Genomic DNA, 115,343 nt, shown 5'->3' with positions numbered 1-115,343 from the left:
TAAAATATTATGAGAAAATGGCATTAAGTCAGCTGTTATTAATGGTGATAAGCGACAAAGTGAAAGAAATAAAGCAATGAATGCTTTTAGAACTAATAAAGTTCAAGTGCTAATTGCTACTGATGTAGCAGCACGGGGAATTGATGTTGATGGGATTGATTATATTTTTAATTATGATTTACCTCGTGAACAAGAAAGTTATGTGCATCGTATTGGAAGAACAGGACGCGCTGGTGAAACCGGAATTGCAATTACATTAGTAAATAATAAAAAAGAATTAATTGATATTAAAAGATTAGAACAAACTTTAAACATTAAGATTAATCCTTACAATACTTAATACTGAATTTAAGGATATTACAGAAGAACATCATTTTAACTAATGATGTTTTTTACTATTCAATAAACTAAAATTAAATGGGCGCATAAAGTTTTGTTAGGTGGGTAAAGATTTGAATAATTTTGAAAGAAAAGCAACTAAAAATTTATTACCTTTTTACTTGAAAAATAATTAATAAAACAAAATATTTAATATTAACAAACATATTCTTAATAAAAGGTTATAAAAACTAAGTAAAATGCTTATAAAAACAACATTAAAATAATTTTTTACAACAAAAATCATACATAAGAAATATATACTTAATTTGCATATTGAAATAATTTATAGTAAATGACTATTTTTTCTTTTTTAAAAAATACCTAAGAAAACTAAACGCGACCTAACTTCTTGACATTAATTTTGTATTTATCTAAATACTGATATGGTTTTTCAAAGTAACATTAGAATAAATCACACTATAATCGCTGTTAATAATCAAAAAGCAATGTTTGCTATTAAAAGTCAAAGTGGCGCTTCGGTTAAATTAATTTCTTTACTACCAGTAATATGAGCGGGAATAGTTGTAATTTGAATAAATAAATCTCAGAAAGTTTGTTTAATTTGTTCTCAATTAAATTCTTTTAAGTTTATTGTCATTTTCTATCTCCCAAAAATCATTTTTATTGGTAAATACATAATTGAAATTAATGCGAAAAGAAAAGTAATGATAATAATTAATCCGGCAATAAACGCAACTTGTGCAGGCATTTTTTCTATCGGAACAAACAGTTTTAAGAACTCCATAATAATTTCTCAAAACATTATTTTTTATCCTTGTTATTTTCTTTTGAATTAGGGGCTTTAACTCATTCTTCAAAGCGAGCAATAAATACTTTCTCGTCTTTTGTGAAATTACCAGTATTATTTTTAATGGCATTTTTATATTTAATTCTAATTTTTATTTTGGCATAAATTTTATAAGCAAAATATGCCATCAACATTATGCAAATGATAATAAATATTAGTCCAATTGCAATATTCATTTTTAAGCTCCTTTAAAATAGTTATAATTTATATCTTTTTTGTTATTTTCTTTTTCGGCAATGAAGAAGCCTAATAATTCTTGGCCTTTAATTAACTTCGTTTCTTGCTCTTGTTGATTAATTGAAATTACTTGATATTTACTATCTTTTATTATTCCAATGCAAATTGAATTTTCGTATTTTCCTTTATAAACAAATCGCTTTGGAAACCAAATGCCGATTTGTTTATTAAATCACGGAATTTTTGGCGCTTTAATAAATATTGCGTTTTGCGTTTCTTTTAAAAGATACTTCTTAGTATTTAAGAAAATGTTTTCAATGTTTTTCATAGTAAATTACCTTTCTTATGAATAAACTAAGTTGTATTAACTAAGTTGTTAGTTAACTTAGTTTTTTAAACACTTATATATCGCAGATTTAAGTGTTTAACAAGCTTTGTTATTAAATTTTGTTTTTTAATTAGATAAAGATTTTAATAATTTTAAACTTAGTATATCCCCTATATAGAAATTTCTACACTTTAATATCCGCATCCTACCCTTGGAACTAATTTAATAACGTGTATATTTTTAGGAAATCCACCCATTCATTTTTTTATTGCAAAACGAAACAAATTGCTATAGCTAATAGGGTGTTATCTATTAACTGGTAAACTTCTTTTGGTTATGGCGACCACCCACAATTTATCGTGCTTTAATACATACCAACATTATTAATTCACTTGTATTTAATTTTCAAAGAACAAATTTTTAACACCTTATAAAATAAAAAGACAATCATTGCTGACTGTCTTAATACTTATTCAAATCTTTTCCTACCTAACAAAACTTTATGCGTCCATAATGATGATAAATATGTGGATGCTGAATTTATGATATTTTTAGAAGAATGATTTAATTTTAATGCTACAAAGAATATTAATGAGGGGCTTCTAGAAATTGCTGATTTTAATAATAATAAAATTAATTTTAATCTTAATAAGGTATTTGATGAATGACTTTTTATGCAGTTTAAAAATCAAAATGATAAATATTTAAAGTTTCAAAAAGAAGAATTAATTACGATTTTAAAAATTCTTCTTACTGGTAATAGTATTTTAAGAGCAAATGATACTTTAAAAGTTTCGTTTAGTGATTTATTTTCGCAATGATTTTTAATGCCTTATTATCAAAATGAACTGCCAATTAAATGAAATATTTTAAATGATTTTTTTGATTATTTAACAAATGAGTATTGAAAATCTGTTGATAATTTTTTAGGAGTTGTTGAGTTTAGGAATTTTCATTAATTAAATCTTTATAGTATAATATTATTGTAAAGTTAAAAATATAAAGGTTTTTAAAGTCGGGATTTACTTTTGAATTTAAGTAATCTCTTAAAAACGCTAGGTAAAAAGAATTGTAAGTGTTAAGTATTGGTAGAGGAATTTTTAGTTTAAAAAAATAAATATCAAGTTCAGGAATATCACGGTATTTAATGCGACGCCCTTTTTTACTATTTTTAGCATCAATTAAGGTGTTTCTTCAGCGTTCATATTCTTCAATGCTAGTAAAGGTGCCATAGATGACTTTTAAGTAGGGGCGAAAAATATTAACGGGTTTTTTACGAATTCCCACAATCACATTATTGGCAATATCACGAACTTTAACTCAAATATGTTTATCTCTTTGACCGCTAGCAAGCACAATATGACCAAAATGGCGCGCCAGAGCGAAATATTCTTGGATACCGGTTTCTTCGTTTTTGGTATTATTTTTTTCTCAATCGGTTCCTTCTAAAAATAAATTGGTTTCATCTCACAAAAGTAAGGTTTTGTCTAGGCAATACCGGATAATCAAAGTCTAACAAACCCATATGCCCTAAACTTAATTTTTGGGTTTCTAGTAATGGAAATGTTGATGCGATGTGATATTTCTTCTTTTTTAGTAATTTTGATGCATATACTAGAAAAGCAGTTTTTCCAGTTCCTAATGAGCCAATCACAATATTTAATGGTGAATTTTTTAAGAAATTAATAACTTTGTTAATTTGTGTTAAATTACCGATTTTAAAAAGAAAAATTAAAATACAACCTGCTAAAAATAAATAGCTTACAATGTTTTTAAAATAACCGTTGTAAATATATCAAATTGCTCCGCAATGTCATAAAATTAAAAATGAGGTGCGATTCAATTCAATAAAATGGTTATTTTTTTCTATTATTCATTTGCAAAATTTCATCTTGCACCTCACTTTATTTTTTTGTTAGCGTACTGCTCCAAGTAATTTTTCAAACATTTTAAAGCAAATAAAGAATATTGCCAAAATAAATGGAAAAATGAATATTCAGTAGTCAGCAAAGAAGTTACCGACTTGTGGCATATTAACAGCAATAATTTCTCACATTTTAGTAAAAGCCGTTATAATTGCATTTCATAATTTAGTCATCGCGTCACTAGCTGTTATTTTTTCTACTGTTGCAGGTGTATCGGCCAAGAAAGTCCCAATCATATAATCACCCCCTTTCTTTTTAAAACATTCATCATTTATATTCAAAGTTTTTCTTAAATTTGTTAAAACCACGATTAACCTTGACGCGATTATATTTTTTCCTAATTAATTTTGAATTTCTTCGGGAATGCATCACAATGTAAATTCTTGACATTAATTTTTTCCCTATCTATCTAAATACTGATATGGTTTTTCAAAGTAGCATTAGAATAAATCACACCATAATCGCTGTTAAGAATCAAAAAGCAATGTTTGCTATTAAAAGTCAAAGTGTTTCTTGAGTTAAATCAATTTCTTTACCACCACTAATATGAGCCGGAATAGTTGTAATTTGAATAAATAAATCTCAGAAAGTTTGTTTAATTTGTTCTCAATCAAATTCTTTTAAGTTTATTGTCATTTTTTATCTCCCAAAAATCATTTTTATTGGTAAATATATAATTGAAATTAATGCGAAAAGAAAAGTAATGATAATAATTAATCCGGCAATAAACGCAACTTGTACAGGCATTTTTTCTATCGGAATAAATAGTTTTAAGAATTCCATAATAATTTCTCAAAACATTATTTTTTATTCTCATTATTTTCTTTTGAATTAGGGGTTTTAACTCATTCTTCAAAGCGAGCAATAAACACTTTTTCGTCTTTTGTAAAATTACCAGTATTATTTTTAATGGCATTTTTATATTTAATTCGCATTTTTATTTTGGCATAAATTTTATAAGCAAAATACGCCAATAGCATTATGCAAATGATAATAAATATTATTCCAATCGCAATATTCATTTTTAAACTCCTTTAAAATAGTTATAATTTATATCTTTTTTGTTGTTTTCTTTTTCGGCAATGAAGAAGCCTAATAATTCTTGCCCCTTAATTAATTTGGTTTCATTTTCTTTTTGATTAATTGAAATTACTTGATATTTACTATCTTTAATTATTCCAATACAAATAGAATTTTCATATTTTCCCTTATAAACAAATCGTTTTGGAAACCAAATACCGATTTGTTCATTAAATCACGGTATTTTTGGTGCTTTAATAAACATTGCGTTTTGTGTTTCTTTTAAAAGATATTTTTTAGTATTCAAGAAAATGTTTTCAATGTTTTTCATAATAAATTACCTTTCTTATAGATAAACTAAGTTATATTAACTAAGTTTTGGTTAACTTAGTTTTTTAAACACTTATATATCGCAGATTTAAGTGTTTAACAAGTTTTGTTATTAAATTTTGTTTTTTAATTAGATAAAGATTTTAATAATTTTAAACTTAGCATACCCCTATATAGAAATTTCTACACTTTAACATCCGCATCCTACCCTTGGAACTAATTTAATAGCGTGTATATTTTTAGTAAATCCACCCATTCATTTTTTTATTGCAAAACGAAACAAATTGCTATAGTTAATAGGATGTTATCTATTAACTGGTAAACTTCTTTTGGTTATGGCGACCACCCACAATTTATCGTGCCTTAATACATACCAACATTATTAATTCACTTGTATTTAATTTTCAAAGAACAAACTTTTAACACCTTATAAAATAAAAAGACAATCATTGCTGATTGTCTTAATACTTATTCAAATCTTTACCTACCTAACAAAACTTTATGCGTCCTGGAATAAATATTAAATAAATTAAATAATCCGCATTCTGATAAACAGCATTTCCCACACTAATCGGCAATTTTCTTAAACTAAAAAAAGTCGTTATCATTAACAAAATAAAAGTAGTATAAGTAAGAAAACGATTCAAAAGATATCATTGATAATAATCACTAACAGTTAAAAATGGTCGGTTCCACAGCGGATAAAACTTAATCATAATAAATAATGCTTCACTCAAATAAAGAACAGCAACAATGCTAATACCAATAGCTCAAATTAATGTTGAAAACTCCAATGGGGCAGCTTTATAATTATATGTAAAATAATAAAGTGTTCAAATGACTAAAAAGTGACTAAAAAATAATAATATATTAGTCAAAAATCAAATTAACATTGAACGATTATATGCAAAAAACATTTTATTTTCCTCTTTATTTTTTGGATATTTTTTTTACTTTCTTAACTCTTTTTTTCTTTTCTAAAATAAAATTAGGAATTGTCATTTTTATTTTTAAATTATCTTGTTGATAAATTTTCCATAACAAAATTGAAATAATAATTGAAAAGACAGCAAGAACAATAATTTCAACACTAAACACAATTCACTCGCCAGTATTAGAAATAGCACCCCCAAATAAGGATGATTTATAATATGATATATGAAAATCAGGATATTTTTCTTTAAGTTTATAAAGCATATCATTAGCAACAGCAATTAAATTATTAGTATTAGTTTGTGAATATGTAAAAAGAAATAAACCAGCAAAAAGAATTGGCAGAAAAAAAGTATAAAATAAAATTATTGAACCACGAGATAAATAAGATATCCTTTTAATAAGAACAAAAGATACACTTCAAATAATTATTAAAAATGTTAAACCTAAAATTGGCACAAACTGCACAACAAAAACAGTTGGTAAATTAGGATAATAATAAATTGGTGCTAAAATTTCAATCAAAAAAGTTTCACGAATAATTTCTTGTGGTTGTCCAGGGATTTCAAGAATATTTCTAGGATTATTATGACCATAAGGAAATTTTGATAACAAATCATAAAGATTTACTAAATCTTTATTAAGAAAATTAGCAATAATTAAAATAACTTCAATTAAAATAAATATTGAAATTAAAAAAATTGAAATTCGCAAAACATTTCAAATTGTTGGTTGTTTAAAAGAAACCCAAGTTTTTCGAAACCAATTTTGACCAAATAATAAAATTTTTTCCCGTTTATTAAAAACAAAAGCCGGTTTCACTAAATGACTAGCATAACTAGTATAATCAAAAGCAACAATTAAAGAAACTAATGTTGCTTGAATAAGAAAAACTCATCAAATACCAACTTCACTAATTCAATCATTAGTATTTCCTTTTAAATTAATTAACTTTTGATAAAATTCTTTAAAAAGAAAATTTTTAAATCACTCAATAGCTTCAGAATGAATTTTTTTACCAGATAACGCCACTAAAAATTCATGAAATTCTTCACTCGCAAAATGATAAAGATTGGGAATAATGATAATATCTTTAGCTTCCTTAACTTTTACTAGCGAATTTAAAGTTGCTTCATTAGTTCATTGATATTTATATTGCCCCACAGCTAATAATCCAAAACCAACAATTGTTATAATTCAAAAAATTAATAAAACAACTACTAATGCCCTTGTTGTTTTTCACTTTTTATTTAAAAAAAATGCTCCCCCTAAAATAATAAAAATTCCTAAAAATACTAATGAAGTTCCCGTAATTGTATAGGCAAGTTGTGCATTCATACTAGAAATTATTTTAAAATCATAAAAATCAGATAAATATTGCAAAAGGATTTTAGTATTTTCCAAAGAAAAATTATAGGTCTTTTGAAAATATTGTAAGTAATATTCTTCTCTTGTAAAAACATTAAGATCATTAGTAAAAGTTGTAACTAATGAATCATTAACCAAAACAATAAGAAAAGCAATTCCCGGTGCTAACAAAAGAATTAAAAAAAGTGATATTAACAATGGTTTTGTTGCTTTACCCTTCATTTCATTTCACCCAATTCTTTATTTTCTAATGTCATTATTTTACTATAAAATTATTTATTATTCATTGTAAATAAAAAGCATTCTTCATCGACCACTAATATCTTTAATAAATTCATATTCACTAGTTGCAAAATATTCCTTTACTAATACTTCTAAAGCCGCTTTTTGTGAATAACCAAATTCAAAGGCTAATAAATATTTATTGTTCATTATTGTTTTTACTTGTTTAAAAATTAATTTATAGAAAAATAAACCATTATCAGTAGCAAATAATGCTAAATGCGGTTCATAGTCTTTAACCATATTTTCAATCTGTTCATCAATTCCAATATAAGGGGGATTACATACTAAAATATCAAACTTATCATCATTATTAACAAAGGACGCTAACAAATTACTATTAACAAATTTAATATTTTGACAATTAAGATTTAGCGCATTAGCTTTTGCAACTTTTAAAGCTTCACTACTAATATCACTAGCAACAACAAAAACTTTTGCTTCTTCTAACGCTAAACTAATAGCAATCGCACCACTACCCGTAGCAACATCAAGTACTTTAATTTGCTTTACATCTTGAAAATAGTCATCAACATAATACAAAAGATTTTCTACTAATTCTTGCGTTTCAGTACGCGGAATAAAAACATTGGGGTTAACAATAAAATCACGCCCCAAAAAAGTTTGATAACCTAAAATATATGCCAACGGTTTTCCCTGTAAATTAACATTAATTAAAGCATAAAAGTCTTCTTCACTAACTTTACTTTCAATATCTAAATTGGCATATAATTCTTGCAAGGAATAGTTTGCTAAATGAGCTAATAATCATTTACAATGGTGACTACGACAATCAACATATAATTTTTCACCCTTTTGTAATAACTGATGATAGGTCATAACTAATCTTCCATTCCCATTTTTCTTTTTTGTTCATCATCAATTAAAGCATTAATAATCTCATTAAGTTCACCCAGCATAATTCGATCAAGTTTATTTAATGTCAAATTAATCCGATGGTCACTAACACGATTTTGAGGATAATTATATGTTCGAATTTTTTCTGCTCGCACACCACTACCAACAGCACTTTTTCGTAATGTTCCCATTTCACTTTGCTGAGCTTCAAGTTTAGCTTCATAAATTTTAGCAAGTAACACTTTTAAAGCCTTATCCTTATTATCATGTTGACTGCGACCATCTTGTGAAGTTGCCACAATTCCAGTTGGTAAATGAGTAATGCGTACTGCTGAATCAGTAGTATTAACATGTTGCCCCCCAGCACCAGAAGCCCGATAAGTATCAATTTTTAATTCTGACGGTTTAACATCAACATCTAAAGCACTAGCTTCGGGTAAGACAACAACCGTAGCTGTAGAAGTATGAACTCTTCCTTGTGATTCAGTTTTAGGAATTCTTTGCACGCGATGACTACCAGCTTCAAATTTCATTTTTGCATAGACTTTTTCACCTTTAATCAAAAATGAAATTTGCGAAAAACCACCAGAATTTGATATTCGTGCATCCAAAAGTTCTGTTTTTCAATTTTGTGATTCACAATATCGTAAATACATCCGATATAAATCACCAGCAAAAATATTAGCTTCATCACCACCAGCAGCACCACGAATTTCAATAATAACATTTTTATCATCATTAGGGTTTGCTGGCAATAATGCAACTGTTAACTGCTGTTCAACAAATAATAATGATTCTTCATTACCTTTTAATTCTTCTTTTGCTAAATTTAACAAATCAGCATCTTTTTCATTTTGAAAAATATTTTTAATTTCTTGAAGATTGCTTTCAATACTAAGATATTTCATATATAGCAATACTGTATCATTAAGTTTAGCTCTTTCTTTAGATAACTTAGTTAATAATTCAATATTATTATTAATATCGGATTGACTTAGTAAACTATTAATTTCATTATAACGATGTTTCATTGTTTCCAATCGTTCTCGGGTTTTGACATTCATTTTTATTCTCCTTAATATTAGTTTGTGGATAATCATTAACAATATGACAATGACGACAACGCGCCTCATAAAATTCATTAGCACCAATTAAAACAATCGGGTCATGATAACTAGCAGGAAATCCATTAATTATTCTTTGCGTTCTTGTTGCCGGCGAATGACATTTTACACATATTGCTTCTAATTTAGTAACAAATTCAGCTCGCGTTAATAGTTCTGGCATACATTTAAAAGGTTCACCACGAAAATCTTTATCTAAACCAGCAACAATAATCCTCTTTCCCTGATCTGCTAATTGTTCTAAAACTATTAAAATATCACTTGTAAAAAACTGAATTTCATCAATCGCAATAACCTCGGTATCATCATCTAAAAATTCAATTAATTGTTGCGCATTACAAATTCTTATTGCTTTAATTTTTCTATTATTATGACTAACAATTTCTTCTTCTTCATAACGATTATCAATTAATGGTTTAAAAATTTGAATTTTTTTATTAGCAAATGATAACATATTTATTCGGCGGATTAATTCCTCAGTTTTACCAGCAAACATACAACCACTAATTACTTCAATTCATCCGTCTTTATAACGCACATACATTATTTCCCCTCACTTTGATTAATATTTTTTGCTAACAAATTTAAATCATTTAATAAGGCATCAACAGTATGTCAAGAATTAGTTTTTACACCAGCTGCACGATGATGACCACCGCCACCATATTTTGCTGCTAAATCATTAATTTTCAAACCAGTACTCCGAATACTAATTTTAATAAACTCATCATTTTCATCTTGACTACAAAATGCTCATATATGTATTCCCAAAATCCTCCCTAAGAGATTAACTAAATTATTAGCTTTTTCTTTAGTAATTAAAAATTCTTTCAAAATATCTGGTGTTAACTTTAAAAAAGCAACGCCATTGTCAGTAACCGTAAAATTACTCAAAGCAAACGCTTGAAATTTTATAATATTCATTGGCCGTTGATACAAATTATTATAAAGTTGTTCAATATTAAAACCCGTTGTCATTAAAAAATTTGCTAATAAAAAAGTTTCTGGTCGCAAATTACCATAAAGAAACCTTCCCGTATCAGTTACCATTCCATGAAATAGTGCTTTAGCAGCCTCCTTTGTAACTTGCAAGTTATTATCTAAAGCTAACTTTGCTACCATTTCACTTGCTGATGGTGCCACATCATCAATTCACTCTAAATCAGCATATTGTTCATAAAATGGATGATGATCAATTTTAATCTTATATTTTCCTTTTTCTCATCCACTGCCATCAATTCGCTCGGCATTAGCACAATCACCAATAATTACTAAAGCATCACGATAGTCTTCTTCCTTAACATCATCACAGATACCAATATAACTCAAGTCTAATAAACTAACACCCCCAGTTAAAACTCTAATATGAGGCAAATTAGTAACAATTAAATGTTTTAAACCAAATTGGACACCATACGCATCACCATCAGGACTAATATGGCGCAAAATTATTACCGTGGAATATTCTTTTATCTTATCTCAGATTTGTTTTGTCATTTTTTATTATTCTCCTCTATCATCTCTTAATTAATTGATCGGTTTTACTATCAAACAAATAAATACCCCCTGACAAAATATCAAATTTAATTTCTTCTTTTAAAAATTTTTTATTATTTGATGGTGGAGTTATTACTTTAATAATTTTATTATCATTTAAAATTACATCAAGTAATCAATCACCTTTACGCATTTTTTTTAACTTAATAACTCATCCATAAAGGGGTTGCTTATTAATAACTTTTATTTTATGTTTGTAAAAATCAGGAACAATTTTTTCTGGTAAAATACCAACATTAAAACTAAAATTTTTATTTTCCATATAAAGTGTCTTTAAACTGACAATATTAATATTATCAATTAATAATCACGATTCAGTATAATTAAAGTACGCAAACCAATTTAAATGTGGGGAACTAATCGCCTGTAAAACATCCTTATTAAAAGGTTGAGCAATAATATTTTCTTTTGTATCTTGCTGAACAATATCACCATTTTGTAAAATAATAACTTTTTGGGCAACATCAATAACACGATAACCATATTTACTAATAATAAGAATCGTTAAATTATAATGCTTTTGAAGTTTTTCAATTAAATAACCAAACTCATTTTTATACTGTTTAGATTGTTTAACTAAAGTATCATCAATAATAAGTAATCGTTTTTGTTGAATAAGAGCAATAGCAATTTGCAACTTAATGCGATCTCAACCCGTAAATTGTCAAATAAAACTAAACTTTAAGCCTTTTAGCTCAATATCATCAATAATATTCTTTACTTGTAATCAAGCTTGCTGACGAACCCTAATAACTGCTCTACTAGCAGTATGAACTTCATTTTTAAACTTTTTTACACTAATTTTATCAAAACCATTTAAAAGCAATTGATGATAAATATAGGTTTCATTCATAATTTTTCCTTGAAGCATTTTAATTTCTGAAACTAAAATTTCACTAATAATTTGCCCTTGTTGAAAATAAAATTCATTGCGGTATTCTCTTGTTGCCTGTTTTCACTGCTTAAATTTATTACTTTTTTTTAAACGAATAAAATCAGCATTTTTATGTTGATACTCAATGCTTTTAACTAACTTTCAAAAATTTTTCGCATATGCTTTCGTATCAATTTCCGCTTGTAAAATATTTTTTCTTAACTCAGTAATTTCCCCATCTAAAGTTTCTAAAAACTCATTAGCAACAAATGTTACTTCTTTCATCTTAAATGAACGCTTATTTTCCTTATGTCCTTGATGACAATGACAACTTTTTTCCATTCTTGTTAAAATAAAAATTTTATCTCATAAAGCTTGTAAAAAAGTTAACCGACTATTTAAAATTGTTAATTTTTCCGCTTCTACAACTCAACTTTGAAATCTTTGCATTAAAATTGAAGTATTATTAGCATTAACATCATTCATAATTTGTTTAATTGCTGTTTGATGAAATTTGTTAATAAACTCATAATATTTATTAATCCGTGTTTCTTCAAGAATCCGACTATTTTTAAGAAAATTCTCATTAAAATCTCGTAATTGGTCTTTATATTTTTTCTTATCAAGATTAATACCATTATCAATTAAATCATTTAAATGATGTTTAGTATCACGATAATCTTGTTTAGCTTGCAAATAAAAATTTTTATTTTTTAAATATAAACTAGTTAATTTTCAAGGAATTGAAAAAATTGAAAAAAGAAATTTTTGTGGAAAAATTAATGCTAATGGGCGTTTTTTTGGTAATTGTGTTGTAATATTTTCTTCATTAAAAATTATTTGCCCAGTTTCTAAATTCTTGCCATCTTTAAAAGCTTTAAATAAAGCATTTTTTTCTTCATAAGAATTAGTAAGTAAAACACAAACATCATTATTAGAAATATTAAAGGAAATATTTTTTAAAATAACAATATCTTTTTGTTTAACAACAATATCCTTAAGTTCTAATATCACAAAATCACCTATTTCTTAGTCTCATTACATTATACGACAAACTAAAAATAATACGAAAAAACTCACTATAATTTGTTTTAGTGAGTTTTAAACTATTTGTTTAAAGAATCTTTCAAGTCTTCTAATGATATCTCTTTTAACTTATCACTTTTTTTACTTGCATTTTTAACGATTGGTTTTTGATTTTTAGCATTTGCAATTTGTTGCTTTAAAATTTCTTGTTGTTTTGCTTGTTGCTTAGCAAACTTTTCTACTTGGCCATCAGCACGCATTGATTGTTGTTGACCAGTATAAAAAGGATGACATTTTGAACAAGCATCTACTCTAATTTCTTTTCCCTTAGTTGAACCAACAGTAAAGACATTAGAACATGTTATACAAGTAATTTCTGCTTCATAATAGTTAATAGCATTCTCTTGATCTTTTTTATTCATTATTCCACCTCTAAAATATTTTCACTATAAAATAATAACATATATTATGTTAATTACAAAATCAGCGTTTTTAATGGTCGCGTTTAGTTTTCTTAGGTATTTTTTAAAAAAGAAAAAATAGTCATTTACTATAAATTATTTCAATATGCAAATTAAGTATATATTTCTTATGTATGATTTTTGTTGTAAAAAATTATTTTAATGTTGTTTTTATAAGCATTTTACTTAGTTTTTATAACCTTTTATTAAGAATATGTTTGTTAATATTAAATATTTTGTTTTATTAATTATTTTTCAAGTAAAAAGGTAATAAATTTTTAGTTGCTTTTCTTTCAAAATTATTCAAATCTTTACCCACCTAACAAAACTTTATGCGCCCTTTTTAATCGGTCGCGTTTAGTTTTCTTAGGTATTTTTTAAAAAAGAAAAAATAGTCATTTACTATAAATTATTTCAATATGCAAATTAAGTATATATTTCTTATGTATGATTTTTGTTGTAAAAAATTATTTTAATGTTGTTTTTATAAGCATTTTACTTAGTTTTTATAACCTTTTATTAAGAATATGTTTGTTAATATTAAATATTTTGTTTTATTAATTATTTTTCAAGTAAAAAGGTAATAAATTTTTAGTTGCTTTTCTTTCAAAATTATTCAAATCTTTACCCACCTAACAAAACTTTATGCGCCCTTTTTAATCTATCTTGTTGCCAACAACATTATCGCTTACGCAAGCAATTTTGTTCCAATAATCTCATAATACTTATTAGGTAAGTATTCCAAGAAAAACTCATTGAGTATTGTTCAGCGAACCGATAATTGATCGCTTGGCATACTAATCGGTTGTAACAACCATTGACTAAATAACTCTGCAAACTGTTCTTTTAAACTAACAAACTTACCATAGTTACTATCAACAAATAATTTTGATACTAAAGCACTAATTTTTGCTTCTGAATTAGAAAAATATATTTTGCCATTTATATCAATAAATTTAATCTTACTTGGAAGATACCCCAATTTACTAGCAATAAAACGAACAAATTCTTGGGATGCAGAAATTTTTGTTTTTTTTAATTTTCACCCCTTTTTATATCACGCTTGATTTTTATTAGTAGATTTTTGTAATCCATTTTTAAATCATTTATCTAAACGAACTTCATCACTAGCATTAGTTTTATCTGGTAAAATATTACTATTTAACTGCTCAGGAAAAAAATTTAACAAGTTTTCTAACGCATGACCATACTCATGAATAATCCCAGTAGTAACATTACTAGTAGAAAATTGACCATTAAAATATTGGGATTTAATATGGTCTTTATCAACAATACTTGGTCGCAAAGCAATAAACTGATAACCATATTGTCAATCTAAAACCGTAACCCCTAAGGTATTTTCTGAATCAGTCTGTAAATCAAAACTATTAGTAACCAAAAGGGCAACTAATAACTTAGCAACATTTTTTTTACCATAATATTTACTTAAATAATTATACATCGCTAACAAATACTTTGAATCATTACCAATTTTTTGTTCCAATAGTTTCAAATCAAGCATTGGTTTTTGTCCATCTCTTAAGTCAGTATTTTCAAGATTTTTTACTAAATCATCATAACTTGAATAATAATCTCTTAACAATAATGAACTTTGTTCATACTTATTATATTGCTCTGTACTTTTATTAGAAACTTTTAAAATCTCATTATAACAAGATTGTAACGCTTTTCTTTCAGCAATATTGTTTTTCTTTCTATTAATAGTTGCTAAATATTTCATATATTTTGAATCACCATCAGATGATGGTGATTCAAAATCTAAATTCCAACGATGAAAAATATCTTCTAAGTTTAACCCTTCACTTTTAAGATTAACATTCTTACCCTCAAAAGCACAATTATAATTAATTAACGAATCATTATCATTAGATAATTGATAATCATAAAAATTAAAAGCGTTACACCCTACTAACAAAAACAATATGATAATAATATTAACAACTAATGGTGTTTTTTTAATCATTGTTATCCTCCCTAATTATCACTTATTTTAATTACTTTATTTTATCATTTTTTATCATAAAATCTATAAAATTTAATGTTTTATCCACTCAAGAAGTATTAAAATTAATATCATGACTAGTCAATAATACTGTCCCAGAATAATTGGTTATTGCTTCTAATAATGAATCCTTAGCTAAATCATCTAAATGATTAGTTGGTTCATCCAAAATTAACAAACTACAAGGAATTAAAGATAAAACTGCTAACAGAACTTTAGTTTGTTCTCCCCCTGATAATTTATTAAGGGTTTGCATCGCTAACTCGCGCTTAATTCCAAAACTAGCTAATATTTTCCTAATTTCACCATCATCTATTTCCGGATTTAATGATTTTAAATATTGTATTGGCGATAATTCAGGAAAATTATAAAACTGCTTAAAATAACCAATCGTAACATTATCACCAATCGTAATTATCCCTGATATTGGTTTAATATTACCAGTTAAAGTTTCTAGCAATGTTGTTTTTCCAATCCCATTATAACCTTGCACCAATCATTTTTCACCTTCTTTAATCGTAAATGATAATGAATTAATTAACGGTTTAGTATAACCAATCGTTAAATCTTTTACTTTAAGAGTAACCGATGTTAAACTTCGGCGATACTTAAAATTAAAGTTTGGTTTACTAATTTTTTGTGGTTTAGCAATAATTTCCATTTTTTCCAATTGTTTTTTTCGTGATTGGGCACTTTTTGCTGTTGACTTTCTAGCAATATTTTTATTAACATAAGTTTGTAACTTATCAATTTTCTTTTGTTGTCCTTGATATTCCATTAAATACTGTCGTTGATTTAATTGTTTAAGTTCTAAATAATGATCAAAATTACCAACATAACGAACTAAATTAAAATTTTCAATTGCATAAATAATATGAGCAACTTTATTAACAAATGCTTGGTCATGTGATATTAATAAAAATGCATACGGATATGTTTGTAAGAAACTTGCTAACCAATTAACTTGTTGGGTATCTAAAAAGTTAGTTGGCTCGTCTAATAACAAAAAGTCATTTTTTGATAATAATAATTTTGCTAAAAGAATCTTACTTTTTTGGCCACCACTTAAACTAGATAATTTTTGTGCTAATGATGATTTATCAATTGCTAAACCGATAACTAAATTATTAATTTCTTTTTCAACATTATAAAAATCACTATTATCAAGTTCAGTTTGCAGTTTTAAAGCTTTATTTAAAATTTTTTCTTCATAATTCAATGATAATTGATGATATAATTCATTAATCATTTGTTCCTTTAAAAATAAATCTTTATATGCTGTTTTTAAATAGTCTAATGCTGAAATATTATTATCAACCAATTGATGTTGATCTAAATATCCCATTTTAACATAAGGAAAAAAAATTAAATCAATTTTATCAGCACTAACTTTACCAGAAATAATATTTAATAATGTTGTTTTGCCACTACCATTAGGTCCAATCAAAGCAATATGCTCACCAACATTAATTTTCATTGTTGCTTTTTGATATAACGATTTACTACCCGTACTATGATTTAATTCTTTAATAAATAAAATACTCATTGCTTCTTTCACCTCAAATAATAAGTTAATGATAACTTGTTTTAAAAATTTTTTATATTTCATAAAAAATAATTAAGTTAATAATAACTTAATTTAAAAACGGGCGCATAAAGTTTTGTTAGGTGGATAAAGATTTGAATAATTTTGAAAGAAAAGCAACTAAAAATTTATTACCTTTTTACTTGAAAAATAATTAATAAAACAAAATATTTAATATTAACAAACATATTCTTAATAAAAGGTTATAAAAACTAAGTAAAATGCTTATAAAAACAACATTAAAATAATTTTTTACAACAAAAATCATACATAAGAAATATATACTTAATTTGCATATTGAAATAATTTATAGTAAATGACTATTTTTTCTTTTTTAAAAAATACCTAAGAAAACTAAACGCGACCATTAATAATTTTTCATTGTGTAAAAATTCAATAATATGATAAAATGATAATGAATAAAAATGACAATAACAAGAAAGGTAGGGTTAGTTTAGTAATTAAATAGTATAATTAGCTGATTGTTTTACTTCTTCAAAGCAATACCTAAGAAAACTAAACGCGACCTTTATCCAATCTTAATATTTAATGCAATTGTTGTGTGATATAATTACAAATATAAAAAAATTATTAGAGCGCGAAAAAAAGCATCTAATAAAGTAGAATTAGTTTCTAGTGTGAGGTAGAGATAATATGATTAGAAAAGAAAAATGGCTTTATTTAATTGCTAATGTAATATTAATATGAAACCTTGTATATTTTATTATTGCTAATTACCTAAGTAGTGAAGTTGTTCTTTGAAGTGATGTTTTTAAAGATTCTTTACTATTGTCTTCAACAAAAATTCTTTTGTTACCATTATTATCGCTACTTATTAGTTTAATAAGTATTGCTGTTGCTTTATTTTTAAATTTTAAAAATTATAAAACTAAGCAAAGTAAATATCTTATTGCTTGAATTTTTTTATTATCATTATCAATGGCAATATCTTTAATGTTATCTTTTTATTCGCAAATATCATTAGCAATATATATGGATGGTGGTAACAGTGGCTTAAGTATTTCGTGGTTAAATAGTCGTTCAATTTGAATTATCGGCGGAGTAGTAATCGTTGCTAAAATTGTTGCTATTGTTGAGTTTGCAATGAATTATAATTCATTATTAAAATATAACTTGCTATTAGAAAATAGTTTTGAGGATGGAACAGCGTTTAATTTAAATTCTAATTTACAAAATATGAAATATAATAATAAAGAACCAAAAACGGAATATATCCCTAATATTAATAATGTTTATGCTGGTTATGTAAATCCTAGTTATAATGGTAGTTTAAGTGCCACAATGAATATTAAAAGCGATGATATTAATGACTTTTATGCTAAAGAAAATTTATTACAGGATAATAATATTAAACCATTAATAAAAGAAAATGAAGAATTTAATAGCTTGGGAGTTGTAAATCCGTTACCAAATATTACACCAGCAACAATGGGATTTACACAGCAAATTAAAAATGAATATGAAAAGGATTTTGTTTTGGTTCAGGAATTGCATCGTATTAATATGGCACAAAGTAATGCTCGTGTTGCGAAGTTAATTAGTATTTTTTATAATCGTTATGACCGTGGTTTGGATCTTGATGTTGATCGGGTAATGCTCTTAATCTATCGGGTAGCGTTAGAACACGAACCGCTTTTTGGATATTTAAAAGATGCTATTTTATATAAACTAGATAGCAAATTTATTTCTGATTTAGCTCGTAAATGATTTAATTCTTATGCTAATAAGGTAAATAATTTTTATAGTACTAGTCGTTCTGCTTTTAAGAAAAGTCTTAATGAAGGAATAACTATTATGGATAATGATATTGAAAAGTATTTGCAAGAATCGGTACCGAGATAGTTTTATTAGTTTATGCAAATATTATCATTAGAACAAAAAAATCTTGTTATTCATAATTTATTAAACGAGCAAGTTGGTATTGTTCCTACCGATACCGTATATGGTTTAGTGGGAATTTATTCTTCGCAATTTGTCGCTAAAAGAATCTCGCATTTAAAATTAAGAGATAAAAATAAACCATTGGCAGCTATTGTTAGTGATATTGCAATGGCAAAAGATATTGGGGTTATTACTTCGCAAGTTGAACAGTTATATGAATCGTATCCTCGGGGGAAAATAACAATTATTGTTAAACAAAAAGTGAATGTCACAGAAACGATAGCGATTAGAATTATCAATTATCGCTGGTTACAAGATATTGTTTATCAAACAGGACCACTATTTGCCACTAGTGCTAATATTCATAATGAAAATCCAATTATAACTGTTAATGAGAATAAACTTGAAGTTGATTTTATTGTTGATGGGGGTATTATTGACCAAAAGGCTTCAACAATTATTGATGCTACAGGTAGTGAGATTGTTATTATTCGTTCATAAGTTATATTAGGCGTTATTGTATTAATATTTTTTATATATTAATTTAATTAATAATATATAAAAACTCTTTATTTTATTGAAGTTATTCAATAATTTTTTTATAAAATGGTGTATAATTTAATAAAATAAAAGGAAAATAATGGTTTATTTCTTGAATTTAAGTAAATGGATATTAAGGGGTGAAAAGCAATGACATTAATGATTATGGGAGCAATAATGATATTTTTATCTACGCTTTTAGGGGTATTTTTATTAGTGTTATCAATGCCAATTATTTTTAATTTTATTACTAATGAAATTTGGTTAGAAAAATTATTTTTAAGATTTGGTAAAGAAAATTTTTCTTTTGCATTAATTAAATTAAAAAATGATTTAATGAGTAATCTTGTAATTTATGTATTTTTTCTAATTTTAATTACCCTATTTTTTGTTTTAGTAACAATAGTAATATCACAAATTCGTCATCGTAAAAATCATAAAGTGGCAATTAGACTATTTTATACAAATTTTGCTTTAACGGGAATTATTTTTACTATTTTGGTTTTAATGATTATTTTTACGGGAATATGATGATTTTCATTTATTTTAGCAGTTTTAGCAATGGGGTTATTTTTTTTACAAAATTCCTTCTTATCATTAATTAAAAATTCTATTAATCATAAAGAATACCAAATTGGTAATATTATTACTGCGGGTGATGGAAAAATTAGTAATGAAAATTATTTAGATATTAATAACGAAATTGTAAATATTAGAAAAAATAATATTCAAGCACAACAATCATTGTCTTTAGTAAAAGAACAGTTACAGTCAGAGTTTTTAAATGATAAAGACTATGAAACTAATGAAATTGATAACAATAAGTTGGTGGTAAAGTCAAAAGCATCCTTACCAGATATTTTAAATCCAATGTTGTTAAAAGAGAATAAAGATGATGGTGATGCGATTCGTAAAATAATTGCAGAACCGATTTATCAAAAAGATTCAAAAAATAATGTGATATCATCAGATGAACAAAAGGAAGCTGATGATAAGAAGCAAGTGGATATTAATAATGAATATTTACAAGTTAAGCAACCGGAGGAGTGTTCATATGTTGCTCCAAGTGAATTGGAGGATGACGATGGTAAACAACCATTGATGAGTAATAGTTCACAAACTGGTAGTAGGAAAGATGATTTTGTGAAGCAGTCATTTGCTAATGGGTATTATCAAGGACAGCAATATTCACAAGTTCAGGAACAAATAGTGCCATTAGGTGAACAAAAGGAAGCTGATGGTAAAAACCAAGTGGATATTAATAATGAATATTTACAAGTTAAGCAACCGGAGGAGTGTTCATATGTTGCTCCAAGTGAATTGGAGGATGACGATGGTAAACAACCATTGATGAGTAATAGTTCACAAACTGGTAGTAGGGAAGATGATTTTGTGAAGCAGTCATTTGCTAATGGGTATTATCAAGAACAGCAATATTCACAAGTTCAGGAACAAATAGTGGCATTAGGTGAACAAAAGGAAGCTGATGGTAAAAACCAAGTGGATATTAATAATGAATATTTACAAGTTAAGCAACCGGAGGAGTGTTCATATGTTGCTCCAAGTGAATTGGAGGATGACGATGGTAAACAACCATTGATGAGTAATAGTTCACAAACTGGTAGTAGGGAAGATGATTTTGTGAAGCAGTCATTTGCTAATGGGTATTATCAAGAACAGCAATATTCACAAGTTCAGGAACAAATAGTGGCATTAGGTGAACAAAAGGAAGCTGATGATACAGACATTGAGCCTAATAAAATTTATTGTCATTCATCGATGACAGGAAAAACTGTTGAAATTGTTCCACAAAAGACAAGAAAATTTTTATTTGCTAATCTTCCAGGAAAACCAGATGAGTTAGAAAGTCCGGTGTATGAATATAATCCGATTGAAGAACAAGATAAGAAACCAAAACAGGACAAAAAGAAGAATCACGAAAGTCGTTCTTATGGAATTTTTGACCAAACAATGCAGCGCCGAGCTAATCCAGTAGGAATACAAGAAGCAGTTTCCTATCCACAAGGATATGTGCAAGCAAGATATCAAACAAAATCTAATTATTATGAACAACCAACATTAAATATTAATTTACCGAATCAAGAAACATATAATAAATCTGTTGTTAATCAACAATTTGATGTAGCAGCAATTGCAGAGCATTATCATTCGCAATATCCAAATTATATATTTACTAATGATAGTTGTCCTATTTGTTATCAAGGCGGTTAGTTATTCTAAAATCTAGAACTTATATATAATTAAGTTCTAGATTTTATTTTGGGGCGCATAAAGTTTTGTTAGGTGGGTAAAGATTTGAATAATTTTGAAAGAAAAGCAACTAAAAATTTATTACCTTTTTACTTGAAAAATAATTAATAAAACAAAATATTTAATATTAACAAACATATTCTTAATAAAAGGTTATAAAAACTAAGTAAAATGCTTATAAAAACAACATTAAAATAATTTTTTACAACAAAAATCATACATAAGAAATATATACTTAATTTGCATATTGAAATAATTTATAGTAAATGACTATTTTTTCTTTTTTAAAAAATACCTAAGAAAACTAAACGCGACCTTATTTTGGGGATATGTTGCATTTTTATAATAAATTAGTTATTATTATAAAGGACTTTATTTAGATACGCACGGTATCGTGTGTATAAAATAATAACACTATGAAAGAATGAAAGGAGTATTAATTATGCCAACAATTAATCAATTGATTCACAAGCCAAGAAAAGGAAAGACTCGTAAGTCAAGGTCAGCGTTATTAGGAGTAGGATATAACTCATTAAGAAGAAAGCAAACTACTGGTTCTTCTCCCCAAAAAAGAGCAGTATGTAAACTTGTGAAAACAAAAACGCCAAAGAAACCTAACTCAGCTTTAAGAAAGATTACTCGTGTGCGACTGAGTAATGGTTTAGAAATAACAGCATATATTCCTGGTGAAGGACATAACTTGCAGGAGCATTCAGTGGTACTTATTCAAGGCGGAAGAACGAAGGATTTACCAGGAGTGCGCTATCGAGTTATTCGTGGTGTTTTAGATGCGGCTGGTGTTGAAGGGCGAAAACAAGGTCGTTCAATTTATGGAACAAAGAAACCTAAAAAGTAATAGTTTAAGAAAGGAGTTATTATATGCGTAAAAGAAGAGCAGAAAAACGAGATGTTTTACCAGATCCAATATATAATTCAAAGTTGGTTACGAGAGCAATTAATAAAATTATGGTTGATGGTAAAAGAGGAATTGCCCAAACAATTCTTTATCAAGCTTTTGATATTATTAAAGAAAAAACAAATGATGATCCATCGGATATTTTTAATAAAGCATTAAATAATGTTTCACCACAATTGGAGTTGAAAGTAAGAAGAATTGGTGGTGCTAATTATCAAGTACCTATTGAGGTATATGAAGAGCGAAAAATGACATTGAGTCTTAGATGATTAATTAATTATTCACATAGTCGTAATGGAAAATGTATGGAAGAAAAGTTAGCAGCAGAAATTATTGATGCATCAAATGGTACAGGTGGCGCTGTTAAGAAAAAAGAGGAAACCGAAAGACAGGCAGAAGCGAACAAAGCCTTTGCTAATTACCGTTGATAATTTAAGAGGAGTAGATAGAGAATGCCAAGAGAATATAGTTTAGAAAAAACTCGCAATATGGGTGTTATAGCACATATTGATGCTGGTAAGACTACGGTTACTGAGAGAATTTTGGTACATACTAAAAGAATTCGTAAAGCTAGAGAAACCCATGATGGTGGTTCACAAATGGATTGAATGGCTCAAGAACAAGAACGCGGCATTACGATTACTTCAGCAGCAACAACAGCGGTTTGAAGAGAATTCAGACTTAATCTTATTGATACGCCAGGGCATGTTGATTTTACTGTTGAAGTAGAGCGGTCATTACGAGTATTAGATGGTTCAGTTGTGGTTTTAGATGCCCAGTCAGGTGTGGAACCACAAACAGAAACAGTTTGAAGGCAAGCAAATACTTACAAGGTACCAAGAATTGTGTTTATTAATAAAATGGATAAAATTGGTGCTGACTTCTTATATTCTATTAATACAATTTATGACCGTTTACAAGGTAATGCTCATCCAATTCAATTGCCAATTGGTAGTGAAGATAATTTTGATGGTATTATTGATTTGATTGAAATGAAAGCATATCATTATAATCAAAATGATATTCATGAAACAGTAGAGGAAATTCCGATCCCTAATGAATTACAAGAGTTAGTTAAAGAAAAGCGCAGTAGTTTAATTGAAACACTTGCTAAACTTGATGATGAATTAGCGATGCAATATTTAGAAGGCGAAGCGATTGGTGTTGAACAAATTAAACAAGCGATTCGTAATGCTACTTTAACAGCTGAATTCTTTCCTGTTGTTTGTGGATCAGCGTTTAAAAATAAAGGGGTTAAGTTGTTATTAGATGCGGTTGTTGATTATTTACCATCGCCATTAGATATCCCAGCCATTAAAGGGGTGCTTCGTAATGGTGAAGAAGCAGAAAGAAAAGCATCTGATGATGAACCTTTTGCTGCCTTAGCATTTAAAATTATGACTGACCCTTATGTCGGAAAGTTAACTTTCTTTCGTGTTTATTCAGGGGTATTAAACTCAGGTTCTTATATCTTGAATGCTACTAAAGATAAACAACAACGCATTGGAAGATTATTAAAAATGCATGCTAATAATCGTGAAGAAATTCAAGAAGTATATGCTGGTGATATTGCAGCGGCTGTTGGTTTGAAAGATACAACAACTGGTGATACTTTGTGTGATGAGAAGCATGCGATTGTTTTAGAATCAATGATTTTTCCAGAACCAGTTATTTCTTTAGCATTAGAACCAAAAACTAAAGCTGATCAAGATAAAATGAGTTTAGCGCTATCAAAACTTGCTGAAGAGGATCCAACATTTAAAACATGAACTGATAATGAAACTGGACAAACAATTGTTGCGGGAATGGGTGAATTACATCTAGATATTATTGTTGATCGCATGAAACGAGAATTTAAAGTTGAAGTAAATGTTGGAAATCCACAAGTATCATATCGTGAAACTATTAAAGCTTCATCTGATTGTGAAGGTAAATATATTAAACAATCAGGTGGTCGTGGACAATATGGGCATGTATGAATTAAATTTGAACCTAATCCAGATAAAGGATTTGAATTTGTTGATAAGATTGTTGGCGGTAGAGTTCCCCGCGAATATATTAGTTCTGTTAAAGCGGGACTAGAAGCTAGTTTATCTGGTGGTGTTTTAGCGGGATATCCATTAATTAATATTAAAGCAACATTATTTGATGGGTCATATCATGATGTTGATTCATCAGAGATGGCATTTAAGATTGCGGCTTCAATGGCTTTAAAAGAAATTAAGAAGCATTCGCAACCAGTATTGTTAGAACCAATTATGACTGTTGAAGTTGTAGCACCAGAAGTATATTATGGTGATGTGATCGGAAATCTTTCTTCAAGAAGAGGTCAGATTGAAGGCAGTGAGCAAAGAGGTAATGTTCAAGTTATTAAAGCTAAAGTACCGTTAGCAGAAATGTTTGGGTACGCAACTGATTTGAGGTCCTTTACACAAGGAAGAGCAAGTTATACAATGCAGTTTTCTCACTATCAAGAAACACCAAAATCGGTTAGTGAAAAAATTGTTGCCCAAAATTCAAAACAAGGATAATAATTTTGTTGTTAACAACTTGAATTTTAAGATAAATTTAAGATAAAATATAAATATCTTTTTTAAAAAGTAGTAATAAAAATGAAAGGAAGAAATGAAATGGCAAAAGAAGCATTTTCAAGAAGTAAACCGCATGTTAATATTGGAACAATTGGTCATGTTGACCATGGTAAAACAACTTTAACAGCAGCGATTACTTCGGTATTAGCAAAGCAAGGTGGAGCAAAAGCAAGAAAATATGATGAAATTGATGCTGCACCAGAAGAAAAAGCAAGAGGTATTACAATTAATATTGCCCATGTTGATTATGAAACTGAAGCAAGACATTATGGACATATTGATGCTCCTGGGCATGCTGATTATGTAAAAAATATGATTACGGGTGCAAAACAGATGGATGGAGCAATTTTAGTTGTTGCTGCAACTGATGGCGCAATGCCCCAAACTAATGAGCATGTTTTATTGGCTAAAAATGTGGGAATTAAAAAATTAGTTGTTTATTTAAATAAAGTTGATTTACTTGATGATCCTGATATGTTAATCTTAGCAGAAGAAGATATTAGAGAATTATTAACTAAACATGGCTTTGATGGTGGCAATACACCAATTATTGAAGGTTCAGCATTAAAAGCATTAAATGGTGATCCCGAACAAGAAGCAAAAATTCTTGAATTAATGAAAGCTGTTGATGAATATATTCCAACGCCAGAGCGAGATTTAGATAAGCCATTTATGATGTCAGTTGGAAGTGTTGTGAGTGTTCCAGGTCGTGGAACAGTTGCTACTGGTCTTGTTGATCGGGGAATATTAAAACCTGGTGAAGCGGTAGAAATTGTTGGGTTTGGTGATAAGGTAATTAAAAGTATTGCTACAAGTATTGAAACTGGTCACAAAACGCTAGATGAAGCTAGAGCTGGTGATAATGTTGGAATCTTATTACGAGGTGTTGAAAAAGATGCCGTACGAAGAGGACAAGTTTTATGTAAACCAGGAACAGTTACGCCTCATAGTAAATTTCAAGCAGAAATTTACTTATTGACAAAAGCTGAAGGTGGTCGTCATACGGCAACTAAAAGTAATTATCAACCACAATTTTACTTACATTCTTCAGATGTAACAGGAACAGTTACCTTACCTGCTGGTGTTGACTTTGTAATGCCTGGTGATAATACTGAAATAACTGTTGAGTTAAATACTAAAGTTGCTTTAGAAGAAGGAACACAATTTGCTATTCGTGAAGGTGGTAAAACCGTAGCTTCAGGAATAATTAATAAGATTTTAGAATAAAAATTTTAAAAAATAAACTAAAATAAAAAGCAAAGAAAAAGTTATCTATTTAAAATAGATAACTTTTTAATTTTACAAATTATTACTATTTAACTCTACTTAAAAGTTCAACTAGTGTTTTAACCATAACCCCACTACCACGAGAATCGCTATCAGCTGTTCCCGCAATATCTAAGTGAATGAAAGGTTTTTCTTCAACAAATTCTTGTAAGAAAGCAGCCGCTTGTGAAGAACCCATATCCCGAATTTTTCCAATATTTGCTAAGTCAGCTATTTGTGAGCATTGCATTTCTTCAATATTTTCTTTGTATATCGGCATTCTTCAAATGCGTTCTTTGCTTAAATCACTTGCTTGTTCAAATTGGTGGTAAAAATCATTGTTATTACTAAATACACCTGTAGCATGTTTTCCTAGCGATACTACGATTGCTCCGGTTAGAGTAGCAACATCAATAATTTTAGTAGCGTTGTTATTTCTAATGGCATAAGTAATTCCGTCAGCTAAAACTAAGCGTCCTTCAGCATCAGTATTTAAGATTTCAACGGTTTTACCGTTCATTGCAGTTGCCACAGCTTCAACTAAGGTGGCGTGACCTCCAATGCGATTTTCAGTTAAACAGGCAACAGCAACAACATTAATTGTGGGTTTAATTTTAGCAATGGCTAATAATGTTGAACAAACAATTGCTGCTCCCGACATATCAAATTTCATATTAATCATTGAAGCTGCTGGTTTTAATGAATAACCACCAGAATCAAAGGTAATTCCTTTGCCCACTAAACCAATTTTTTCTTTGCTATTAGGATTTCCTATGTATTCAATTATCACAACTCGGGGGTCGTTGTGGCTACCATTAGCAACAGCTAGTAAAAGACCCATTTTATTTTCAATAATTGCTTTTTTATCTAAAATAGTAATTTTAACATTATCAATGTCTTCAAAAACTTTTTGAATATCTTGAGCAAAGATTTCTGGGTACATTAAGTTTGGCGGTGTATCTTGTAAGTTTCTTGTTAAATTAACACTATCTAGTTTAATTTGAGCAGTGTTAAAAATTTCGGTGCTATCACTAATATTAGTAATTAGATGATAGTTTGCTTTTTCTTGCTTTTTTTCTTGTTTATAAGATATTACTTGATGTTGGGTATATAAAATGGCTTCACTAATGGCTTGTAATGCCAATTGTTCATTAAAATCATCAGTTGTAAAACTAGCAACATCAATATTTAATTCCCGAGTGTTGGTACTGCTAAATTTTTTCATTCATTGCTGTAATTTACAAAATGTCATTTTCTTTTCTTTAAAGTAAACGAAAAGGATTTTTTCTGAGTCGATTAAGGTTGTATTTCCTTCAGATTTTTCAACGGTGTCCTTAATTGCTGCGCCTTCAAAAATCGCTTTTAAAGTTACAATGTTTTGTTGTGATTCTTTTGTTAAGTTAATCATATTTTTCCTCCTAATAATAAAATTATATAAATTATAACATTTTTGATTGCACAAATGCCGTAATATATTGATATAATCATAAAATAGATTAATAAGGGAAGAGGATACAACTAATGAAACGAATTAATGCTGATAAGAAGTATCAATGAGATTTAAGTTATTTATTTACTAGTGATGATGAATGAACGAAGGCGTTACAAAATTATATTAGTCATTATGGTAAATTGTATAATTTAAAAGGGAAATTACATCAACAAGAAAATTTTAAGCAATATATTTTATTGTCAGAGGCGGGAGAAATTTTAGGTGCAAAACTTTCGCAATATTTACATTATGGTAGTTTAGATACTACTGATGAACGATTTATTAATTTAAGTAATTTAATGATGAATGAGTCATTAAAAATTCAAACTAAGATGTCATTTGTTGAACCAGAATTAAAACAAATTGGTGCGGAAAAAATTATGCAAATGTTAGCAAATGATGCGGAATTAAAAAATTTTGAATATGATTTTCGGTCATTTTTTGAAAAAGTAAAATATTTATTAACAGAAGAACAAGAGGAATTATTAAACAATGTTGCTAAAACGCGAAGTACTAGTTATCAACTTTATGATTTATTAGCATATGCTGATAAGGAAAAACAATATCTTGATTATGATGGTGAAAAACAGGAATTAACAGAATCATTAGCAACTTCAATAGCACAATTATCGCGTCCCAAAGAAGATCAAAAATTACGACGAGAAACTAGTATCTTATTAAACAAACATTTAATTACAAAGAAGCATTCATTAGCTAAAGTTTATGAAGATATTATTCAATATAGTGTTGAAGAAGTTAAATTAAGAAACTATGAAAGTTCATTGCAAGCATCATTATTAGGTGATAAAGTATTGCCAGATATGTATTTAACTTTATTAGAAGTTGGAAAAGCATATATTCATTTATATCGGCGTTTTATTAAAATTAAACAAAAATATTTTCAATTAGATAAATTTTATGCAACTGATAGTCATTTATTAATGAATAAAACAGAAAATAATAAGTATACTGTGGTCCAAGGGATTGCAATGGTAAAAGCAGCTTTTCAGCCATTGGGAGCAGAATATTTAACGATGTTAGATATCGCTTTATTACCAGGGCGAATTGATTATTTTGAAGACACTAACAAACGCAGTGGGGCATATTCGTCATCAGGTAAAGGTGTTGAACCAATTATTTTAATGAATTGAGATGATTCATTAAGATCTGTTGCTACCTTAGCACATGAATTAGGTCATTCCGTGCATACATTATTTTCTAATAAATATCAACCGCCTAATTTAGCACAATATCCGATTATTTTAGCAGAAGTGGCATCAACTTTTAATGAGCATCTTTTATTTAAATATCTGTATACGCAAGCTAAAGAAAAAGATGAACAAATTTATTTATTGGAAACAAGAATTAATGATTTAATGGCTACTTTCTTTCGTCAAATTCAGTTTGCTAAGTTTGAATGGGAAGCTCATAAAATAGTTGAACAAGAGCAGCCGATTAATGCTAGTATTTTAGCAAAATTGTTTAAAGATGTTTCAATTGAGTATGGTTATGATGTTTATGATGAAATTGCTGATGATGGCATTTATGCTTGACCGCGAATTTTACATTTCTTTAATTCCCCTTATTATGTTTATAAATATGCTACTTCGGTGACAACTTCGTTTAAGTTATATGATGATTTTGAAAAGGGCAATAAAGATAACATTTTGAATTTTCTTAAAGCAGGGGGTCATAAAGAACCAATGTTAATTTTGCAAGATGTTGGTATTGATTTAGCACTGGAAGCAACCTATGTGCCGTTAATGGAGCATTTGGAGCAACTATTGGATGAATTGGAAAAATTATTACAGCTTTAAAATAACAACTAAATTAACTTGTATAAAAGATGTTAAAAGTCAGAAGTTTACTTCTGACTTTTTTAAATTAGTTTTTAAAATGGGTCACAATGTCATTTTTAGAAAATAGTTTCAATGGAAATCATTTAATTTTAGATATAATAATGTCATTATAAGTTTAAGAAAAATATTTATATTTTAAGGAGTTGATAGTTTTTGAATTTATCAAGGAAAGTTTAAAAAATGTAAGTAATTAAAAATAGAGAGGTAGTTGCTAAATGCTTAGTCTAAAATCAGGAGAGAGACTTATACAAAAACCAGTTTTTTTAAAAATATTTTATTTAAAACTAGCAATATATTTATTATTATATATTTTGTTGCTAATTCCGATTTCTAATCGCAATGAAACATTTTATAATTTTTTTAAATTAAAATCAGCGGTTGGCGAATATGCTGATTATGAAGTTAGTACAATTATTAATTGAACATTTTATAGTTTTTTAACAATGGTTGTAATATACCACAGACTTATGACAAGCACAAGAAGTTTTTTAAAAAGGGGTGGATTTATTTTTTTATTTAAAATTTTTATAAATAACGACGGGCGCATAAAGTTTTGTTAGGTGGGTAAAGATTTGAATAATTTTGAAAGAAAAGCAACTAAAAATTTATTACCTTTTTACTTGAAAAATAATTAATAAAACAAAATATTTAATATTAACAAACATATTCTTAATAAAAGGTTATAAAAACTAAGTAAAATGCTTATAAAAACAACATTAAAATAATTTTTTACAACAAAAATCATACATAAGAAATATATACTTAATTTGCATATTGAAATAATTTATAGTAAATGACTATTTTTTCTTTTTTAAAAAATACCTAAGAAAACTAAACGCGACCCCCGCGTGTGGGCGCATAAAGTTTTGTTAGGTGGGTAAAGATTTGAATAATTTTGAAAGAAAAGCAACTAAAAATTTATTACCTTTTTACTTGAAAAATAATTAATAAAACAAAATATTTAATATTAACAAACATATTCTTAATAAAAGGTTATAAAAACTAAGTAAAATGCTTATAAAAACAACATTAAAATAATTTTTTACAACAAAAATCATACATAAGAAATATATACTTAATTTGCATATTGAAATAATTTATAGTAAATGACTATTTTTTCTTTTTTAAAAAATACCTAAGAAAACTAAACGCGACCCCCGCGTGTGGGCGCATAAAGTTTTGTTAGGTGGGTAAAGATTTGAATAATTTTGAAAGAAAAGCAACTAAAAATTTATTACCTTTTTACTTGAAAAATAATTAATAAAACAAAATATTTAATATTAACAAACATATTCTTAATAAAAGGTTATAAAAACTAAGTAAAATGCTTATAAAAACAACATTAAAATAATTTTTTACAACAAAAATCATACATAAGAAATATATACTTAATTTGCATATTGAAATAATTTATAGTAAATGACTATTTTTTCTTTTTTAAAAAATACCTAAGAAAACTAAACGCGACCCCCGCGTGTTAATATATTTGTAATTGCTAAGGAATAGTGTATAATATTTAACTGTGTATATTATATGTACCATTATTGATACGCCAAGAAGCGTTGTAGCAAAAGTAATTTTTAATTCAGGAAGGAGACCGTGTTATGGCTCAAAAAATTAGAATTCGTTTATGTGGTTATGATAGCAAAACTGTTGACCAGTCAATTTTTAAAATTGTTCAAGCAGCGCAATTGACGGGAGCAAAAGTTAAGGGACCGATTCCTTTGCCAACCAAAAGAGAAATTTATACTGTTTTACGATCTGTTCATAAACATAAAGATGCTCGTGAACAGTTTGAAATTCGAACTCATAATAGAATCGTTAATATTATTAATCCAACGCCAAAAACTGTAAATAGTTTATCAAGATTACAACTACCGAGTGGTGTGGATATTGAGATTAAATTAAATGCAATTACCTAGTCAACCTTTTAGAAATATATTTTAAAAGGCAATGATATACACAATAATGATAAGTTGGAAAGGACGGTAAAATTCTTATGAAAGGAATTTTAGGCAGAAAAATTGCTATGAGTCAGGTCTTTACTGTTGAAGGAAAGATAATTCCCGTAACAGTTATTGAAGTGCAACCTAATGTTGTTACTGATGTTAAAACAGCAGAAAAAAATGGTTATACTTCGTTGCAATTAGCGGTAGAAGATAAAAGAGCTAATTTAGTTAATAAACCATTGACAGGACATTTTAAAAGAGCTCAGACAACTCCGAAAAGGTTTAGTAAAGAGATTCGTGAAATGTCAGGGTTTAATATGGGAGATATTATTAATTGTGATATTTTCACTCCTGGTGAATTAGTGGATGTGCGAGCCATTAGCAAGGGTAAAGGCTTTGCAGGAGTTATTAAACGCCATAATTATTCAAGAGGGCCGATGGCTCATGGTTCTGGATTTCATCGTGAAATTGGTTCAATGGGTGCGATTGCTCCGAACCGAATTTTTAAAGGAAAAAAGATGCCAGGAAGAATGGGACATCAACAAGTTACAATGCAAAATTTGCAAGTAATTCATATTGATGTTGCTAAGAATGCGCTATTAGTTAAAGGTTCAATTCCAGGACCTAAAAAACAGTTTGTTGTTATTACTGAAGCGATTAAGGGCTTAAAAACAAAAACACCACCAAATTTAGTTAACAATCAACCACCTGTTGAAACTACTACAGTAGATGTTAGTAGCGTTGCCCCAGCAGCATAATTATTAAGGAGAAAAAATGATGAAGTTACAAGTATTAGATATTAATGGTAATGTTGTTAAAGATGTTAGTTTAAATGAGAAAGTTTGAAATATTACGCCTCATCAACAAGCAATGTTTGATGCGACAATTGCTCAACAAGCGTCTTGAAGACAGGGAACACATCAAACTAAAACTCGTGGTGAAGTTAGTGGTGGTGGTAAAAAACCATGAAAGCAAAAGGGAACAGGCCGAGCCAGACAAGGTTCAATTCGTTCGCCACAATGAAAAGGTGGGGGAATTGTATTTGGTCCGACAGTTGAGAAAAATTATAAATTGCATGTTAATCGGAAAGTAAGAAAGTTAGCATTAAAATCGGCGTTATCTTTAAAAGCACAAAATAATGAACTTATTATTGTTGATACTATTAGTTTAGAAAAATATTCAACAAAGGCAGTTTTACAAATTTGTCAAAATTTAAAGTTAGTGGATAATAAAACATTATTAATTACTAAAGTAGCTGATGAAATGATTGTTAAATCAGCAAGTAATATTGCAAAATTTAATGTCATTGCTGCTAGTAGTTTAAATATTTATGATTTATTGCACGCTAATAAGTTATTAATAACTTTAGAGGCGTTAGTAAACATTGAGGGGGTATTGGCATAATGCATATTACCGAAGTAATTAAAAAGCCAGTCTTAACAGAAAAGTCATATTTAAAAATTAATGTTGATGGTAAATATACTTTTGAAGTTAATTATAAGGCTAATAAGACACAAATTAAAAAAGCATTTGAAACTATTTTTGAAGTAAAAGTTCTTAAGGTAAATATTATTAAAAAGAAACCGAAAGCTAAAAAAATGGGACGGTTTGAAGGATTAACTAATGCTAGTAAAAGAGCGATTTTTACTTTAAAACCAGGTGAAAAATTAGAGTTATTTAATAACGAATAATATTAAGGAGTAAGAGTTATGGCAATAAAGAAATATAAACCAGTTACTAATGGTCGTCGTAATATGACAACTCTTGATTATTCAGTTTTAACAACTGATAAACCAGAGAAATCGTTATTAACTACATTAAATAGGAAATCTGGTCGAAATAATCGGGGAATTATTACTACGCGTCATAAAGGTGGCGGTCATAAAAGAAAATATCGTATTATTGATTTTAAACGCGATAAAGACAATATTATTGGTAAAGTAGCAAGTATTGAGTATGATCCTAATCGTAATGCGTTTATTTCATTAGTTAATTATCTTGATGGTGAAAAAAGATATATTTTAGCACCTAAAACTCTTGAAGTGGGAATGGAAATTGTTAGTGGTCCGCTGGTGGATATTAAAGTTGGTAATAATATGCCAATGGGAAAAATGCCTGAGGGGACAGTAGTTCATAATATTGAATTGCGACCTTTAAAAGGTGGTCAATTAGCTAGAAGCGCGGGAACTAGTGCTCAATTATTAGGAAAAGATGAAAGTGGTCGTTATGTTACGATTCGTTTAAATTCTGGTGAGGTTCGCAAGATATTAGCATCTTGTCGAGCAACAATTGGTGAAGTTGGTAATGAAGATCGGAACTTAGTTAATTGAGGAAAAGCTGGAAGAAATCGTTGAAGAGGAATTCGTCCGACGGTTAGAGGTTCAGTTATGAATCCTAATGATCATCCACATGGTGGTGGTGAAGGAAAAGCGCCGATTGGAAGAGTAGCTCCTGTAACACCTTGAGGTAAGAAGACATTGGGGATGAAAACTCGTAATCCTCGTAAGGCTTCAACAAAATTAATTATTAGAAGAAAGAAAAAATAGGGTAATGCTTATGAAAGGAAATCGTTAAGGATGGGAAGATCATTAAAAAAAGGACCATATATTGCGTCACATTTATTGAAAAAAGTTGAGTTGTTGAATAGTAATAATAAAAGAGAAGTAATGAAAACTTGATCGCGTCGCTCTACTATTTCTCCTGCCTTCATTAATCATACAGTTGCTGTTCATGATGGTAGAAAGCATGTTCCGGTTTTTGTAACTGAAGATATGGTTGGTCATAAATTTGGTGAATTTGCACCAACAAGATCGTTTGGTGGGCACGGAAATGATAAGAAGAAGAAATAGTAAGGAGTTTAAAATATGGAAGCAAAAGCTATTTTAAGAACAATTAGAATTGCCCCCAGAAAGGTGCAATTAATTGCTGAATTAATAAGAAGAAAACCAGTTACTGATGCTTTAGCGATTTTAATGAATACTAATAAAAAAGCTAGTGAGCCAGTACTTAAACTTCTAAAATCGGCTATTGCTAATGCGGTAAATAATTATGCGATGGATGGGGATGCGTTATTAATTAAAGAGGTTTTAGTGAGTGAGGGTGCAACTTTAAAACGGTTTCGACCATCAGATCATGGACAAGCTTATAAAATATTAAAAAGAACTAGTCACATTACAATTGTCGTAACAGACAAAAAGGGAGGTAATCAATAATGGGGCAAAAGGCAAGTCCACATGGATTACGACTTGGTATTAATAAAGACTGAGACTCAAGATGATATGCTAAAGATAAAAATTTTGCTAATTGATTACATTCTGATATTAAAATTCGTAAAGTAATTTTGAAAAAATGGAAAAATGCAGCAATTGCTAAAGTTGAAATTGAACGCACGAAAGAAAATATTACGCTGTTCATTCATTCTTCGCGTCCGGGTGTTGTCTTAGGACAAGAAGGTTCAAATATTGAAAATATTATTAAAGCTATTCGGCGCGCAATTGGTTTGACAACTAATAGTAAATTAGACATTAAGATTAATGTTGTTGATATCAAAGTTCCTGATTTGAATGCCCAACTTGTTGCTGAAAATATGGCGCAACAAATTGTTAATCGGGCATCGTTTAGAACGATACAAAAATTAGCAATCCGTAAAGCAATGAAAGCTGGAGCGAAGGGAATTAAAACTTTAGTGTCGGGAAGACTTGGCGGTGTTGATATGGCTCGTAGTGAGGGTTATGCTGAAGGAAGTGTTCCCTTGGCAACTTTGCGAAGTGATATTGATTATGCTAAAGCATCAGCGTTAACAACTTATGGTTTGATTGGAATTAAGGTTTGAATTTATAAGGGTGAAATTTTACCAGAAAAGAAAAATTCTGTTAAGGAGGCGAAGTAATTATGTTAATGCCAAAACGAACTAAATATCGCCGTCCGCATCGTGTTTCTTATGAAGGCAAAGCAACAAGAGGAACTAAGGTTTCGTTTGGTGAATATGGATTACAAGCAGTTGGCAAATTAGTTATGCCTAAAAGAAGTATTGTTGTCAATACTGATCAAGTACAAAAAAAACCTGAATTACAAGGTCTTTGAATTACTTCAAAACAAATTGAAGCAGCAAGAATTGCAGCGACAAGATATATGAAACGAGGCGGAAAAGTTTGAATTAATATTTTTCCGCAGATGGCGAAAACTAAAAAGCCACTTGAAGTGCGAATGGGTTCTGGAAAAGGGTCTCCTGAAGAGTTTGTTGCTGTTGTTAAAAAAGGACGAATTATGTTTGAAGTTGCTGGTGTTACTGAAGAAGTAGCAAGAGAGGCATTAAGACTGGCAATGCATAAATTGCCAATCAGATGTAAAATCGTTAAACGAGGTGAAGAATAATGGCAAAGAAGATATTTAAAGATAAAAGCATTAATGATTTACAACATCGTGCTGAAGAATTAAAAGCAGAATTGTTTGCCTTAAGATTTCAATCAGCAACTGGACAATTAGAAAAGCCTCATCGGATTAAAGAATTACGAAGAGAAGTTGCTAGAATATTAACGCATTTACAAATGAGAAAAGATGCTGGTGAAGTTGTTAAACCATTGAATCAACAAAAAGTTATTATTTCTGAAACATTACAAAAAGAAATTGATCAAAAAACTAAAGTTGTTGAAGAGAAAGCAAAACTTAAAGAAAAGAAATTAGTTGTTGAAAAGCAAGATGATGTTGTTACTGAACAAATTGAACTGGAAAATCAAAAATTAGTGGCAAAGGAAATTAAAAAAGTTAAAGATGGTGGAGCACCAGTTATGGAAGAAAAGAAAGCTTCTAAGCCGATAACAAGTAAAGATAGTAAAGAATCTAGTGTTAAAACAGCAAAAGTTACTAAATCTAAAGCAGCAACAATAACCCCTAATACAAAAACTGATGAAAAGCGAGGCGATAATGATGGAAAGAAATAACCGTAAAGTTTATACGGGTATTGTTGTTTCTAGTAAAATGGAGAAGACAATTACTGTTTTAGTAGAAACATATAAAAATGATCCGATATATAAAAAACGCGTTAAATATTCAAAAAAGTTTAAAGCTCATGATCAAGACAATTCTTCCCAAGAGGGTGATCGTGTTTTAATTATGGAAACAAGACCATTATCAGCAACTAAACGCTTTCGTTTAGTAAAAATTGTTGAAAAAGCAATTATTTTATAGAAAAGGAAGTATAGATTATGATTCAAACTGAGTCTCAATTAAGGGTCGCTGATAATACAGGAGCAAAAGTAATTTTAGTAATTCGGAACTTAGGTGGTTCGGTTCGTAAATTTACAAGTGTTGGTGATGTTATTGTTTGTTCAGTTAAACAAGCAACACCGGGGGGAACTGTTAAAAAGGGACAAGTTGTTAAAGCTGTTATTGTTCGTACTAAAAAAGCTGTTCGCAGAAGTGATGGTACATATATTAAGTTTTCGGAAAATGCAGCTGTTCTTATTAGAGATGATAAAATGCCAAGAGGAACAAGAATTTTTGGTCCGATTGCTAGAGAAGTAAAAGAAGCAGGATTTAATAAAATTGCTTCTTTAGCAACTGAGGTGATATAAGATGATAAAAATAAAAATTAAAAAAGGTGACCAAGTATTAGTTATTGCTGGTAAACACCGTGGTTTTAAAGGACCAGTTACTAATATTTTAAAGAAAAAACTTCGTGTGGAAATTGAAGGCATTACAATTAAAAAAAACCAAAAACCAACCCAAAATGATGAAGGGGGAATTAAAGAAATTCCTGCAAGCATTCATCTTTCCAATGTTGCTTTACTAGATAGTAAAGATAAAACTAAAACAACTAAAATTGGTTATGAGATTAAAGATGGTAAAAAATATCGGATTGCTCGTAAAACCAAGACAAGAATTTAATTGAAGGAGTTAAAATTTGATGAATTATTTACAAAAACAATATCAAGATGGAATTATTCAGGAAATGATGCAAGAATATAATTTTACTTCTACAATGCAAGTTTCTAAAATTATCAAAGTAGTTGTTAATGTTGGTATTGGTGATGCTGTTAGTAACAGTAAAAATATTGAAATAGTAATGCAAGAATTGTACTTAATTACCGGACAAAAACCAGTAATAACTAGAGCAAAAAAATCAATTGCTGGTTTTAAGTTACGAGAAGGAATGCCAATTGGGTGTAAAGTAACTTTACGGGGTACTAAAATGTATGACTTTCTTTATAAATTATTTAATATTAATTTACCTCGGGTTCGTGATTTTCGTGGTTTAAATAAAGCTGGTTTTGATAAACAGGGTAACTACACATTAGGAATTAAAGAACAATTGATTTTTCCTGAAATTGATTACGACAAAGTTGTAAAAACAAGAGGAATGAGTATTACTATTGTAATGTCTAGTAATAATCAAAATGAATCATTTTCTTTACTAAAAAAAATGGGTGCACCATTTAAGAAATAGGAGAGGAAAGAAACTGATGGCAAAAAAATCACTAAAAGTAAAACAATTAAAAACTCCTAAGTTTGCAGTTCGCGTATACACTCGTTGTCAAAATTGTGGCCGACCAAAGTCAGTATTAAAAAAGTTTCAATTATGTCGTATATGTATTCGTGAATTTGGCAATAAAGGGCAAATCCCTGGGCTTAAGAAAGCTTCATGATAGGAGGTAGTTAGTAAAATATGATGACAGATCCAATTAGCGATATGCTAACAAGAATTCGCAATGCTAACCAGCGACAATTTAAAAAGGTAAGCATTCCGAATTCTAATATAAAATTGCAAATTGCTCAAATTCTGAAAGAAGAAGGGTATATTACCGATTTTAAAATTAATGAGAAATCCAAAGATGGAACTCATAGTAAAATTGATATTTTATTAAAATATAAAGCAAGTCAAAGGGTAATTTGAGGTTTAAAGAGAATATCTAAGCCAGGTCTTAGAGTATATGTTAAAAATAGTGAGATTCCAAAGGTTTTAAATGGTTTAGGAATTGCAATTATTTCGACATCACTTGGAGTTATGACTGATGCAAAAGCAAGAGAAAATCGTTTAGGTGGCGAAGTTCTTGCCTTTGTTTGATAGGGTGATAAATTATGTCAAGAATTGGTAATCGCATTCTATCTGTACAAGATGGCGTTGAAATAAATGTTGCAAAAAATAATATCATAACTATTAAAGGACCTAAAGGAACACTCAATAAACAATTACCACAAAAAATTACTATTATCGTTGAAAACCAAACGATTAAAACTATCAGACCGAATGAACAAAAACATACTAAGCAATTACATGGAACTACTAATTCATTGTTAGAAGGAATGTTAACAGGTGTTACTACTGGTTTTAGTAAAAGATTATTAATTAATGGGGTGGGATATCGTGCTAATATTCAGGGTGATAAACTAAATTTAAGTTTAGGGTTTTCACATCCGATTCAATATACTATCCCTGAAGGAGTAACAGTTGTTTGCCCTAAACCAACAGAACTTATTGTTTCAGGAATTAGTAAAGAATTAGTTGGACAAGTAGCAGCCAATATTTGTGCTTTTCGACGAATAGAGCCGTACAAAGGTAAAGGAATTCAATATGATAATGAATACATTATTCGTAAGGAAGGGAAATCAGCAGGTAAATAGACAATAGTCTAGATTACTTTCAAAGGAGTTAAAAATGAAATCAAATCGCTATGAAGCAAGAAAAATTAGACATTTTCGCATTCGTAAAAAAATAACTGGTTCTGAATTAAGACCCCGACTTAATGTATTTCGTTCTAATAAGAATCTTTATGCACAAATTATTGATGATAGTCAGCACCGGACACTAGTTTCTTACTCAACTTTGCAAATGGCAGGTACAGGTAAGAGCAATTTAAATAAAGCTAGTGCTACTCTTCTGGGAGAAATGTTAGCAAAGAAAGCTTTAGAAAACAATATTACCACTGTGGTCTTTGATCGTGGGGGGTACTTGTATCACGGAAAAATTGCTGCGTTTGCGGAGGCTGCAAGAGAACATGGATTGAAATTTTAGTAGAGGAGAAGTATGTTAATGCAAGAAAAAAAAGATCAACAAAATTTAACGACATCACCAACTAAGCCTAATTTTGCTAATCGAGGTAGTGATGGTGAACGAAATAAAAAACGATGAACTAAAAAACCAAACGCTAATTTTCAAAAACCGGTTGAAGAGTTTGAAGAAAAGGTCGTTAAAGTAAGAAGGGTAACTAAAGTAACTAAAGGGGGGCGACATTTTCGTTTCTCAGTAGTAGTTATTGTTGGTAACCATAAGGGAAAAGTTGGTTTTGCTACTGGTAAAGCTAATGAAGTACCCGATGCTATTAAAAAAGCAGCAAAAGCTGCTAAGAAAAATATTTTTATGATTCCAATGGTTGGGGTTACTGTTCCTCATGAGGTTATTGGTCATTATGGTGGGGGCCGAGTATTAATTAAACCTGCTAGAAAAGGTACGGGAATTATTGCTGGTGGTCCAGTTCGGACTTTAATTGAAGTATCTGGTGTTCAAGATATTTATGTTAAGTCATTAGGTTCTAATACCTCACTTATTATGATTAGAGCAGCAATGGATGGTTTAAAACAAATGCGAACTAAAGAACAAGTGTATAGTTTACGAGAAATTAAAGAAAAAGTTAGTGAAAAATCACTAGCAAGGGAACAATAATTATGAAATTACATGAACTTAAATATACTGAAAAATCTCGTAAAGATAAAAAACGCCTTGGAAGAGGAACATCTTCAGGACATGGAAAAACTTCTGGTAAAGGACATAAAGGTCAAAATGCTAGAAGTGGTGGTGGTGTTCGTCCTGGATTTGAAGGTGGACAAACGCCTTTATTTCGTAGAATTCCTAAAATCGGTTTTACCAATTTTACAAAGAAAAAATATGAAATTGTTAACTTAAGTGCTTTAGAACAATTAGATGTAACTGAAATTACTCCCCAAGTTTTAAAAAGCAAAAAATTAATTAATAGTGAAAAATCATTAGTAAAAATTCTTGCTAATGGTAAAATTAGTAAAGCATTAGTTATTAAAGCTCATAAGTTTTCAAAAGTTGCTAAAGATGCTATTGAGAAGGCTAATGGTAAAACCGAGGTGATTTAATAGTGATAACAACCATTAAAAGATTTTATCGTAATAATAAAGATATTTTATTAAAATTAGCTTTTACATTATTGGTTTTATTTATTATTCGTTTGGGAGCATTAATTACTGTTCCAGGGGTTAATATAAATAAAAACCTTAATGAATCTAATAAGGATTCAAGAGAATTTTTTAATTTGATTGCAATGTTAGGTGGAGGCTCTATTGATCGATTTTCACTTTTCGCTTTAGGGTTATCGCCATACATTACTGCTTCTATTATTGTCCAATTATTGTCTACTGATTTAGTTCCAGGATTATCTCGTTGAGCCAAATCAGGAGAAAAAGGGAAACGAAAATTAGATTCATTAACTAAATGATTAACATTGCCATTTGGCATTATGCAAGGTTTTGCGACAATTATGACCTTAGCACAACAAAAAATTATTAGTCTTAAATGGCAAGAAGCAGATGCTGGAAATATTGCTACATCGGCAGTGTTTTATTATATTTTGGTACCAACATTGTTTTTGGGAGGGACATTCTTAATTCTTTGACTAGCTGATCAAATTACAATTCGTGGAATTGGTAATGGTGTTTCTTTAGTTATTTTTGCTGGAATTGCTTCTAGTTTACCATTTAATATTGCTAAAACTTTTCAATTTTGAGTTGGTGGTCAAAGTGAAGCAATAGTTGTTTTTAGTGGGTTTTTAAAGTTTTTACTTTATATGGTTGGATTTCTTTTAGTAATTTTAATGGTTGTATTCTTTGCTGAATCAGAAAGAAGAATTCCGATTCAACAGACGGGAAGTGGATTAGCGTTAAAAAGTGAAAAAGCACCGTATTTGCCGTTAAAAATTAATTCGGCTGGTGTTATTCCCGTGATTTTTGCTTCAGCAATTATAACAGCACCTTTAACAATTGCCCAAATTGTTAAAGCTAATAATCCCGAAGGAACAGGGTTTACTAATTTTACTGAGACTTATTTGGCATTAGATTCATGGTCAGGAATGAGCATTTTTGCGATTTTAATTATTCTCTTTACTTTCTTATATTCTCAAGTACAAATTAATCCTGAACAAATGGCAGAGAATTTTCAAAAGAATGGTACATTTATTCCTGGAATTCAACCAGGAAAAGAAACTGAGAAATATATTAAATCAACTTTAAATCGTTTAAGTGTTGTTGGTAGTATCTTTTTAGCTTTTGTTGCCATATTGCCAACATTAATTTCTAAATTAACAAATTTACCGCCAATGTTAGCAATTGGTGGAACAGGAGTTATTATTATGGTTGGTGTTGCAATTGAAGTTATTCGTCAAGTTCAAGGACATTTGACGCAACAATCGTATATTCAATTTAAAAGGGATGAAAATCAAAGTAAAAATATATGATAAAAGAGAGTGGTATTTAAAATGAATTTAATCTTTTTAGGAGCACCCGGAAGTGGTAAAGGAACTCAGTCACAAAAGTTATGTGAGGCATACCGTTTGATACATTTATCAACAGGAGATATTATTCGTCAAGCGATAAAAAATAATTCACCATTGGGATTAAAAACTAAAGAATATTTAGATGCAGGGAAATTAGTACCTGATGAACAAGTCATTAATCTTGTGCGAGAAACCATTGATAATTTAAGCGAAAACTTTATTCTTGATGGTTTTCCAAGAACGCTTAAACAAGCGCATGCGTTGCAAGAGATTTTAGAAAAAAAAGAACAACAAATTGATTTTGTTATTTATTTAGAAGCTGACTTAGAACATTTAATTGATCGGATTACTAATCGCTTAGTTTGTCCGACTTGTAATCGAACATATAACAAATTAGTTAATAAACCTAAAATTGCGATGCAATGTGATGATGATGGTGCATCATTAATTCAGCGCGATGATGATACGAAAGAAAAAGCTAAAATTAGAATTCAAACTTATTTGAATGAGACTTTACCTTTAGTAGAGTATTATCAAGAAGAAAACTTATTACATGTTGTTGATGCTAATCAGTCAAGTAAATTAGTATTTAATGGTATTAAAAGTATTTTAGATAGTGTGTAAAATAAATGGTTACTGTTAAAAATGAGTTGGAAATTAAGGCAATGCGTGCTGCGGGAAAAGTAGTTGCTAAAATGTTAGCTGAAGTTAAAAAGGCAATTATTCCCGGAATAAAAAAACGCGATCTTGATATAATAGCAGCAAGAGTGTTAAAAGAAAATAATGCTAAAACAGCGTTTAAAGGTTATTATGGTTTTCCTAATCATATTTGTGTTTCTATTAACAATGAATTAATTCATGGAATTGCTAATAATCAAATTATTAAGACAGGTGATTTAGTATCAATTGATGCTGGTGCTGTTGTTGATGGACACTTTGCGGATGCGGCCATTACTGTTGGCGTTGGTCAAATTAAAGCGAAATATCAAAAGTTAATTACTGTAACGGAAGAAGCCTTAAATAAGGCAATAGCAATTATTGCTCCGAGCGTTAGAATTGGTACTATTGGGGCAACAATTCAACAATTTGTTGAGCAACAAGGGTATCATTTACCAAAAAATTATACGGGACATGGGATTGGTAAACAATTACATGAAGAACCATATATTCCTAATTATGGTAAATATGACTATGGCTTAAAACTAGTGGCAGGAATGACAATTTGTATTGAACCAATGGTACAAATTGGTACTGATGAAACTAGAGTTTTAAGTGATAATTGAACAGTTGTGTCCCTTGATGGTACATATTCAGCTCATTTTGAACATACAATTCTAGTAACTGCAAAGGGATATGAAGTTTTAACTGCTAATCCACACTCAATGGAAGAAGGGAATTAAATGGCCACCAAAGAAAAAGAAAATAAAAATATTATTGAAGTGGAAGGGATTGTTATTGAATGTTCACCTAATACTGAGTTTAAGGTAAGATTAGAAAACAATGCGGTTATTTTAGCTCACGTTTCTGGTAAAATTCGCATGAATTTCATTAGGATTTTACCAGGTGATAAAGTAATTATTGAACTCTCTCCATATGATTTAAAACGTGGGCGGATTACTTATCGTCATAAGTAAAAAAATAGTAAAAGGAGAAAAATTAAATGAAAGTAAGATCATCAGTTAAAAAAATTTGTGATAAATGTCAAATAATTAATAGAAAAAAATGTGTGCGAGTAATTTGTAAAACTCCAAAGCACAAACAAAGACAAGGTTAAAAATAGGAGGTTAAATATGGCAAGAATTGCAGGAGTAGAAATCCCTAATGATAAAAGAGTTGTTGTTGCTTTAACATATGTTTATGGGATTGGTTTATCAAATGCTCAAAAGATTTTAAAACAATGTAGTATTGATAAAAATATTCGTGTTAAACAATTAACAGAAGAGCAACTAACAAATATTAGAACAGAAATATCTAAAGATTATAAAGTAGAAGGTGAGTTACGACGCGAAACCCAATTAAATATTAAACGATTAATGGAAATTGGTTGTTATCGTGGTATTCGTCATCGTAAAGGTTTACCAGTTCATGGTCAATCTACTAAACAAAATGCCAGAACAAAAAGAGATCGCAGACAAACAGTTGCTAATAAGAAAAAATAGTAAGAAGTGGAGGTAACACGATGGCAAAAATAGAAAAAGTTGCAAAGAAAAGACAAAAAAAGAATATTTTAAAAGGAATCTCCCATGTTCATTCAACATTTAACAATACAATTGTAACAATGACTGATGAATTAGGCAATGTTATTGCTTGATGTGCGGCTGGTGCAATTGGTTTTAAAGGAACAAAGAAATCAACCCCTTATGCTGCACAAATGGTAGCAGAACAAGTTGCTAAGGTATCAATGGAACATGGAATGAGAACGATTGAAGTTCAGTGTAAAGGACCTGGTCCTGGAAGAGATGCTGCTGTTAGAAGCTTACAAGCAGCTGGTTTAGAAATTACAAGTATTAAAGATGTAACACCAATTCCTCATAATGGATGTCGTCCCCCTAAAAGGCCAAGAGGTTAATAAATGAAACAATTTGTTAGACCAAATTTTAAATTACAAACTGAAAGTACTAGTAAAAATTTCGGTTGCTTTATAGTAGAACCATTAGAAAGAGGATTTGGTAATACTATTGGTAACGCTTTACGAAGAACTTTATTAGCAGCAACACCGGGAGCTTCAATTTATGGTGTTGATATTAAAGGGGCTAGTCATGAGTTTTCAACAATTAAAGGGGTTGTTGAAAATGTTGCTCAAATTATTTTAAATTTAAAAGGTATTATTTTAAAAATTGATAGTACTGTTTTTAAAGAAGAAGAAAGTGTTTCACTAAAAGTAGATGCTGGAGCTGGTGAAGTATTAGCTTCAATGATTGTTTGTCCGTTAGGAGTTGAAATATTAAATGGTGATTATTTAATTGCTACTGTTGCTAAAGGTGGTAAATTAGAAATGACAATGTATGCTCAAAATTCTCGTGGTTATAAATCATTTGATGATAATAAACGCTTAATTACTAATATTGGGATTATTCCTATGGATTCTAATTATTCACCAATTGTTAATGTTAAATATAGTGTTGAACCAACTAAAGTGGGAAAAAGTGCTGATTTAGAGCAATTAGTTTTAGAATTAACAACCGATGGTTCGGTTACTCCTGTAGAAGCAATTGCGATTGCTGCGAAGATTTTAATTGCTCATTTAGAACATTTTGTTAGTTTAAGTGAACAAGCACAATCATTAGAAATTATTTCTATTTCTGAAAAACAAGAAACAGATGAATTAGAAAAACCGATTGAAGAATTAGACTTAACGGTGCGTTCATATAATTGTTTAAAACGAGCAGAAATTGTTACGATTGGTGATTTAACTGATAAAACAGAAAATGATATTTTAGCAACGAAAAATTTAGGAAGAAAATCCTTTAATGAAATTAAAGAGAAATTATTAGCATTAGGGCTAACTTTTAAACGAGAATAAAAGGAGGAACAAAGAATATGTCATTTATTCAAAAACGCGGTAAAAATACTAGCTGAAGACAAGGATTAATGCGTAATTTAGCAACAGAATTAGTTGTTCATGAAAGATTGCTTGTAACTGAAAAACGAGCTAAAGAATTAAGAAAAACAATTGATAAATTAATTACCTTAGCAAAAAGACAAGATTTGCATGCTAGAAGACAAGCATCAAGTATTTTACGAAATATTGATGTTAATGAAACAGAAACAGTTTTACAAAAATTATTTACTGATATTGCTAAGCGATATAATGAAAGATCTGGGGGCTATACGAGACTTTTAAAAACTGATGACCGTAAAGGCGATAATGCCCCAATGGTTTATATTGAATTAGTTTAAATAATAAATCCGATTAATAACCTCAATAAATACGGGCGCATAAAGTTTTGTTAGGTGGGTAAAGATTTGAATAATTTTGAAAGAAAAGCAACTAAAAATTTATTACCTTTTTACTTGAAAAATAATTAATAAAACAAAATATTTAATATTAACAAACATATTCTTAATAAAAGGTTATAAAAACTAAGTAAAATGCTTATAAAAACAACATTAAAATAATTTTTTACAACAAAAATCATACATAAGAAATATATACTTAATTTGCATATTGAAATAATTTATAGTAAATGACTATTTTTTCTTTTTTAAAAAATACCTAAGAAAACTAAACGCGACCAATAAATACTGAGGTTATTTTTTGTTGTTGCAATATATGATAAAATATTGTCATAATTTTATTAAAGGAGCATAATATGCAATTAAAAACATTATTTTTGGAAATAAATATCGCTAGTAATATTCCCATAGGACTATTAATAGCATTAATAGTTTTTGGGATTTTAGTTGGAATTTTATTAATAACTTGATTTGCTACTTGAATATATTCATCAATTATTAGAAATACTAACAGTGCTAATTTAATAGGAAAAGAATTTGTTGATGCTTATTTTAAAGAAGTTTGGTTTTGTTGGGAAAAAAGTTCAAAAAACTACTAGTTATGAAATTAAAAGTCAGTTTTTTCAATTAACGCCTTTTCATTACAAAAAGCAACAACCACATCATTTAATAGTTAAAATATTACCTTGAACTTATCATCGTAGTAGTTTATATACTTTAGCTAAAGCTGGGGAAGTAGCATATTCTACTTCACAAGGAAGAAAATTATTTCTTAGTTTTGGATGGTCGTTAATTGTTAATTTAGCATTAGTGGTAACATCATTTCTTATTATTAATTTGGTTTTATTAATTGGTCGCGTTTAGTTTTCTTAGGTATTTTTTAAAAAAGAAAAAATAGTCATTTACTATAAATTATTTCAATATGCAAATTAAGTATATATTTCTTATGTATGATTTTTGTTGTAAAAAATTATTTTAATGTTGTTTTTATAAGCATTTTACTTAGTTTTTATAACCTTTTATTAAGAATATGTTTGTTAATATTAAATATTTTGTTTTATTAATTATTTTTCAAGTAAAAAGGTAATAAATTTTTAGTTGCTTTTCTTTCAAAATTATTCAAATCTTTACCCACCTAACAAAACTTTATGCGCCCTATTAATTCTTAATAGTCAAGCATTATTTGGTAATGCTAATCCACATCAAGCAATAATTGTTATTGGTATCGTTGCTAGTATTTGTTTTATTTTAACAATTAGTATTCCGATATATTTTTATATTTGGGCAATGCAACCCGTATATAAGTTTGCGTAATCATTGTTAACTGCTAATGAAGCTAAATTAATTAAATGAATTTATTTAGTTCGAATTTTATATTTAATTTTTATGACAATTTATGAAACACTAAAAACCGTAGCATATGTTATTGTTAAAATCCATGAAGGTACATAATATTTATAGTTTATTCTTTTGTTATTTTATTGCATAATAGGTTTAGAGAAATTAATTAAGTAAAATCGAGCAGTTCAGGAATGTACTCTGCAATAAAAAAGTTTAATTTTGAAAATAGTTTTTTCTTCTTGAAGAAAAAACTATTTTTCTTATATTGATAATCAAATTAATTAATTTCTTTAAATCAATTGAAAGGTAATGAAACATATGGATGAATAATAAAAAAGCAATAAATAAGTTAATAAAAATGTTAGGAGTTAGGAAGAATAAGGATGTTAGAAACAAATTTTGATAATAATGAAAATGAAGATAATGAAAAGCAAAGTATTGAAAAACAAAGCAAGTTAAGAAAAGCATTAAAACTAATTAAGCATAAAAGAAATATTGAAAAAAAACAAGAACGAATAAAATCCAAAAATGAACAGAAAAAAATCAGAAAAGAATTAAAGTTAATTGAAAAGAAAAAGAGTAGTGAAAATAAGAAAGCAAGATTAACAATTCAAGAATGATTTGTGTTAAGAAAAAAATTAAAATTAGTTAAACGCAATATTAAAGTTGAAAAAAAACAAGAAAAACAAAAATATCAAGCAGAAAGCAAAAAATTAAAGCAAGAACTAAGAATTAATAAAAAGAAAAGAACAAGAGAAATTAAGAAAGAAAAACAAGACTGTAAACAAGCACAAATAAATTTAAAAAGAGAAATAAAGTTAATTAAGAAAAGACGAAGTCTTCAAGGTGAAGAAAAAAAACAATTTATTAAAGAACGCCGAAAAACAAAACAAGCGTTAAAGATAATTAAAAAAAGAGAAAGAATTCAAAATCAAGAGGCAAAGCAAAAATGCTGTGAACAATTAAAACAATTAAGAAGTGAATTAAAAATAATAAGTAAAAAGCGTAAACAAGAAAATAAGAAAAATGAAAAGAAGTTAATAAAAAAAGCAAAAAAAAATCAACAAAGTAAAAAACGAATGTTGAAAAATAGAAAGCAAAAAACGAAGCTGAAAATCAATTATAAATATCAATAAATTATCTTTTATTTAGTAGCGATTAATGTGTGCTTAATGTTTCCTATTTAACATTCTTTTATTAGTGTGTTAAAATTAAATAGTTAAATATTAATTATTTAGATATTTAGGAGTATATTAATGAGAAAGAAAAAAAAAGCCCACGAAAAATTGGAAACATTAACAAGAAAAAATAATATTGCTTTAAAAGTACAAGATATTGAATTTAAATATCGGGTGAGTTATCCTAATGCGGTAGATGGTGTTAGTTTTAGTATCAATCACGGCGAGTATATAACTATTATTGGTCATAATGGTAGTGGGAAATCAACTTTATCAAAAATTATTATTGGCGTTTTAAAAGCACAAAAAGGTAGTATTGAAATATTTGGTAATTTAGTAACTAAAGAAAATAGTCAATTAATTTCGCGTAAATTAGGAATTGTTTTTCAAAATCCGGATAATCAATTTATTGGTTCAACAGTTCGTGATGATATTGCTTTTGGTTTAGAAAATAAATGTGTTGACCCAAAATTGATGCCGGATATTATTATGAAATATTCACAAATGGTAGGGATGGAAAGTTATTTAGATCACGAACCATTATTATTATCAGGTGGTCAAAAACAACGCGTAGCGATTGCTTCGGCTTTAGCATTAACTCCAGAATTAATTATTTTTGATGAAGCTACTAGTATGTTAGACCCTAAGGGAAAAAGAGAAGTAAAAGAAATTATGGTGCAATTAAAAGAATCGCGTGAAAAAACAATTATTTCAATTACCCATGATATGGATGAAATTATTAATGCTGATAAGGTATTAGTAATGAATAAAGGAAAAGTTGTTCGTTTTGGTAAACCAGAAGAAATTTTAAAAGAAGTTGATTTTTTAAGAAGTATTCATTTAGATATTCCTTTTATTTTAAAAGTATCTTATGGATTAAAAAAGTATGGTGTTAATATTGACGAAACATTATATGAAGAGGAATTGGTACAACAAATATGTCAAAAAAAATAATTATTGATAATCCATCGAATTTAATTAAATTTAATAATGTTAGTTATATTTATGCTCCTAAAAGTCCATTTCAATTTCAAGCCTTAAAAGATGTTAATCTGTGAATAAAGGATTCTATTATTACGGCGGTTGTTGGTTCAACTGGTAGTGGAAAATCAACTTTAATTCAACATATGAATGGATTGTTAATTCCAACAGCTGGGCAAATTATTGTTGGTGATTTTCTGATTAAAGCAAAGCAGAGAAAAATTAAAAAGCAAAAATTATTACGAAAATCAGTAGGGTTAGTTTTTCAATTTCCGGAATATCAATTATTTGAAGAAACAATTGAAAAGGATATTGTGTTTGGTCCTTTAAACTTTGGAATTAAAAAGGATGAAGCCCGACTTAGAGCTGCTAAGTATTTAGAACTTGTGGGATTAGGTCAAGAATATTTAACGCGTTCGCCTTTTGATTTATCTGGTGGTCAAAAAAGAAGAGTAGCGATTGCTGGAATTTTGGCGATTGAAGGTCATACTTTAATTTTAGATGAACCAACAGCTGGGTTAGATCCTGATGGGGAAGAAGAGTTAATGAAGTTATTTTTTAAGTTTAATAAACAAGATAAAAAACGCATTATTCTTGTTACTCATAATATGGATCATGTTTTGCAATATGCCGATGAAGTTGTTGTTTTAAAAAATGGTCAATTGTATCATCAAAGTGATCCGGTTAGTCTTTTTGCTAATGCTCAATTAATTAAAGAAATTAATATTGAACCACCAAAAATTTTTCATTTTTTACAAAAGTTAAAAGATAATGGTTTTGATACTAGTAATATCAATGCTCGGACTGTTGAAGATTTAGTAACCCAATTAGCACAAAGAATTAATAGTAAGTAGAAGGAGTTAATTTATGAATATATCATTTGGACGGTATTTACCATATAATTCTCTTGTTCATCGCCTTGACCCTAGAATTAAAATGCTATCAATAATTGCTTTAATTGCAGCCGTTTTTATTAATACTGGTTTTACCGGTTATATTTTAACCGGAACAGTAATTATTAGTATTTTCTTTATTTCTAAATTACCATTGCGATTATTATTTTCTTTGTTTAAGTTTGTTATTTTTGTAACTTTAGTATTATTAGTATTAAATTTTTTTCTTATTAAACCTGAATTTAATGCGGATAAACAACCACTTTGAGAGACAGTGGGTCTCATATATCAACCAGCTAAGTTTAAGATTCTTATTGTGTCTTGAAAAGCGATTTTAACGGCATTATATATTTCATTAAGAATTTATTTGATGGTTTTAGTAACAACGATTTTGACATCAACAACAAAACCATTGGATTTAACATTAGCTTTGGAAGATTTAATGTGACCTTTGAAGTTAATTAAAATTCCTGTTCATATTATTTCAATTATCATTTCAATGGCATTAAGAATGTTACCAACTTTATTTGAAGAAGCAATGCGAATTAAAAAAGCACAAGCATCAAGAGGGATGGATTCTAAAAATGGTAAATTTAAAGATAAAATTAAGTCCATCGTTTCTTTAATTATTCCTTTACTAGTATCATCATTTCAAAAAGCTGAGGATATGGCTTATGCAATGGATGCTCGGGGTTATGACCCCCATCAAAAAAGAACGCGATTTCGTCAATATCGGATTGGATTTTTAGATGTATTCATTTTAATTTTAATTCTTTGTTTTTTAGCATTAGTGGTGGTGTTATCTACTAATATTGGTAGTGAATGATTAAATCATTGTGATGTTTGAAAACCGATGCGTTATGTTGATCAGTTTGTTTGACGCTTAATAGAATATTAAAAATAATGGTTTCTTATTTATTATCCATTAGTTATGATGGTAGCAAATATTGGGGATGGGCCCGTCAAAATAATAAAATTACTGTTGAAGGTTCATTAATGGCAGTTATTACTAGTGCTTTTAATTGTGAGTTTAAAATTCAAGTAGCAAGTCGTACCGATAAAAAAGTTCATAGTTATGACCAAAAAGTTAAATTATCATTTAATATTGTCTTAGAACCAAAACAATTACAATGAATTTTAAATAATAAATTACCTAATGATATTTATATTACTAATTGTTGCATTGTTGCTAATGATTTTCATGTGCGAAAAAAATGTGTTTTGAAAACATATCATTATCAGATTAATTGTGGGTCTTACAATGTCTTTCAACAAAGATATATTTATCAATATAACAAACCGTTACGAAAAAGAAATTTACAAAAGATTGCTAAGATTTTTGTTGGAACTTATGATTTTTCTAATTTTTCTTTATTAAAAGATAAGGAAACTATTAATCGGGTGCGAAATATTAAGAGTATTAAAATTAAAAAACATCAAGATTTAGTGATAATTATTATTAAAGCCACAAGTTTTATTCGTCATCAAGTAAGAATGATTGTTGGCAGTATTTTAGCTTGTTATGAAGGAAAAATATCGTTAACACAGTTGCAAGAAAAATTATTAAATCCTTTAGCTTTGAAAACTAAATATCAAGTATCTGGTGAAGGGTTGTATTTAATGAATATTAAGTATTAAATTTTTATTTTAATTTACCTTTAATTAATTTTCTTAAAGTTTATAATTAAGTTTAATAGGAGGTGAAGAAATGATTATTTTAAATGATATGATTGATGGTAATGGTAATGGTACAATGCCAGAAGAAAATAATGAGATGCCAAATTCTAATGAACAACAAGAGCATCATCCAAATGATGGACACGATGACCACGATAATCAGGATATGGAAAATGAAAACAGTGAAAAAGAAAATCAATAGTGATTTTAAAAAATTTAGTAAAAAATACTTCCTAATTTAGGAAGTATTTTTTACTAAAAATTATTATTTTCATTGCATTAGCGAAACATTTGTTATATAATTTTATTGCTTTTATGCATTATAGCTTCGGTACAAGAGCAAAATGCAAAGGGAGAGATATAAATGCGACAAACGACAATTATTAATTCACAAGATGTGAAAAAAACATGATACATTATTGATGCCAGCGGTTTAATTTTAGGACGCTTAGCAACAAAAGTAGCAAGTATTTTAAGAGGTAAACATAAAGCAACATTTACCAGCCATGTTGATTGTGGTGATAATATTATCATTATTAATGCTCATAAAGTAATATTAAGTGGTAATAAGCTGAATAATAAAAAATATTATAATCACTCTGGTTTTGTTGGGGGTATGAGAGTGCGAACAGCTAAGGTAATGCAAGATAAGTATCCAATTGAGATGGTTGAAAGAACTATTAAAGGAATGTTACCGCATACTAGTTTGGGAAGAAAACAAGGTAAAAATTTATTTGTTTATGATAGTGAAAAGCACCCGCATAGTGCTCAAATGCCAAAACTATTAGTATTACAAGAAGAAGGGAGTTAATCGATTTAATGAAAATAAAAAAAGAAATTATTTATCGTGGTACGGGTAGAAGAAAAAAATCAGTAGCGCAAGTAGTATTAACTTCAGGAAAAGGGAATATTACTATTAATAATAAACCGGCACTTATTTTTTTTCCTTATGCAACATTAATCCAAGAGTTAGAACAACCATTATTGGTAACGGATATGAAAGAAAGCTTTGATATTAATGTTAAAGTTAATGGTGGTGGTTTTAGCGGTCAAGCTGGAGCTACGAGATTAGGTATTGCAAGAGCATTATTAGCATATTCACCAGATTATCGGATGAAGTTAAGGCAAAAAGGTTTAATAACTTGTGATTCACGAATTAAAGAAAGAGATAAGTATGGATTAAAAGGTCCCCGAGCAGGAAAGCAATTTTCAAAAAGATAATTTATATTTTAGCATATATCTCAAATATATGCTTTAATGGGACTATAGCTCAGTTGGTTAGAGCGCACGCTTGATAAGCGTGAGGTCGGTGGTTCAAGTCCACTTAGTCCCACCATTGATGGGCCCGTAGCTCAGCTGGGAGAGCACCTGCCTTGCACGCAGGGGGTCGGCGGTTCAATCCCGTTCGGGTCCACCATTTTAATTTCATTAATGACTTAAACTTAATTTTATTGTTTGAATAATAAATAAAATTAAGTTTTTTTGTTAAAATCATTTACAACAATTTATTTATTGTTAAAATTGTTTTATTACTAGATGTAATGTATTTGGGAGACTTGTTGTAATGAAAAAAAGAGTAAAGTTTAAAAAGCCTAGTTTTTCCAAGCAAGTGAAATTATTTTTTCAAAAAATTCATAATACTAAATTTACTCGCATTATGAGAAGTTTGTTATTGCTAACATTAGCAGCATTACTATTAACTTTAACTTTTAATTATTTTATTAATCCCGTAGGTTTTTACAATGGTGGTTTTAGTGGGATATCGCAAATTATTGTTTATTCAATTTTTTCATCACCTAAAGAGCAAGCGATGTGGTTTTACATTGTTGTTTTAATGTTAAATATTCCTTTTGTAATTTTTGGATATTTTAAAGTTGGCCGATATTTTACTGTTTATACTTTATTTTTTATGTTAATGCAAACAGCATGAAACTTTATTTTACGAGCAATTCCGATTTTAGATCAATTAAAAATTATGGAAGAATTAATTTTACCTAAGGATACTGATACGGGAAAAGCAGTGATGACTTTAGCGGCTTTTATTTATGCTTTTATTGGTTCAATTATTTGAGGTTTTGCTATCGCAATTGCTTTTATTGCTGGTGGTAGTTCTGGTGGTTCAGATTTTTTAGCTGCTTATTTAGCAGTGTGAAAAAAACAAGGTGTTGGTAAATTTCAAAAATATATGAATTATGCAATTATTGTTTTAGCAATTTTAATTAAATACTTTGTGCAAAAAAATGAAGATAATTTAATTTATGCTTTTTTTAAAAATTTTACTTTATATGTATCAATTATTTTTGCAACGATTAGTACTGTTGTTACTAATTTTATTTATCCAAAATTTAAATTAGTTAATGTGATGATTTTTACAAAATTACCATTAGATGTTTGTGAATATTTTAAAACTCATGAATATCCTCATGATACTACTTTAATTAGTTCTAATGATATTAAGAGTGGTAAGGTTTCGGGAACAATTTTTGCGACAATTTCTTTAATAGAATATAAAAAAGTTAAATATAATGTAACAAGAATTGATAATAAAGCGTTTATTGTTGTTATTCCCGTGACGATGGTTTATGGTACCTTTAATATTCAAAGGTTTAATTAATATTCAAAATGCTAACCAAGGAGTTGACCAATGAAGCAAGGTTTTCTAAGATTTTTAAAAATAGTTGATTGGAAATTTATTACGATGGCAATTGCGATTATTTTAATAATTTTTTCATTACCAATTGTTATTTTAACGGAAAAGGAAACTATTATTCATAATGGTAAACCAGAATTTGTTTTAAGAAATAATTTAACATCGTTATTAGCAATGGTATTTTTTACTTCTGGTAATAGTCTTTTTTTTCAAAGATTAATGACATCACCAGAGTTTTTAGCTTTAATTGTGCTAATAATTAATATTATTGTTTATAGTTTAGCTGGGATTTTTTATATGATGAAAGGAATTTCCAAAAAAAGCGTATTATTTCTACAATATCTTTTTTAACAATTATGGTTTTAATTGGTTTTATTTTGTTAATTTTATTTATTGTTCAAAAAAATCGTGAAATTAGTGGTTGAAATTATGTTTATATTTTCCATCGTATTAATTTACAAAGTGTGTATTTTTTACCATTTTTAGGTTATATTCTCTATTTTGTTAGTTTTGGTCTATACTTATATTATTTTTTTATTAAACGCAATAAAAAATAAGATTTAGATATTTTTTAATAAAAAAATAATATAATATAAATAAGGAGGTTTATAAATGCAATTCGTTATTCGTGGTAAAAATATTGAAGTAACTGAGGCGATTCGTGAACGCATTATTAATAGTTTAGAAAAAATTAGTAAATATAAAATTATTAATCTTGATGATACTATTCATGTTGAAGTAAGAACTTATAAAGAAAATTTAAGTCGAGTTCGTGTTGTTCTTGATTTAAAAGGAAAGAGTAATCATTTACACGCTGAAGGTCAGCATATTGATTTATATGTTGCTATTGATGAGGTGCGTCATAAGTTAGAAGAACAATTACGAAGAATGAAGGACCGTTGAATTCCACGGGGTAAAGAAAAATTTACGAAAGTAGAATTTCCGGTTGATTTAACATTAGATGAGGATATCTAATGCCATTATTAAATTAGATAAAATATCTTTTATTTTAAAAATTTATTGCTATAATTAACCCATAGATTTAACTCTTAGTGGAGGTGATGGGTTAATTTAATAAATTAGTATTTGGAAATTAAATGTTTATTTTGTATAAAATAACCAAAGAAGTTATTGTAAAAATAAAATTTCAAAGTAAAATAACATATATAGTAAAATAAATGAAAAGGGAGAATTAAATATGAAATTATCAGGATTAAGATTAATAACAGCTTTAGCAGGACTTCCTGCTATCGTAGCATTACCAATTATTGGTTGTGGCACAAAAAAAGCCGCAGCAACTACAGTTACTGATAAAGCAATTGATAAGATTACGTTTGAAGAAGCTGATGCTTTTGCAGTTGCTGACGCAGCAGGATGAAAAGATGATGCTATTCTTGCAGCGATTCAGGCAAAAGTTGATACGAAAGTTAAAGCTGCGGATGAGAGCGCTAAAGCGGCTGAGGCAGCATTAGTTGGAGCACTTCCAGCAGCTCCCGGACCAACTAAAAGTGCTGAAGTTAAATTTAGTGTAAAAGCAAAAGATGCTGCTGATGAAACATTTTCAAAAGAATTTACAATTAAAGTTACTCAAACAGGATAGTAATATCGTAATTTAGAAAAAGTGTTAAGAAAATACACTTACAGTTGTAAGTGTATTTTTTTTATAAAAATTATTTATTAATTAAATTCCTTGAAAAACTAATATTTGTTAGTAAAATGTTTATATAACAAAACTTGGAAAGAGGGATTAATTATTTATGAAGTGACTTATACCGTTTTTAGCAAGTTTGACATTAACACCACTAATTATTGTGATGCCATTAGTAAGTTGTAGCAATACTGAGATGAAACAGTCAGGAAGTTTAGATAGTCGGATTAGTAGTTTATCTGATACTGTGGAAATAAAAGATATTTCTCCGGCCAAGTGAAATTCTTTTGGTTTGCAATTATATGCTGTTATGGATTTGATAGAAAAACTTGGAATGGATTTAAATGAAGCGAGAGCTAATTTAAACTTTGATGAAAGTTCTCCGTTTGATACATCCCATAATGTTGTGGAGTTAACGATTACTGTGCGAGCAATGCCAAATAAAGGGAAAGCAAAAAAAGAAGTTAAATATATTTTTACAATGAAAGCAGATAAGCAACTCTTTTTAACTAATATCTTGTAAAATTAGTGATTTCCCAGTAATATAACTTATATAACAATACATGCAAAGGAGAATTAAATATGAAAAAAAGTTTTATATCATTTTTAGCAACCTTAACATTAACCCCCATGACATTGATGACAGTAATGCCGACCGTATCTTGTAGTTTAAAAAGTATTGATGCTCGTATTAATGCGTTACCAGATACTGTGGAAATAAAAGATGTTGATGAGAAATGGTGGGTTTCGCATGACTTAACCGGTCTAATTGTATATGATATACTGATTAAGATAGGATTGCAAATTGATGAAGCGATTGCCCAGATTGATTTTGTTGATCCTGGTGAAATTGATGTAACAGGTACTACTGCCACTGTCGATATTACTGTTAAGGCATTAGAAGGAAAAGGAACAGCATCCAAAACTGTTAAATATAATTTTACTAAAAAAGTAGCAACTTAGATTTTAGTCATTAGTAATATTTAAATCTTAATCATATTAATTTTGAAATACATTTACAAATGTAAGTGTATTTTTCTTTTTAAAAATAATTTTAGGGCGCATAAAGTTTTGTTAGGTGGGTAAAGATTTGAATAATTTTGAAAGAAAAGCAACTAAAAATTTATTACCTTTTTACTTGAAAAATAATTAATAAAACAAAATATTTAATATTAACAAACATATTCTTAATAAAAGGTTATAAAAACTAAGTAAAATGCTTATAAAAACAACATTAAAATAATTTTTTACAACAAAAATCATACATAAGAAATATATACTTAATTTGCATATTGAAATAATTTATAGTAAATGACTATTTTTTCTTTTTTAAAAAATACCTAAGAAAACTAAACGCGACCAAATATGTTAAAATTATTTATTAAAAATAATAAATTTAGTAAAATTATTTATTATTTTAAAATTAAGAGAATTTGTTATAAAATTACCTTAATAAGGAATTTTAGAAAGGTAAAAATATGAAAGATAAGATTTTGCAGTTAATTAAGGAACATAACCGAATTATATTGCTTTGTCATATTATTCCTGATGGTGATGCTTATGGTGTGCAGTTAGGTTTAAAAGAAATAATTAAAACTAATTGACCTAATAAGATTGTCCTAGCAGCGGGAACGAATAGTGATTATTTAAACTTTATTGGGACTATGGATACAGTGCATGATGATGATTTTAAAGATAGTTTAGTTATTATTGGTGATTGTGGTAATTTAGCACGAGTTGATGATGACCGATATAAATTAGCAAAAACTATTATTAAGATTGACCATCATCCCAATGTTGAACCTTATGGTGATATTATTTGAGTTGATGAACAATTTGGTTCAGCTAGTGAAATGATTGCTTTATGAGTTAAGGAATGTAATTTAAAGGTATCATCATTAGCGGCAAGAATTATTTATCATGGAATGGTAACAGATAGTGGTCGTTTTCTTTATTCACGAACTAATGCCAGAACATTTAGTCTTGCTAGTTTTTTATTAATAAAAGGGTTTGATTTAGATCAATTATATCGTGAAATGTATCAAGTTAGTGAAGAAGATTTAAAATTTATGAGTTTTGTTTATGAAAATTATCAAACTTCAACGAAAGGAGTTTTATATTTAGTATTTGATAACAAAACATTAAAGAAATTAGGCATTAATCATAATACTGTTGCTAGTAAGGTCAATCTATTAGCTAATGTTAAAAATAAACCAATTTGAGTATTTTTTTGTGAGGATGAAAATCATAATATTCGTGTTGAACTACGATCAAATAAATTTTTTGTTAATACTGTTGCTAGCAAATATAATGGTGGTGGTCATAATTTTGCTGCGGGAGCACGAATTAATGATTTTAATGATGTTAAAAATATTATTAGTGATTTAGATGAAGTGATTAGTAGAGGAGAACCAAAATAAGTGGTGAATTTGCAGTTTATAACTCATAATGAGGCACAAACAGAAGCATTGGGAGCTATTATTGCTAAATATGCTAAGCCGGGTTTTATTTTGTTGCAAGGAGCATTGGCGGCTGGGAAAACAACATTTACAAGATATTTAGCAAATGCCTTGCAAATTTCAGCGGTAGTTAATTCGCCAACATTTGTTATTATGAATGAGTATGTAATTCCAAAACAATCATTTAAATTAATTCATATGGATGCTTATCGTTTAAATAATGATGAAGATTTAGAAATGTATGAAGAGGCATTTAATAATAATTTAAATATTATTGAATGATATGAAAATGTTTTACAAATTATTGATTTTAATAATGCGTTAATCTTACAATGGAAGATAATTGATGATACTACCAGAGTAATTAATTTGAGTGGTAAGGGTCTTCTTGCAACGCAAGTAATTAAATTTTTACAGGACAATGATTTAAATGTTAAATGTTAAGGCAATTAGTTATTTAGCTCTTAGTGTAGCCTTACTACTATTATTTACTTTTACGCCATTTTTAGGTTATATTCAAATTAGTGTTATTAGTATTACTTTAGTTCCTTGTGTGGTAATGATTATTAGTATTATTTGAATTAAAATTTTAAAGTGGAACCCATTTATTGTTGGTGTTATCTCAGGATTGTTATTAGGATTAAGTTCTTTTTTAGCATCATTTGTGATGGGTGGACCGTTGGCAGTAGTTTTTCAAAATCCATTATTTAGTATTGTACCAAGATTATTAGTTGGTATTGTTTCAGGAATTATATTACAATTTCTAGTATTGCGTTCTAAATTTCGTTATTGATTAACAATTATCATTTGATCATTTTTTGTTATTAGTACTAATTCTTTTACAACTTTAGCAATGATTTATTTTTTAGGAGATGCATTTTTTCCTGACCTTAATGTGTTGCAATATATTAGTTGATTAGCATTAGCAACAAATTATTTACCAGAACTTATGATTACAACTTTAATTATTTTACCAATTGTTAAGGTTATTAATAAAATAGGTTAGCAAAGGAGGATATTTATGAAGTTATTAGTTGATATTGGTAATAGTTTAATTCATTTAGGTGTTTATCAAGAAAATCAAAAAGTATTTTATGAGCAATTATCTAGTAATATTAATGTTGATAAATTATTATCTTGCATGGAAGAAGTTCTTGAACCATTTTTATTAAAAATTCAACGATGTATTGTTAGTAGTGTTAAACCGCAATTTAATTCGGTAATTGAATTATTAGTTGAAAAATATTGTTGGAATTATTTACTTGTTGATAGTGTGTTAAAAACAAATTTAAAATTTGTTTTAGATGATGCTATTACTTTGGGTGCTGATTTAATAGCAGCAGCGGTAGGGGCTGTTAGTATTTATCCAAATCGTAATATAATTATTATTGATATGGGGACAGCAACAACAATTTCGTGTATTAAAGATAATTCGTTTATTGGTGGTGCAATATTGCCAGGATTACTAACAAGTGGTGAAGCTTTAATTGAAAAAGCAGCTTTATTGAAAAAAGATCCTTGATTTTTGCCACCAGAAATGATTGCTAAGAATACTAAAGATTGTTTAAGCGTTGGTATTATTTATGGTCATGCGATGGCAATTAAAGGTATTGTGGAAACTTATCAAAAACAATTAAAAGATTCAGTAGTAATAATATTAGGTGGTAATTATTTTTTTGTTAAAAATATTTTGCAAGATTATCAATTTATTAATGATTTAATTTTTACTGGTTTAAATATTTTAGGAACATTAAATGAAGGTGAAGAATAATGAAAACATTATTTTTAGATACAACAAATGGATATTTAGTAATTATTTTACAAGATGACCGTGGTTTATTAGATAGTTTACAAATTTGAAATCATCAAAAACACACTGAGAAGGCAACAGTTTTAATAGATGAAATGTTAACTAATCATAAATTAAGTTGATTTGATATTGATAGTTTATATTTAACTGTTGGTCCGGGAAGTTATACTGGAATTCGGGTGGGAATTACAATTGCGAAAACAATGAAAGCTGTTAATGAGACCTTGCAAGTTTTTGTTACGAATAGTTTATTATTGCAAGTTGGTAACAAGCAGGCGATTAGTGTTATTAATGCTAAAACTGATCAATTTTTTGTTGCGGTTTATGATAATTTTCATCCGATGGTTTTGGAACAAGTGGTTACAAGAAATAATTTATTATTATTGAAAAAAGAATGAAAAAAATTTAAGTTAATTGAAGATTATCATCGGATTGATGTAGTAGAAAATTTTTTACAAATTAAACATTTATGTAAAAAAGTAACTAATGTTGATGATTTAGAATCATTATATTTAAAGGAATTACAACTTAAAAAGCATTATGAATAAAAATAAAAATTTTGGATGTTATTTTTTAAAATTTTTAGATATAATTACTTATGTGTGATAATCACTATGGAGCAGTACTCAAGTGGTTAAGAGGGCTCCCTGCTAAGGAGTTAGGTCAAGCAATTGGCGCACGAGTTCGAATCTCGTCTGCTCCGCCATTAATTTTAAATAATTTGATATTTGTTGTTAACAACTTTACTTATTGTAAAGTTGTTTTTTTGTGATATTAAGATAAAATTAATACATATTTAAAAAACAATATTTTATTTATAAGGTGGAATTAAATTAATGTTAAATAAAAAAATGCGTTTAGCAATTACTTTTGTTCTTTTAGTACTTTTATTGGTGACTTGTATTTTTATTATTGCTAAATATATTGATTGATTATGAATTATTGGTGTCGTAACAATTTCATTTGGAACTTTAACAGCATTAATTATTTTTGTTTCCAACCGACCAGCACGAACAAAAATTTCTTGAATTATTGCTGTGTATGCGTTACCAATTGTGGGTATTATAATCTTTATTATTTTTGGCCGAACTTATCGTTATACTAAAGCACAAAAGTTTTATTTAAAAAAATATCAAGATTTTTATGCTAAAGAGGATTTTAATTATACGAATAACTTTTTAAAAAATCAAATTAAAGAAGAACGAAGTATTTTACATTTGACTACTAATATATCACAAAGACCACTATATAATCATACGAAAGTTGATTTAATAACTAATGGAATTGAAAAGTTTTCGTTGTTATTTAAAGACTTAGAAAGTGCTGAAAATTATATTCATATTAATTATTTTATTTTAGATGATGGTGAAGTTTTAAAATATTTGACACAGTTATTAATTAAAAAAACTTATCAAGGTGTTAATATTCGCTTAATTTATGATCATGCTGGAAGTTTTTTTACGGTTTATCATGATACAATTCAGAAATTGAAGCGAGCTGGTGTTCATTTAAAAAGATTTTCACCGATAAATTTACCTTTTATTAGTGGTCGTAATAATTATCGTAATCATCGTAAAGATGTTATTATTGATGGCAAGATTGGTTATACGGGAGGCATTAATGTTGGTGATGCTTATTGTCATTTAAGTTCTAAATATGGCTTTTGACGCGATAGTCAAGTTCGTTTGCAAGGTAGTGCTGTTCGTAGTTTAGAATTAATATTTTTACAGGATTGATATTTTACAACTGGCGAGTCGTTAGTGTTTGATAAGAAATTGTTAAAAAATGAACCATATGATGGTAAAACTAGTAATATTGTTCAGGTTATTGATGATGGTCCCAATACTTATGAAACGATTCAAAAGGATATTTATGTTAAAGTTATTTCTAGTGCTAAAAGTCGTATTTGGTTATCAACGCCGTATTTTATCCCAACTGATGATATTGTAACGGCATTAAAAAATGCTGCTAAGTCAGGTGTTGATGTACGATTATTAATGCCAGGAAAAACTGATAAATTTTTTATTCTTGATATTAGTCGTTCATATTATGATGAATTATTTAATTCGGGGATAAAAATTTATGAAATGAGTAAGATTTTTAATCATTCAAAAACAGCATTAATTGATGATAATTTAGTCATTATTGGATCAACTAATTTAGATTTTCGTAGTCTTTATCACGATCATCAAACTATTGTTATTCTTTATGGTGATGCTAATAAGCAACTAGAAAAGAATTATTTATGAGATATTGAAAGAAGTATTCTTTTAACAACATCACCGCTAAAGAAAAAAAATTGATTTTATCGGATAATGATTTTGCCAATTGTTAAAATTTTTGACCCCTTATTTTAGGAAAGGAAAATAATAATGCACAAAACGAAAAAAATTAATAAAAAAATTGCTAAGCAGTTAGAAAAACAAGATTCTCCCGTAAGTTTAGAAAAAAAACCGGAAGTTAAAGAAAGACGAGGTTTTTTTAAACATTTATTTTCAAAAAGCGTTCAAACAATTAATAAAGTTGATATTCATTTTGGATGAACACGAAATGCTACTAAAAGAATTATTAAGCAATTATTATTACAAAAAGTTGATCATTTTTATTTTTATAGTTCCATTGCTAATATTTTTTATATTTTGGAGCAAGGAATTAAACCGGTAAAATCTAAGAAACTTAAAGAAAATGAAAAGTATATTGTTTGAACATATTTAGAAAAAGATGATCATCTTGAATTAGAATTATCTACTAGTAGTCGTCATCAATTTTGAAGTTGATGCTTAGAAAATAAGATTGATTTAACTACGGTGGCAATTTTTTATATTGATTTAGTGAAATTATATGAAAATACTAAAAAAGATTGAGAGTTTAATAATAATTTGCAACGAGTTATCATTAATGAACCAATTAGTGTTAATGCTATTAGAGCAATTTTAATTAAAGATATAGAAATATACAAAAGATTACAACAATATGTTTCTCATCAACAAATTGATATTAAAATATTTTATGGTGATAAAGGCATTATTGAAGAAATTAAAGGAAAGGAGTTAAAAGTTAATGAATAAAAATCTTAATAAAATTACATCGTTGGAGGAAAATTTTAGTCAATGATATACTGATTTGATTGTAAATGGTAATCTAATAGATTATGGAGTAGTTAAAGGAGCACCAATTTTAAAACCGCATGGTTATGCAATTTGAAAAAATATTGTGAAAAACTTAGAAATCAGATTTTTAGAAGTTGAAATTCAAGATGTTTATATGCCTTTATTAATTCCTGAGAGTTTATTAAATCAAGAGAAAGAACATATTCAAGGTTTTGCCCCTGAATGTGCTATTGTTACCAAAGTTGGTGATAAAAATTTAGATGAACCGTTGGTTATTAGACCAACTTCTGAAGTTTTGTTTGGGACATATTTTTCAAAAAATATTTCTAGTTATAAGGACTTACCATTAAAATATAATCAATGAGCGAATGTTATTCGTTGAGAAAAAACAACAAGACCTTTTTTAAGAACAACAGAATTTTTGTGGCAAGAAGGTCATAGTGTTCATAATAATATGGAAGAAGCCCAAAATTGAACGGTAGAAATGATGAATTTATATGTTAAATTTTTTAAAGAAGTTTTAGCCATTGCTGTTCTTAATGGTAAAAAAAGTCTTCATGAAAAGTTTGCTGGTGCTGTTGATACATATAGTTTAGAAGCATTAATGTTAGATGGACAAGCATTACAATCAGCAACTAGTCATTATTTTGCCCAAAACTTTTCTAAAAATTTTGATATTAAGTTTATTAATGCTAACAATAAAGAAGAATATGGTTATCAAACTTCGTGAGGGATGTCAACAAGAGTTATTGGAGCTTTAATTATGTCTCATAGTGATAATAGGGGATTAGTATTACCCCCAATGGTAGCACCAATTCAAGTAGGAATAATTCCGATTCAAGATGATGAGCAAGTAAGAAAACAAGTTAATAGGATTTATCAACAATTAAAAACTAAATATCGTGTTGTCATTGATAATTCTTTAAAGTCATTGGGTTATAAGTTAAGTAATAGTGAAATTCAAGGAGTTTGTTTTCGCATTGAAATTGGGATTCGGGAATTAGAAACTGATAAAGTATTAATTGTGCGCAGAGACACAAAAACAAAATTAATGGTTAAGATTAATGATGTGGAATCATATTTAAAAACTAATATGGAACAAATGCAAAATGATTTATATGCAAGGTCGTTAGAACGATTAGAAGCGCAAGTATTTGTTGTTAATAGTTTTAATGAATATGAACAACAATTAAAAACAAAAACGGGATTTTTTGGTGCTTGATTTTGTAATCGTATTGAGTGTGAAGCAGAAATTAAGCAGTTAACTAGTACTGTTAGTCGTTGTCAAGATTTAGAAAAGCAGGTTGAAGAAAATTCTAAATGTTTTAAATGTAATCAAAGAGCAAAAGGTCATTTTTATTTTGCGCGGGCATATTAAATAGGAGGAAGAATTTAATGAATTGATTAGCTGAAATTGCTAAATTATTGAAAGAAAAAAAGGGTATCAAAGTAAAAATATCATTAGAAACTAATTTCCGTAATTTAGGTTTGGACTCTTTAGAATTAATGGATTTAATTATTTTAGCAGAAGAAGAATATAAATTTCGGATTCCTGATAATAAGTTAAGTGATATTAATACTGTTCAGGATTTAATAATTATTATTGAAGAAGTAGTAAATAGTAATAGTTAAAAAGGGCGTTAAAATTGTGAAATGAGATTATGAAAAATTAACGCAAGTATTAAAAAATAAAGGACATCGTTTAACTAATATTAGATTAGCAATATTAAAATTATTATTAAAGAAGCAACATCTAAATATTAATGGCATTATTAGAGAACTGAAAAAAGAAAATGATGAACATAAGAATATTAATGTCATGTCAGTTTATAATACTTTAGATTTGTTTTTGCAAGAAGAATTGATTTATCTTAATGTTTTTAATGGCCGAGATATTGTTTTTGAATTATCAAATCCTGTCTTAGTTCATTTAGTTTGTGAAACTTGTCATAAGGTTATTCATCTTAGTGAAGATATGCATTTAAGTGATCAAGATTTTCAAGATAATTTGAAAAAATTAGAAGAAAAATTACAAAATGCTGATTTTAAACCTGTACATTATAAATTAGAAGCACATGGAATTTGTATATCTTGTCAGGAAAAAAACAAGAAGGTAATAAATAATCTTTAAAATTTCTTTATAATTTACTTTGTCATTTTTAATAACTTTGATAGAATATATTTATTGTAGGGGTATAGTTCAATGGTAGAACGGCGGTCTTCAAAACCGCGCGCTTGTGGGTTCAAATCCTGCTACCCCTGCCAATAAAATTAGTTATTAAGGATGATAGCAATATAAAAATAACCATTATTGGTATTATCTTACAAACTGGTTATTTTTATATTTTTAATGAAGAATATTTCATTTTTTGGAAAGTTTACCTAAATTTATCTGATGAAATGTTTTTGCGATATAATTCAAAATTATCAGGAAGATAATATAAATGAAATAAGGAGGCCATTTTGGAAGATTTTGATTTTATTAAGAAATTAAAGCATATAAAATTTAATGAAGACAATGTTATTAACGCCAGTATTGCTGCATTTATTTTAAATAACTTAGAACAAATTGATGAATGAACATCAACAAGTGTTGCTGATGCTTGTTTTACTTCTTCTAGTTCAATAATTCGCTTTTGTCAAAAATTAAATCTAAGTGGTTGAACGGAATTGAAGTATCAATTAAAAGTTGTTAATCAAAGAATTAAAAATTCAGGACGACAAGTTAATACTAATTTGCAATTGAAAAGTAATATTACCTATTTTTTTAATGAATATGTGAAAATAAGAGATGAGGATAATAATCGATTATATTTAGATTTTATTAATAAAGATAATGATTTAATTGTTAAAAAAATTATTGATGCAAAAACAATCTTTATTTTTGGTTTTGGAATTTCATATTATCCTGCTATTTCTTTCGCACAAAGATTAAGATGAGTAAATAAAAATGTTATTTGTGAGAATGATATTAATGTTATTTATTCGTACTTGCCATTAGTTACTGCTGATGATGTTGTTATTTGCCTATCATTAAGTGGTACAAATAATTTAATTGGTGAAATAATTGAAGAATTAAAAGATAAAGCTTACTCAATTGGTATTTTTAGCAAAGAAACAAAATTAGCTAAAAGTTTTAAATCCTATTTTGTAATTAAATCTGAAGAAGAACAATTATGAAGTGTTTTTTCAATTAGATTGCAATTATTAATGCAATTATTAGATTTCTTGTATGCAAAAATAATTAATTTTAAGTTATAAGTTAAAATAAAGGTAGGACTAAATTTAAATGGAATTTAAACATATTTTTAGTAATTTTAAAAAACTTAAACTGCTATCAAGTAATTTTCAACCAAGAAATACTTTAAAGCATTTTCGCAATAAAACAAGTTCAGGATTACAAAAACTTGCTAAATCATTAATGTTTCCGATTGCTATTTTACCTATCGCGGCAATATTAAGTCGTGTGGGCGGATTAATGATGGCTAAAGATTTTGGAATTACTGAGAACAGTGTTATTTGATATATTGGTTCAGTATTGCAACTTATTGGTGGCAGTGCTTTTGATAATCTTTCTGTTCTTTTTGCTATTGGCATAGCTTTTGGTTTTGCTAAAGATAATCGTGGTGAAGCAGCTCTTATTGGTTTTTTTGCTTATACAATATTAATTGGTCTAATGACGATATTACCAAAAATTGTTTATTCAACAATTTTATTAGATGTTAACTTAGAAAATAAATCAAAACTTTTATATCAACTTAAAGGCAATGAAGTTATTTATTCTATTGATATGGGAGTTCTGAGTGGCATCATTGCTGGTATATTAGCAGCTACTTGTTATAATCGTTTTCAATCCATTAAGTTGCCAACTGCTTTGTCATTTTTTTCGGGAAGAAGATTTGTGCCATTAGTTGTTATTTTAGTTTCTTTACCAGTTGCTATTTTAGTGGCAATAATTTGACCTTGACTTCAGTTAGGACTTTTAACTTTTGGACAAGCTATTATTCCTGAAAAAGTTGACAATTCAACCCGTCATATTCAATGAGGGGTTGCTAGCGTTTATACAATGTTTAATAGAGCATTAAATGCTAGTGGTTTAATGCGTGTTTTTAATATTTATTTTTTTTGACAACACCCTTTTGTTACTTCAGAGAATGGAACAGTTATTAATGGTGATATTCCTGCATTTCTTAGTAATGATTTAGTTGTTGGTGCCGGATTATTTCAAAGTGGGTTTTTCCCCATTATGATGTTTGGATTACCAGCTGCTGCCTTGGCGATCATCAAATGTGCTCATCCTGACCAAAGAAAAAAAGTTATGGCATTATTACTTGGAGCGGCGTCAGTTTCATTTTTAACGGGGATTACTGAACCGTTAGAATTTAGTTTTATTTATGCAGCCCCAATATTATTTTTTGTTCATATTGTCTTATCAGGGATTATTGCTGCAATTACTGTTGGTTTAGGAATTCGGATTGGTTTTGGGTTTTCTGCTGGTTTTATTGATTATGTTTTAAGTTTTTATCAATCAATGAAAATTGCTAAAATAACTTGGGAGTCTGGTATTGCCCAAGTGCTAGCAAATCCGGCTTGAATATTACCAATTGGTATTCTAAGCGGGGGCGCTTATTACTTTTCTTTTAATTATTTGATTAAGAAGTTTAATTATCAGACATTAGGTCGCGAGCAAACTGTTAGTGAAATAGAAAATTTGGATAATAGTTTACCACTGTCTTCTTATCAGTTATTAGCCAGAAAAATTTTGGATATTTTAGGTAAAGATAATATTATTAGTGTTGGTAATTGTGTCACAAGGGTGAGAATTGTTGTTAAAAATGTTGATGCTGGAAAAATTGAACAATTAAATAAAGTCAGATTTGAAGTAAGAGGGATTGCTAATAATAAACTTAATCCGAAAATGGTTTCAGACAAAGATTTACAACTGATTGTTAGCAATGATGCCCAATTTATTGTTGATGAATTAGAAAAATTGCTTCAGGCATCAAAAGAGTTGTTGGCAACTAATTTTTAAAAATAGAAAATAGTTTTTATTTTAAAAGCATTAAAATAAGGTGACAGGGGATTATTGTTAGTGCTGTAAATAAAAAAGGTAGCGTTGCTACCTTTTTCTTTGTTAATTTTTTTTATTGTTTAACAACAATAATTCCTACGGAGTTAACACCGGCATGACTGACAAAGCAGTTAGGGAGGAATGCTTTTTTGATTTTAAGTTCAGGGTGGTTGGTTATAATTTTGTTAATAATTGTGGTGACCTTTTTATCACATTGTGATGTGAGAATTTCTAAGATATAATTTTCATTTTTAATAAATTCTTTAATTTTTGTGATTACACTTTCAATAGCGTTGTTTAAGGTTCTGGCAATTCCACTTTTTTCCGATATTTCGCCGAATTTAATAATGACTTTAACGCGGATTAAACTTATTAGGGAAGCAACAACAGATTTGGCACGACCACCTTTAGAAAGTCGCGAGATATCTTCAGGGATAATGTAAATTAAACTATTTTTTTTAACTTGGGTTACCATTTTATTAATATCATTAATGTTGCCCCCATTAGCTACAATTTCAGTAGCTTTGATTGCTAATGTACTATTAAATGTAGCAGCGCCGTTAGTATCAATAATATGAACGCGGTTTTTAAATTCACTTTCTTGTGATAACATATAGGCATTTTGGTATTGACCAGATAATCCTTTAGCAATCGGAATAAAGATAATTTCATCATTTCCTTCAGCTAGTAGTTTTCGCCATAAGCTCATTAGTTTCCCCGGTGATGATTGACTAGTTTTAGTATATTCACCATTTTTAACACGAGCATAAAAATTAGATTTTTTAATATCACTAGTGGTATCTTCAATTTCAGTTTTATCTTCAAAACTTATTAATAAAGGAATGATATTAATATTTTTTTCTTTTAGCGTTGTAAGGTCAAGGTTGCTAGATGAGTCAACAATAATAGCAATTTTCTTATTTGTGTTAGACATTTTTTTCTCCTTTACTTTATTCAATATACAAGTACAAATGTATTATATCCGGTGTGAGCAGCAATAACATTAGATATTAAACTCATATGTTTAATTGTAAATTTTTCTTTAGTAATGATTTTAATTACTTCTTCTTTTAATTCCGTATCACATAATGAATGCATAATTGTTAATTCGCCAGCACTGTCATAGCGTTTTTTGATTTCTTTTAAAACTTCTTTAATTGCTTTTTTAAATGTTCTGGTTTTATCAAATTTATCAATAAAACCATTAAATTCTAGGATTGGTTTAATTTTCAATAAATTAGCTAGGGTAGCAGCAGCACTGCTAATTCTACCACCACGAACCAATGTATCTAATTGATATGGAAGAATGAAGGCACAATATTTTGTTTTCTGTTCATCAATAAAACCTTGTAATTCATTAATAGGTCGTTCTTGTAAAAATAGTTTTGCGCGGTTAATCATTTCTTTATTAATGTCGCCAACTGCTTCGCTATCAATTATATAGACTTTGTTTTTATAAACATTATCTTGAGCTAGTAATATTGCACTTTGATATTGTCCTGATAGATGGGAAGAAATTGGAAAGAAAAGAATTTGTTCATATTCTTGTAGTAGTTCATCTCATTTTTCTTTTAAAATTCCTGGTGGCGTTTGACTGGTTTTAATTGGTTCAGTTTCTAAAATTTTATAAAATTTATCAATAGTAATTTCTTTGTTATTGTCAGCAATAGTTTTATTGTTAATATTTATCATTAAAGGAACAAATGCCATATTATGTTCTTTTGCCTGTTCTTCATCATAACCAGTTGCTGAGTCCACTAAGATAATGTATTGCTTCATTAATTTTACACCTCACCAATCTCTATTTTGTTTATTAATCAATTATAAACTTTGATATAATATTATTCAAGAAAAGAAATAGTAAAGGATAATTTGATGATAAGAATAGCAAAATTTGTAATCAAAAAAAGAAATTTTCTTAAAAACTATATTACAATATTTATTAAGTAGTAAAATTGATATATTAAAACTAATAATTATATAAGAGATTTGAGGCTATTTAAATGACAAAATTTAAATTTGATGTTCGTATTAAAGAAGGCTATTATAGTGCGATTTATTTTTTAAAAACCCAAAAAATTCTTAAAAAGTATTTTCCTAATAATATTGTTACGATGCAATTTTTTCAAAGACAAGATAATGTTATGCTTTGTGGTATTGATGAAATTGTGGCATTATTGAAAGAATTTGTAACGCCATTAGAAAAAATATCTGTTTATGCTTTAAATGATGGTGATATTATTAAAGCTAATATTCCGGTTTTAAAAATAACCGGTCCTTATCATTTATTTGGTTACTTAGAAGGAATTATTGATGGCATTTTAGCAAGAAGAAGTAGTGTTGCTACTAATTGTAATGAGATTTTAAAAGTTAGTAATGATAAACCAATCATCTTTATGTTTGATCGTAATGATGACTATCTTAATCAACAAGGTGATGGTTATGCTGCATATATTGCTGGTATTAAATCACAAGTTACGAGAGCACAAACTGAATGATGAAATAATCAAGAAATATTGGTTGGGACAATGCCCCACGCTTTAATTCATGGTTTTAATGGTGATATTATTAAATCTTTAGAAGCTTATAGTGAATTATTTCCTAATGATAAGTTAGTAGCATTAGTTGATTTTGATAATGATGTTATTAATACTAGTTTAAAAGTATGTCGTCATTTTCAAAATCGTCTTAGTGCTGTTCGGGTTGATACTAGCATTAGTTTAGTTGATAAATATTTTACTGTTAAAGAAAATCAAGAGAAATATTATAATGAAAATATTATGGGTATAAATCCAATTTTAATTAAGGCTTTAAGAAAAGCAATGGATGATGAAGGTTTTAATAATGTAAAAATTATTGTTAGTTCTGGATTTGATAAAGCGAAGATTAGTTGATTTGCTAGTGATAATACCCCCGTAGATTTTTATGGTGTGGGAGCAACTATTGGTAAGTTTGATATTCATTTTACTGGTGATTTAGTGCAATTAAATAATAAAAATTTTGCTAAAGTTGGTCGTGAAAATATTGAAAATGATAAGTTAGTACAAAAAATCTAATTTTGATTATGTTATAATTTAAAAGAACGAATGCTTCTTTTAAAAGGAGGGTCATAATGAATACTAATGATTTTAAAATTAAATATGGATTAAATGGTCCATTATCAAAACTTTATGAAGAAAATAGTCATCAGCAAAAAATTGCAGAGTCAAAAATTGCTGAAAATCGTCGTAAACAAAGAAATTGAATGCAACAAAAGCAAGTATATGGTTATGAACCAACAGAGATTATTTCACCAATTACAGGTTCTAATGCTAATAAAGCAAATATTGCTAGTGATAAACCAAAAGATTTTTCATTAGTAAATAATATTTATAGTATTAGACCACAATCATTAGTTAGAACAACAAAGACTTATAGTTCAATTGAAGAATATGTTAATGAGCATGTTCAGCAAGAAATTATTAATCGTAAAATTCAAAAATATCAAGATTTTTCAATATATGTTGAAGGAAGAAATATGACAAGAAATGTTAATCCAATTCCAATTGATTTTATTAATCGAAAAAGTGATAACAGTGTTAATTTAGCAACTAATGATGCACATTATGATGATACTAGTTATATTCGGGCGCAAAGTTATGTTAATCGTTTTAATGATATTCATCAACGCGCTAGTAAATTTTATGATCAACAGCAAGTTACTGAAAAAAATCGTAGCATTGTTAATTTAATTGATGAAAAACAAAAATAAGAGAAAGAATGGTAAGAAATGGAATTTTTAGAAGAATTGCAAGCCCGAGGACTTTTAAAACAAGTTACTAATAGTGAAAAAATAAAACAGGCTAAGAATAGTAATGCTAGTGTTTATTGTGGTATTGATCCAACAGCAACATCATTGCATGTGGGGCATTTATTACAAATTGTTTTATTATATCGCTTTTCATTAGCGGGTTTTAAACCGCTTGCTGTTATTGGTGGAGCCACGGCAATGATTGGTGATCCGAGTTTTAAAGTTGAAGAAAGAAAATTGTTAGATGCTAAAACAGTAAAATTAAATAGTGATGCGCTTGCTTTACAATTAGATAAATTATTAGATCATAATATTAAAGTTTTAAATAATGATGATTGAATAGCAAAATTAAATTTAATTGATTATTTAAGAGATTTGGGGAAAGAGTTTACGATTAATTATATGCTTGATAAGGAATCAATTAAAACAAGACTCGCAACAGGAATTTCTTATACTGAATTTTCTTATATGCTTTTACAAGCATATGATTTTTGGTATTTATATAAGAATTATCAATGTTTAGTGCAAATTGGTGGTAGTGACCAATGAGGGAATATTACTGCTGGAATTGAATTGATTCGTAAAAAAGAACAAGATAATCATTTAGCAAGTGGGTTAACGATTGAATTATTAACGCAAAGTAATGGTGTTAAGTTTGGTAAAACTGAGCAAGGAACAATTTGGTTAGATGCTAATTTAACATCCCCATATATTTTGTATCAGTTTTTTGTTAATCAAAATGATGCTGATGTTGAAAAACTTTTAAAATGATTAACTTTGTTATCATTAGATGATATTTTGCAAATAATGGCAAAACATAATGTTAATAAGGCTAAAAGACATGCCCAAAAGGTATTAGCAAAAGAAATTGTTGCTTTTGTTCATTCCCAACAAGAAGTTATGATGGCGATTAATATTAGTGAAGTATTATTTTCACAAAAAGTTATGCAATTACAAATGAGTGAAATTCAACAAATGAAAAATGCTGTTCCGTGAATAACTGTTAGTCAAGAACATAAACTTATTGATTTACTTTTATTACTTGAAGTATGTAGTTCTAAAACTCAAGTTCGGGAACTATTAAAGAGTAATGCTATTTATGTTAATGAGCAACTGATTACTGATGAAAACTATATATTATCTAAAGATAAATTGCTATATAATAAAATAATTTTTATTCGTAAAGGTAAACAACATTATTATATTGTTGAAGTTAATAGTCATTAATGTTTAAAACAATAAGTTATTTTCATAAAAATTTATCTTGTTTTTTTAAATATTTTATTGCATAATGTGTATATAATTTTAAATAGAATTTAGCAGTTAGAAATGTATTTTGTAATAAAAAATAAAGAAGCTTAATGATTAAGCTTCTTTATTTTTTTAATAATTTGTTTAAAGAAAATTGCTTAAAAATGGAGGAGCATTATGCCACAAGATATTAAAACTGTTATTACTAATCAAATTAAACAAGATATCAATGAAAATATTAAAGATGATATTGTATTAAAAGCGAAGTTTTTTAAGATGATATATTTACAAACTAAAAATGGGGATAATAATATGTTTCCTAAACTTTTAGTTTATCTTTCTTGTATGAGTGAAAATCGTAATGCTAACATTTCTAAAGAAAATATTGATAGTTTAGTTAGTTTAGTTGAAAATAATAATATTTTAGAATTTAAAGAAAAACTTGAAATAATAACAAATTATAATTTTGTTAGTGAAGCGATTACTAAGAGCAAAGAATTTTATTATAACTTTGTTTATAATAAAAAAGATATTGATGAATTTTTTGATAATTTAGGTTCTTTAACGGAATTAAATGAACAGTTTACTAGTTTTATTAATAAGAATTATTATTTTGATTATAAAGAAAAAACTTTTAAACAAAGTAGTCAAAATTGAACCGAAGAAAAGGGATGTGAATTTTTAAGAAATAGCGAGGTACTTACTAAATTAAATAACAATAATAATTTTCTTAAAGCAACTATTGTTAATGAAATAAAAAATGATTCGTCATCAATTTTATTGACAACAAATGATAAATTACCAAAAGATTCTCTGTCAATTGTAACAAAAAACAAAGTTGTTAAAAATAATGTTAGTTGTTTTACAAAGGAACTGGTTAATAAGCGCCGAGCAGTTCCACAGTCTAAGCTAAAAAAAGTGGTTAGTTTAGATGAAATTGATAATCTATTTGATAAGTATATTAAAAGTGTTTCTGATTATGCAAATTTATATGAAAGTGTTGGTAAAACACTAAGTAAATTATATTTACAATATCAAAGTGAAGATAATTTTAAATTATTTTTTGAGAATGAAAAAATTGGCAGTAATTTAAATGAATTAGGAAAAAATGAAATTAAGAAATTATATCAAATTTGAAACAAAGATTATTCGCACAAAACTAATGATGAACTTTTAATGACAACAAGCAAATAAATTAAATTTGTTTTTAATGCATCACTATATACCTAAGGATGATAAGGAAAGAAATGAAATTATTCAATTAATAAATAATTTAGAAAATAGTCAAAACATTAATTTAAGTGAAAAAATTAATAGTAAAAGAATTTTTGAAGGTTTAAAGTTATTAGAAGACAAAAAATATTATCAAAGATGACCTGATAGAAATCATTTATTAATTGAAAGTTATAAAATTTTATTAACTGATGTTTGAAAAAAATCTTTTGAACCTGATTTTGAACAAACAGTTAAATTTTTAAGTAAAACCTTTGATGACATTACGAGTAAAACTGTGAGTTTTCTTAATTCGTCAATTTATTCAAAAGCTGAATGTTTACAGTGAATGGAACAAGGAGAGGAATTAAGTAAAAGGAGTATTAGTATTACCTTATACTTAATGCCTGAATATGAACACGCGACGCATTCGCATAAAAAACAATTAAAAGTTGCTTATAGTAAATTTCAAAAGTTCATTGATGATAAAAAATATGAAAAAATTTGTGATATCTTAGATAAATATAGTTTATTTCAACGCAGTTCAAAATTAAATAATTCTTTTAGAAGAAAAAATATTATTTCTAAATATGTTAATAAAATAGTAACTGATGAAGAAGTTTCTTTTATTGATTGTTTACGAAAAAAATGCAAGTTATTTTCTGAAAATGGAACAAGGAGTCGTTTATACATAATGCCATTAATATCGCATCAAAATAAAGTTAAAGAAGAGTTATTTCCTAAACAAGAAGATAATTTAAAGTTAATCCAACCTGTTTATCAAGAAGTGCTAATAGGTGCTAATAATAAGAAAAATAAGCGAGACTCTAAAAGTGATGTTATTGATTTTAGTCATTTAAGTTCGCAAGAAGAACTTTGCATTTCAGAGATAGATAACAATGAGAAACAACAAAAACGAAAAGAAAAAGCAGAATCATTAAAAAAGCAATATAACGAAATAAGTGAATAATAATTAAAAGTTAGCTAAATGAATAGGAAGTTTTAAGGATGAATAATGAGATATTTTTAATGCAAATAAATGGGTTGCTAGTAAGAATTCCGCAATTTTTATGTCAAATATTGGCATTAAATACTAATAGAAATATGCAATTACAACAAGTTGAAGAGCAACTGAGTAATCCGTTAACTTTACAACATATGCAAGAAAGATATGCTGATGCGACTAATTTAGCATTTTTACAAGAACAATTGCGAACATTTCAACAAAATTGTTTTAATAATTGAGAAAATGTTGATTGGCAAACAAGAAATTCACAAATTATTTTTGTTAGTGAAAATCTTAGTAATATTTTAGGAATTGCTAGAATGCCAATAGAATTATCGATTCAAGAGCAAAGTAATTTTATTATATCAAGATTATGAGAAAATGCTAATAATGATGTTGACGGCGGATATATTCCCCTGCATCTCGCTATTTTAGAAGGTAATATCCCGCTAACACAGTTATTGTTACAATGTGATAGTAGTAATGTTAATTTTCAGACACCCAATAATGAAACATCGCTTCATCTAGCTACGCGTACTAATAATATTAGATTAAGTGAATTATTACTTGCCAATGGTGCCAATGTTGATGTTCAAGATAATGGCAATCTGACAGCCCTTTATAATGCTGTTGATAATAATAATTTAGTATTAGCTAGTTTATTAGTAGAAGCTGGTGCTGACCCAAATTTACCTGATGAAGAATCTGAAGAGGATCTGCCACTTCATCTTGCTGTCCATCACGATAATCTTTTATTAGTACAACTTTTACTAGAAAATGGTGCAAATCCTAATTTACAAAATGAAAATAGTGAAACCCCGCTTCATCTTGCAATGCGGAGCATTAATGTTTTGCCATTAGCTCGGTGCTTATTTAGCATATGCTGCTGATATTAATGCCCAAAATGATAGTGAAGAGACAGCCCTTAATATTGCTGTGCGTTGTGCTAATTATGATGCGGTCCATTTATTAGTAACCAATGGTGCTGATGTGACAATACTAGATTCTGAAAATCAATCACCAATTTATTTAACTTTACTTGATGATGATTTAAAAATGATTAAGTTATTTATTGAGTATGGTGCTGATGTTAATTGTTGTACTTCTAGTGGTGATACGCCTCTACATTTAGCGTTAAATGAAAATGACTTTGAATTAGCACAATTATTTATTGAAAGGGGTGCTAATCCAGATATTCTATTTAATGATAATAATACCCCGTTACATATCGCAAGTCGCAATTTTGCCGGATTAACATTTATGCAAATGTTAATTCAACAAGGTGTTAATGTAAATACTACTAATATGGTGGGTAGTATGCCAATTCATGAAGCGACATTTGTAAATAATATTTCAGCAATGCAATTATTAATTAGTGAAGGAGCTAGTGTCAATGTTATTAATAATATTGGAGCGCCATTGCATATTACAATAATTACTGGTGCGATTACAACAGCAACTTTTTTATTAAGAAATCGGGCTGATGTCAATATTAGAAATAATAATCTTGATACGCCATTACACTTAGCAGCTATGGGGAAAGATTTTAAAATGGTGAAGCTATTACTAGAAAATGGTGCTAATGTTAATGTGCAAGATTATTGTGGTCTTACGCCCTTACACTGAGCAGTTTATAATAGTGATGTCATAACAACTACTATTCTCTTAGAAGCAAACGCTAATATTAATATTAGAGGATTAAATGGGGCCACACCATTTGAACTTGGAGAATATTTTAATAATTTTGAAATAAGAAATTTGATGTGAGAACAAGTTAATAAGAATATTAAGAAAAGTGATGCTAATATTTGTTTAGTGGAAAAAAATATTCAGCAACAACAGGAAGGTTTATTTAATGATAAAAAATGTCACAAGCAAAAAATAGAAGTGGCAACAAATAATAGAAATTCTAAGAAATTTAAAGTTAATGAAATTTCACAAAAAGATTTAGACGAAGCAGGAACATCATCAGGAATTACAATGAATACTAATACTAAAATAAATATCCAGCCAGAACCGAGTTGTCCTTTACCAAATTTATCAGAATATACTTTTATAGATGAAGAAATGTCAGAACAAAACCAAAACAAAAAAAAGAATGATGATTTAATCAAGCAGATGCTAGAAGATAGAGAAAGAAAGAATAGAAAAAGAAAGAGCAGAGAAAGAGAAGATCTTTTATAACTTTAAATAGTAAAAAGACTTAGAGGATTATCACTCTAAGTCTTTTTACTTATCTTTAATTATACTTAATTTATTATTAAATAATACGGTTATATCATTCAACAATTAAAGATTCATTAATTTCCGAATTTAATTCATTTCTTTCAGGATAACGAATGTAAGTTCCAACAATATTTTTGCGATCAAAGCTAACAAATTCCAATGTTCCAGCATTTAATTCAATTGCTTCTAACAGTTTTGGATTGTTCTTATAATTTTCTTTAATTGTAATCTTATCATTAGGTGATACACGATAAGAAGGGATATTAACTTTCTTATTATTTACTAATATATGACTGTGATTAACTAATTGGCGAGCTGCACTTCTTGTTCTTGCTAAACCTAAACGATAAACAATGTTATCTAAACGAGATTCTAATAAAATTAAAAAGTTAGTTCCTGTAACACCACTCATTTTTTTGGCTTTTAAAAATGTATTTCGAAATTGTTTTTCATTTAAACCATACATATATCTTACTTTTTGTTTTTCTTGTTGTTGTAAACCATAGTTAGATAATTTTCTTCTTCTTGCTCCGTGTTGTCCTGGGGCAGTTGTGCGCTTTTTTCCTTTAGCAAATTCTTTTCCAGTTTCTAAAATTGAAAATCCAACTCTTCTTGCAATTCTAAAAATAGCTCCTGTATATCTTGACATAATAAAAACTCCCTTATCAATATATTTGACATTATAAAATCAGTGAGTTTAAATTAAACTCTAATTAAGATAGATTACTATTCGCCATTGCAGCAAAGGCTACTTAAAGTAAAAGATTAAGCAATCTATTTGCAACTTAATTATGTTTAAAAGCTGTGATTTAATTGTCTTTAAGTATTATATAAATTACTTTCTTAAATGTCAATACAAGTTTATTTAAGGTCGCGTTTAGTTTTCTTAGGTATTTTTTAAAAAAGAAAAAATAGTCATTTACTATAAATTATTTCAATATGCAAATTAAGTATATATTTCTTATGTATGATTTTTGTTGTAAAAAATTATTTTAATGTTGTTTTTATAAGCATTTTACTTAGTTTTTATAACCTTTTATTAAGAATATGTTTGTTAATATTAAATATTTTGTTTTATTAATTATTTTTCAAGTAAAAAGGTAATAAATTTTTAGTTGCTTTTCTTTCAAAATTATTCAAATCTTTACCCACCTAACAAAACTTTATGCGCCCATACAACTGCTTAATAGTAATATTCGTGCAAAATCTAATGTTATTCGGAAGGCATATCATAATTTTTGAGACTGTAAAAAACTTACATTCTTAACTCTTACTTATGCTGATGTTAATGAATTTGACATTAGAAAATGTAAGCGTGATTTAAATAAATTTTTTAAAAAATTAAAATATTGATTTAAAGTTAAAAATAAAAATATTAAGTATTTGTATACATATGAATATCAGAAACGAGGCGTTATTCATTTTCATATTTTAATCACCGAAAAAATACCCCATAAAATTATTTTACAATTTTGACCTTACGGAATTAATAAAAATATTAGAGTTCGTGAAAACACTAATGAAATGGTTGTAAAATATTGCTCCAAATATATAACTAAAAATGTCCTGAATGAAAAGTCATTAAACCAGTATGACTTAAATATCAAGGCTTATCAATTTTCTTATAACTGTCAAAACCCCATTACTAGAAAACAAGTATTTACCGATACTTTGAATAATATTGTTAATAGAACTGTAAATTCTGAATTTGTAAAATACTTAAAATCAACAGTTAATAAATTTAAAACTAAAATGTGTGGAGCAATCTATGAATTTAAAAATATTGATTATGTAGATTTTGAGAGTGCAAATTATGCTTCCTTAGAAAGCTTAAGATTTAGAAATCAACTAAGAAAAATGAAACATTAGGAGTTAAAAAATGAAAGAAAAAGTGCAATTTAAAATAAGAATTAAAAATTGATTTAAAAATCATTGGTTAAAAATATTACTTAGCATTGTTTTTATTTTTATAAATTTAATACTTTGAACTTTAACTTTATTAGATACTAAGTGGATAATGGGAACAAATAGTGAATTTATTGATTTTATTGAAAAAGATATGTATAAGTTTTTTGGTTTAAATACTGTTATTATGTTGCTCGGATTGTTTGTTTATTGATTTGGTAGTGCGATATTTATTGCTTTTCAAGTTGAAAAATTAGTTTGACTTATTGTTAAGAAAATTAAGCAAAAAAGAGCTTTGAAAAATCAAACTAAACAAACTCATTAATTCTTTAAAAAAATATTGATGGACAATTTTGCCTTACATTTTTATGATTACTATCTTTTTCATTCCATTTTTAAAATTGGAAATTAATGATTTGAAATTATTATATGAAAAATTTGAAGCATTAATTTCACTTATGATACTAGGGTATTTAGATATATGCATTACAATAGCAGTAGTTATAAACTGTAGCATTGAGTGACTTATTAAAAAAATCAAAATTAAAAGAACGAAAAACCAAACTTTAAATAGAAAGGAAATTGAAAAATAATGGCAATATTTAGTCTAATATGTTTTATCTTATTAACCTTACTACTCGCTTTTGCTGTTGCTTGGGGTTTGTGGCGTTGAATGAACGATGTTAAAAAGTATGGTAAACAAGCAAAAGAAATTAAAGGGGATTTTAGTAAAAAAGAAAAACGCTTCATTGTTAAATTATCTTATTTAACTGAAAAAAATGATAAACAAAATCAAGAAATCCAAACGAAAGGATAAAGCAATGTTAAAAGATGTAATTATTAAGTTAATTGAATTAATTTATCCAACTGCTGATTTACCGCCCCAAGTAGTATTTTTGTTCTCAATTCTTGTAATCATTGTGTTATTTGCCAGTTTCATTGCGATTCTCTTTCTTCCGATTAAGTGTTTATTTCAATGTTTCTAGTTGTTTGAAAAGATTTAAATTGAGAACAAATTAAACAAACTTTCTGAGATTTGTTTATCCAAATTACAACTATTCCAGCTCATATTGCTGGTGGTAAAGAAATTAATTTAACTGAAGAACCACTTTGACTTTTAACAACCAACATCGCTTTTTGATTACTAACAACAGTTATTATCTTATTTATGTTGATTTTATTTTATAAAGTTAAATCTTATTTTTGTTAATAAATATAGGATAAATATTTTGAAAAGAAAGGGGGTGATTATATGTTTACAACTTTCTTAGCTGATGCACCAGTAGCAATTACCGGAAAACAAGCCATTAGTAATTTGTGAGATAGTATGGTAGGACTTTTTGGAAAAATCTGAAGCGACATTATCAGTGAACAAATGCCATTAGTAGTAGATTTCTTTGCTACTTATTGAATTTTTTTATTTCCGGCAATTGTTGGATTATTCTTATTTGCTTTTGGAATGTTTGAAAAACTACTATTAAGAGTTCGTTAATAGTAATTAAAAAAATAAAGGAGTGCGATAATGCTTAAATTTCTAAAAAATATCTGTGAAAAAATCAATGACTTTGTTAGCTTAAATCGCACTTTCTTTATTATTTCTTGATATTATTATGCTTTTCTTGTTGTTATTAATCCACAATATTGAGTTTCATTTTTTCATATCATCGGTATTATCTTAAATTGTTTAATTTTAATTACTAAATTTATGCAATGAGTTAATCGTAAATCTTTTATTAATTTTTTATTCAAATCACCATTAAATATTGTGATTGGTTCATTGGGAACTGGAAAAACTGCTTTATTAGTTTTTGCTTCAAAACTTTTAGGTAAGAAAAAATGAAAGACGACTTCAACATTTCCAATTTTAGACCAACAAATGTTATCTTTGGGGCATATGTCGTTATTGGATAATGAATATCCAATATTAGAAGAAAAACATTTATTGTTATGAGACGAAACCAATTTATTTTTAGAAGGAACCGATTATAAAGAAAATGATAAATCAACCCAAGGTTTACAAGAATATTTTGCTCTTGTTAGACATTTTGGTCATATTGTTCTAGCCAGTGGCCAACGCCCTGAACATATTTGGGTCAAAGTTAGAGATATTGCTAATTCGGTTATTGTTGGTATTACTAAGAAATCAGTTAATTTTTTTCGCCCCTACCTAAAGGTTGTCTATGGCACTTTTAAATCTGTAGAAGAATACGAACGCTGACGCACGAGTTTAATTGATGCTAAAAATAATAAAAAAGGTCGTAAAACTAAATATCGTAATATTCCGGAATTAGATATCTACTTTTTTAAATTAAAAATTCCAATGTCCGTTTTAGAGTGTTACGACAATAAGTATTTATCTTTTTTACGCCCCGTTGCTAATCGCATTGTTGTTGACACTTATGAAGATAAGTTTTATGAAACTACTGAAGTTGATTTAGAAATATTAAAATACCTTAAAATGGAAAAATTTAGTCGTATTATGGAATTACTAAAAAGTAATTTGAAAGATAGGAATTAACTATCATATTATTTTAATCTAAGAAAGGATACTTAATTATGGCAAATCTAGAAAAAATGGCATCATTTTTTGCAGATATTATTTATAAAGTTTTTGATTTAATTTGAAGTATGACTATTCCCGGCACCGGAATTCGGATTATCATTATTCCTTTAATCTCTTTAATTGTTAACTTTGTCTTTGTTGCTATTTTAGGTATTGGAATGCAAGCCAAAGAAAGTTATAAAAAGACAAGAGCTAACAAATCTGTTAAAGAGTGAGGTAAAAAATAATGTTTAAACTAGTTATAATTTTTCTTTTAATTACCGTTTTTTCTATTTTTGCTTTTGATGAATTTCTTGGTTTATGGCGTTTTGTAAATGAAGGGTTGGAATATTTTAATAAAGTTATTGTGGCTAACAGTGAATTTCTACAATTATTTAAACCAATGATTAGATTATTTTCGCAACACCCAATTTTTATTATCATTGGAACAATTGGCATTTTATCAACAATATACTTTATTTTAAGAAGTTAAACGCAAAAGAAAGGACAAATAGATATGTATAAATTTATGTCGTGGTTGGTTATCGCTTTTATTGGCTTAGTCCCTCTAGGTGCCTTCTTTGATACAAAACAACCACCAAATCCTATTATGGAACAATCCTTTATGAAACGAGAAAAACGAGCCACCAATCCTGCTCAATGTGGAGATAGTTGTGATTTGGAATTTGGTAAAATTTTGAATAGTAATTTTACGAGTTCTACTAGCAATGATTGAGGCGGATGATTAAATATTAGTTCTATTAAAAATGAATTATCTTTTGATGTTTCTAATTCTGCGCACCCTTTAACTTCTTATAAACCGATTGATGGTTTTAAAGACATTCGCATTTTTTATGAGCGTAATGGTAAAAGTGAAAGTAATAAATATACTATCGATAAAATTGTTAATGTTAAAATTACATTTTCTAAAAATAAAGATTTAGGTTTTAGTCAATATTTAATAACTTCATTCTTTGCTGAAATGCCGTCTCTACCTGAGAAAGATAAAGAGCAACCGTTACCCTCAGAAATAACCAAAAAGGATGGTGAATATCAGTATAATCAGTTTCAAGATAAATTAGATTATTTAATGGTACAACGGCGAGATTTTGATAAATTTAATTACTCTTATCTTTATTGAGTCCCAATTTTTAATTTCTTTGATGATAATTTTAAATACATGAGTGAAATGTCAATTAAATTAAATGGTTTTAAACAAAATAGTAAATTTACTTTAATTCGCAGTTTTGAACCTGAAAACTCGTTATATTTTTTTGATAGCTTAGAATTTTCTAGTTTTAGTGATGTTTTTAGAATTGAGATTTCTTTAGGAATGGTTACTTTTTATTTAAATGATAAACAATTAATTAAGTTTAGATTATTAGATGGTTGAATTGAAGATTTTATTAATGTTTTTTTTGGACAAATTAGTTATTATGATAATACTTTTCATTTTCTACGCTATGATGATAAATTAAAGATTGATTTTAAAGATTTTATGTTTTTTTATTTAAAAGATTTGACAAGTAAATATTATTTTAATTTATTTGATAAAATTTATAAAATTTTAGGTGGTTTTTTTACACAATTCTTTTATGCTAGTTTTGATATGGATGCTTCTACTTATGTAGAATTAGATTACAAAGGAATGCAACAAATTTCTAAAAATGTTTTACAAATGGGTTTTTTCTATCGTTCCTTAATTACTTTTTATCCCAAACAATATTTAATTAACTTTGGTTCAACAGTAGAAAATAGTAAGAATATGATTTTTCGTTCCTATTTTTTTGTTAAAGATAAACAAATTGCCAATGGTTTTAACACCGGTAAAAATTCTTATCAAATAGATTTTAATGTGTTAAAAGCGTATGATAACCAATTATGAGATGCCACTAGTAATAAACTACATTTTTACAATGCCAAAGTTGATGTGATGTATGGAATTAATATTTTTACGCTAACTTTTCCACTATATAAAAAGAAAAATGAAAGTACTGAATATCATTATTCTTTATACGATTTTAACATTTTGAATTCAACAGCTTTTATTGGCGGTGGAATAAGTGGTAATATGGATGACTTAATTCCTACGCCCAACTGTTCTTATTGAGGTTTATTTAGTGCCATATCTTGTGGCATTCAGCACGCTTCTGTTAGTATGCTGAACTGATTACTTGGTCTTTCAGGGATTAATCTTTTAATTCGCCCCCTTGCGGATATTGCTAAAACAACGATTAATTTTACCAAAACTGCCTTTCCGGTGTTTGAAGTTGTTCCGGCATTTAAATATCTTTTTGAATTTTTAATTCCCCTAGCAATTTTATTAATAATAATTAAAAAGTTCTCTTAAATATTTCCAATATTTTTATATAAAATATAATTCCTTTGAAAGGAGGATTTTTCTTTATGCGAAAATTTTTATCAGCTTTAAATTTAGTATGTATAATGTTTATTTCTGGGTGTAATAGAGGTAACAATACTCTAATTACTGATAATGCAAAAAAATATGAATTAAACTTTATTGAAATTTTGAATAGTAATTTTACGAGTTCTACTAGCAATGATTGAGGCGGATGATTAAATATTAGTTCTATTAAAAATGAATTACCTTTTGATGTTTCTAATTCTGCGGAACCTTTAACTTCTTATAAACCGATTGATGGTTTTAAAGACATTCGCATTTTTTATGAGCGTAATGGTAAAAGTGAAAGTAATAAATATACTATCGATAAAATTGTTAATGTTAAAATTACATTTTCTAAAAATAAAGATTTAGGTTTTAGTCAATATTTAATAACTTCATTCTTTGCTGAAATACCTAATAAAAATTAGTAATTTAATAAATATTATTGAAAATCGTATTTTTTGTAATACGATTTTCTTAATTTAAGGAGTTTAAAAATGAAATATATTATTTCCCAAGCTGATTTAGCAGATTTAAAAGCAAAAGTACAAAGTTGATTAAGTGCCAATTGCCGTAATCCTTATTACTATAAAACTAAAAAACGCATTACTGCCTATTTAAATTTATGTACTTATTTTTATATGGAAAAAACCACTTTAACAAAACTTATTAAAAAATATTTTAAGAATGCAACGAAAACCTTTTATCGTTGGGCAGAAAAAATTATGACCGCTTATTATTCTGACAATTTAGATTTGTTATTGTTTAAAACTACAAAACCACAAAATCTTAATTATCAATATAGTTTAAATTCTCGTGAAAAAGCATGTGATTTATATTTTGATTACAAAAATCTTCAAGCCGGTGGAATGTGGTCTTTATTTAACAATTTAAAAATCGGTTTTCACGATATTAAAAATTCAGAAGTTCCAAAAAATATCAAAACCTTTTATCGTTGAATTAAATCTGACCCTCGTTGAAAAGAATTAAAACAACAAATCAAACAAACAAAACGCCATTTTAAGCGTTATGAAGTCTCCGAGATTGGTCTTTTACAAATGGATACCAAAATTATTACCACATTAAATTTTCCGGTTGATAAAAAATATTACATTTATGATTTCATTGACGAAATGACACGGATAGTATTTGGTTATGTTTACGATAGTTTAGGAACTAACAATGCTATTAATGCTGTGAAAAGAGCAATAAAAGATTTCGGCGAACTTGGCATAACCATTAAACGCCTTCGTACTGATAATGCTCCGGAATTCACTACTACCAACTGAAGTAATAAAAAAGCATACAAAGTAAAAGAAAGGCCTTTTACAACCTTTCTTTCGAGGAACGGAATTGTTCACGAAACCACACCAATCCGTTCTCCTCAGAGCAACGGAAAGATTGAACGATTCCATCAACATTATACCAAATTATTTTATGCTAAGGACAAAAAATTAAATCAAAATGAACTTCAACATTATTTAAACAAATATTATTACTTTTATAATTTTGAACGCTGTCATTCATCTTTAAATACTAAAACGCCATTTCAAACATTACAAAAACTTTTAATAAAATAATTTGTCTATATTTTGAATTGTTATTTTTTACAAGAAATTAAAGTTATTGTACTTGTGGTTATTAAACTACTTTTTACTAAAATTAATAATATTTTTTCTAATTTTGATTAAATAAATCAAGCAATCGCAGCACCAATAGCAGCGCCGGCTATTGAGCCAAGAACAGCCCCAATAGGGCCCCCAACTATTGTTCCGACTTTGGTACCTCATATTGTTCCTACTTTTGTACCGATTAATACACCTGCGGCGGCACCAACTACACTTCCTGTTGCGGAAGCAGCTGATTGAACAACTGATTGAACAACTTGTCTTTCTTGACCATTCATTCCCATAATTTTATATTCTAATTCTTGTGATTTTAGATTTTCTCAGTTATCTTTTGCTTGTCTTTTTTGTGGTGTATTTTCTGCAATTCATCATTGTTGACTGCGTTCTTCTCTAATTTGATTTGCTCAATTATATAAACTTTGAGACCATTCATTAGCTGATTGTGTATATTGTTGTTGAGCTTGTGAAAATTGTCAATGATTTTGCGTTCGTTGAAATTCTTCTGCTGCTCTTTGATATGCTTGATTAGTATTGTTTCATTGATTTTGAATATGTGTTCATTGAACCTCGCCTCATCTTTTGTTACGTTTTAAAATTTTTTCTTCTGTTTTTATAGATGAAGGGCTGTTTGCAACTAATGTTATTATTCCGCTTCCCGCTATTGTTATTGTTCCTAAAATTCCTAGTAATTTTTTCATTTTTATTATCCTCTCTTTCTTTAATTAACATAAATACTATTATTTGGATTTTCATTATCTCAATATCCAATAGTATTTGTTTTGATAATAATTGATTGTTCTGGTTTTAAGCTTCTTCAAACTTCATGAAATTCAGAAAAATGTTCTCAAATGAAATTTGCCATTATTTTTATATCTTCTTTATTTATAGAGCCGCCCGCACCACTATGGTCTGATTTTGGTAAATTAGAAATTAATATCATTGTTTGTTCTAAAAATTCTTTTTTACTGTCAGGTTCAAATTGATAAATAATTTTAAAAGCAGTATCTGATGATAATTTTAATTTTAATTCATCATGTTCTAAAAACTTATATCATTTTTCAAATAAATTATTATTATTTAATATTTTTTGTATTTCATAAAGAGGCGGACTTGTCGCAATTAACATTGGCAGGGCAGTACCGGTAATTGTTATTGTACTTAATAAACTAAGTAATTTTTTCATATTAATAAAACCCTTTTCGTGAATTTTTACTAATTGATAAATTTATCTAACAATCAACACCCTTTCTTAAATTTGTAAAGTTTAATTAATACAAATTAATTATAAATAATTAAATAAAAATGTCTACCAAAAATTAAATCTGACCTTTTTTAAAGGGCGCATAAAGTTTTGTTAGGTGGGTAAAGATTTGAATAATTTTGAAAGAAAAGCAACTAAAAATTTATTACCTTTTTACTTGAAAAATAATTAATAAAACAAAATATTTAATATTAACAAACACATTCTTAATAAAAGGTTATAAAAACTAAGTAAAATGCTTATAAAAACAACATTAAAATAATTTTTTACAACAAAAATCATACATAAGAAATATATACTTAATTTGCATATTGAAATAATTTATAGTAAATGACTATTTTTTCTTTTTTAAAAAATACCTAAAAAAACTAAACGCGACCTTTTTTAAAGGGCGCATAAAGTTTTGTTAGGTGGGTAAAGATTTGAATAATTTTGAAAGAAAAGCAACTAAAAATTTATTACCTTTTTACTTGAAAAATAATTAATAAAACAAAATATTTAATATTAACAAACATATTCTTAATAAAAGGTTATAAAAACTAAGTAAAATGCTTATAAAAACAACATTAAAATAATTTTTTACAACAAAAATCATACATAAGAAATATATACTTAATTTGCATATTGAAATAATTTATAGTAAATGACTATTTTTTCTTTTTTAAAAAATACCTAAGAAAACTAAACGCGACCTTTTTTAAAAAACCTCTTGTGCTTGTCATAAGTCTGTGGTATATTACAAGTTTATTTAAGGTAATGTATAATATTAGTTGTAGTATTAGATAAAATAGTTTATAATAATTAAGTTGTTAAATAAAATACTGTACATTACAATTCCCTTGCTTTATAGGTGCTGATATGTGATGAATTGACAATAAAAAATGTCATAACACCATTTATTTATGCAACTATATTCAAGGAGGAAAAAATATGAGTTTTAATGAATTAAATTTAAAGGAAGATAATATAAGTTTTGATGACTTAAATTTAAATAATAACTTAAAGCGTGCAATTTTAAAGGCGGGTTATGTTAACCCTACTGAAATTCAAAAGAAAACAATTCCGTTAGCATTAGAAAATAAGGACATTATTGGAAAAAGTCATACAGGAACTGGAAAAACTGCTGCTTTCGTATTACCAATCTTAAATAATTTAAATCCAAAACTACGAAGAGTACAAGCAATGATTGTTTGTCCAACAAGAGAGTTAGCATTACAAGTTTTAGATCAAGTAAGAAAATATGCTTTTTATTTAGAAGGAGTTAATGCGACAGCATTATTTGGTGGTTCGGATTTACGAAGACAAATTTATAGTTTAAAAAATAGTAATATTGTTGTTGGGACACCAGGAAGAATTGTTGATCATATTCAACGCAGAACTTTAAGATTGAATGATATTCAAACTGTAGTTTTAGATGAAGCTGATGAAATGTTAAAAATGGGATTCAAACAAGATATTGATAAAATATTTACTAGCATTACATCAAAGTATCAAACATTATTGTTTTCAGCAACAATAAATCGTGCTGTTTTAGAAGTTGCTAATAACTATCAAAATAGTCCGGTTCAAATAAGTATTAAAAGAAATGCTGCGGAATTAAATAATATTAAGCAATATTTTATTAATACAAGAAATACAAGTAAAGATCGCGCGTTAGTGGATTTATTTTTGAAAATTCAACCAAATTTAAGTATTGTTTTTTCTAATACCAAAGCATATACTGAAAGAATTTCTAAAATATTATGAGAAAATGGCATTAAGTCAGCTGTTATTAATGGTGATAAGCGACAAAGTGAAAGAAATAAAGCAATGAATGCTTTTAGAACTAATAAAGTTCAAGTGCTAATTGCTACTGATGTAGCAGCACGGGGAATTGATGTTGATGGGATTGATTATATTTTTAATTATGATTTACCTCGTGAACAAGAAAGTTATGTGCATCGTATTGGAAGAACAGGACGCGCTGGTGAAACCGGAATTGCAATTACATTAGTAAATAATAAAAAAGAATTAATTGATATTAAAAGATTAGAACAAACTTTAAACATTAAGATTAATCCTTACAATACTTAATACTGAATTTAAGGATATTACAGAAGAACATCATTTTAACTAATGATGTTTTTTACTATTCAATAAACTAAAATTAAATGGGCGCATAAAGTTTTGTTAGGTGGGTAAAGATTTGAATAATTTTGAAAGAAAAGCAACTAAAAATTTATTACCTTTTTACTTGAAAAATAATTAATAAAACAAAATATTTAATATTAACAAACATATTCTTAATAAAAGGTTATAAAAACTAAGTAAAATGCTTATAAAAACAACATTAAAATAATTTTTTACAACAAAAATCATACATAAGAAATATATACTTAATTTGCATATTGAAATAATTTATGGTAAATGACTATTTTTTCTTTTTTAAAAAATACCTAAGAAAACTAAACGCGACCAAATTAAATATCAAATTTGCAAAAATTATCAAAATTCATTAAAATTATTAGCAAAGTTAAATACTTTTTATATAAATAAGGAGAAACAGATGAAATTTTCAATTATTATTGAACGATTAATAAAAAAATATCATAATTTTAAACTTAATGATATTTCACTTAAAGTTAGTAGTGGCAAGATGCATGCGATTATTGGCGCTAGTGGTAGTGGGAAAACAGTTACGATTAAATCATTAATTGGCGGTATTAATTATGATGGCGGTAAAATTTATATTAATGGTCAAGATGCTAAGAAACCGTTAGCAAAACAAACTATTGGGTATGTTCCCGAGTTTACTAAATTTCCTCGTAATATTACAACTTATCAGTTTTTAAAATCACTAGCTAAAATGAATGGTTTAAAAAATAATCAGATTAAACAAAGATTACAATCATTAATGGAAGAGTTTAATATTTGAGAATTTCGTGATAAAAATATGAATGCTTTTTCTAGTGGTATGAAAAAGAAAGTAATGGTAATTCAGGGAATTATTCATAATCCGGACATTTTAATTTTAGATGAACCGGAAGCAAATTTAGATACAACAACAAGAAAACAAATTTTAGGTTATTTAAGAACACTAGTTAATCAAGGTAAAACAGTCTTTTTTTCAACTCATTTATTAAATGAAGTTAAGGATGTTATTGATGAATGTTCAATTATTTATCGGGGTAATTTATTATATAGTGGACCAATTAGTGGTTTTCAATTAACAAATTCATTTGTTATTGAATGTGAGGATAATGAAGCGATGGTGATATTTTTTAAAGATAATGATATTGACTATTTTTTTAGAGAAGAAAGTAATGATCTTTTCTTTAAATTAAAAAATTCGTTAGAAATTAATAAGATATTTCTTTATGCCATTGAATATAATCTAATTATTTATCGGATTGAGCCATATACGATTGATTTAGATTTCTTTTATAATACTTTAACCAGTGAAAAATTTAATTTGTAAGAAAGGAATAAAATATGAAAATTTTATCAAGTAATAATTTTTTACCGATTTTTAATTTTGCTTTAAGAAAAATATTAGTTTCCTTGTTAACATTAATAATTGAAATTATTACTTTATTAAGTCTTATAATAACAACACTAGTTCTTTTTATTCAATTAGAAAATGATAATGATAGTTTTTTAGTAAATTTTCAATATATTATTTTAGTATTTTTAAATCTATTATTATTTCTTTTTATTGTTTTAAATGTAGTTCGAATTATTAGTGAAGAAATAACTGATGGAACATTTTTGTTATTAATTTCTAAACCTTATTCACGATTTAAAATATTATTTTCTAAATATCTAAGCTTATTATTTGTAGTTTTTTTATTTATTGCAATTAATTTAGGAATAGCTATTTTATTAGGTTATATTATTAGTACTATTAGTAATAAGCATGCCCAGTTTGTTTTACTTTTAAATATGATGACAAAATTAATGCTTTTCTCATTATTTCTTAGTTTTGTTGTGTTAGCAGGTTCAGTATTAACAGCTTTAATATTTTCATCAAATATTGTTTTTTTAATATTAGTTGTTTTTAGCAGTATGTTTTTATTAGGCGGATTACCATATTCTTTAATTAAAGAAATTAGTAATAAACAAACAGTTAATATTGGTGCGGACACTTTTGATATTAATAATATTAAAGAAATAATCTTATTTAATGATGCTGTCAAAAAACCTGAAAATAACCAAACTAATATTAAAATTCGCTACTCTAAATTAGTAACCGAGATTTTTAATTTTTATAATGAATATGAATATGAACAACTTACAGCAAGGTTAACAGAAATTGATGATAAAAGAAGAGCAATGTATAAAAAATTTGATTTATATACTGATGAAATTAAGACATTTACTGCTGAGGGTAGTGTTACACGATGAACAGGAGATCTTACAAACGAGTTAAAGGATAAAAATGTTAAATTGCATATTCAATTTAAAACATATTTTAAAACATTAGAACAATTAGATACTAGTAATGAATATCAATATGAACTAATACAACTTATTAATAATGATTTATCACCACAAGTTGTTGAACTTACTAAAGATAAAAATGTTTCGTTAATGGAATTAGATATTGACAAAAGTAATTCAACTACTAGTGAAACATATATTGAAGTTAAGAACAAAAAAATGTCTAATTGAAATCCATTTACTGTTTTTAGAGAGAATTATAATTATGAATTTGATGAAAAATTATCTGAAAAATATAATGATTTGTTTAGTAATAAGGTATATTTTGCAATTCAAGAATTAGATAATAATATTTTAGTTAAAGTTCGTCATTTGAAATTATTAACTAATCAATCATTATCAATAAATAAAAATTGGGCTGATTATCAATCATTAATGAAGACATATCGGATTATTAGTTTTCTTAATCTTTTTGAACATTGAAATCAAATGTGAACAACATTTTTAGGATTTAATGATTTCTTTTTTAGCCCCACAGGTAATTCATATATTGATTTTGATAAACAAAAAAATTATTTAAATTCATATCGTGATTTTGAAATTATAACAAATAATAAAGGACAGATTGAGGTTCAAAAAATTAATCACATTTTAAATTCAACAGCAGTAGCTATTGGTTATGGGATATTTGCAATGCTATTAAATATCGGTTCAGTTTTAGTTATTAAACGCCGAGATATTGTTTAGGTTTTCAATAGGGTTGCTTCATTTTATGTAATAAAATTTATGTTATAATTAAAACTGAAATGCAGATGTGAGGATTGTAAATAATGAGATTATTTATTAGTTTAAAAGAATGAAATTGATATCATTGATTAATAACCGGTTTAATTTTTCTGTTAATATTTACTCTTATCATATGACAAATATTATTATTTATTTTGCATCAAAGAAAATTTTTAGAAGGTAAAATCATTAATTTTTTAGAAATAATTAAATTATTGCCACTGCGTCAAAGATTATATCGGTTATCAGAAATTGCTAGTTATCATCATGAATTTGAAACAATTTTACCATATTGAATTTTTCTTTATGAAAAGAATAGTCAAGAACTATTAGCATTAATAAATGAATCATTAATAATTTTAAAACAAGATCAGCAAGATATTAAGAAATTTAGTTTATATAAGTTAAAACAATTATTAGCAAAAATTAATAAGTTAAATAAAACATCACGCGCTTTATTATTAGATTATGAAAATGCTCTTAAAATTGAATTAACCCAACGCGAGCAAGCATCATTATATAAAAGTTTTTTTAATCAGTTAGTTAATAATGCTACTAAATTACAAATTCATGTGGCAATAAATCCTGAAAAATTAGATTATTTAGTTAATGTTTTACAAAATATGTTATATAACTTTGAAATTGAATTAACTAAAGGAGTATTTTTGAAGTCATATCAAATTCTTGATAAGATTGCTGTTGGTTTAATTTCCTTTACAGAAATTTTAGATAAGATTCCGCAGTTATTAACGATTGTACATAAAGTTATTCCCAAACAATTAAAACAAATGACTACTTTATATATGAATAAAGGTAATGATATTATTTTACAAGAGCAGTTTGTGAATTTATTTGATGATGTTAATCTTCAAGTTCAACAAGTTAAAAAATTGTTAGATAATTTACAGTATAAAAAGGGACAAGTCAGAGTTGAAAAAATTCTGGTTTTGCTAGCTAATTTTAATTATCAAGCACAAAAAGAAAAAGATTTAAAAACAATTTTTTCAACTTACTATGAGTCAATTATTAAAGTAGTTGAATTAATTGAAAATAGTTTTGAAAATTTAAAAAAAGAATTAGTACAAATTGAAACTATTTATTTATTTTTGCCAATGGAAAAAGAAATAATTAATAATAGTCAAAAATTAGTTAAGAATTTAAGTTCACAAATGAATGAATTAATTGTGATTATGAATCAAACAAAAACTAATGCTTATCATCAATTGGTTAAATTACAGGTAAAAATTTTAGAAAATGCTTTAAAAACTCAAGTTCATTTAGAACAAGTGTACAAATTAATAACGCAAAAAACTGAAGAAGAAAAGCAATTAAAACAGTTACTTTCACATTTAGGAATCCTATTAATGCAATTAAATGCTAAGTTAAATAAAATTACTTATCAAAAAATTGCTTATACTTTCAAAGACCGGATTAGTGATGTTTATAACTCATTTTCGGAACTTAAAGAATTAATTAGTATTAGTGATGATTTACAAGAACAAAAGCGATTATTACGCAAGTTATATTTATTAAAAGATAATATTTATAAATTGCATAGTAAAATCAAAAATATTGCCATCATTGATCAACTAATTCAACGAGCAATTGTCTATGGTTATAAATTTTGTGCTATTGATGATAGTGTTAACAATAAAATTAAAAGTGCACAGCTAATTTATAACAATGCTAATTATGAAGATGCATTACAATTAGTATTACAAGCATTAGAATATTCGTATGAACAACGGTTACATAAAAGATTGCAAAAAAGGTAATAGAGAGTAGGAATAATTAAAAATGAATGATACTATTTTAATTCGTTATGGTGAATTATCAACTAAAGGTAAGAATCGGTATTTATTTATTAATCAGTTAGAAAAAAATTTAAAAGCTAAGTTAATCGCATTTAAATATTTAAATATTGTTGCAACACATAGTCGGATGTTGATTTATTTAAATGAACATCAAACTAATCCTATTGAAATTGAACAAATTACTAATATTATTAGAAATACTTTTGGAATTACTTCGTTTTCTTTTGCTAAACAAGTTATTAAAGATTTAAATGTTATTCAGAAGGAAATTTTGACATTGATTAGCAATTTAGAATTTAAATCATTTAAATTAGATGTTAATCGGATTGATAAAAAATTTCATTGTACTTCGTTAGAAATAATTAATGTTATTGCTGAATTAATCTTAGATTATAAAAAAGGTTGTCAAGTTAATTTAACAAATCCGCAATTAACGCTATATTTAGAAATTCAAATTGATAATGTTTTTATTATGTTTGATAAAATTACTGGATTAAAAGGTTATCCTGTTGGTATTGCTGGAAAAGTATTATTACTTATGAGTGGTGGGATTGATTCACCAGTTAGTGCTTATTTATTAATGAAACGCGGATTGGAAGTTCATTATTTACATTTTATAACTCCACCATATACTAAAGATGAATCATTACAAAAAGTTATTAATTTAGTTAAAACCTTAGGAGTTTATGGCGGTAATGTTGCTTCAAAATTATATATATGCAATTTTAGTAGTTTACAACAAGAGTTAAACCATATTCCTTTATCATCGTATCAGATTACAATTATGCGCCGAATGTTTATGCGTATTGCTAATTATTTAGCAAGAAAATTGCGTATTAAAATTTTAGCAACTGGTGATTCTTTAGGACAAGTAGCATCACAAACAATTGAAAGTTTATCAGTTATTGCTGATGTTAGTGATATGGTAATTTTGCGACCATTAATTACTTATGATAAAAATGAAATTATTAATATTGCTAAAAATATTAATACTTATAAAACATCAATTATTCCTTTTATAGATTGTTGTTCATTATTTGTTCCTCAAAATCCAGTAATTAAACCAATAATTGCTATTGCTAAGAAACAAGAACAAAGCATTTTATGAGAAGAGATTTTAGCATTAACAGTTGAAAATAATATTATAAAACAAGAAATTAATTTTCTTGAAAAAAAGTAGGTGAAAATAATTATTAATTTAAATGTTCATAGTGAGTATTCACTATTAAGTTCACCGTTAAAGTTAAAAGATTATTTTAAGTTTGCAATTAAAAATAATCTTTCGGTTTTAGCATTGACTGATAAGAATACAATGTTTGGGACAATACAATTTTATGAACAATGTCAAAAATATAATATTAAACCAATTATTGGCATTGATATTGATGTGTTAGATATTGCTCGTAATTTGAAATTAGAATTAATTGTTATTGCTAAAAATCAGCAAGGTTATGAACAACTTTGTCTTATTTCTTCAATAATTGCTATTTCTAATAACTCAACAATTAGTTGTGAACAATTATTAGAACATTTAAATGAGATTATTGTTATTTTTAAACCACAAAATACTTTAACAATGTCTTTAACAATGCAAGCGGAATATTTAACAAGAATTCAAAAAAAGGCCCACACATATATGGGAATTAATCAGGATAATTTTAGTAATATTCAATATTGAATTGATAGGCAACAATTAGTTGTTCCTTGTAATTTAGTAAAATATTTACAATCGGATGATAATCAAACATTACAGTTAATTGAAGCTATTAAGGAACAAAAATTGTTAGCAGAAACTAGTGTTAATGATTTTAGTAATTATCATTATTTATTATCATTTGATATTTATTGTGAATATGAACAAATATTAATAACTAATTTGGAACAGTTAATTAATAATGTTAATTTACAATTACAATTTAATATTAAGGAAAATATGTTACAGTATGTGCCACCAATTGGTGTGAATAGCAATGAATATTTGCAAAACTTATGTTTACAACGATTACAAAATAATAAAGAAATTAATAATGATTATCGTTATCAACAACGATTATCTTATGAATTATCAATTATTTGTGAAATGGGTTTTGCTAATTATTTTCTTATTGTTTATGATTATGTTAAATATGCTCGTGAGCAAAATATTATGGTTGGTCCGGGAAGAGGCTCTGTTGCTGGTAGTTTGGTAGCATTTTTATTACAAATTTCTACTGTTGACCCAATAAAATATGATTTAATTTTTGAAAGATTTTTAAATCCGCAACGAATATCAATGCCAGATATTGATATTGATTTTCAAGATGATCGTCGCGAAGAAGTAATAAAATATTTAGTTGAAAAATATGGTAAAAATAATGTCGCCCAAATTATTACTTTTCAAACCATTACTTGTAAAATTGCTCTTAAAGATACGGGAAGAGTATTAAATATTCCTTTAGATATTATTGATAAAATCAGTAAAGCGGTGCCATTAGATTTAAATTTAGATTTATCATTAGCTGTTAGTAAAATTGAAATTTTACAAGTGTATATGACACAATATCCGCAGTTATTTTTATTAGCAAAAAAAATTATTGGTTTACCTCGACAATTTGGAACGCATGCTGCTGGTGTTGTTTTATCACAATTACCAATAATGCAAATTGTTCCAATTCAAAAAGGTTATAACAATATCTATTTAACGCAATATTCAATGAATCATTTAGAATCATTAGGATTACTAAAAATGGATCTTTTAGGTTTAAGAAATTTAACAATTTTAAAGCAAATTCTTGATATGATTAATAAAGATTTATCAATGATGATTAGTTTAGATAAAATACCGTTAAATGATAGTAAAACATATCAATTATTAAGTGAAGGATATACGGCGGGGATTTTTCAGTTAGAGTCTAAAGGAATGCAACAAATTTTAATAACCATGCAACCCAAAAATTTAGAAGATATTGTTGTTACAAGTTCATTATTTCGCCCTGGTCCGCAAGAACATATTAAGACATATATTAAAAGAAGATTAAAGCAAGAAGCGGTTTGGTATTTACATCCTGATTTACAACCAATATTAAAAACAACTTATGGAATTATTGTTTATCAAGAACAAATTATTTTAATTGCCCAAAAAATTGCTAATTTTTCATTAGCAAAAGCTGATATTTTAAGAAGAGCAATTAGTAAAAAAAATCAGAACGAGATGACCTTATTAAGTAAAGAATTTATTGCTTCAGGTGTTGCTAATGGTTATGATGAAAAAACTGTTAAGCAAATTTATGATGATATTAATCAGTTTGCTAGTTATGGGTTTAATCGCAGTCATGCGGTGTCATATTCATTATTAGGTTATTGAATGGCTTATTTGAAGGTTAATTATGCATTACAATTTATGTGTGCGTTATTAACTAGTGTGATTGCTAGTGCTAATAAAATTGAACAGTATCTTAAAGAATGTCAAAGATATCATCTAAAAATATTGCCACCGTCAGTTAATTTTTCAACAGAAAATTTTATTATTGAGAATCATATGATTAGGGTACCGCTCACGATAATTAAGCAAGTGGGAATGGTGATGTATGAAGCAATATATGCTGAAAGAGAAGCAAATGGACAATATACTGATTATTTTTCGTTTGTGGCCAGAATGGTGCTTAAAGGTTTAAATATAAGCATATTAGAAGCATTAATTGCTGCGGGAGCTTTAGATGAATTTAAAATCTCACGAAAAACGATGAAATTAAATATGACACTAGCTTTTCGTTATGCACAATTAATTCAGGTATCAAGGAATGAAAATATCACCCTAAATTATGATTTGGTAGCAATACCTAGTTTAAAACAAGAACCAGATAATTTATTAGAAAAAGCTCAAGATGAGTTAAAATATTTTGGTTTCTATTTACAAACTCATCCTTTATTATTAATTAAAAAGCAATTGCAATTAGAAAAAGAAATTATTAAATTACAAAATCTAGATAAATTGATTAATTGAAAAGTTAAAGTATTGGTTTTTATTAATCGGATTAAACAAATTAAAACTAAAGATGGTCAGTATATGTGTTTTTTAACAGTAAGTGATGATTATGGGACAAGTGATGTGACAGTTTTTAGTAATATATATATGCAATATCAAGAACAACTTAAAGAAAATACTATTGTCTTAATTAATGCTACTGTTGAAAAGTATAATGATAAAATTCATTTAGTTTTACGAACTTTAAAAGTAATAAGTATTTAAAAAAATCTTATCTAATTTAGATAAGATTTTTTTATTCATCACTGTTTTTTACTAATTCCAGAACATTAAGTTTTTTTAAATGATAAGTAGTCATAATATATGTTGATGAATAAATAACTATAATAATAACAAAACTAATTAAAATTACTCATCAAACTAAAGAGAAGGGAATTATTAAAAGAAAGAAATTTTGTAAGATATAAATAAAGATACTTGCTGTTGTTCAAGCTAATAGTACACCACCAATAAAACCAATCAATACGGAAGGAAGAAACATTGTCAGAATTAAGTTATTAATTGTTCGATATTTGTAACCTTGAATTTGTAATATTGCCATCATTTTTGAAAATTGATCTAATGATAAACTAGTAATCATGGTAATGATAATAACTGCAATAATAATGGCATTAGTAATAAATATGGCAATCATACTAGCAGCAACAGTAGCGATTTTTTTAATTAACTCTTGTTTAGTTGATAATAAATCATAGTTGTCAACAGCATTTGTATATGCTCATCCGTCAGCGCTATTATATAAACCATTTGTAGAAAATGTTGAATATCTTGTTGTAATATCAATAAGTTCGCGATTGCTTGAATAACGACCATTGGATCATAAAGCAATGTTATTAAAAGGGTCTTTTTGATAAATATCACTTGATTTAGTATTAGGAACACCAATAATATCATTAGCATAATCTTGGGCCATAAATATTATTGAATCATTATAAGAATTATGGATACCAACAACTTCATATTGATATGGACCATCAACATTACTTTCATTAGCAAAATGGTCAATACCAATTTTCATTTCTTCTGGTTTACTTTGTCAATATGCTGATGAAAGTAAGGTAAATAAATTTTTACCATTAGTTATTAAGTTAAGAGCACTTGAAAAGTCAGAGTTGTTAATGTATTGCTTAGTTTTATTATTTCAAAAAATGCTATAAGGACGAATTACTCATCACTTATTATTAGTTTCATCAGTAGCAATAATAAATTTATCTTGGTGCCCCGTAGGTAATTGTTTAGCTTCTAAAGTTTCAAAGTAATTATTAGTTGTTGCACTAATGCCTTGATAGATAATATTACCATTGTTATCTTTAATGTCATTTTTAGGTAATCGTAAGATGACATCATTAAGATTACGATAAGTTTTAGCATTAGAATATTGTTGGGCAATGTCCTTATCATTCTCGTTAGTACCTTGATAACCATAACGATTTGTTCAACCATAAGTTACTTTGTCGCTAGCACTAGTAAATTTATCATTAGGCATTTTTCAAATATTTTCCGTGTTAGGTTGGGGTTGTCATTTACCATTAATAAATTCTTGATTTTTTGAATTATAACCTCATCAGTTATTAGGAATTTTATTTCATTTGTTTTCATTAGTAGTATATTGTAAAGAACGAGTTGTATTTGTAAAATCAATAATATTGCCCACATTTAAATGATGCTTAATTTGTAAAGATTTATTAATGATAATGGGAATAATAATTTTATTATTAATAGTTTTAATTGTTTTTAGTTTATTTTGTAATTCATCAGATATTTTAACCATTTTATTATTTGGTTTAATACCGTGGGTTTTAATATTTTCATTGTTAATTTTTGAATTATAGTGCGTTAATAATTCATCTTCTAAGGGATTATAAGGTAAAGTATTAAAACCAATTGCAAAGCGATTTTTTGTTTTAGCATTATTTAAATATTTTTTAACAAAAGAAGGCATTTCACTGGCAATAACATTTTCCACACATTGTCTTCAATCTTGGTTATTGTCAATATCATTTGTACCATATAGCAATTAGATTAAAAATGGGACAAACAATATTGGAGACAGCATTCATTGCTGCTGTCCCATGATATTTATTATCCATTGCTTCTAGTCATCCTAATGAAATTGCTTTTCCTGAAAAATCAAACATATTGTAGCTAATTTGATTAATGATATCAGAAAGATTAATACTATTAGGTGATTTTGGATTATCAATATTAGTTCAGATAGCATCATTTTTTTGTTTCATATATTCAAAAATTAAACGATTTTCACCAATTGGATACATTGGATCAGTAGTTTCATATTCAATTCCTTGTCAAGGAAAGAAATTATAGCGATTTAAGGGCATATTATTAATTCCTTGATAAAATTCAACACTAGTTTGATAGTTGATATCATGATAATATGATTTGTCTAGTGATAAAATATTAATCGGAAGTAGTAACGATAACGAGATAGTAAACGAAGCAATAAGAATTGTTAAGGCCATTAAAAAAAGTTTTTTATAAGAAACAGCAGCTAAAATAATACGAAAACGAGTTTTAAAACTACCAAAAGCAAAATAGCGATGATAAATTTTTAAAATAAATTTTGATGATTTATTATAGTTAATCTGAGAATGAAATAGTTCACTAATTGGGATATTAATAGCTTTTAAAACTATGACACTAGCACAAGTGATTGTTAAGATGGCAAGAACAAAAAAACCAATCGCTAAACTAGTAAAATCAAGGTAGATGGTGTTATTAGGAATAATAAACATACTACTAAAAATTTCTATAATTGCAATTTGACCAATAGTACCTAAAAATCAACCAATTGGTAAGGCAATACAACAACTAAGAATAGCATAAACTCAATATGATGAAGTAATAGCAAATTTTGAATAACCTAATGCTCTTAGAGTTCCAATTTGCTGATAATTTCTTTCTACGGCTTTTTTAATTATTAGAGAAAAAATTAAAAAACTAATAATGGCAATGAATATAGTAGTAATACTAATAATTATTTTATAAGCATTAAATATTAAAGCAAAACTTGTAAAACCGCGATTAATGAAATCAGAGGAGTTATATTTTTCCATTTTAATGTTAATATTAAGATTCAAAGGTTTTTTTAATAAAAATGAGTCACTAAGTAATTTTTTGTAATTAGTTAAATCCTTTTCTAAGTTATTTTTAGTTCCTTGATAAGTTAAATAAACACTAGAAATATCTTGAACAATTTGTTTATATTGTAAAAAATTATCAAAAAATACTCAATTTTTAAGAAAAACTATTGGTTCATTGGCATAGTTAGGAATTGAATTTAATTGATTAGTAGAAGGTAAAACGGTTCAATTATCACCGCCAATACCAGCAATCATAAAATTAAAATCACCAATTTTAATTTTATCGCCAATATTATAACCTCGTAATTTTGCAAACTGGGGACTAATAACAATTTGATTACTAGCATCTGGACTTGTACCTTGAATAATTTTTAAGGAATGAGGATTAAGACTATCAATGTTAACAAACCGATAATTAAAGTTACTTGCAAAGTCAGTAAGAATAAATTCTCTTCTTGTTGTCACTTTAAAATTAGTAGCTATTCCTGCTAATTCATTTTGCATTTGCATTAAAATATTATTTTCAATTGTTCTTGTAGTTACTGATTTAGCAATATTAGTTTTATTTTTTAAACTTGGATTTGGTTCTGCTAGTCAATTAGTAATTAAATATTGTTTAAAAATTTCAATATTATTAATATTATTATCAGGTGGATATTGAAAAAAATTTGGATTATTTTTATAAATGTTAATATAATAATTTCATAACATTTTATTAAGTAAAGAAGAAAAATATATATCAATTACATTAATAAATTTATTAAAAAGTTGTTTAAATTCAATGTTGTTAATGACATAATGATATTTTTCTTTAAGAATTTTTCCAATAATTGATTTTTGAAAATAAGAACTTTGATGATTAATTTGTTCTCATTTTAAATAATTAACTAGTTTAATATTATCAATAGTATATTGCTCGTTAACTTTTTTAGTTATTAGTTGCACATTTTTAGTTTTTAATGTTATTAGACTATCATCATTAGGATTATTACTAATACTAAAGTCACTAACTGTTAATTTATTGCTTTCTGTAAAATCAGTGTTAGAAAAATTAAATTTATAATAATAATCATATTTTACTTCTTGCCCCATAAAATTATTACTTTGCTTTAAATTATTAATTGTTGACATGGCGAGACTAATACTAGCAGTGAGAATTATTGTTAGCAAAATTAGTAAAATCATTTGAACTTTTACTTTAAACATTGAAAAAAATGCTTGTTTATAAGTTGGAAATATTTTTTTCATTAGTTTTTGTAGCCTTTCTGCTTTAAATAACTTATTCGTCACTACTTTTTACTAATTCAAGTACATTCATTCGTTTTAATGTTTCAGTTGAAATTATATAAGTCAGTGTGTAAATAATTGTAATTGTTGCTAATGTTATTGGTAAAAGTCATCATTGGAAATATAGGGGAATAATGAATCCAGTAAAAATTCCAATAGTTCATAAGATACCTTGACAAATAAATCAAGCACTGATAAATCCAACGATAAATCCCATAATAGCGACCGGAATAAACATTGATAAAGTTAAACTATTAATTTCACGATATTTATACCCTTGAATTTTCATAATCGCCATTAGTTTAGCAAACTGATGGACAAGAAGATTAGAAATCATTATAACAATAATTACGGATAGACTAATTGAACCTAAAATAAAGATGGCAGCAATACTAGAAGCCACTGTTGTTAAGTTTTTAATTAATTCTCGTTTTACTGTTAATAGTTCACTGTTAGTAACAGTATTAGCAACATTATCATTTAAACTAGCAATTGAATAATCACCAAGAGTTGAAGTTGTTGAATATCTACTAGTAACATCAGTTAATTCAGGATTAGATGATAACCGACCATTAAATCATAATGGTTCATTATTAAAAGGATCTTTTTTATAAATTTCACTACTTGTTGTGGCATTAAAACCAAGAATTTGATTAGCAACTCGTTGATTAATATAAACTTTTAATTCACCATAAGATTCATGAATTGCTTTAACTTGATATTTAACTTTTTGCGGTATCGGGGTATTATCAATTTTTAGAATTTTAGGTATTTCTTTATTACCAATAGTTTTACCGTCTAGTATGGCAATAAAAATATTTCATAATGGATTGTCATATGATTGATTTAAGAGATTTAGTGCTGATGTCATAAAGTTTTCATCAACAAATTTATTTTTAGTAGCAAATGGCACAAAGGCTCTAATATGTCATCATTTATTGTCGGATGATTGTTCAATAACAAATTTATTATTATTTGTTGGTATTTTTGCATTAATAATTTCTTTTAAAAATTCATCTTTAATTGCTGGGTATTTGATATTATCAATTGTGATTTCTTCTTTGGGTAATCGTAAAATTATTTCATTTAAGTTACGATAACTTTTAGCAATGTCATCATCACCAATATCGTTTTCTTTATAACCATAATGGTTAGTTCAACCATAAGGCGAGTTATTATCATTAATACTTCATTTATCTAGAGGCATATTATAGATATTTTCAGAGTTATTTTCATCACGATAAATTCAAAATGAAGTGTGAGCAGGATATCATTTATTATTAGCACTCATATATTGTAATTGTTTTTGTTGAACTTCACTTTCAAAAATACTATCAACTTTTAAATTATGTTTTATTTGCATTGCCCGATTAATAACTGCTGGAATCTTATCAAGTCATTTTTTTTCTTGGATATATTTTGAACTTTCTTTTAATGCAATCATATCACTATTTGGTTTTACTCCTAGGGTTTTAAAAGCGACATTATTTAAGTTAGCATCATAATATGTATATAATTCATCTTCTTTAGCATTATAAGGTAAAGTATTATGAGTAATTGTTAAGCGTTGTTTTCTTCCAGAAATATTAAGAAAGTCTTTAATATAAGAAGGAACAGCTGTTTCAATTGCATTCATTGTACAGGTTCTTCAGTTATCACTAGTATTTATTTCGGCATTAGTTGTTAAAATAGTGTTTACCATTGGACAAATAATTGTGGATAATAATCCTGAAAGTTTGGGATTATTATTAAAATCCTTAGAAATTTGTTCTAATCAACCTAAAGAAATTCCTCTGCCACCTGTTCAATAATAGTTATAAGCAATTTGTTTTAAAATATTATCTAAATTAATGTTTTGGGTATTATCACTAAGTTTTTTTCAAGAATTAGCAGGAGCATCTTTATAGTAATCAGCTACTGGACGAATTTCAGTAATTGGGTAATCAAGACTTTGATTTTGAGCATCAATCCCTTTTCAAGGGTATAAATTATAACGAGTTGTTGGGATATTACTAATCGGTTGTTGAAATTCAGCATTAGTTTGATATTTTAAAAGTCCATAATAAGAATCATCAAGACTGCGAACAGCAGCAGGGATCATTAAGGCAATAGCGATAGTGAATGAAGCAATAAGAATTGTTACAAACATAATAATAATTTTCTTATATGAAACTGATGCCAATGCCAAACGAAACCGAGTTTTAAAGCTTCCAAATGCAAATCATCTTTTGTGGATGCCAGAAATTGCTTTTGAAGGTTTATTATCACTGTTAGGTCGTAATAGGGTAATTGTATTTTTTGCTACTTGTTTATAAGCAGTAATTGTTACGGTAATTAAAATTACAATGATATTAATTGCCAAAGCAATTAGAAAAGGAATAATATCAAAATAAAAAATATTATTTGGGATTGTAAAGAAATTTTCAAAAATTTTCATTACGGCTATTTGTAAAATACTACCAACAATTCAACCAATGGGTACAGCAAGAATTGTTGTTATTAAGGCATAAGATCAATATGAACCAATAATTGTTTTATTTTCATAGCCTAATGCTTTCAAAACACCAATTTGTGTTGCGTTGCGTTCAACGGTTTTTCTAATAATTAATACTGTTGCAAAAACTGTTAACATTGTCATAAAAATAACAATAATAATACTAAATCAAGTATATGTTCTAGTAATTGTTGGTAACGAATTAAAGCCACGATTAATATAATTGTTGCTGTCACTATTTTCAATCGTTGAAGTTATTTTTAAATCTTCAGTAATTTTTTGAATGTCTTGGGGGTTGTTATTGTAAGCTAACATTTTTTGATAAACAGTTTCAATGCTGTTATTATTTTTTTTAAAATTATCATTAAGAAAAAGTCGAAATAATTCGAAATCATTGGCAATATGATTTCCTGTGTATGTTAAATAGACATTAGATATATCTTCAATATCACTATAACGAATGAATTCATCACGAATAAATAATTGGTGGTTAACGAATAAGACGGCTTCTTTTGCTGGATTAGGAAGAAAATTTATTGGATGAACAACAGGTAACGATGTAAAGTTATCGCCACCAATGCCAGTAATTATTAATTTATAGCTACCAATTTTAAGAGTATCACCAATTTTATAATTATATTTTTCAGCAAACTGAGGATTAATTACAATTTGATTAGCACCAGTAGGATAGGTGCCACTAATGATTTTAATATTATTTTTTTTAGCGTCATTATTAGGATTAATACTAATTACACGATAACGGATATTAGTAGCAAAATCAGAAAATAAATACTCTTGGCGTAAATTGACATTAAAGTTACTTAATAAGCCAACTAATTTATTATGGTGATTTCATATTGCTTGCGAAATATCTCAATTATTTCTTAAAGATGTTCCACCAATCGGAAGTGTTAGATATTTGGCAACATCGAGATAACTACTATCCTTATTATCATTTATGTGGTCGTTTGTTAGTTGAAAAATAATTTCATTATTATCTTTGTTAATATTCATTAAAATATTTCCTAAATCGCCTTTAAAACCTTGTTTAAAAAAAGCTTTGTTATTAAAATTTGTTGCCTGAGGAAACCTTTTTTCATAATCTTCTTTTGTTAATTGTTGAAAAATATTAATTCCGCCACCAAAAATTGGAACATTATCACTAGATAAATCAGTTTCATTATTTATATCTCTTATTCAACTGTCGCCATTACGAGCATTAACAAAGTCTCTTAAAAATATTTCTTTAAATGCTTTAACTTTGTCAAAATAATCAGCATCAGTTGTTTTTTTTGGATATTTAAGTTTATCACTATTAGCTTTATAAAGATTAAATAAATAAAAGGCAAAAATTGGGTTAATGTATTGTTCAACCAAAGTTGTATATTGTTCATATAATATTTTAAATTCGTTATTAGGAATGTCATGATATTTTTTATGTAAAATTTGACCAAAGAGTGAATTTTTAAAGGCTAAACTATTTGTATTAATTTTTTCTCATTTTAGTAAATTTTTAAAGGAAATATTTTCAATTGTGATATTATTATCACTTGCTATTTTTTCCGTAATATCTAAACTTTCTGATATTAATGGTAATAAACACCCCGTAGGGTCATTTTTATCTTTCGCAATGGTAAGTATTGGTGTACTGTTATCTTTTATACTTTTACTAGTATTAGATTCTGCTAATGAACTTTTACTAAAAGCAGTACAAATATTAAATGTTGGTGATATGCTTTGAATACTAGGACTATTTTTACTGTTAAAGCGATAACTATAATTAAATGGTGTTGTAGCACTATTCATTGCTGTTTCACCATCTAAGAGTCATCTTGTCGTAATTCAAGTTAAGGTAATTGTCGTTGATAAGATAATAGTTAATAAAATTAATGAAATAATTTGGATTTTATGTTTAAATGCTCCTCAAAAGGCTTGCTTAAATAATTTGTTTCATTTTCAATGTTTCATAAATGTATCTAACCTCAACTTAATAAATTATTATAAAAAAGATAAATATTTTTTAACATAAATAATTATATCAACTTATTTATGAACGGCAACCTTGTAAGAATATTAGGGTCGCGTTTAGTTTTCTTAGGTATTTTTTAAAAAAGAAAAAATAGTCATTTACTATAAATTATTTCAATATGCAAATTAAGTATATATTTCTTATGTATGATTTTTGTTGTAAAAAATTATTTTAATGTTGTTTTTATAAGCATTTTACTTAGTTTTTATAACCTTTTATTAAGAATATGTTTGTTAATATTAAATATTTTGTTTTATTAATTATTTTTCAAGTAAAAAGGTAATAAATTTTTAGTTGCTTTTCTTTCAAAATTATTCAAATCTTTACCCACCTAACAAAACTTTATGCGCCCGAATATTAGTAGCAAGATTGGTTTTATTTTTTAAATAAATATTTGGATATTGATTTAGATAGACAAAGTTAAATCTAAATAGTATTCTTAATAGAAGTAAGACTATGAAAATAAAATTTAAAAAAAATTGCCGTTTATTGTTCTTTTTTTCATAATTTGAATTTGCTTTATTTTTCTAAAAAGTTTAAAATTGTCTTGCATTGTTTTATAAAAGTTGAGGTTTAATTTATGAAAAGAAAAATAATGAAATATTGAGTAGTGTTATTATTATCAGTTTCTCAAATTTTAACCTTAGCTGCTTGTACTTTTCGTTATCAAACTAAGATTGATGAAGGCATCGCTGCTAAATTAAATGATTTTTCGGCAATTACTGGCGAAATTACTAAAGCAATAATATTAAGTAGAGAAAAAAAATGAGATGCTTCGCAAGTTATTAATGATATTTTAGAAAATAAAGTTGATAATTTAATTTTTAAAAATATTTCTTATTCGTATTTTGGACAAACCAATGATAATAATTGATTACCTCGTCATCAAGAGTTTTTTGCTTCGCAAGATTTAGCTAATAAAGTTATTAACTCTAATGATAAATATGTAAAACCCTATGCTGATTTAATTAGTCAAAATAATATTTTAGGTAAAATTCGAACATATGGTTCAATTTTTAACACTTTAACTGTTGATACATTAAAAGAAATTTTTAATAGTGGGTCTGTTTTAGATCCCATTATGAATTTTATAACTAAAAGTAATGTTGAAAGTTTTTGAAATGATTATAATGCTGGTGGTTATGCTGATATTATTACTGAATTACGAAATAATCTTACTGAACATAATGATAATTTTGTTGGCAAAGCAACATATGCTCAAGCACTACAGTGGTCACAAAAAAGAATTAAAAAAATAATTGTTCAAATTGGTTGTAAGAAAGAAAATTATGAAAAAAAAGAAAATGATGAAGAGAAAGAAAAGATAGAAAAAGAAAATGATGAAGAGAAAGAAAAGATAGAAAAAGAAAAAGCTGAAAGTTCTTGTAAAGGATATGATAGTAAAGATGATACCGAAGTAGAAGCTGCTTATGATACAATGATGGCAACATTTGGTATTGAAGTAGATAATAATAATGATAATCATGTTTCAATAATAACTAATAAATATATATTAGAAAATTTTCAAAATGGATTTAAAGATCTAAAAAATATTATTTCATTGTTAGTACCAATTTTACCAGTTATTTCTTATGTAATGAAAATGTATGTTAGTATTCCTTTTGATGATCCCAATAAGATTTGGTACGAAGTTAGTAAAATTCCTAAAGAAATTCAACAAGCTATTAATGAGCAATTGAGTACGACATATGTTGGTTTCGATCAATCAGTAATTAGTAATTTAAAAAATAAGTTAACAAAAGTATTTTCTTTAAATGATGGCGGATTAAGTTTACGAAAGTTATTATTAATTATGAGATTAACCCCACAATTAAATGAATTAGTTAAGAAAATTAACATAAATATTATAACTTTCTTAAAGTCTTTTGATTATCCATTAATTGATGTGGTTTCAGCTGGTGGTGGTTGTGTGGGATTTAATAGTTTTTTTTGTAAAAATACTGATTTTTTCCCATTAGCATTTCCTAAAATTAAAGATATATTAGATTCCATTTTTGGAACTGTTAAAAAATATTTAAATTTTCTTCCTAATGATACAAATATTAATTTAAATGATGTTTTAACCGCAATTAATAAGTTAGTCGGTGTAATTCAAGATGAGGTGTTAACAGAAGCAAAGATTAACAAGATTCTTGCTGCCATTGAAATTGACAACGAGCATGCAAAAGTGGCATTATTAGAAATCCTTGGATGTAATGGTCAGAAAGGTGAATTAATACCGAATGGAGTATTGGATACTCTTATTACGACTATTAGCTCTTGTAAAGAAGAAGATGATTCCAATTGTATAACCGAGGTTGCTAAATTGTTAACAATGTTAACAAGCGAAAACGGAATTTTAGATCGCATTGTTAATGATAATAATGGCACTATTAATATGAAATATCGGAGATTTTATCAAGATAGTAATTATTGAAGAATTACTAATACGAAAATGCAGTATAATGATATTGATAATTCATTAGAAGTATCATATGATATTAGTTTTTCCCAAGGTAAGATGAATAATATTTATTCAATTAAATGAAAAACAAAAAACTATTACAATAGTCTTGCTAGCAATAATTTTAAAATTGTAGCATTTAGGAATAAGGAGATTAAATAAAATGAAAAATACAAAATGGGCATTAATTGGACGAATAGTAATTTCGTTAGCATTTTTTTTAATGATTGTTTATGGTTTTGTGGAGCTAGTTAAGTCTAAATTTGTTATTTATGATACTGTTGTTTTAAAACTAAATTTTTGAACTAGTAATTTTGCTCAAACATTATGGAATATATTAATTATTATTGCTTTTTTTACATTTGTTATTACAAATATTTGAGGTTTAAAAAGAAGGATTTTCTTTTGAATAATTGGTAGTATTTATATAATTATTGGTTTTTTAACATTTATCTTTACAATTATTGATAATACTGATAATGGCGAGAGAATGGCAATTGGATTAGTTATTTCTTTACTATTAATGATTGGGGCGGGATTTTTATTACTAGTTGCCTATCGAATGAAAAATAAAGAGATTGTTGCTAATAATTGAAAATTTTGAGAGAAAAATAAGTCTGCCAGTCCTGCATAGTTAAAAATAAAAACAGCAAAATCCTTGCTGTTTTTATTTTTGACAAGTTTATTTGTTATAATAATTTAAGAAATGAAATAGAATTAGGTGAAAATTTTTTAATGAAGAAAATATTATTAGTTGATGGTAATGGTTTAGTTTTTCGAGCATATTACGCAACTGCATATAGTAATTCCATAACTTTACGAGCAAATGATGGGACACCAACTAATGCTTTGTTAGGTTTTATTACAATGTTAGAAAAGATTTTAAAACAAAATTATGATTTAGTTTTGGTTGCTTTTGATGCTGGACCTAAAAATTTTCGTTATGGAATATTACCTAGTTATAAAGAAAAACGCGTTAAAACCCCACAAGAATTATTACAGCAATTACCATTAGTTCGTGAGTTTTTAGATGCCTATGGAATTCAATGATATGAACATCCTGATTTTGAAGCTGATGATATTATTGCTACGATTAATAAAAAGGCAATTGATTTAAATTGAGAAATTGAAATTTTGTCATCGGATGGTGATTTAGAACAGTTATTATCTGCTAATACGGTAATTGTTAAACCGAAGCAGGGATTATCACAAGTAGAAATTATTAATGTTGATTCATTAAAAGCAAGATGAGATATATCCCCAAACCAAATACCTGATTTAAAAGGATTAAAAGGTGATGCTAGTGATAATCTTCCAGGTATTAAAGGCATTGGTGAAAAAACTGCTTTATCATTGTTACATCAATTTGGAACATTAGAAAATATTATTACGCATCAAGAGGAATTAAAAACAGCGGTTAAAGAAAAAATTGTGAATAATGCTAATATTGGTTTATTATGTAAAGAAATGGCGTCTTTAAGATATGATGTTCCTTTTCCTAAGGATTTATCTTCGTTAACAATTAATACAGATTTAAATCGCTTAAAAGAATTTTATTTAAAATATAATTTGAAATCATTAGTTAATCGTTTAGAGACAAATAATCCTTCACAAGATAATAATAATAAAGATCAAGGTAAAATTTTAAATAAGTGAGATGCTAATTATAATTGTGTTGAAAATGCGTTATTTGTTGAAATGAATGGTGATAATTATTATACTTCAGACATTATTGGGTTTGGCGTTGTTAACGATAAAGGAGCATTTTATTTAGATTATCTTGTTGCTAGTACTGATGAATTATTTTTAGCATTTTTAAAAGATGAAAAATGTTTAAAAGATGTTTTTGATTTGAAGAAAGTTATTAATGGTTGTAAATGACATCATATTGAAGTTAAAGGTATTGCTTTTGATTTACAATTAGCAGGTTATATTTTAAATGCGAATATGAAAGTAACGATTGATAATGTTATTAATTATTTTGCTGAACAAACTTTTATGAATGATGAAATGTTTTATGGTAAAAATCAAAAAAAAGTTGTACGAGAATTACAAGAAGTTGCTGGTTTTATTACTAGAAAAGCTTGATGAATTTTACATTTAAAACCGCTTCTTAGTAAGAAATTAGAACAACAACAACAATTAGAGTTGTATAAAAATATTGAGTTTCTTTGTGCTTTTGTATTGGCAAAAATGGAGTTTCACGGTATTCGTGTTGATATGGAACAATTAGAACAGTTAACAAAAGAAGTATTAAAAATTGTCACCCAATTAAATGAAGAAATTAATAGTTTAGCACAACAAGATGTTAATCCTAATTCTCCTAAACAATTAAAAGAATTATTATTTGATGTGTTAAAATTACCTGATTTACAAAAAGGTAGTACGGCACAAGAAGTATTAATGCAATTACAAATGCAACAATTGCATCCAATTATTGATAAAATTTTGGAATATCGTAAATATCAAAAAACTTATTCAACTTATTTAAAAGGTTTGGAAAAATATATTTTCGCAGATGGTAAGGTGCATACGATTTATAATCAAACTAATACAACAACAGGAAGGTTATCTTCACAAGAACCTAATATGCAAAATATTAGTATTCATGATGTTCATCAAAAATTAGTTCGTAAAGTGTTTGTTCCTAATGATTCTGGCACACAAGTAGTATTATCTAGTGATTACTCGCAAATTGAATTAAAAGTTTTAGCACATATGGCTAATGTTAAAGAATTAATTAAAGCATTTAAAAATAATGAAGATATTCATTCATTGACTGCTAGTAAAATATTTTCTATTAATCAAACTGAAGTTAGTGAACAGCAACGAAGAGTTGCAAAAACTGTTAATTTTGGGATTGTGTATGGTATTTCTGATTTTGGTTTAAGTAAACAATTAATGATTTCTATTAGCGAAGCAAAAAAATTTATTGAACGATATTTTGCTGTTTTTCCTGAAATTCGTCATTATATGGATAATACAATTAAATTTTGTCAAGAACATAAATTTGTTAAAACTTTATTCAATCGGATTCGATACATTCCAACAATTAATGATCGGAATTGAGTAGCTAAACAAGCAGCAGAACGCGTTGCAATTAATGCTCCGATTCAAGGAACAGCAGCTGATATAATTAAATTAGCTCTAATTAAAATTGATCAGCAATTAGAACAAAATAATTTAAAATCGTATCTTGTTGCTCAAGTTCATGATGAGTTGATTGTTGAAGTATATGAAAATGAATTAGAAATTGTTAAAAAAATTGTTAATTCAGCAATGAATTTAGCAACAAAATTGCAGGTGCCCTTAACGGTTGATATTAATATAGGAAATAATTGATATGAAGTATAAAGGAGATTAAGTTAATGCCAGAATTACCAGAAGTAGAAACTGTTCGTGCTAGTTTACAACCTTTCGTTTGCAATCAAGTTATTACAGGAATTAGAATTTATTGAAGTTCGGTAATTAAACAACCCGACTTAGTATCATTTCGAAAATTGATTGTTGGTCAAAAAATTCTTGATTTAAAAAGAAAAGCAAAACATTTAATTTTTGAATTAGAAGATTTTGTGTTAATTAGTCATTTACGAATGGAAGGCAAATATTATTATCAAAATCTTAATGATGATATTGAATGAAAACATGTTTTATTAGTTTTAGAATTAAGTAATGGTTGTGAATTAAGATATCATGATACAAGAAGATTTGGTACTTTTCATTTGCAAAAAAAGGATGAATATGAACAATTAGCACCATTAATCAAAGTGGGACCAGAACCTTTTGAATCAAGGGCTACTGTTGATTATTTACAAAAGAAATTTAAAAATAAGAACCGAGCTATTAAAACAATGCTGTTAGATCAAAGTATTATTAGTGGTTTAGGAAATATTTATGTTGATGAGGTATTATTTGCTAGTAAAATTCATCCGGTTACTAGGTGTAATAAATTACAAACCGAGCATTTAAAAGCAATTTTAAATAATGCGAAACAAATTTTAACACAAGCGATTAACTTAAAAGGAACAACAATTGCTAGTTATACTTCTAATGTTGGTGTTAAAGGGACATATCAGCAATTATTGAAAGTGCATACAAGAGAAGCATTAGCGTGTTATGTTTGTTCTTCAATAATTGAAAAAATTAAGCTTAATGGTCGTGGTACATATTTTTGCTGTCAATGTCAGAATAAATTATAAGTTGTGAATTATGTGGATAAGTAAATTAAAGCATCTTATTTATAAGATATTTTTAGGACTAAGTTGTGGATAACTTAGTGGGTAATTATTTTTTTATTGTTTATTATTTACATCGTTATTATTCTGTCATAGAATAAATAAGACAATAAGGTGGAGATAAAAATGTTACAATCAGAAGAAAAATTTCAAATAATTATTAATTCTCATATTTGTAGTGAAACGCAAAAGATAGTTCAACATTTATATCAACCAATTATTGGTGTTAATGCTGTTTCGCTATATTTTGCTTTATTAAATGAACAATTATCAATGAAAGTTTTAAATTTAGATAATTCGCATTTACGCTTGCAAAATTTATTACAATTATCA

At 27.2% G+C, this 115,343-nt stretch carries 130 protein-coding genes, 4 tRNA genes and 2 pseudogenes (2 of these 136 cut by a window edge); 105 read left to right on the top strand and 31 right to left on the bottom strand.

All coding sequences use genetic code 4. The features are described 5' to 3' along the window. Positions 1-340 carry the 3' portion of a DEAD/DEAH box helicase gene (locus AAHF53_RS04755; RefSeq protein ID WP_342189577.1) on the top strand. Its footprint begins 803 nt before the window's first position, so the window shows 340 of its 1,143 coding nt (coding positions 804-1,143); its start codon lies beyond the left edge, outside the window; it ends in the stop codon at positions 338-340. A gap of 408 nt (positions 341-748) precedes the next feature. Here the strand turns inward: AAHF53_RS04755 and AAHF53_RS04750 are convergent, their stop codons facing one another. Genes AAHF53_RS04750 through AAHF53_RS04735 form a run of 4 tightly spaced genes read right to left on the bottom strand, consistent with a single transcriptional unit; the run spans position 749 to position 1,694 of the window. Further along, a complete protein-coding gene (locus tag AAHF53_RS04750) occupies positions 749-979 on the bottom strand; it encodes a hypothetical protein (RefSeq protein WP_342189657.1) in 231 nt (76 codons plus the stop codon). 3 nt (positions 980-982) lie between these two features. Continuing rightward, positions 983-1,144: a hypothetical protein gene (locus AAHF53_RS04745; RefSeq protein WP_338982040.1), complete on the bottom strand. Its 162-nt coding sequence runs from the start codon at positions 1,142-1,144 to the stop codon at positions 983-985. Continuing rightward, positions 1,144-1,365, bottom strand: a complete 222-nt coding sequence (locus AAHF53_RS04740) for a hypothetical protein (RefSeq protein WP_342189656.1) — start codon at positions 1,363-1,365, stop codon at positions 1,144-1,146. Before AAHF53_RS04740 ends, AAHF53_RS04745 begins: the two co-directional genes overlap by 1 nt. Positions 1,366-1,367: 2 nt before the next feature. Next, the gene (locus AAHF53_RS04735; protein ID WP_342189655.1) at positions 1,368-1,694 is read right to left on the bottom strand and encodes a hypothetical protein; all 327 of its coding nucleotides are present in this window, start codon (positions 1,692-1,694) and stop codon (positions 1,368-1,370) included. Positions 1,695-2,236: 542 nt separating this feature from the next. Between AAHF53_RS04735 and AAHF53_RS04730 the strand changes: the two genes are divergently transcribed. Next, complete coding sequence (locus AAHF53_RS04730) at positions 2,237-2,653, top strand: hypothetical protein (RefSeq protein WP_342189654.1); 417 nt, start codon at positions 2,237-2,239, stop codon at positions 2,651-2,653. Here AAHF53_RS04730 and AAHF53_RS04725 read toward each other — a convergent pair. From AAHF53_RS04725 to rpmE, 16 genes and pseudogenes are all read right to left on the bottom strand, one after another. Beyond that, on the bottom strand, positions 2,637-3,167 hold the full coding sequence (locus tag AAHF53_RS04725; protein WP_342189653.1) for a hypothetical protein: 531 nt from the start codon (positions 3,165-3,167) through the stop codon (positions 2,637-2,639). The two genes, AAHF53_RS04730 and AAHF53_RS04725, sit on opposite strands and share 17 nt — an antisense overlap. Further along, positions 3,115-3,585: a hypothetical protein gene (locus AAHF53_RS04720; protein ID WP_342189652.1), complete on the bottom strand. Its 471-nt coding sequence runs from the start codon at positions 3,583-3,585 to the stop codon at positions 3,115-3,117. Before AAHF53_RS04720 ends, AAHF53_RS04725 begins: the two co-directional genes overlap by 53 nt. A 24-nt stretch (positions 3,586-3,609) precedes the next feature. Next, positions 3,610-3,855, bottom strand: coding sequence for a hypothetical protein (locus AAHF53_RS04715; RefSeq protein WP_338981777.1), 246 nt, complete (start codon positions 3,853-3,855; stop codon positions 3,610-3,612). A gap of 19 nt (positions 3,856-3,874) precedes the next feature. Then, positions 3,875-4,009, bottom strand: a complete 135-nt coding sequence (locus AAHF53_RS04710; protein ID WP_342189651.1) for a hypothetical protein — start codon at positions 4,007-4,009, stop codon at positions 3,875-3,877. 15 nt (positions 4,010-4,024) lie between these two features. Next, on the bottom strand, positions 4,025-4,255 hold the full coding sequence (locus tag AAHF53_RS04705; protein ID WP_338967363.1) for a hypothetical protein: 231 nt from the start codon (positions 4,253-4,255) through the stop codon (positions 4,025-4,027). A gap of 3 nt (positions 4,256-4,258) precedes the next feature. Continuing rightward, entirely contained in the window at positions 4,259-4,402 is a 144-nt protein-coding gene (locus tag AAHF53_RS04700) for a hypothetical protein (protein ID WP_342189650.1), read from the bottom strand. Positions 4,403-4,419: 17 nt separating this feature from the next. Then, a complete protein-coding gene (locus tag AAHF53_RS04695; RefSeq protein ID WP_342189649.1) occupies positions 4,420-4,641 on the bottom strand; it encodes a hypothetical protein in 222 nt (73 codons plus the stop codon). A gap of 2 nt (positions 4,642-4,643) precedes the next feature. Further along, positions 4,644-4,970 (bottom strand): hypothetical protein, encoded by a 327-nt coding sequence (locus tag AAHF53_RS04690; RefSeq protein ID WP_342189648.1) that lies wholly within the window; start codon positions 4,968-4,970, stop codon positions 4,644-4,646. Positions 4,971-5,457: 487 nt separating this feature from the next. Then, positions 5,458-5,886: a hypothetical protein gene (locus AAHF53_RS04685; RefSeq protein ID WP_342189647.1), complete on the bottom strand. Its 429-nt coding sequence runs from the start codon at positions 5,884-5,886 to the stop codon at positions 5,458-5,460. 13 nt (positions 5,887-5,899) lie between these two features. Further along, positions 5,900-7,492: a hypothetical protein gene (locus tag AAHF53_RS04680; protein WP_342189646.1), complete on the bottom strand. Its 1,593-nt coding sequence runs from the start codon at positions 7,490-7,492 to the stop codon at positions 5,900-5,902. 57 nt (positions 7,493-7,549) lie between these two features. Beyond that, positions 7,550-8,392 carry a peptide chain release factor N(5)-glutamine methyltransferase gene (gene prmC, locus AAHF53_RS04675; RefSeq protein WP_342189645.1) on the bottom strand — a complete coding sequence of 281 codons (843 nt, stop codon included), beginning with the start codon at positions 8,390-8,392 and terminating at the stop codon, positions 7,550-7,552. Positions 8,393-8,394: 2 nt separating this feature from the next. Further along, positions 8,395-9,474, bottom strand: coding sequence for a peptide chain release factor 1 (gene prfA / locus AAHF53_RS04670; RefSeq protein ID WP_338967721.1), 1,080 nt, complete (start codon positions 9,472-9,474; stop codon positions 8,395-8,397). Next, on the bottom strand, positions 9,425-10,078 hold the full coding sequence (locus AAHF53_RS04665) for a thymidine kinase (RefSeq protein WP_338967720.1): 654 nt from the start codon (positions 10,076-10,078) through the stop codon (positions 9,425-9,427). The genes prfA and AAHF53_RS04665 overlap by 50 nt, the downstream gene beginning before the upstream one ends. After that, positions 10,078-11,031, bottom strand: coding sequence for a bifunctional oligoribonuclease/PAP phosphatase NrnA (locus AAHF53_RS04660; protein ID WP_338967718.1), 954 nt, complete (start codon positions 11,029-11,031; stop codon positions 10,078-10,080). Before AAHF53_RS04660 ends, AAHF53_RS04665 begins: the two co-directional genes overlap by 1 nt. A 16-nt stretch (positions 11,032-11,047) precedes the next feature. Continuing rightward, positions 11,048-12,979 carry a hypothetical protein gene (locus AAHF53_RS04655; protein WP_342189644.1) on the bottom strand — a complete coding sequence of 644 codons (1,932 nt, stop codon included), beginning with the start codon at positions 12,977-12,979 and terminating at the stop codon, positions 11,048-11,050. A 221-nt stretch (positions 12,980-13,200) separates the two neighbouring features. Then, positions 13,201-13,413 (bottom strand): annotated as a pseudogene (gene rpmE / locus AAHF53_RS05670) (50S ribosomal protein L31); the annotation flags it as partial. Between the two features lie 634 nt (positions 13,414-14,047). Here rpmE and AAHF53_RS04645 point away from each other — a divergent pair. Then, positions 14,048-14,188, top strand: a complete 141-nt coding sequence (locus AAHF53_RS04645; protein WP_342189643.1) for a hypothetical protein — start codon at positions 14,048-14,050, stop codon at positions 14,186-14,188. Here the strand turns inward: AAHF53_RS04645 and AAHF53_RS04640 are convergent. Together AAHF53_RS04640 and AAHF53_RS04635 are read right to left on the bottom strand one after the other, a co-directional pair. Continuing rightward, entirely contained in the window at positions 14,141-15,436 is a 1,296-nt protein-coding gene (locus tag AAHF53_RS04640) for a hypothetical protein (RefSeq protein WP_342189642.1), read from the bottom strand. The genes AAHF53_RS04645 and AAHF53_RS04640 overlap by 48 nt on opposite strands. A gap of 31 nt (positions 15,437-15,467) precedes the next feature. Further along, the gene (locus AAHF53_RS04635; protein WP_342189641.1) at positions 15,468-17,021 is read right to left on the bottom strand and encodes an ABC-F family ATP-binding cassette domain-containing protein; all 1,554 of its coding nucleotides are present in this window, start codon (positions 17,019-17,021) and stop codon (positions 15,468-15,470) included. A 693-nt stretch (positions 17,022-17,714) separates the two neighbouring features. Here AAHF53_RS04635 and AAHF53_RS04630 point away from each other — a divergent pair. The 7 genes from AAHF53_RS04630 (at position 17,715) to tuf (ending at position 26,507) form a co-directional block, all read left to right on the top strand. Then, positions 17,715-18,923: a hypothetical protein gene (locus tag AAHF53_RS04630; RefSeq protein WP_342189640.1), complete on the top strand. Its 1,209-nt coding sequence runs from the start codon at positions 17,715-17,717 to the stop codon at positions 18,921-18,923. A gap of 12 nt (positions 18,924-18,935) precedes the next feature. Beyond that, entirely contained in the window at positions 18,936-19,463 is a 528-nt protein-coding gene (locus tag AAHF53_RS04625; protein ID WP_342189639.1) for an L-threonylcarbamoyladenylate synthase, read from the top strand. Between the two features lie 189 nt (positions 19,464-19,652). Beyond that, a complete protein-coding gene (locus AAHF53_RS04620) occupies positions 19,653-21,734 on the top strand; it encodes a hypothetical protein (RefSeq protein WP_342189638.1) in 2,082 nt (693 codons plus the stop codon). A 481-nt stretch (positions 21,735-22,215) separates the two neighbouring features. Beyond that, positions 22,216-22,629, top strand: coding sequence for a 30S ribosomal protein S12 (gene rpsL / locus AAHF53_RS04615; RefSeq protein ID WP_342189637.1), 414 nt, complete (start codon positions 22,216-22,218; stop codon positions 22,627-22,629). A gap of 23 nt (positions 22,630-22,652) precedes the next feature. Continuing rightward, positions 22,653-23,120: a 30S ribosomal protein S7 gene (gene rpsG, locus AAHF53_RS04610; protein WP_338967738.1), complete on the top strand. Its 468-nt coding sequence runs from the start codon at positions 22,653-22,655 to the stop codon at positions 23,118-23,120. Positions 23,121-23,141: 21 nt separating this feature from the next. Further along, a complete protein-coding gene (gene fusA, locus AAHF53_RS04605; RefSeq protein ID WP_342189636.1) occupies positions 23,142-25,220 on the top strand; it encodes an elongation factor G in 2,079 nt (692 codons plus the stop codon). 99 nt (positions 25,221-25,319) lie between these two features. Further along, positions 25,320-26,507, top strand: a complete 1,188-nt coding sequence (gene tuf, locus AAHF53_RS04600) for an elongation factor Tu (protein ID WP_338969016.1) — start codon at positions 25,320-25,322, stop codon at positions 26,505-26,507. Positions 26,508-26,592: 85 nt separating this feature from the next. On the opposite strand, the gene AAHF53_RS04595 is transcribed toward tuf, so the two are convergent. Beyond that, entirely contained in the window at positions 26,593-27,954 is a 1,362-nt protein-coding gene (locus AAHF53_RS04595; protein WP_342189635.1) for a M17 family metallopeptidase, read from the bottom strand. A gap of 113 nt (positions 27,955-28,067) precedes the next feature. Between AAHF53_RS04595 and pepF the strand changes: the two genes are divergently transcribed. The 65 genes from pepF (at position 28,068) to AAHF53_RS04270 (ending at position 69,093) form a co-directional block, all read left to right on the top strand. Continuing rightward, a complete protein-coding gene (gene pepF, locus AAHF53_RS04590) occupies positions 28,068-29,855 on the top strand; it encodes an oligoendopeptidase F (RefSeq protein ID WP_338967742.1) in 1,788 nt (595 codons plus the stop codon). Between the two features lie 257 nt (positions 29,856-30,112). Next, a complete protein-coding gene (locus AAHF53_RS04585; protein WP_342189634.1) occupies positions 30,113-30,457 on the top strand; it encodes a hypothetical protein in 345 nt (114 codons plus the stop codon). Between the two features lie 1,044 nt (positions 30,458-31,501). Further along, positions 31,502-31,819, top strand: a complete 318-nt coding sequence (gene rpsJ / locus AAHF53_RS04580) for a 30S ribosomal protein S10 (protein WP_342189633.1) — start codon at positions 31,502-31,504, stop codon at positions 31,817-31,819. Between the two features lie 77 nt (positions 31,820-31,896). After that, positions 31,897-32,604 (top strand): 50S ribosomal protein L3, encoded by a 708-nt coding sequence (gene rplC / locus AAHF53_RS04575; RefSeq protein WP_338968283.1) that lies wholly within the window; start codon positions 31,897-31,899, stop codon positions 32,602-32,604. A gap of 19 nt (positions 32,605-32,623) precedes the next feature. Continuing rightward, entirely contained in the window at positions 32,624-33,250 is a 627-nt protein-coding gene (gene rplD, locus AAHF53_RS04570; protein ID WP_338968281.1) for a 50S ribosomal protein L4, read from the top strand. Then, positions 33,250-33,537, top strand: coding sequence for a 50S ribosomal protein L23 (gene rplW, locus AAHF53_RS04565; protein ID WP_215825746.1), 288 nt, complete (start codon positions 33,250-33,252; stop codon positions 33,535-33,537). Before rplD ends, rplW begins: the two co-directional genes overlap by 1 nt. An 18-nt stretch (positions 33,538-33,555) precedes the next feature. Next, a complete protein-coding gene (rplB, locus tag AAHF53_RS04560) occupies positions 33,556-34,392 on the top strand; it encodes a 50S ribosomal protein L2 (RefSeq protein WP_342189632.1) in 837 nt (278 codons plus the stop codon). Positions 34,393-34,422: 30 nt separating this feature from the next. After that, the gene (gene rpsS / locus AAHF53_RS04555; protein WP_215825748.1) at positions 34,423-34,695 is read left to right on the top strand and encodes a 30S ribosomal protein S19; all 273 of its coding nucleotides are present in this window, start codon (positions 34,423-34,425) and stop codon (positions 34,693-34,695) included. A 15-nt stretch (positions 34,696-34,710) separates the two neighbouring features. Beyond that, positions 34,711-35,058: a 50S ribosomal protein L22 gene (rplV, locus tag AAHF53_RS04550; protein ID WP_338968274.1), complete on the top strand. Its 348-nt coding sequence runs from the start codon at positions 34,711-34,713 to the stop codon at positions 35,056-35,058. Then, positions 35,058-35,735: a 30S ribosomal protein S3 gene (gene rpsC / locus AAHF53_RS04545; RefSeq protein WP_342189631.1), complete on the top strand. Its 678-nt coding sequence runs from the start codon at positions 35,058-35,060 to the stop codon at positions 35,733-35,735. Before rplV ends, rpsC begins: the two co-directional genes overlap by 1 nt. Before the next feature lie 2 nt (positions 35,736-35,737). Next, on the top strand, positions 35,738-36,220 hold the full coding sequence (rplP, locus tag AAHF53_RS04540; protein WP_338968271.1) for a 50S ribosomal protein L16: 483 nt from the start codon (positions 35,738-35,740) through the stop codon (positions 36,218-36,220). Then, complete coding sequence (gene rpmC / locus AAHF53_RS04535) at positions 36,220-36,786, top strand: 50S ribosomal protein L29 (protein WP_342189630.1); 567 nt, start codon at positions 36,220-36,222, stop codon at positions 36,784-36,786. Before rplP ends, rpmC begins: the two co-directional genes overlap by 1 nt. Next, entirely contained in the window at positions 36,770-37,033 is a 264-nt protein-coding gene (rpsQ, locus tag AAHF53_RS04530; RefSeq protein ID WP_338968268.1) for a 30S ribosomal protein S17, read from the top strand. Before rpmC ends, rpsQ begins: the two co-directional genes overlap by 17 nt. A gap of 17 nt (positions 37,034-37,050) precedes the next feature. After that, positions 37,051-37,419 carry a 50S ribosomal protein L14 gene (gene rplN, locus AAHF53_RS04525; protein ID WP_338968266.1) on the top strand — a complete coding sequence of 123 codons (369 nt, stop codon included), beginning with the start codon at positions 37,051-37,053 and terminating at the stop codon, positions 37,417-37,419. A gap of 1 nt (position 37,420) precedes the next feature. Beyond that, positions 37,421-37,732: a 50S ribosomal protein L24 gene (rplX, locus tag AAHF53_RS04520; protein WP_338968264.1), complete on the top strand. Its 312-nt coding sequence runs from the start codon at positions 37,421-37,423 to the stop codon at positions 37,730-37,732. A gap of 19 nt (positions 37,733-37,751) precedes the next feature. Then, complete coding sequence (rplE, locus tag AAHF53_RS04515) at positions 37,752-38,291, top strand: 50S ribosomal protein L5 (RefSeq protein ID WP_375315738.1); 540 nt, start codon at positions 37,752-37,754, stop codon at positions 38,289-38,291. Between the two features lie 16 nt (positions 38,292-38,307). Further along, complete coding sequence (locus AAHF53_RS04510; RefSeq protein ID WP_342189628.1) at positions 38,308-38,493, top strand: type Z 30S ribosomal protein S14; 186 nt, start codon at positions 38,308-38,310, stop codon at positions 38,491-38,493. 17 nt (positions 38,494-38,510) lie between these two features. Beyond that, entirely contained in the window at positions 38,511-38,912 is a 402-nt protein-coding gene (gene rpsH / locus AAHF53_RS04505; protein ID WP_342189627.1) for a 30S ribosomal protein S8, read from the top strand. Positions 38,913-38,923: 11 nt separating this feature from the next. Beyond that, positions 38,924-39,466, top strand: a complete 543-nt coding sequence (gene rplF, locus AAHF53_RS04500; RefSeq protein ID WP_338968259.1) for a 50S ribosomal protein L6 — start codon at positions 38,924-38,926, stop codon at positions 39,464-39,466. A 34-nt stretch (positions 39,467-39,500) separates the two neighbouring features. After that, positions 39,501-39,857, top strand: coding sequence for a 50S ribosomal protein L18 (rplR, locus tag AAHF53_RS04495; protein ID WP_342189626.1), 357 nt, complete (start codon positions 39,501-39,503; stop codon positions 39,855-39,857). A gap of 18 nt (positions 39,858-39,875) precedes the next feature. Next, positions 39,876-40,505 carry a 30S ribosomal protein S5 gene (gene rpsE / locus AAHF53_RS04490; RefSeq protein WP_342189625.1) on the top strand — a complete coding sequence of 210 codons (630 nt, stop codon included), beginning with the start codon at positions 39,876-39,878 and terminating at the stop codon, positions 40,503-40,505. A gap of 2 nt (positions 40,506-40,507) precedes the next feature. Beyond that, entirely contained in the window at positions 40,508-40,945 is a 438-nt protein-coding gene (gene rplO, locus AAHF53_RS04485) for a 50S ribosomal protein L15 (RefSeq protein ID WP_338968254.1), read from the top strand. Then, on the top strand, positions 40,942-42,321 hold the full coding sequence (secY, locus tag AAHF53_RS04480; protein ID WP_425289531.1) for a preprotein translocase subunit SecY: 1,380 nt from the start codon (positions 40,942-40,944) through the stop codon (positions 42,319-42,321). Before rplO ends, secY begins: the two co-directional genes overlap by 4 nt. 18 nt (positions 42,322-42,339) lie before the next feature. Next, positions 42,340-42,981, top strand: coding sequence for an adenylate kinase (locus AAHF53_RS04475; RefSeq protein WP_342189623.1), 642 nt, complete (start codon positions 42,340-42,342; stop codon positions 42,979-42,981). A gap of 5 nt (positions 42,982-42,986) precedes the next feature. Then, the gene (gene map / locus AAHF53_RS04470; RefSeq protein ID WP_342189622.1) at positions 42,987-43,757 is read left to right on the top strand and encodes a type I methionyl aminopeptidase; all 771 of its coding nucleotides are present in this window, start codon (positions 42,987-42,989) and stop codon (positions 43,755-43,757) included. Then, positions 43,758-43,991 (top strand): translation initiation factor IF-1, encoded by a 234-nt coding sequence (infA, locus tag AAHF53_RS04465; protein ID WP_342189621.1) that lies wholly within the window; start codon positions 43,758-43,760, stop codon positions 43,989-43,991. A gap of 26 nt (positions 43,992-44,017) precedes the next feature. Continuing rightward, positions 44,018-44,131 carry a 50S ribosomal protein L36 gene (gene rpmJ, locus AAHF53_RS04460; protein WP_215825765.1) on the top strand — a complete coding sequence of 38 codons (114 nt, stop codon included), beginning with the start codon at positions 44,018-44,020 and terminating at the stop codon, positions 44,129-44,131. 16 nt (positions 44,132-44,147) lie between these two features. Beyond that, on the top strand, positions 44,148-44,516 hold the full coding sequence (rpsM, locus tag AAHF53_RS04455; protein WP_338968242.1) for a 30S ribosomal protein S13: 369 nt from the start codon (positions 44,148-44,150) through the stop codon (positions 44,514-44,516). 20 nt (positions 44,517-44,536) lie between these two features. Then, entirely contained in the window at positions 44,537-44,926 is a 390-nt protein-coding gene (gene rpsK / locus AAHF53_RS04450; protein ID WP_338968241.1) for a 30S ribosomal protein S11, read from the top strand. Between the two features lie 3 nt (positions 44,927-44,929). Beyond that, positions 44,930-45,880: a DNA-directed RNA polymerase subunit alpha gene (locus tag AAHF53_RS04445; RefSeq protein WP_338968239.1), complete on the top strand. Its 951-nt coding sequence runs from the start codon at positions 44,930-44,932 to the stop codon at positions 45,878-45,880. Between the two features lie 17 nt (positions 45,881-45,897). Then, positions 45,898-46,257 carry a 50S ribosomal protein L17 gene (gene rplQ, locus AAHF53_RS04440; protein WP_338968237.1) on the top strand — a complete coding sequence of 120 codons (360 nt, stop codon included), beginning with the start codon at positions 45,898-45,900 and terminating at the stop codon, positions 46,255-46,257. Between the two features lie 413 nt (positions 46,258-46,670). Then, complete coding sequence (locus tag AAHF53_RS04435) at positions 46,671-46,913, top strand: hypothetical protein (protein ID WP_342189620.1); 243 nt, start codon at positions 46,671-46,673, stop codon at positions 46,911-46,913. Beyond that, positions 46,858-47,178, top strand: coding sequence for a hypothetical protein (locus AAHF53_RS04430; protein ID WP_342189619.1), 321 nt, complete (start codon positions 46,858-46,860; stop codon positions 47,176-47,178). Before AAHF53_RS04435 ends, AAHF53_RS04430 begins: the two co-directional genes overlap by 56 nt. Positions 47,179-47,412: 234 nt before the next feature. Then, positions 47,413-47,628: a hypothetical protein gene (locus AAHF53_RS04425; protein ID WP_342189618.1), complete on the top strand. Its 216-nt coding sequence runs from the start codon at positions 47,413-47,415 to the stop codon at positions 47,626-47,628. A 410-nt stretch (positions 47,629-48,038) separates the two neighbouring features. Continuing rightward, a complete protein-coding gene (locus AAHF53_RS04420) occupies positions 48,039-48,791 on the top strand; it encodes a hypothetical protein (RefSeq protein WP_342189617.1) in 753 nt (250 codons plus the stop codon). A gap of 120 nt (positions 48,792-48,911) precedes the next feature. After that, positions 48,912-49,787, top strand: coding sequence for an energy-coupling factor transporter ATPase (locus tag AAHF53_RS04415; RefSeq protein WP_342189616.1), 876 nt, complete (start codon positions 48,912-48,914; stop codon positions 49,785-49,787). Further along, a complete protein-coding gene (locus tag AAHF53_RS04410; protein ID WP_342189615.1) occupies positions 49,772-50,668 on the top strand; it encodes an energy-coupling factor transporter ATPase in 897 nt (298 codons plus the stop codon). Before AAHF53_RS04415 ends, AAHF53_RS04410 begins: the two co-directional genes overlap by 16 nt. Before the next feature lie 13 nt (positions 50,669-50,681). After that, positions 50,682-51,605 carry an energy-coupling factor transporter transmembrane protein EcfT gene (locus tag AAHF53_RS04405; RefSeq protein WP_338968319.1) on the top strand — a complete coding sequence of 308 codons (924 nt, stop codon included), beginning with the start codon at positions 50,682-50,684 and terminating at the stop codon, positions 51,603-51,605. A 5-nt stretch (positions 51,606-51,610) separates the two neighbouring features. Beyond that, positions 51,611-52,345, top strand: coding sequence for a tRNA pseudouridine(38-40) synthase TruA (truA, locus tag AAHF53_RS04400; protein ID WP_342189614.1), 735 nt, complete (start codon positions 51,611-51,613; stop codon positions 52,343-52,345). Between the two features lie 70 nt (positions 52,346-52,415). Further along, complete coding sequence (locus tag AAHF53_RS04395; protein WP_342189613.1) at positions 52,416-52,586, top strand: hypothetical protein; 171 nt, start codon at positions 52,416-52,418, stop codon at positions 52,584-52,586. A gap of 162 nt (positions 52,587-52,748) precedes the next feature. Next, positions 52,749-53,195, top strand: coding sequence for a 50S ribosomal protein L13 (gene rplM / locus AAHF53_RS04390; protein ID WP_338968327.1), 447 nt, complete (start codon positions 52,749-52,751; stop codon positions 53,193-53,195). Positions 53,196-53,203: 8 nt separating this feature from the next. Continuing rightward, positions 53,204-53,605, top strand: a complete 402-nt coding sequence (gene rpsI / locus AAHF53_RS04385; protein WP_338968328.1) for a 30S ribosomal protein S9 — start codon at positions 53,204-53,206, stop codon at positions 53,603-53,605. A 38-nt stretch (positions 53,606-53,643) separates the two neighbouring features. Next, positions 53,644-53,720 (top strand) — tRNA-Ile (locus tag AAHF53_RS04380). Positions 53,721-53,725: 5 nt separating this feature from the next. Next, positions 53,726-53,801: transfer RNA gene (locus tag AAHF53_RS04375), tRNA-Ala, on the top strand. Between the two features lie 147 nt (positions 53,802-53,948). After that, a complete protein-coding gene (locus AAHF53_RS04370) occupies positions 53,949-54,998 on the top strand; it encodes a YitT family protein (RefSeq protein WP_342189612.1) in 1,050 nt (349 codons plus the stop codon). 30 nt (positions 54,999-55,028) lie between these two features. Beyond that, entirely contained in the window at positions 55,029-55,385 is a 357-nt protein-coding gene (locus tag AAHF53_RS04365; protein ID WP_342189611.1) for a hypothetical protein, read from the top strand. A 261-nt stretch (positions 55,386-55,646) separates the two neighbouring features. After that, entirely contained in the window at positions 55,647-56,009 is a 363-nt protein-coding gene (gene hpf, locus AAHF53_RS04360) for a ribosome hibernation-promoting factor, HPF/YfiA family (RefSeq protein WP_342189610.1), read from the top strand. Between the two features lie 223 nt (positions 56,010-56,232). After that, a complete protein-coding gene (locus tag AAHF53_RS04355; RefSeq protein WP_342189609.1) occupies positions 56,233-56,634 on the top strand; it encodes a hypothetical protein in 402 nt (133 codons plus the stop codon). Positions 56,635-56,791: 157 nt separating this feature from the next. Next, positions 56,792-57,205 (top strand): hypothetical protein, encoded by a 414-nt coding sequence (locus tag AAHF53_RS04350; RefSeq protein ID WP_338968340.1) that lies wholly within the window; start codon positions 56,792-56,794, stop codon positions 57,203-57,205. 59 nt (positions 57,206-57,264) lie between these two features. After that, the gene (locus tag AAHF53_RS04345) at positions 57,265-57,645 is read left to right on the top strand and encodes a hypothetical protein (RefSeq protein WP_342189608.1); all 381 of its coding nucleotides are present in this window, start codon (positions 57,265-57,267) and stop codon (positions 57,643-57,645) included. Positions 57,646-58,160: 515 nt separating this feature from the next. Further along, positions 58,161-59,102 (top strand): bifunctional oligoribonuclease/PAP phosphatase NrnA, encoded by a 942-nt coding sequence (locus AAHF53_RS04340; RefSeq protein WP_342189607.1) that lies wholly within the window; start codon positions 58,161-58,163, stop codon positions 59,100-59,102. 3 nt (positions 59,103-59,105) lie between these two features. Next, complete coding sequence (gene tsaE / locus AAHF53_RS04335) at positions 59,106-59,585, top strand: tRNA (adenosine(37)-N6)-threonylcarbamoyltransferase complex ATPase subunit type 1 TsaE (protein ID WP_338967775.1); 480 nt, start codon at positions 59,106-59,108, stop codon at positions 59,583-59,585. After that, on the top strand, positions 59,572-60,147 hold the full coding sequence (locus tag AAHF53_RS04330) for a hypothetical protein (RefSeq protein ID WP_338967776.1): 576 nt from the start codon (positions 59,572-59,574) through the stop codon (positions 60,145-60,147). Before tsaE ends, AAHF53_RS04330 begins: the two co-directional genes overlap by 14 nt. Positions 60,148-60,162: 15 nt before the next feature. Continuing rightward, positions 60,163-60,912, top strand: coding sequence for a type III pantothenate kinase (locus AAHF53_RS04325; protein WP_342189606.1), 750 nt, complete (start codon positions 60,163-60,165; stop codon positions 60,910-60,912). Next, a complete protein-coding gene (tsaB, locus tag AAHF53_RS04320) occupies positions 60,912-61,499 on the top strand; it encodes a tRNA (adenosine(37)-N6)-threonylcarbamoyltransferase complex dimerization subunit type 1 TsaB (protein ID WP_342189605.1) in 588 nt (195 codons plus the stop codon). Before AAHF53_RS04325 ends, tsaB begins: the two co-directional genes overlap by 1 nt. Before the next feature lie 68 nt (positions 61,500-61,567). Continuing rightward, positions 61,568-61,657: transfer RNA gene (locus AAHF53_RS04315), tRNA-Ser, on the top strand. Positions 61,658-61,787: 130 nt separating this feature from the next. Continuing rightward, a complete protein-coding gene (gene cls, locus AAHF53_RS04310; protein ID WP_342189604.1) occupies positions 61,788-63,308 on the top strand; it encodes a cardiolipin synthase in 1,521 nt (506 codons plus the stop codon). A 15-nt stretch (positions 63,309-63,323) separates the two neighbouring features. Continuing rightward, positions 63,324-64,019: an acetyltransferase gene (locus AAHF53_RS04305; protein ID WP_338967769.1), complete on the top strand. Its 696-nt coding sequence runs from the start codon at positions 63,324-63,326 to the stop codon at positions 64,017-64,019. Beyond that, positions 64,012-65,439 carry a proline--tRNA ligase gene (proS, locus tag AAHF53_RS04300; RefSeq protein WP_342189603.1) on the top strand — a complete coding sequence of 476 codons (1,428 nt, stop codon included), beginning with the start codon at positions 64,012-64,014 and terminating at the stop codon, positions 65,437-65,439. The genes AAHF53_RS04305 and proS overlap by 8 nt, the downstream gene beginning before the upstream one ends. 17 nt (positions 65,440-65,456) lie before the next feature. After that, positions 65,457-65,693, top strand: coding sequence for an acyl carrier protein (locus tag AAHF53_RS04295; RefSeq protein WP_338967767.1), 237 nt, complete (start codon positions 65,457-65,459; stop codon positions 65,691-65,693). Between the two features lie 16 nt (positions 65,694-65,709). Beyond that, a complete protein-coding gene (locus tag AAHF53_RS04290; protein WP_342189602.1) occupies positions 65,710-66,192 on the top strand; it encodes a Fur family transcriptional regulator in 483 nt (160 codons plus the stop codon). A gap of 58 nt (positions 66,193-66,250) precedes the next feature. Next, positions 66,251-66,326 (top strand) — tRNA-Trp (locus AAHF53_RS04285). Continuing rightward, complete coding sequence (locus AAHF53_RS04280; protein WP_342189601.1) at positions 66,297-66,500, top strand: hypothetical protein; 204 nt, start codon at positions 66,297-66,299, stop codon at positions 66,498-66,500. Before AAHF53_RS04285 ends, AAHF53_RS04280 begins: the two co-directional genes overlap by 30 nt. A gap of 24 nt (positions 66,501-66,524) precedes the next feature. Further along, positions 66,525-67,322, top strand: a complete 798-nt coding sequence (locus tag AAHF53_RS04275) for a MurR/RpiR family transcriptional regulator (protein ID WP_342189600.1) — start codon at positions 66,525-66,527, stop codon at positions 67,320-67,322. A 28-nt stretch (positions 67,323-67,350) separates the two neighbouring features. Further along, positions 67,351-69,093 carry a PTS transporter subunit EIIC gene (locus tag AAHF53_RS04270; RefSeq protein ID WP_342189599.1) on the top strand — a complete coding sequence of 581 codons (1,743 nt, stop codon included), beginning with the start codon at positions 67,351-67,353 and terminating at the stop codon, positions 69,091-69,093. Positions 69,094-69,205: 112 nt separating this feature from the next. On the opposite strand, the gene AAHF53_RS04265 is transcribed toward AAHF53_RS04270, so the two are convergent. Both AAHF53_RS04265 and AAHF53_RS04260 read right to left on the bottom strand, forming a co-directional pair. Continuing rightward, positions 69,206-70,066: a DegV family protein gene (locus AAHF53_RS04265; protein ID WP_342189598.1), complete on the bottom strand. Its 861-nt coding sequence runs from the start codon at positions 70,064-70,066 to the stop codon at positions 69,206-69,208. Positions 70,067-70,077: 11 nt separating this feature from the next. Next, complete coding sequence (locus AAHF53_RS04260) at positions 70,078-70,911, bottom strand: DegV family protein (RefSeq protein WP_342189597.1); 834 nt, start codon at positions 70,909-70,911, stop codon at positions 70,078-70,080. Positions 70,912-71,135: 224 nt separating this feature from the next. Between AAHF53_RS04260 and AAHF53_RS04255 the strand changes: the two genes are divergently transcribed. The 7 genes and pseudogenes from AAHF53_RS04255 to AAHF53_RS04225 all read left to right on the top strand — a co-directional run. Beyond that, positions 71,136-72,188: a nicotinate phosphoribosyltransferase gene (locus tag AAHF53_RS04255; RefSeq protein WP_342189596.1), complete on the top strand. Its 1,053-nt coding sequence runs from the start codon at positions 71,136-71,138 to the stop codon at positions 72,186-72,188. Positions 72,189-72,244: 56 nt separating this feature from the next. Then, positions 72,245-72,883, top strand: coding sequence for a hypothetical protein (locus tag AAHF53_RS04250; RefSeq protein WP_342189595.1), 639 nt, complete (start codon positions 72,245-72,247; stop codon positions 72,881-72,883). Positions 72,884-72,901: 18 nt separating this feature from the next. After that, positions 72,902-74,149: a tyrosine--tRNA ligase gene (tyrS, locus tag AAHF53_RS04245; protein ID WP_342189594.1), complete on the top strand. Its 1,248-nt coding sequence runs from the start codon at positions 72,902-72,904 to the stop codon at positions 74,147-74,149. A gap of 201 nt (positions 74,150-74,350) precedes the next feature. Then, the gene (locus tag AAHF53_RS04240) at positions 74,351-75,367 is read left to right on the top strand and encodes a hypothetical protein (protein ID WP_342189593.1); all 1,017 of its coding nucleotides are present in this window, start codon (positions 74,351-74,353) and stop codon (positions 75,365-75,367) included. Between the two features lie 16 nt (positions 75,368-75,383). After that, positions 75,384-76,355: a hypothetical protein gene (locus tag AAHF53_RS04235; RefSeq protein WP_342189592.1), complete on the top strand. Its 972-nt coding sequence runs from the start codon at positions 75,384-75,386 to the stop codon at positions 76,353-76,355. A 38-nt stretch (positions 76,356-76,393) separates the two neighbouring features. Then, on the top strand, positions 76,394-77,287 hold the full coding sequence (locus AAHF53_RS04230) for an ankyrin repeat domain-containing protein (RefSeq protein ID WP_342189591.1): 894 nt from the start codon (positions 76,394-76,396) through the stop codon (positions 77,285-77,287). Further along, a pseudogene (locus AAHF53_RS04225) lies at positions 77,265-78,131 on the top strand (ankyrin repeat domain-containing protein); the annotation flags it as partial. The gene AAHF53_RS04230 and the pseudogene AAHF53_RS04225, both read left to right, overlap by 23 nt. Before the next feature lie 520 nt (positions 78,132-78,651). Here the strand turns inward: AAHF53_RS04225 and rpsD are convergent. Next, a complete protein-coding gene (gene rpsD / locus AAHF53_RS04220; protein ID WP_342189590.1) occupies positions 78,652-79,266 on the bottom strand; it encodes a 30S ribosomal protein S4 in 615 nt (204 codons plus the stop codon). 458 nt (positions 79,267-79,724) lie between these two features. Here rpsD and AAHF53_RS05665 point away from each other — a divergent pair, with 458 nt between their 5' ends. The 12 genes from AAHF53_RS05665 (at position 79,725) to AAHF53_RS04160 (ending at position 87,048) form a co-directional block, all read left to right on the top strand. Continuing rightward, a complete protein-coding gene (locus AAHF53_RS05665) occupies positions 79,725-80,486 on the top strand; it encodes a rolling circle replication-associated protein (protein ID WP_425289530.1) in 762 nt (253 codons plus the stop codon). 10 nt (positions 80,487-80,496) lie between these two features. After that, entirely contained in the window at positions 80,497-80,847 is a 351-nt protein-coding gene (locus AAHF53_RS04210; RefSeq protein WP_342189588.1) for a hypothetical protein, read from the top strand. Between the two features lie 267 nt (positions 80,848-81,114). Next, positions 81,115-81,339 carry a hypothetical protein gene (locus tag AAHF53_RS04205; protein WP_342189587.1) on the top strand — a complete coding sequence of 75 codons (225 nt, stop codon included), beginning with the start codon at positions 81,115-81,117 and terminating at the stop codon, positions 81,337-81,339. A gap of 4 nt (positions 81,340-81,343) precedes the next feature. Further along, the gene (locus tag AAHF53_RS04200; RefSeq protein ID WP_342189586.1) at positions 81,344-81,508 is read left to right on the top strand and encodes a hypothetical protein; all 165 of its coding nucleotides are present in this window, start codon (positions 81,344-81,346) and stop codon (positions 81,506-81,508) included. Next, complete coding sequence (locus AAHF53_RS04195; protein WP_342189585.1) at positions 81,499-81,732, top strand: hypothetical protein; 234 nt, start codon at positions 81,499-81,501, stop codon at positions 81,730-81,732. The genes AAHF53_RS04200 and AAHF53_RS04195 overlap by 10 nt, the downstream gene beginning before the upstream one ends. Before the next feature lie 42 nt (positions 81,733-81,774). After that, positions 81,775-82,014: a hypothetical protein gene (locus tag AAHF53_RS04190; protein WP_342189584.1), complete on the top strand. Its 240-nt coding sequence runs from the start codon at positions 81,775-81,777 to the stop codon at positions 82,012-82,014. Positions 82,015-82,044: 30 nt separating this feature from the next. Next, positions 82,045-83,040 carry a hypothetical protein gene (locus AAHF53_RS04185; protein WP_342189583.1) on the top strand — a complete coding sequence of 332 codons (996 nt, stop codon included), beginning with the start codon at positions 82,045-82,047 and terminating at the stop codon, positions 83,038-83,040. A gap of 38 nt (positions 83,041-83,078) precedes the next feature. After that, positions 83,079-83,312, top strand: coding sequence for a hypothetical protein (locus AAHF53_RS04180; RefSeq protein ID WP_338966805.1), 234 nt, complete (start codon positions 83,079-83,081; stop codon positions 83,310-83,312). Next, complete coding sequence (locus AAHF53_RS04175; protein WP_342189582.1) at positions 83,312-83,557, top strand: hypothetical protein; 246 nt, start codon at positions 83,312-83,314, stop codon at positions 83,555-83,557. Before AAHF53_RS04180 ends, AAHF53_RS04175 begins: the two co-directional genes overlap by 1 nt. A gap of 24 nt (positions 83,558-83,581) precedes the next feature. Next, the gene (locus AAHF53_RS04170) at positions 83,582-85,414 is read left to right on the top strand and encodes a hypothetical protein (RefSeq protein ID WP_342189581.1); all 1,833 of its coding nucleotides are present in this window, start codon (positions 83,582-83,584) and stop codon (positions 85,412-85,414) included. A gap of 56 nt (positions 85,415-85,470) precedes the next feature. Continuing rightward, on the top strand, positions 85,471-85,896 hold the full coding sequence (locus AAHF53_RS04165) for a hypothetical protein (protein ID WP_338968428.1): 426 nt from the start codon (positions 85,471-85,473) through the stop codon (positions 85,894-85,896). A 69-nt stretch (positions 85,897-85,965) separates the two neighbouring features. Then, entirely contained in the window at positions 85,966-87,048 is a 1,083-nt protein-coding gene (locus AAHF53_RS04160; protein ID WP_342189580.1) for a DDE-type integrase/transposase/recombinase, read from the top strand. A 107-nt stretch (positions 87,049-87,155) separates the two neighbouring features. On the opposite strand, the gene AAHF53_RS04155 is transcribed toward AAHF53_RS04160, so the two are convergent. Next, complete coding sequence (locus AAHF53_RS04155; protein ID WP_342189579.1) at positions 87,156-87,794, bottom strand: hypothetical protein; 639 nt, start codon at positions 87,792-87,794, stop codon at positions 87,156-87,158. A gap of 20 nt (positions 87,795-87,814) precedes the next feature. Further along, entirely contained in the window at positions 87,815-88,279 is a 465-nt protein-coding gene (locus tag AAHF53_RS04150) for a hypothetical protein (RefSeq protein ID WP_342189578.1), read from the bottom strand. Between the two features lie 1,008 nt (positions 88,280-89,287). Here AAHF53_RS04150 and AAHF53_RS04145 point away from each other — a divergent pair. From AAHF53_RS04145 to AAHF53_RS04120, 6 genes are all read left to right on the top strand, one after another. Beyond that, positions 89,288-90,430, top strand: coding sequence for a DEAD/DEAH box helicase (locus AAHF53_RS04145; protein ID WP_342189577.1), 1,143 nt, complete (start codon positions 89,288-89,290; stop codon positions 90,428-90,430). Positions 90,431-90,902: 472 nt separating this feature from the next. After that, positions 90,903-91,814 carry an ABC transporter ATP-binding protein gene (locus AAHF53_RS04140; protein ID WP_338967924.1) on the top strand — a complete coding sequence of 304 codons (912 nt, stop codon included), beginning with the start codon at positions 90,903-90,905 and terminating at the stop codon, positions 91,812-91,814. Positions 91,815-91,828: 14 nt separating this feature from the next. Then, on the top strand, positions 91,829-93,523 hold the full coding sequence (locus AAHF53_RS04135) for an ABC transporter permease (RefSeq protein WP_342189576.1): 1,695 nt from the start codon (positions 91,829-91,831) through the stop codon (positions 93,521-93,523). An 83-nt stretch (positions 93,524-93,606) separates the two neighbouring features. Further along, positions 93,607-95,337: a septation ring formation regulator EzrA gene (locus AAHF53_RS04130; protein ID WP_342189575.1), complete on the top strand. Its 1,731-nt coding sequence runs from the start codon at positions 93,607-93,609 to the stop codon at positions 95,335-95,337. A 22-nt stretch (positions 95,338-95,359) separates the two neighbouring features. After that, positions 95,360-96,556 (top strand): tRNA uracil 4-sulfurtransferase ThiI, encoded by a 1,197-nt coding sequence (thiI, locus tag AAHF53_RS04125; protein WP_342189574.1) that lies wholly within the window; start codon positions 95,360-95,362, stop codon positions 96,554-96,556. Continuing rightward, positions 96,557-99,604, top strand: coding sequence for a DNA polymerase III subunit alpha (locus AAHF53_RS04120; RefSeq protein WP_342189573.1), 3,048 nt, complete (start codon positions 96,557-96,559; stop codon positions 99,602-99,604). 31 nt (positions 99,605-99,635) lie between these two features. Here AAHF53_RS04120 and AAHF53_RS04115 read toward each other — a convergent pair whose 3' ends face one another. Genes AAHF53_RS04115 through AAHF53_RS04105 form a run of 3 tightly spaced genes read right to left on the bottom strand, consistent with a single transcriptional unit; the run spans position 99,636 to position 108,250 of the window. Next, the gene (locus AAHF53_RS04115; RefSeq protein WP_342189572.1) at positions 99,636-101,417 is read right to left on the bottom strand and encodes an ABC transporter permease; all 1,782 of its coding nucleotides are present in this window, start codon (positions 101,415-101,417) and stop codon (positions 99,636-99,638) included. Then, entirely contained in the window at positions 101,386-103,749 is a 2,364-nt protein-coding gene (locus AAHF53_RS04110; RefSeq protein ID WP_342189571.1) for an ABC transporter permease, read from the bottom strand. The genes AAHF53_RS04115 and AAHF53_RS04110 overlap by 32 nt, the downstream gene beginning before the upstream one ends. A 31-nt stretch (positions 103,750-103,780) precedes the next feature. Further along, positions 103,781-108,250 (bottom strand): ABC transporter permease, encoded by a 4,470-nt coding sequence (locus AAHF53_RS04105; RefSeq protein ID WP_342189570.1) that lies wholly within the window; start codon positions 108,248-108,250, stop codon positions 103,781-103,783. Positions 108,251-108,891: 641 nt separating this feature from the next. Between AAHF53_RS04105 and AAHF53_RS04100 the strand changes: the two genes are divergently transcribed. The 5 genes from AAHF53_RS04100 to AAHF53_RS04080 form a co-directional block, all read left to right on the top strand. Continuing rightward, positions 108,892-110,937, top strand: coding sequence for a hypothetical protein (locus tag AAHF53_RS04100; protein ID WP_342189569.1), 2,046 nt, complete (start codon positions 108,892-108,894; stop codon positions 110,935-110,937). Between the two features lies 1 nt (position 110,938). Then, positions 110,939-111,409 carry a hypothetical protein gene (locus AAHF53_RS04095; protein ID WP_338968073.1) on the top strand — a complete coding sequence of 157 codons (471 nt, stop codon included), beginning with the start codon at positions 110,939-110,941 and terminating at the stop codon, positions 111,407-111,409. A 101-nt stretch (positions 111,410-111,510) separates the two neighbouring features. Then, entirely contained in the window at positions 111,511-114,129 is a 2,619-nt protein-coding gene (gene polA, locus AAHF53_RS04090) for a DNA polymerase I (RefSeq protein ID WP_342189568.1), read from the top strand. Positions 114,130-114,143: 14 nt separating this feature from the next. Then, positions 114,144-114,974 carry a DNA-formamidopyrimidine glycosylase gene (gene mutM / locus AAHF53_RS04085; RefSeq protein WP_338968070.1) on the top strand — a complete coding sequence of 277 codons (831 nt, stop codon included), beginning with the start codon at positions 114,144-114,146 and terminating at the stop codon, positions 114,972-114,974. 162 nt (positions 114,975-115,136) lie between these two features. Then, on the top strand, positions 115,137-115,343 hold the start of the coding sequence (locus AAHF53_RS04080; RefSeq protein ID WP_342189567.1) for a DnaD domain protein. 798 nt of this gene lie beyond the right edge of the window; 207 of the gene's 1,005 nt are visible here — the first part of the coding sequence; its start codon is at positions 115,137-115,139; the stop codon falls past the right edge of the window.

Source organism: Spiroplasma endosymbiont of Dilophus febrilis (assembly GCF_964030685.1).
Lineage (GTDB): Bacteria > Bacillota_I > Bacilli_A > Mycoplasmatales > Nriv7 > Nriv7.
This window is presented reverse-complemented; position numbering and strand designations above follow the sequence as displayed.